This window comes from Desulfogranum japonicum DSM 18378 (assembly GCF_000429945.1).
Classification (GTDB): domain Bacteria; phylum Desulfobacterota; class Desulfobulbia; order Desulfobulbales; family Desulfobulbaceae; genus Desulfogranum; species Desulfogranum japonicum.
Window position 1 is genome coordinate 115,343 of sequence record NZ_AUCV01000003.1, and the last position, 115,343, is coordinate 230,685.

The following is a 115,343-nucleotide window of genomic DNA, read 5'->3' on the forward strand; positions in this document are numbered from 1 at the left end:
GAGTATCAGATCCGTGCCACCTTGTGGAGATAAACGGTCCGAGTTGCACTTGGGGCAGGAATGTTTCCCTGTAATTATACCTGCAACACCTGGAATCTGAGATTCTGCTGGCTCCATGGCGCTAATGTGTTGACACTCCAGGCAGAGGTATTCAGGAGTTGGTTTTTCCAGGATCAGTTCAGCCTCTTTGGTTTCCTGATACTCTTTTTTAAGTATGTTGAAACCAAAGTCAAAGCTATCAGCCACAATCCCTGAAAAAGGGCCAAGTATAACTGTGACTTTGCTTATGGTATCTGCGTTGTGCTGCCTGGCCAACCCGAGTAACTGCTCAAGGAGGCTCTGTGCCAGGGAAAGTTCATGCATGGTGTATTTTCTTTTCGGCTTAGTAGTGCCTGTCTGGAAGTGAATATTTTTTGATGATCGCTAGTTCTAATTTCCCTGACAAACATATTGTTTTTCAGAGACGTTTAATGATCAATGGCCTTGTAAGTGATGTAATCATGTATTTACAATAGTCATGAGAAATGCCGGCTAACATATTCGCGGCAATGGTTCTCCTGTAAGTGGCTCAAGTAAACGGGTCCCGCCAATGGTGGTGGTCAGGGTTACCCGTGGTTTTTTACCCTGTTCCACCGTACTGACCGTGCCAATGATGGCGCTGTCTTTTCCTTCAGGCGTTTGCCGCATGATTTTAACCAGTTGCTCAGCTCTTGAGGCTGTGCAGATAATGAGGCATTTCCCTTCATTGGCCAGGTAGAGAGGGTCAAGGCCTATTATTTCGCAGGCTGTGTTTACCGAGGGTTTGATGGGGAGTTTGTCCTGTTCCAGAATAATATTCACCTTGGAAGATTGGGCAATTTCACAGAGTGTGGTGGCCAGACCACCTCTTGTAGGATCTCGCATGACGTGTACGTCACAGGTTTCCGGTTCGAGGATGGAGGCAACCAGGTTGTGCAGGGAGGTAGTGTCACTTGCAATATCTCCGCCTATGTCAATTCCTGCCTGGTTGCTCATGATGGTTATGCCATGATCTCCCAGGCTTCCCGAAATAATCACCTTGTCTCCAGGTTTAGCGCGCTTGCCTGATATATTACAGTGGTGGGCGACAACGCCAATGCCTGTGGTATTGATGAAGAGCCCGTCTGCTGCTCCTTTGGGGACAACCTTGGTGTCTCCGGTGACAATGGCCACACCAGCCTCTTCGCTCACTCTGCCGATGGTCTGGATTATTTTTTCCAAATCGTCCAGGGGAAAACCTTCTTCAATGATCAAGGCAAGGCTTAATGCTATTGGGCGTGCACCTCGCATGGCCAGATCGTTAATCGTTCCGTTTACAGCCAGCTCTCCTATGTTCCCACCAGGAAAAAAGAGAGGGGTAACGACATAACTGTCAGTGCTCATGGCTATACGGCCTGTTTGTTCGTCCAGAACAGCGCAATCTTCCAGGCTTGCAAGGGCTGGGCTGGTAAGGTACTTGAGAAACAGTTCTCCTATGAGTTTTTGACTTGCCAATCCACCGCTGCCGTGATCAAGGCTGATCGTTTTTTTATCCATGTTTCACTCTGTTCAGCTCTGAAGTTCTAGTGTTAAGTATCTATTTTTTATCGCTATAGCGGTAAAATGCGGCACAGGTACCTTCGCTGGACACCATGCATGGGCCCACAGGGTTAAGCGGAGTGCATCGCGTGCCGTAAAGGGGGCAGTCCGGGGGGAGTAAATGCCCCTTGAGTATGTCGCCGCATTTGCAGCCTTTCGGCTCCCCGGCGGGTTCTGGATGAATATCAAGTTGTCGCGTTGCATCGAAACAGGCAAATTCTTCTCTGAGTTCAAGGCCGCTGTCGGGGATTGTGCCAAGACCTCTCCATTCAGAATCTGTTTCCATAAAGACTTGGTGCATGAGTTGGGATGCCCTGAGATTGCCCTGGGAAGTTACCGCTCTGGTGTAACAATTCTCGACAGTAGGTGCCTTTCTTTGTATTTGTCCGGCAAGACTGAGGAGTCCTGCCAGGATGTCTGCCGGCTCAAAGCCAGCGACAGCGCAACAGAGTTTGTAGTCGCGTGCAATGGGAAGGTAGGCGTCACTGCCAATGATGGCACTGACATGGCCTGGGCACAGGAGTCCGTCAACCGCTAGGTCAGGATCGCCCATAAGTTGTTTGAGGGCACTGGGCATGGTCTTGCCGGCACTCAGAATAAAAAAGTTTTTAATCTCCAGGTTTTTTGCCATCAGCACTGTCGCAGCAATTGTGGGTGCTGTTGTTTCAAAGCCTATGGCAGGAAAGACAATATTTTTTTTCGGGTTGTTTTGTGCAAGGCTGAGGGCATCCATGGGGGAATAGACGATTTCAACCTGTCCTCCCCGTGACCTTGCGTCGGCAAGGGAGCCCGAAGTACCCGGTACCCTGATCAGGTCGCCAAAGGTTGTCACGATGGTTTCGGGAAGAGACGCAGCTGCTACAAAGGCATTGATGTGGCTCGCCGGGGTAACGCACACCGGGCATCCCGGACCAGAAAGAAGTGTAACCTCAGGTGGGAGCAGGGATCGTATGCCGTGGCGGAAAATAGACATTGTGTGTGTCCCGCAAACCTCCATGATGCGAATGGGTTTGTCTACGGTTTTCTGAAGTTCCTGTAGCAGGGGGGCTGTGATTTCCCTGCTTCTGAATTCATCGGCACATTTCATTGTTCTTGGTCCGGAAGGCGGCCTTCCCGTTCCAGGGCCTCGGCCATTTGACGCATGAGGTCAAGATTGATTTTTGCTTCTTCTTCACTTAATGAATGAATCGCAAACCCGGCATGGATGATCACATAGTCGCCCACTTGCGGTATTCTATCGACCATTTCCAGGCGCACTTCTTTTTGTATTCCATCGGTGTTGACCAGGGCAACCAGGGGATCACTGAAGTCTCCTTCGGTTCCTTTTAATTCAACAACCTGCATGGGTACGGCTAAACACATAGGGTCCTCTCTTTGTTTCCTGTTACATTGTCAGCGTATTTCTGGTGAATGGTTGGGGTGGTCCGTTTCCTTTTTCGGTCGGCGCTCCGGCGATAAATGCCTGTCCCAGGGAGATCCCTCCATCATTAGTCGGAACCTGTATTCCGCTGTAAACGGTGAAGTTTGCACGCTGAAGCCTGTCTTCCAGGCCTTCGAACAGGAGTTTGTTTTGCATGCAGCCACCGCAAAGAATAACGGTATTGACGTTATTGATTTTCCTGTATTGTATCAGAAGATGTACCGCTGAGCTGATCAGCCACTGGTGAAAGTCATAAGCTATTTGTTCCAGGGGCTGCGCCCATAGAATATCACGAATGAGTTCCCTGGCAAGAGGACGATGATCTATTGTGTATAACGATCCGTGTTCAACCAGGTGAACGGGATAGCGTGGAGCTGGATCATGTGTGGGCTCATGGGCACTGGCGCAGGCCTCCAGAAGCATGGCGGCCTGTCCTTCGTAGGTGCTGACCGGGCATATGCCCAGTAATCCTGAAACAGCATCGAAAAGTCTGCCGCAGCTGGAGCTCAGTGGGCTGTTGACCTGTTTTTCAAGCATCTGCAGTAGCAGGTTTCGCCTGGACTCTTCAATGGTAGCCATGGCTGGGAGCTGAGAGAGGGCTTGTTCCAGTTGTTCTGGTGTGCAGGATTCATAAAGCAAAGATATGGCCATTCTCCATGGTTCTTTGGCAGCCATATCTCCTCCTGGAAGACGTAAGTGGGAGAGATGTGCCAATCTGCGGTAATGGTACCTGCCAACTTCGTAAAGTTCGCCACCGTAAACAGTGTCGTCTTCAGCATATCCTGTGCCGTCGAAAATAAGAGCCATACAGGGGGCGTCCAGGTTATGTTCAGCCATGACAGCGGCAGCGTGTGCGTGGTGGTGCTGCACTGGCTGTAAGGGAATGTTCAGGGAAGCTGCATAACGTGTACTGAGGTAATCCGGGTGCAGGTCACAGGCGACCTGCTGGGGAAAACATTGCAGTGCTTTTTGCAGGTGATCAATGCTTTCTCGATAGAAATCTTCACATTCAGGGGTCGAAAGTTCTCCTATGTGTTGGCTGAGATATGCTTCGCCATTTCTGACGATGCAGAAGGTGTTTTTCATTTCAGCCCCACATGCCAGAATGTCTTCCGTGGTCGCAGCGAGGGGAATGGCGACCGGTGAAAAGCCTCTTGCCCGGCGAATGGTTCGTATGGCGCCGCCAATGAGTCGCACAACAGAATCGTCCACCCGCGTAACGATATCCCGATTATGGAGGAGAAAGTAATCAGCCATGGTATGCAGGCGGGCAAGGGCGTCCTGATTACGTATACAGATTGGTTGGCCGCTGATATTGCCACTGGTCATGACCAGTGCCTCCGGGGCTTGAGGGGTTGCAAACAACAGGACGTGCAGTGGGGTATAGGGTAGCATTATACCCACAATACCCAGTCCGTATGCGAGGTTGGGGGCAAGGATGTTTTGTGCTTTGTATCGCGCAAGTACTATGGGACTCTGGGGTGAGCAGAGCGCTTTCTGTTCTTCGTCGGAAAGGTGGCAAAGCTGAAGAGCTGTTTCCAGATCAGGCACCATTACTGCCAGGGGTTTATCCGGACGCCTTTTTCGTAGTCTGAGTTCAGCGACTGCCTCAGTGGATGTCGCATCCGCGGCCAGGTGAAAACCGCCGAGTCCCTTTATGGCTACTATTCTCCCCTGTCCCAGGGCTGTCGCTGCATTTCTGATACAATCGTCAGTATCTATCTCCCGTCCCCTGTTGTCATGCCAGCTGAGTTGGGGGCCACATTGGTGGCAGGCATTGGGCTGGGCGTGAAATCTTCGGTTAAGCGGGTCATGGTATTCTTCGGCACAGGCAGGGCACATCGCAAAATGCCGCATGGATGTAAAGGGCCTGTCGTAGGGTACTTTTTCGACTATGGTAAAACGTGGGCCACAGTTTGTGCAGTTGGTGAAGGGGTAACCGTATCTGCGGTCATTGGGATTGAGAATTTCAGACCTGCAGTCTTCGCAGATAGCAATATCTGGAGTAATCGGCACAGTTGCCTTGCCCTGTTGGGAACTTTCGCAAATTGTGAAATCAGGAAAGTTTTCGAAATCAGAAGGCATACTGATGTTAATATCGGCGATATGTGCCATTGCAGGCGCTTCTGTCCTGAGTCGTGCCGTAAATTCGTTACATGCCGCTTGAGGCGCAGTGATCCGGATGTGTACTCCGGTTTCAGAGTTGGCCACAGTACCCCGTATGTCGAGAGCTTTTGCAAGGCGGTAAACAAAAGGACGAAATCCCACCCCTTGAACTATGCCCTGAACTGTCAGGTTGTACTGTTTGTGTGTCGTGTCAGCAGGGTGCATGCAACCTTTAACCCGTATTCTTATGCCTTGTACATGGTCACCTGGCCTGGAAAATGTTTGAAACTGTCACTATTTTCCAGGGCACCGTATTTCAGCCAGTGCCTGTCCGTAAGTGGCCTTCCAGGAGGCCAGTCTTTTTGCTTTGGAGTCAAAAGTAAAAAAGGATGGACGGGCATCAATTTATACTATGCACTCTATCGCACCTGTACAAATAATGCACCTGTTTTTGCATGAATGAACAATTTGCATACTTTGCATAATTAATATTGATGGGATTATGTGATCTAGTCTGTAATGAATTTGTAAAAAAAATTATTGATAGGCTTCAACTTCTTTGCAAAGTTTTTTGTATTGGGGAGAATCAACGATTTTTTGTTGCTCGAGTTCGTCTATTTCTTCCTGGCTAAGATGAATCAGGCCGCAGGCAGGACAGGCCAAGTCGACGTCATCGTGGGCAGCTCGTTCTTTTAGTTCATCTGCGGTCATGTGTCCCACGTATCCGCAGGCGCAACTTGGGCACTCGACGCGAACCGGTTTGCGGTACTTTTTTCTTTTCTTTTCTGCCATGTTATATCACTGCGTTGGGTACAATCTGTAGAAAGCCAATTCCGTAATGTATAGGAGCCCGGCTGATTATGGGGTTTCTGATTTCAGGTCCAGAAGCGACTGATGCATTTGATTGATGGCTTCAACCAGTTTATCCTGCTCGGCTGAAGAGAGCCAGGCTATTGTAAACCGTTCTTCTTCATATCCCAAATCATCAAGTACTTCTTCAATGACTTCTGCGCGCGCAAGAGCTTTGTAGTTGCCGTCCTGGTAATGGCACTCTCCAAGCAGGCAGCCCAGCAGCATTACTCCATCTGCACCTTGATTTAAGGCGTGGATGACCATATCCGGGTGCACCATGCCTGAACACATGACGCGAATGATGCGTACAGAACAGGGATATTGCAGGCGTGAGATGCCGGCCAGGTCTGCCGCTGCGTAGGAGCACCAATTGCAGCAAAAAGCTATTATTTTAATTTCATTTTCCATGTGACTGTTCTGGAGGTGCAGGTGTTGCCTGGGAGTGCCCTTGTGCAGGTTGAAGTGCTGCCTCGATCTGGGCAAGGAGCTGGTCATAATCGAAACCAGTGATATTGACGCCCCTCTTGGGGCAAATTCCCTGGCAAATTCCGCATCCTTTGCACAATGCAGGATCAATTTCCACGATTTTGTGTTCTTCTCCATCACTGGTTGCCGTTTCAACCAAGGTGATGGCAGCATATGGACATGCTTCAATGCATAATGCGCAACCATCGCAATGTTCAAGGTCGACAATTGCAGTGATGGGGTCCAGTTCAATTGTCTTTTTACTGAGTAATGCAGACGCCTTGGCTGCTGCTGCAAGGGATTGGGAAATCGATTCCTCCACGGGTTTTGGGTAATGGGCAAGTCCTGTTACAAATATTCCATCGGTGTTGAACTCCACAGGCCTCAACTTGACATGCGCTTCCTGAAAAAAACCATCGCTGTTTAAAGGCAGTTTGAAAATATTTGCCAGGTCTTTGGAGTCCGGATTGGATAGCGTTGCCGAAGCAAGGATAACCAGATCTGCTTCAATTTCCAGAGGGCGGTGCAGTACGTGGTCATACACTTGTACCAGGGCCCCCTTTTCCCCTTCGGCAATTGTCGGTTCTCCGTGAAGTTCGTAATTGATAAAAATTATACCGAGCTCGCGGGCCTGGTTATAAATTCTTTCTCGTTGTCCATAGGTGCGAATTTCTCTATAGAGGATGTAAATACGTCGACTGGGCACCTCTTTTTTCAGCTTGATTGCACTTTGGATCGAATGGGTGCAGCATGATTTTGAACAGTAAGGGCGCTGTGTGTTGCGAGAGCCGACACATTGAATAAAAACAAAGGACTCTCCGTTGGCAATGCGCACTTCGTTGTGCATATGCAGTTTGTCAAATTCTATGGAAGCGACCACATTGGGTATTTTTCCATAACTGAATTCTTTTGGAATATATCGTTTTCCACCAGAAGCAATGATCGTGGCACCATGTTCAATGGTTTTCTTGCGCCCGCTGCCACTTTTTATAACGGTTTTAAAATGTCCGGCGTGGCCGGTCGACCCGGTGACAGTTGTCTTCAGATGTACGGTTATGTTTTCCTGTTCAAAGACTTTTTCCTGCAGTTCCTTGAGATACAGGGGGACATGTTCTCCGCTCCATGTCTGATACAGGTGTAGGGCGTTGCCTCCAAGGAGTGAGGATTTTTCGATCAGCTCAACCTTGAACCCCTGGCCGGCGAGGTTGAGGGCCGAGGTCATGCCCGAGACACCGCCGCCAATAATAAGTGCGCGAGCAATAACCGGAACCTTAATGGGGTGTAGGGGTTTTTGCAGTGTTACCTTGGCAACGGCCATACGGATAAGGTCTTTGGCTTTTTCCGTAGCCATTCCGGGAGTATTCTTATGGACCCATGCGTCTTGATTGCGGATATTGGCCATCTCGATGAGGAATTCATTGATGCCGGCAGCTTTCAGGGTCTGACGAAAGAGGGGTTCGTGGGTTCGCGGGCTGCAGGCTGCAACAACGATGCTGTCGAGATTTTTTTCGCGTATCTGTTGTGTTATAAAATCCTGGGTGTCCTGGGCACAGGAAAAGAGGTTTTGTTCAACATGTATCACGCCAGGAAGGGTTCTGGCATACGTTGCCACATTGTCCACATCAATTACACCGGCAATGTTGGTACCGCAGTGACAAACATATACACCTATGCGCGGTTGGCCTTCCTGATGGTGTCGCTCCTCTGGGTAGCTTATCTCAGCTGTCTGTTGGAATCGTGCTGCACTCAATAATTCTTCCGCGCAAGCCGCTGCGGCAGAACCACCTATGACAGCCTGGGGGATATCTCTGGGACCATTAAATGCCCCACAGGTAAAGATACCTTTTTTGGAGGTGGATACAGGCATGAAAGCTGAGATGGAGGCAAAGCGGTCGGGTGTGATGTGAATCCCCATGCGCTCGGCAAGGATGATAGCGGAATCAGGCGTTTCCAGGCCAACGGAAAGGATGACCATGTCAAAAAACTTTTCAACCTGTCGTCCCTGTTCATTGGCATAGTGCAATCTGAGGCTACCTTTGCGATCTCCGGGCTCAAGGCTGTGTATTTTTGCCCTGGTGTATTGGATATTGTATTCTTTTTGACTGCGGTTAAAGTATCTGTCGAAATCTTTGCCGTGGGTACGCATATCTGTGTAGAAGATTGTGATTTCTACTTCGGGAAGCAGCTCCTTGATCATGATGGCTTCTTTGATCGCGGACATACAGCATACTGAAGAGCAGTACTCGTTATTGCAGTGGTTTTTATCCCGGCTGCCCACGCACTGCAGGAAGGCGATACTCTTGGGAGATGAATTATCCGATGGTCTGGCCAATACTCCACCGGTGGGCCCGGTGGGGGCAAGAATGCGTTCAAGCTGCATTGAGGATAGGACATTCGGGAATTTCCCAAACCCCCAGATGCTTCTTTTTTGTGGGTTGAAGGCCTGAAAACCGGGCGCGAGTATGATAGCGCCTACATGTATTTCGTGATGTTTGGGTGTATCGTGAAAAATGATGGCTTCGGCCGGGCAGATGTCACGGCAGATACCACACTCTTTATCGTTTTTCAGGTGCAGGCAGACCCCGCTGTCAATTTCGTATTTTAATGGTACAGCCTGCGGATATTTTATGAAAATTGCTTTGCGTGGACCAAGGCTGCAATTGAAATCATCCTCGGTTGAAACCGGGCAGATATTGGAACATTGGCCGCAGGCAATACAGCGCTCCTGGTCAATGTAGCGCGGGGATTCTTTGACGTGGGCTGTAAAGTCACCCTCGGTTCCCTGAATCTGTTCAACTTCTGCCAGAGTAATGATCTTAATATTACGGTGACGGCCACATTCCACCAGTTTGGGCGCAATGATACACATTGAGCAGTCATTGGTTGGATAGGTTTTGTCAAATTGGGGCATGGCTCCACCTATTGCCCCGCTTTTTTCTATCAGGTACACGAAGAATCCAGCGTCAGCGAGGTCAAGAGCAGCCTGCATACCAGCAATGCCACCTCCGACCACCATGACTGCACCAATTTTTTTACCCTCTGGCATGAATCAGCAACCTGTGTAGTTTCCCTTGGGGACAAAGCTGTCCCGGCGGTTGGTATTGTCTATTTCTGGGTGCATACGAGAGTGCCCGGTTTCGCAAATCGCTATGATAAAGGTGAATTATCTGCTGCATCATACTCTGTGCCGGGGTAGCAAAGCCGTGATACGCCTCAGGTTCTCGGGCGTGAAATACTTTCGATTTCAGGAAAGTACCCTGGTCAGTGATTGTGCAACCAGCTCCCATATGTATTTTACTTCGATATCAAGATCAAACTCACGATTTAGAGATTTTTCCATTTGATCTTTGCAGTTATGACATGAAGTCACTATCAGCTTTGCCTTTGATTCTTTGATCTGGCGGGCTTTTTTGCTGCCATAATATACGCGTTCCACGGTGTAGGGGCTTGCCCAGGCGCCACCGCCAGCGCCGCAGCAATAGGTGTCGTTTCTGTTTGGCAGAAGTTCTGTGTAGTTGGGGCAACATGCCTGAACAATTGCCCGGCTCTCCTCGTAGAAAGCGTTGCCAAAAGTTTTCAGGGATTTTCTTCCGTAATTACATGAGTCATGGATAGCCGTCAGCTGGGTGTGGGTGGTGTTATCCAGAGTTATTCTTTTCTCACTGATATACTCCATTAACAGATCGAAAACAGAGTAGACAGTGAATTTTTCCAGAGTTTCCGGAAACCATCGCTGCAATCCGAGTCTGGTTGCATAGTAGGCATGCCCGCATTCAGGGAGGAGCAAAGCCTGACAGTTTAGCCGCTCCATGTTGTCGACAATACGTTCAACAATGGTTTTCATGGCGTTGTCGTCACCTGAGTAGAGCGCCCAGTTTACGCCTTCCCAGTTTTCCGACGAAATAGTCCAGGATTCCTTGGCTGCGTGGAATATTCGCCACCACCATGTCATGTTTTCCGGTTGGGCAAAAGGTTCCTTGGAATTTATGGTGATAAGGAGTCTGGAGCCACGAACATCTATGGGGGTGCTGAAGCCAGGACAGTCGCTGTTGTGTAACTCTTTCCCCAGAGAAGAAAGCAGGTCCATGAAATCAGTCTTTGGAATGCCGAGATTATTCCCTTTTTCAAGGCAGGTGGTGATCCCCTTTTGTATAGGGCTTGGCACTTTACCACGGGGCCTGCTGGCTCTCAGGGCACGCATGAGTTCAACGATACGAACATTCATCGGGCAGGATTCTTCACAACGCCCACATAGAGTGCATTTCCATGGCCAATCAGAGGCCAGAAGTTCTTCTTCAAAGCCCAAAAAGGCCATGCGAACAATTTTTCTTGGATCAAGGCCGTCAACACCTGAAATCGGACAGGAACTGGCACAGCTGCCACATGTATTGCAGGTGTCTGCAAGGGCAGGTTCGCTGTACAGGCTGCTGCTTTTGCCGGTAAGAAGGCTTGGTTCCGTGTCAAAATTGTCTATTGGGAGCTCTGTGTCGAGGGGGGGCTGGACAGGGGATTGCGTAACATCAATACGAGGTGTGCGTCCATACTTTTCGCATAATTTACGGTAATCTTCCAGCTGGATAAGGTAACGCCTTCCCGGTCCTTCCTGAGCAGGGAGGGTGCCGGAGTTGATCCAGTTTCGAATGGTGTTTCTGTGAACCCCGAATTCTTCGGCCAGTTCGTTGACTTTGACTTCGTAAACCATGCTCGCGATGCATCTGTAGAGAGAAAAGAATCTACGCCTTGTCCTATGACGATGTATCTGTGGAGAAGAAGCGGACAAGAACAACCGTGGCAGGGAGTGTTTTGTGCCGGGCGGTTTAGGTCTTGTGTGCAAAATCCACAAAGGCGTTGTGCAAGATGTGCAATTTTGACAGTATTCATGTTTTGTGGGGATTTTGCAAGTGCAAAATAGGTGGGAACTGCGAATCGAGGAAAAAAAGCGGGCTTGTTGGAAAATACTCTTCAGGAGGATAGAGACAAAACAGCAGTGTATCCCCTTGACCGACTGCTGAATTTTTAGACCGTCAGGCTGCGTAATCCTAGCATCGGCACTGTGTTTTCACAAGGGTATTTTTCTTCGGCAAACACGCCTCTTTTCCAGCTGGGGGGCCTGCGGAGGTCCGTTTGTCTTGCGGTGTTCATGGGTATTCATTCTGGATTTCTTATAAATTTGAAATGAAAACAGACAGATTGCAGGTTAGCATGCCAGCAATCAGCAGGGAGGAATTCACACCATAAAGAAGACCGGTGGAGAGCGTGTAAAAATATTTTCGGTTATATTGGAATGGTTGCCGGGAGAGTGCTACACTAACAGTATGTACGATATTGTATTCATAATCCTTTTCTACCTGGCCAGGTATGAAAATGATGACAGAGACTTTTTAATTGAATTTTAGCTGTTTAGGCAGAAAATGAACCAAGAGCAGAATCCTCCAACAGTGCTGGTTGTGGATGACAGTGCAACCATGCGAACCATTATACGCCGTGAGCTGAATGCAGAAGGCTATGAAACAATTCTCTTTCAGGATGGTCTGGAGGCCGTGAGTTCCCTCGCCTGGATGGAGAGCCCGCCAGATTTGATTACACTGGATATTGATATGCCTCGAATGGATGGCTTCACATGCTGTGAGTTGTTACGACAGCAGGAAGCCAAGGGACTTTTTGGTAAAGAGGCGTCTCCTGTGCCGGTGCTTTTTGTTTCTGCAAACGATACCATGGAAAATAGACGCCGGGGATTCCAGCTAGGCAGCCTGGAGTTTATTTCCAAGCCATTTAAAAGAGGTGATATCGCAAAGGCGGTCAATCGGTTGCTCAAGCCAGAAAAGGAATATGAAGGCATGGGAGTGCTACTTGTTGACGACGATCCTTTGGTCAGGCAACTGGTATCAAATTCGCTGAAGTGCATTGGGGTTACCATTTTTGAAGCATGTGACGGTCAGGAAGGATATGACCTGTTTCTTGCAAATTATAAGCATATCGATCTGGTGATTTTTGACATATGTATGCCAAGGATGAATGGCGATGAGTTCTTGTATTTGCTCCGGCAGTTACCCCAGGCAGAAAATTTGCAAACATTGTTTTTCAGTGGAAACGCCAATACTGATATGATTCTCACAATGTTTCGAATGGGTGTTAGAGATTACCTGGTAAAACCCTTTATTGCTGAAGAGTTGCTTGCGCGAGTAAGGAACCAACTGGATCTGCGCAATTATATTAACCAGCTTGAAAAGGTAAACCAGAACCTTTACGAACTTGCAGTAAGAGATAGCCTGACAGGGCTCTACAACAAGCGCTATTTCAATGAAAACACCCAGGCAATGGTTGCCCGGCACACGCGCAATGGGCAGATACTGAGTTGTCTTTTTTTTGATATCGATTTTTTTAAAAAGGTCAACGATTCCTGTGGCCATGCTTTTGGTGATTATGTACTGAAAACCATAGGGGAACTCTTGTTGAAAAACACTCGCGCAGGTGATCTGGTAGCACGTTATGGGGGAGAAGAATTTGTCATTGCTTTGCCTGATACCGATCTGCAATCAGCACACGGGAAAGCAGAGCAACTCCGGAAGCTGGTGGAAAGTACCTCTTTTGCCGACCGTGAGCAAACATGGAAGGTGACTATCAGTATCGGTGTTTCCTGTATACCTGTAAACGACGGCAAGGGCGCTAATGTCCAGCTTTTGCTGGAGCAGGCAGACCAGGCCTTGTATCGTGCCAAAGAGGGCGGTCGGAATCAGGTGGTGAGCTTTTAGTTCCCCAAAGGGTGTCTTGGGGATTCTTTTTTTCTCCAGGACGGTATTGTTTCTGAAAAATAGTGTTTGCAATATTAAGTGGGCGGAGGTGCATCTTTTACTGAGTAACAACAGCCAGTCATCTGCCTGTGGCCTCAAGTATCTTGACCAGTAGCTTCTGGACCTGAGGTTCTTGGTAAAAATCAAGTCCTTTGAGGTCGGCTACCTTGGTGCGGAATGATTGTATATCCGGATGCTCTTCCACTATCATCCCTTTTTCCTTTAACACCTGAAGGCGTTCAGCTTCATCTGCCCGGTTAGCCTGCCGCTGATAGACAGCCGCCTGATACATTGCGTTCTGGACGAGTTGCTGTGTCTGAGCAGATTGCTTCTTCCACCAGAGCGTGGAGGCAAGGTCAATGTGGGCGGAATATGTATGATTGGTCGTGGTAAGGTATTTCTGCACTTCAAAAAAATTGTAAACTTCCATGACCCAGAGCGGATTCTCCTGTCCGTCTATCACCCCTCTTTCAAGATCAGAGTAAATGGGCCAGGGCATTGGAGTCGGCAGGGCTCCCAGGGCTTGCCATGTCGCCTTATGTAGCGGAGCGGATGTTACCCTGATTTTCAGGCCTTTTACGTCGTCCGCTGTTTTTACGGGCTGGCGGCTGTTGGACAGGCTGCGAAAACCATTTTCAGAAAAAGCCAACCCCTTAAACCCGAGGGGATCGAGGGCGTTGAAGATTTCTTTTCCCAGGGGGCCGTCAAGAATTTCGTCGGCTTGCTGTGGACTTTCAAACAGAAAAGGATAATTGATGACCCGTACGATGGGGGTAAAACTTTCAAGGGATTTGAGCGTCACAACGGCCAGTTGGATCGTTCCTTTTTGGAGTTGCTGCAATATTTTGGTCTCATCGCCTATTGAGGCTGAATGCGAGATTTTTACCGTAAGTTGTCCATCGGAGCTATCTTCTAAGATTTTTTTGAATCTTTCTGCTGCAATATTTTGGGCTGCCCCAGGTGCTGTTACCACTCCCAAATGTAATTGCCGGGCAGCTCCCTGGGAAGGGGGGGGGACTAGAAAGAAACAGAGAAACAACCAGATGAGTTTTTGCATAACATAGCCCTGTTTTGGTTACGGTTTTACATGTAAATGATTATATGGGATATGCCCCCAAGATTCTAATAAGACCTCTGTTTTTCTGCAAATATCAAAAAAAAATTTGTGCCGGGAAAGAGGGGGAAATTGTACTGTCGGGATTGCCGTGCTATGTTTCTTGAGTTCCAACTGTTCGCTTGAATACTGGTGGCTGATTGAGAATTGCATGGTTCAACAGGTTCAGTGTTCTGTTCCGAGGACTTTGGCAATGATCGTCTGTTTAGTTATTGCGTCCGGTTCCGGTGTTTTCCAGCTTATAAACTGATGTATGACACGGGCGAAACTGCCGTTATCCTTTTTACAAAGTTCACAGATGGACTGGGCGTTGTCCTTGTACATGAGTATCTTACTGGCTGGATCGCCGTGTTTATCTACAGCCGCCATCTTTCTGCAGCCACAATTCAGGCGAATTACTGCTACGCCAATGGCATCAGGGCTCCCTTCAATGATAGCTTCAATCATAGCCTGTTCGCCCTGTTCCGGGGTTGATCGTTGTTTTTTCTGTTTCATGAAACCTGCCAATTTTCGTGTCTCGGAAAAAAGAGACCTGTTTAACGTTACATGTATTGTTTTTCCACAGCGCTGTGGATGAATCATGCGTGGATCAGAAGATTAAGTTATTCCTAACTGGGCAGTTGGGTCAATATAAAAGCGTGTTTTTTTTTCAATGATATAAAAAATATCCATTCCAGATTGTTAACTCCTGCGCTCATTGATTTTTATATGGATGCGCTCCGCATATTTTATCTTGACAAAGACATCCCGGTCCTGTAGAGGAAAATCAATTTTGCTTGCTCGTTTTACTTTGCGCAAAAGGATTACCTACCCGCAGAGGTAGTAACATTTTTAATCTATTTTTTTTGGAGGTAGTATCATGTGGGAGATCGTTGTTGATAAAGATAAATGTACTGGTGATGAAGAGTGTGTAGCAGCTTGCCCAGCTCAGGTTTTCGAAATGGTTGACGGAAAAGCCGAGCCTGTAGAAGCTGATGAGTGTCTGGGATGTGAAACCTGTGTAGAGGTTTGTCCTGAAGGTGCTATCACCGTTACAGAAGTGTAAGTTTCGTCGTTTTAGCAGACGAAATTATATAAGCCCACTCCGCTGGAGTGGGCTTATCGTGTTTTAGGGACTTTTTCTGATTTTCTCCAGATCAAGATCCTGTGATCGATTTTTTCATGACAGGGGGCGTGCCACCCTCTGACTGAAATCGCCTGTTGCTATATTTTACGCTTTCTTTCTTGCAAGTTCCGGTTGTTCAGTTGTTTCTCAGAAAAGAGTGAGAAAGCCGGGACAGGTATGTTTAGGGATTACCATGTCGTTGAAACCGGCTGTCAGTAGGTCTGTTCATCTTTTTGCCGCACCGTTTCTCTGGACGGCTGTGGGCTTCATGCTTATATATCGTGGCTGTGGTTGGATACCAGTCCATAGTCGTTTCTATCTACTCACATTAGCAATGCTTGTCGGCACACTCAAATCTGTGCTGATTCTTGATAAAACTGCCCGAAAGTCCATACAGCGAATTGCGGCGTTTCAAGACGGAACCTGTCTTGGTGCCGTGTATTCGTGGAAGAGCTGGTTATTGGTCTTTGGCATGATGCTTACGGGAGTGGTGGTACGCAGGATTGGAGCGGTAGGTTCCTGGACCGGCACCTTATATTGTGCCGTTGGCTGGGCATTGTGTTGTTCAAGTCGTTTGGGTTGGCAAGCCTGGGTGAGGAGTATACGAGGAAATGGAATCGTTAAATAGAGTTGAAATCAGTGCCGAAGCGTTGAGGCATAATTTCAACATATGCAAGAAAATGGCCGGGGAAGCCGGCGTCATGGCCATGGTTAAGGCTGATGCTTACGGTCATGGTATGGTTGATTGTGCCCGGGTACTGGCTGCAGAAGGCGCAGCTGCTTTTGGGGTGGCTGAAGTTGTGGAGGGTGTCGTCTTGCGGAAGGCAGGTCTGACATTGCCTGTTTTTATCTTGGCGGGTATTATTCCGGATACGGTGGAAACGGCATTGCACCATGATTTAACGCCTGTGATTGTTGACGACGAAGCTATTCAAGCACTGGATGCGACTGCAGGCCGACTGCAAAAAAGAGTTGGCGTTCATTTGAAAATGGATGCGGGAATGGGGCGGCAGGGTACTGTACCTGCAGATTTTCGACGTCTTGTTGACAAGGTAAATGCCGCAAAAAATCTTTATCCCGCTGGAATTTTGGCCCATCTGCCCATGGCCGATGCTGCTGATGGCAGGCATTCAGCTATGGTACTTGATGTTTTTAACCGTTGTATTGCATCTGTACGTGATGACTTACCCGCAACATGTTGTTGTCATATAGCTAATTCCGGTGGCTTGTTTACTGTAAAAGATGCGCAGCTGCAAATGGTGCGTCCTGGCATTTCTTTGTATGGGTACTACGCAGATGGCGAATCCGGCCGGGCAAAATATAGTGATGATGAGCTGTTGCAGCCGGTAATGCGTTTTGTAAGTCGTATCTTGCAGGTTCGCGAAGTTGCGAGTAATTCTGGGCTGGGATACGGGCATTTGTTTACCACCACCAGGCCATCCAAAATCGCATTGATACCTGTGGGCTATGAGGACGGATATCTTCGTTGTCTCAGCAATAAGGCGGAGGTGCTTGTGCGAGGACAAAGGGCACCGGTAGTTGGACGTATTTCAATGAACCTCACGATGGTTGACGTAACAGAGATTAAAGATGTATCTGTTGGGGAAGAAGTCGTGCTTCTCGGTAAATCAGGTGATGCTGAGGTTAACGCCGACGAGATTGCATCCTGGATGGAGACTATCAGTTATGAAGTACTCTGTCTTTTTGGAAAGATGAATAATCGATATTTCATCGACGAAAGGCGTCTGTAATCAATATAAATACAGGGAACTTGCCAAGCTTAGTTACTTTCCCTATGGGGGAGTTACAACGAAAAAACGTCATAGCTGTCAGATGACAGAGAGCGCCTGGGGAATTCAATATTCGTGATGTGACATGCAGATTTCCCCAAGTTGTATGCGGGTATTCTTTGATAATGGAAAATCGTACCTTGGGTTTGTTCGATATTTGCCCGGTGCTATGTTTTTTTATGAACACAACCTGTGAAATAGAAAGAGAAAATGATTAAATCAAAAGTTCAAAAGTTTGTTGATGGCTGTGTAGAGGCTGGGATTGCCCAAGGGTTGTGGAGTGAAAAACTTCGAGGAAAATACAGCGTAGAAATTCCAAAGCATAAAGGACAAGGTGATTTCTCCACAAATTTCGCCATGGTAGCCGCTGGTATAGAAAAGCGTAATCCCAGGGAGCTGGCCACTCAGTTTATTGAATGTGCCGGTTCAGAAGGCGATCTGGTTGAACGTCTGGAAATAGCTGGTCCAGGTTTTGTAAATGTTTTTTTAAACCCTTCTGTCTGGGCAACAGTCATCGAGCCAATATGTACTCAGGACACATCGTTTGGTCCGCCTCCTGTGAATGAAAAGAAAAGGGTACTGGTTGAGTTTGTCAGTGCCAATCCTACGGGGCCGCTTTCCGTAGGCCATGGTCGCAACGCAATACTCGGTGACGCCATTGCTCGTCTGCTTGAAAGCGTTGGGCATGATGTGCACCGGGAGTATTATTTTAATGATGCCGGGCGTCAAATGCGTGTCTTGGGACAGTCGACCAAAGCCAGATACTGCGAACTTCTGGGAAAACCTGCAGATTTTCCTGAAGACGGTTACCAGGGAGAATATATATATGATATTGCCCGCTCCATGGTCGAAGAATCAGGGGATGCTTTGTGTGATGGAGAGTTGGACGTATTCAAGAAGAAAGCACAGGAAGCAATCTTTGCAGACATTGATGCAACTCTGAAGCGTATAGATATCCGTTTTGACAGTTATTTTAATGAGCATACACTTTACGAGACAGGTCAGATAGAGGATGTGGTCAAGTGCCTGCGCAGCCAGGGGCTGGTGTATGAAAAAGATGACGCCACCTGGTTCAAGACTTCAGAGTTGGGTCTGGAACAGGACCGGGTAATCATCAAAAGTAGTGGAGAGCCAACGTATCGTCTGCCGGATATTGCCTATCACCGCGAGAAGTTTCGTAGAGATTTTTCATGGATGATCAACGTATTCGGATCTGATCATATTGCCACCGTACCCGATGTGCTTGCCGGTGTTCGTGCCCTGGGGTACGATGATTCTCTGATAACCGTTGTTCTGTACCAGTTTGTAACCCTGCTTCGCGATGGAAAGCAGGTAAAGATGTCTACACGCAAGGCCACCTTTGTTACAGTGGATGAGCTTGTTGATGAGGTCGGCGGAGATGCTCTTCGCTTTTTCTTCCTGATGCGCAAACCTGACAGCCAGTTGGAGTTCGACCTTGATTTGGCAAAAAAACAAAATCAGGAGAACCCGGTGTATTATGTGCAATATGCACACGCCAGGCTGTGCAGTATCGGCAGAGAAGCAATGGAGCAGAAGATCGAGCACAAGGATGCAGACCTCTCTTTGTTAACAGAACCGGAAGAGTATGCACTTTTGAAAATTATGGCTGACTATCCGCAACTGGTCAGTGGAGCAGCTGAAGACCTTGCTCCCCACAGAATTATTTTTTACCTGATGGAGCTTGCAGGGCAATTCCATAGTTTTTACAATAAACACAAAGTGTTGGGTGATGATGCTGAGCTTTGTCGGGCACGTTTGAGTCTTTGCGCTGCCGTGAAGGTGGTAATCAGAAATGGCTTGAACCTGCTTGGAATCCAGGCACCGGAACGGATGTAGCCACAATGGCTGCCCGCAAAACACAACCAGCAAAGAAGAAAACCACAAAAAACAGCGGGAAACCGTTTTCTTTTCAGCTTGGCTGGTCAGGTCTTGCCGGAGTGGTTGTTGTAACGCTTTGTCTTTTTCTCTGGATGTTTTTTCTCGGTGTCTGGGCGGGGCAAACCATTTTGTTTCCCTCATCAGGGGTAAAAAAAGTCACTTCTGTACAATCGGTTCGAGACAGTGTTTCATCCACAAATGTTGGTACAGTGAAACCCCGTGACAGAAAACGTCCTGTAAAGTCGGACCATGAATAAATAGGGCGTACGACTGTGGTCGTATTCCATGGAATGAAAGTGTAACTTCGCCAAAGCGGAGTAGAACCTGATTGTGCTTGCAGAATGAGAGGTCGACAAGGTAGGATTCGTCCCGCTCGCACGAGTGATGTGCGGGAGATTCACTCTTTATTACAAGCCTTTGCTGTACAAGGCTTGATGTTGTCCCGGTCTGTCAGCTCGTTATATGATAACCTGCGGGATTGTATCGTATGCGTAAAAGATGAACTGATCAAGGGTATCTGTGCGTTGCACATCTGTTGGGACGATCTTGCAGAAGTTCGTTCCCTGGCTGTAATAGGTGAAAAACAGGGCAGTGGAATCGGCAGAGAGTTGGTTCAGTCGTGCCTCATTGAGGCAGAAAGCATTGAAATATCATAAGTTTTTGTTTTTACGTATCGGGCTGGATTTTTTAGAAAATTGGGCTTTAATGATATAGACAAACAGGAACTTCCCCATAAAATCTGGAGTGATTGCATTCATTGTTCCAAGTTCCCTGACTGTGACGAAGATGCGCTCATTCGAACAATATCATTAAAATCGTAAGATCGTTTTCATCAGAATATATACAGGCTATACCTTTTCAATGCTCAGCCCATGTCCGGGGCCTGGGGCTGCGAAAGTTTTTTCGGCTTTTTCTGTGTGATCACGATGATATATTGAGGTACAGGGCTTCATATCTGGAGAGAAAATATGCTTGGCAAAGCGCTCACAAAGGTGTTTGGCAGTAAAAATGATAGAATTGTAAAACAGTTGCGTCAAACGGTGCAAAAAATCACCGACCTTGAACCTTCAGTGGAAGGATTGAGTGACGCAGAACTTGCCGCAAAAACGGTTGAGTTTCGAAATAGGGTTGATAAGGGCGAAAGTCTGGATCAACTGTTGCCCGAAGCTTTTGCAGTGGTACGTGAGGCTGGTAAAAGGGTTCTGGGCGAACGCCATTACGATGTTCAGCTGGTAGGCGGGATGGTTCTCCATGGCGGCAACATTGCAGAAATGAAAACAGGTGAGGGGAAAACCCTGACGTCGACAGCTCCTGTTTATCTCAATGCCCTTAGTGGAAAAGGCGTACATGTCGTAACCGTAAACGACTATCTGGCAAAGCGAGATGTCGAATGGATGGGCCAGTTGTATCGTTTTCTCGGATTGACCACGGGATGTATTCTGCACGATATGAACGATGCAGAGCGCAAAGAAGCCTATGATGCCGATGTAACTTATGGAACCAACAATGAGTTCGGCTTTGATTATCTCAGGGATAACATGAAGTTTGACCTGAAAGATTACTGTCAGCGAAAATTCAATTACGCCATAGTTGACGAGGTCGATTCGATTCTTATTGATGAAGCCAGAACACCGCTTATCATTTCAGGACCAGCAGAGCAGACAACGGAGTTGTATCAGCATGTCGACTCCATTATGCATAATTTTCAGATAGAAGAGCACTACACCAAAGATGAAAAAGCCAGGCAGGTGATGCTTACAGACGAAGGTGTGTTGCTCGGTGAGGAGTTGCTCGGTGTTGAGAATCTGTACGATCCTAGAAACATTAATCAGCTACATCATGTCAATCAGGCATTGAAAGCGCATTTCCTCTTTCAACGGGATGTTGACTACATCGTTAAAAATGGCAAGGTGGTCATAGTTGATGAGTTTACCGGCAGAACCATGGAGGGGCGGCGTTATTCTGATGGCCTGCATCAGGCCCTGGAAGCCAAGGAAGGGGTTCAAATCGAAAAGGAAAATCAGACACTGGCTTCCATCACCTTTCAAAATTATTTTCGGATGTATGATAAACTCGCCGGTATGACAGGTACCGCCGATACCGAGGCCATGGAGTTCAAGAAAATCTACGATCTTGACGTCGTGGTGATACCAACCCACAGGCCTATGGTCCGCAAGGATTACGCGGATGTTATCTATAAAAATCATAATGCGAAATATCGTAATATTGTCAAGGAAATACGGGAACTCCACGAGAAGGGCCAGCCAATCCTTGTGGGAACAATTTCCATTGATGTGTCGGAAAAAATATCTCGGATGCTTGATAAAGAAAAAATTCCCCACGAAGTGCTGAATGCCAAACATCATGAGCGTGAAGCCGAGATTATTGCCGATGCGGGCCAGCAAGGCAAAGTAACCATTGCAACCAATATGGCAGGCCGCGGTACTGATATCAAGCTGGGTGAGGGCGTTCGCGAACTTGGGGGCCTGCATATCCTTGGTACCAGCCGGCATGAGAGCAGGCGTATTGACAATCAGTTGCGCGGACGTTCAGGCCGCCAGGGTGATCCCGGGAGTTCCCGTTTCTTTCTTTCCCTGGAAGATGATCTCCTGCGTATTTTCGGCTCAGACCGCCTTAGTTCTATCATGGATAAACTTGGGATGGAGGAAGATGAACCCATAGAACATTCCATGGTTTCCAAAGCCATCGAAAATGCCCAGCGTAAAGTTGAAGGGCATAACTTTGATATTCGAAAGCATCTGCTTGAGTATGATGATGTAATGAACAAACAGCGTGAGGTTATTTATAAACAACGCCGGGAAGTTCTGGAGCAGGATGATGTTTTCGATATTGTCGATGATATGATCATCGATCTTGTTGAAGGGCTGACCGGACGTTTTGCAGAGGAGAAAACTCCATCGGAAGAATGGGACTGGCAGGGGCTTGAGAATGCTGTTGAAGAAACTTTCTTCATCAAGCTTGACTGGACAGAAGAGGAACGTAAAGGACTAGATACCGAAAAATTCCAGGAAAAACTGCGTTCAGATGTGGATACCTGGTATGAACGCCAGAGAGAAACAAATGGTAAGGAGCAGATGCGCCAGCTGGAGCGCATGATTCTCCTTCAGGTTGTTGATAGTCTGTGGAAAGAGCATCTCCTCCACATGGATCATTTGAAAGAGGGTATCGGTTTGCGCGGATATGGGCAGAAAAATCCTTTGAATGAATACAAACGAGAAGGGTTTGAGATGTTCATGTCCATGATTGAGTCTGTAAAACAGCAGACCGTGGGCACGCTCATGCGCGTTAAAATCATCCAGAATGATGAAATTGAACAGATGGAAGAAGAGCGTCGCCGTCAACGTGAGCTGGAACTCCAGCAGGCCAAGCTTGCTGCAGCCAAACCCGTAGAAGACGCAGGATCACCGCAGAGACGGAACGAGCCCAAGGTTGGAAGAAACGCTCCCTGCCCCTGCGGTTCGGGCAAAAAATACAAGAAATGCTGTGGTACTTTGGCATAAAGCCCAGTACAGGCGATCATGGGTTTCCATGGTCGCCTGTTTTTCACTTCACATCAAAAACTGCGTGTAAAGCTGCATTCTTATTTTGTTTATATACACTTAGAAAAGTATCCCAACTGTTACCATGCATGTAGTAGGCTGTTGAAGCGGCCTTTTTAGTAATGATAGCATTGCGGTACGGCTGGAGATGGTTTTTGTTCAGCAACTCCATTATGTTCTCCATTCCCAACTTTTTGCGAAGTACGGAAGGAATATAGGCTTCTAGTATAGCCCTTGTAAGAGGTACGTCATTACATATTTCCTGAATATCTTTCTCCAGAAGATCTTGTAGAGCAAATATTTTTTCACTGCTTAGTTCTGAAAGTTCAGACAAGGGTACTGAGGAATCTGCTTTATGCAGGTCAAGCAGGAGACTGGTTTCCATGGCTGCATATTTTTTTACCTGAAGCAGCACATTACGGATCAACATCCAGCGCGTGTTTGTATCGTGGAGCAGCTGGCTTTCATAGGTATCGCCAAGCAGGAAAGCTGGCAACACCTCTGCTATGGAAGAACTGAAAACCCCGCCTTTGTTGGCTGTGGAGTCTTTTATCTGTTTTATATCTGTTGCACTGGCAATATAACGTCTTGAAGAGTCATCAAAAAAGACGTTGGCGCCTTCTACGATAAATTGTAATTCTTTGAATACACTCAGGAAATTTTTCACGTTTGCATTGTTGATAGTATCTTTCAGACCACCGCAGGGAATAAACGCCCTGATATTTGCCTGTTGAATGTATTTCCTGTTGGTCGGATCGTACAGAAATGTCTTGTGAAAAATTGCTCCGTCCTCAACCATCGTGCCATCTGGAAGCGGTATATTCTGCCCGTTTCTCGGGACCAAGAATCCTGCCTCGCTGAGTTTTTCTCTGGGAAAGGCCAGGGTGTTTGAGCGAGGTGATGAATTGCGCGAGAATGCTATTTTTCTTAATGCTTCTTTATCCAGACCAAGGGGATCAAAGAGCACCGATCCACCGTCGATAATCAGACAGATGTTACCTTTATAGCACTGTATCTGGTTTGCACCCAGATCACCGTCAGGACCTCCGGTAATCATCAGGTTGAGGTTCTCCTCCTCTTCACCATGGCTTGCGATCAATGTACGAAACGAGCTCATAATGGAACATGTGGTCATCCCCGACAATTCGATATCGTTACCAATCTCCGCATGGATACTTTGCATGTCATTCGTGATGACAATACTTTTGCCGTCTATCTGCAACTCAACCCCTTGCCGTCCTCGGTCAAAAAGACCAAACAGCCGGCCATCGCTAAGAATACCGTAGGTATCATGGGGGATGCCGAAACTTTTGCCTGTTGTCAGCGTTCGCCAGTGAGGGTAGCCCTTATCACGGGCATGAAAGGCCACGTCGTCCATAAGGAGTGCAGTGCCTTCATCCGGGCCAAAGAATACCATTTCCTGTTGCCCCAGATAATCAATAACAGCATCATGAGGAATAACCAGGTCCATTATACCTTCGGTATAGTCATTGAGTGCTTCCCTGCTTTTTTCTGCATACTGGGGAAGAGGCAGTACCACTCCCTTGGAGCCGCTCTCGCAGATATCTTTATGTTTCATGCGTTGGGCCATTGGCCCCAATGCGTAATTCAGCAGCAAGGCGTTGTCCAGCTCTTCATCGTAATTGGAATGGGAAACACGGATCAGACGCAACCCACCTCTGGCGATATCGGCTGCACGAAGATGCGTTCCACTCGCGTAATGACCATTGACATAAAAAACGCCGTGGACAACCTGTCGATATACCAGTGGATCCAGAACGCTATTGTCAAACCTGAAGGAAAAAGATCTTTTTTCCAATTTATAAAAGTTGGTTTTCAGGGTGCTGGTTATGATTTTAAACATAAAGGCCATGATTTCATAGCCAACGGGATAATTGAGAAATCTGCGAGTTATGAGTTTCTCGTACTCCAGATGTTTTTCCTCCATTGCCTCAGGCAGTATGTTGTCCTTTTTCAGAGGGGAAAATTTTTGTTCAAAGCAGGAGTAGAGGAATTTTATGAGATCCGGATATCTGCAGAGTGCTTCCCTGATTATCGGTGTTCCATAGGTACTTCTGTTTGCTCCCTGCACTCTCCGTGCAAAAGCTTCCCGTTGGTCTTTGCTTGTTAAATTGGCGAGTATCTCTTGATCCGTACTATTTTCGGTTTCTTTGAAAATAAAAAGATGGGTAAAATCCACACAGTTGCCTGCAAAAAGCATTTCATGGAATGTCACCTTGTCCTGTAGAAAAAGATGTTGTACAGGATCGACAGAGTAGGAAAGAAAATCACGTAAATCAGCTGTGATTGACATTTTCTGTTCATGGTTCAATTCCCCTTCCACATACAACGTACATATTGAGGCTGGTACGGTATCCTGTGTTTTTACTGGTTCCCAGTATGCCCTTGTGAGAAGCAGGCCGTGACTTGAAAGAAGTTTTCGCAGTACAGGGAGCTGGGGAGAAGCAAAGTCCGAATAGAACATGAACCTTGTTTCCTCGCTTTCCTGCAAGGTGTTAATCCCTATGACAGGAATGGTTGATTGGTCTGAATCTAAAAGAAATTTATGGTACCGTTTTTTCGTAACTTCTGGTATGGGTGAATAGCCTGCTACGGAAAAAAGGAAGGGCGAATCTGTAAAAGCATCATCGGGAAAGTCAGAAATGCGTTCAGGTTTGATTATATACGTATGGTATTTCCCACTGCTGTAGTATTCCCTTCGGCGGCCACAGAGTAAATCTTCCAGCATCTCCTCCATATTTTGCCGGCTTTCTTCGGTGGCTATCCAGATCTGCTGACTTTTTGGCGAGGACTCCTCTTCGAAATGAACCTGGGCAACATTGCCATTAAGCCGCACTTCACCCTCAATAACTTTTAACGACGAGGCAATGGCTGTAAGCAGGTTGCTCAAAGTTATCTTACTGATGTTTTCAAAAAAATAGCGGGGAAGCCTTAAATCTTCAAGAAGAATTCCTGCAGCCATATTGATGCAGTGAGCTGTGTAAAGTCCTTCCGACGACAAATCTACGACCACGCTGTAGAGTTTCTTGGGGTCAAGGCCAAGATTTTCTGCATCGGAGATAATGGTACTGCCTTGAGAAATACAATTTTTATACACTGGTACACACTGCATACTATCCTCCCTGGCATTCGGCTGGACAAGCGCTGTCCTTGGTTCTGGTAATATCCATGAAGACAGTCCTCTATCCATTCGTATCATTGTTATGAGGTTGAAAGAGGATAGAATCCCAGGTTCATGGTTCATTGTGCAGAAAAACAAAATAACATCATGATGTTACTTGTTATGTATGACGTCAGGTTGTTTTGGGCAAATTCAACCGTCTTTCCTTCGCTTAAAAGCAAGAATGATGCCCATTGTCTTTGTTGATAATTTATTGAAAATACACACTTTTTTTGTTTCTGGATGGGGTGAGGAGAATTACTGTAGGTGGAAAAATTTCAATTATGAAAAAATCCTAGCCAGCATGTTGAAAAAACGTTACAAATATTTTTTTCAAATTTGAAATGTATTTATTGCGGTTTTTTACTAAGTTTTACTTCTTATTTTTCATTTATGAAAAACAGTGAAAGCTGAGCGAGAACGAGTCAATCCAAAAAAGACGTTGGAAAGGAGGGCGGGTGGAAAACAACGTTTATAAAGAGATTGTTGAGCATATAAGTAGCGGCATTTTGCTGGTTAACAGACATGGTGTTGTCACTCTAGCCAATAGGAGAGCACTGGAGTTGTTCGGTTCTGCATTCGGCAGTCTTGTTGGCACGGAGATTATGCTGCTGTTTCCTGTTTGTGGCGAAGAAATCGTCAATTCTCTTCATCTGGAGCGTTCTGCATTTGGGTTACTGGAGACCAAAGTAGCCGGGGGTCTTCTTGTTCACGTCAGCCCTGTTAATGTAGGTAATGGGGAAACAGGGAAGAGTATCATACAAATTGAGCAGAGTGGTCGCGTAGAGCATGCTGCAAAGAAATTACGTTCAATTCAAAATATGTATTCACAGATGCAGGCCATTTTTGATAATGCATCTGACGGGATATGGGTCTGCGATGCAGCGGGAAAGATACTTGCGATTAATAAAGAATCGGAAAAGTTGAATAATATCAGGGCAAAGGATTTCATCGGCAAGCATGTATCAATAATAAGAAAAGACCATATTGTTGATATTAATATAACCCCAGAGGTGATTCGCACCAGAAAGCAGACCAGCATGATGCAGTATGTACGTTCAACGGGCAGATATATTATAGCTACAGGAAACCCTGTATTTGATGATCAGGGGAACATGGTTCTGGTAGTGGTCAATGAGCGTGATGTGACCAGGATTAACCGGCTGCAGAAAGAGTTGGAGGAAAGCAGGCGTGAAGCGGAAAAAGCTAAAAAAGCTCTAGCTTCCCAGTATCTCACGGAACTTGAACAGCAGAATATAGTCGCTGAGAATAAAGAAATGCGGCAAATTTTTAAGGTAGCCCTGAAACTCTCCAAGATTGATGCTTCCAGCATATTGATTCTTGGTGAATCTGGCACAGGAAAGGGGGTGATGAGCAGGTTTATCCATAACAACAGTACCAGAGCTGGAAAACCATATATTCATATAAACTGTGCTGCATTGCCTGAAAGCTTGCTCGAAGCTGAATTGTTCGGGTATGAGCAGGGTGCATTTACCGGAGCAAAAGAACAGGGAAAAGCCGGTCTTTTTGAGCTTGCTCATCAAGGAACCTTGTTCCTGGATGAGATAGGTGAGATGCCGCTCATGTTGCAGGCAAAGCTGCTTACCTATCTTGATACATTTGAGATTATGCGCCTTGGAGGGACTGCGACCAGAAAAATAGACTGTCAGCTTATTGCTGCCACTAACCTTGACCTTATGAAACAGGTAGCAGACAGATTATTCAGGCAGGATTTGTTTCACAGGCTGAGTACTTTTACCATCAAAATTCCACCATTACGGGAAAGGCCAGAAGATATTTTTGAGCTTACCACCCTGTTCTTGACTGAATATAATCAGAAATACAATACTGATAAGGTTGTGAGAAAAACAGGGATGCAACTCCTTCAGGAATATACTTATCCCGGTAATACCAGGGAGTTGCAGAATATTTTAAAGGAAGCTGTGGTTCTTTGTGAGCAAGGGGAAATCGATCAGTATCTGGCTTCAAAATTAGCGTCTACAGTACGTTCACAAACAACATCCCTCCAAGTGAAACCGTGTGAATTTCCCATTGATTTTTCGGCTGAAATAGAGCGTTATGAAAGAAATATGCTGGAACATTGTACCCAGCGATGCACTACCCTGCGGGAGGCGTCACTGGCCACTGGCTTAAGCCAGGCAACCATATTTCGTAAACTGAAAAGGTATGGTTTGAGTTTGAAGTTCAAAAAGAGGGGGCCACATGTTTTATAAAAAGTCTTTCCTGTTTCAGTATATCCGATGGTATCATTGAATAATGTATCAAGTTGTAAAAAGGACTATTTCCTGTCAGATATTTGATGGCTTCCCTCTGGGAAGTTACCATGAAAGCCTGGTGACACAAGATGTACCGGGCAGCTGATTTCAGGACAGGCGATTCCTTACTTGCACTTACTTCATAACTGTAGGCGATGCTGAAAAACATAAAGGGCGTGGAAAATAATAATTATCCAAAAATTGCGAAGGATATCGGCTTATTCTCATGACCGTTTCAATAATTCCATATTGGCCGTATTGATTCGTTGAAAGAGTTATATCAATGAGCTGAGAAACCCGTAAGATTGGATAATGTATTTTTTCCGTCGTCCTAAATCCCTGGATGAGGAACGGAGGACGAGATGCAGATCACAGAAGTTACTGGTATTGGCCCCCATACAGCGCAAATACTTGCACAATACGGGTACGACAACGTGGAAACGCTTGCTGCTGCAAGTGTTGAATTGCTCTCTGCCGTTCCTGGATTCGGGGCAGCGAGGGCTGAACTGATCATAGCTGCTGCACAAAAGCTTCTTTCAGAAAACTCTGATGAAGAACATGTTGCTGGAAAGCAGAAGACTGGTTGTGACAAAAGTCGTCAGGCTGATGTGGGATATCAGGAACAGGACCTCACTGGTTCTGAGAGTGTGGGGCCCCAAAAAAAGAAGAAACTGAAAAAGAAAACCTCTTCCTCTGAGAAATCAAAGAAAGAGAAGAAAAGCGAGGGGAAAAAACAAAAGGAGAAAAAAGAGAAGAAGAAAAAATCAGACAGATCCAAAAAAAACAAAAAGAAAAAATCCAAAGGGAAAAGCTAGGAGTCTGTCGGCGAACTGCTATTTCTTCTCAGATTAAGGCATATTCAGGAAATCAAGCACAGTCATGTTTCCCATACCCAGAGAGGGTTATCCCCTTAAACTTTCAGGGTTGAAAAGGTTTTTTTCCATGTGTTTGATTTCATCAATACCTGAGATGACAATTTGCGGATCAGGTTCTAAATCCTGGGACGGGATTTTATCCTCGTAATCAAGGGATGAAAGTATGACTTTCATACAGTTGATTCGTGCATTCTTTTTCACATCTGAACGGATGATCGTCCATGGCGTGAGTGTGCGGTTGGACTCATTGAGCATCTGAAATTTTTTCACTGTATATTCATCCCACAGTTTCTGTGCCAGATTATCCACCGGGGAGAGTTTGTACTGTTTGAGGATATCTGTTTTTCTTGCATCGAAGCGTTTCGCTTGCTCATCTTTTGAGACGGAAAAATAAAATTTAAAAAGTTTTATACCATCTTTGACGAGCATTTCTTCAAAGAGCGGCACATCTTTCAGAAACCTTTTGTGCTGTTCGTCCGTGCAGAATCCCATAACCGGTTCCACCATGGCCCTGTTGTACCAGCTGCGATCAAACAGGACCAGTTCCCCGCCTGCTGGCAGTTGTGTGACATAGCGTTGAAAATACCACTGGGTCACTTCCTTGTCACTTGGTGCAGCAAGGGCAACTACGCGTGCGTTTCTGGGATTGAGAAAGGCGGTTATGCGTTTAATAGTACCGCCTTTTCCGGCAGCGTCACGGCCTTCAAAAATAACCAGGACCCGCATGGCTTGATTCTTGATATGCCGCTGCAGCTTCATGAGTTCTACCTGCATTTTCCGCAGTTCTTCTTCGTATGCAAGGTGTGCTTTTTTTATCCAGACCGGCACCCGTTTATCACTCTCCTCGGCGTCCATATTTCTGAGGGCTGTACCTTCAGCTAGCTTGATATCGTTTGCCGTGCAGTCATTTTTCTTTTTCTTCTTTTCTCCCATACCGCGACCATAGGTTAAGTTGCAAAGTGAGGGTGATACTTGCCTGTTTGAGGTTGCATACCGTTTTAGAGTCGCGGAAAATGCCAACTATCCAAAATTGGCGAAAGATATCAGATAATGTGCTTCTTCTTCGACCCTGTTTCATTGTACAGGATTTTTTGCCATTAAAACAAGGATGTAGCGATTCTTTTGTGTTAATCTCGAGATGTTCTGTGAAATGTCTATGAAATCAGTTATATACCTGTGTGAAGAAAATGATATCGTAAATATTGCTGAGGAGAATCACATGACAACAGCACAACAGGAGTTGGCAAGCTTTGTGGAAAATTGGGAGGAGAGCGCAGAGGGAAACAAAAAGGCCTTTGAACGCTTGTATACATACATGCAGACCCTGGAAAAGGCCGCGCTGACATTTTTTCCGAGACCGGGGGTAACCTACTCTTTGCGTGGAGTGCTGGAAAACGACCCAGATAATACCCTGTTTGTAATGGTGGACGTCATTGAGGATTCTCCCCGGTGGCTTTCTGTGTGTTTTTATGGTGCCATGATTCATGATGCCGAAGAGAAAGGTGCATTTGTTCCCGGCGGATTACTCGGCCAAGATGCGGTCTGTTTCGACCTTGAAGAGTATAATGAGAAGGAACTGACCTATGTGGAGCAGCGAATTGCCGAAGCATATGCCGCTCGGTGCAAAGGGGTATGAAGTCAGTTTAATTTTTTACCCTGTTTAAACATTATTCCATATATTTCAGGAAGTTTCATTCGTGACAGTTCGTTAACCACTTCCTCGGTGTTGTAATGGCAACGGAAATGCTGCACCTGGATCTTTTGCCTGGCTTGTTCATCAATGGTCAGTACAGCATAGGAAGCTGCCGGGTTGCCGTCAAACATCCTGCCCACTGAGCCGGGGTTTATGAAATGAATCCCGGAAATAATTTTATGATATGGTGTATGGGAGTGACCGGTAACAATGATATCGTATTTGCAGGTTGAGGCTATCTCCTGAAATCGTTTTTCCGGGGTATTGTCAAAAAGAAATTCTTCGTGATCTGCAGGACTGCCATGGAACAGGCCCAGGGAATATGATCCCAGCTTCAGTACCTGCTTTTTTTTAAGGTGCAGCAGATAGGCTGAGTTTTCAGATGTCAGGCTTTCTGCAGTAGAGGTGTACATGATCCTTTTTTCTTTTTTTCCAGGCTTTTTAAATGTTTGACCTTTGAGTAACCTGATGATTTTATCATCGGTGTTGCCACGAATGGAAATGGCCTGATATGTTCTGAGCCAGTCCAGAGTCTGATTTGGGTATGGTGCATAGACCGTACAATCACCGGTGTTGCAGATATGGGCGAACTGTTCTGGTGGATGCTGGGTGCAGATAGCTTGAAGAGCAGGGAAATTACCGTGAATATCGCTGATGAGAAGAATCGAAGGCATGGATATGGTTCCTGTCAGGGCGAGCTATAGTAGGGGGCTTACAAGGAGAGCTGTATTTTCTTTCAGGCGCTCGAAAAAAGATCGTCTGGTAAGGTCGTCCGGGCTTATACGTCGTGACTGGGTCAGATAGCAGTGCTGGAGTTTACGTACATGCTGGGTAAACTCTTTGTCATATACACAGAGTGTCATTTCAAAGTTCAGCCAGAAGCTGCGCATGTCCAGGTTCACAGATCCGAACAGACAGAAATCCCTGTCCACTGTAATGGTTTTTGCATGCAGGAGGCCACCTGAAAAAGCCATGATGCGTACCCCTGCCTTTATCAAGATGCCCAGTCTGGCGCGACTGGCGTAATGTACCAGCTTGGAATCATTACGTTCCGGAATAATGATGGTTACCCTGACCCCTTTCTGTGCCGCAGAACGGAGAGCCGCAAGTATGGCGTTATCTGGCACAAAATAGGGTGTGGTGAGGAGCAGCTCCGAACGGGCAGCGTAGATGGTTGTCAGTAGCAGGTTGTGCAGGGTATCCTCGGCCAGTCCAGGTCCCGATGGGACCAGTTGGACCAGGGCGTTCCCCGCTGGTGGATTCGGAGTGATTTCCGAAGAGGAAGATATATCTTCCAGATCTTGCTGACTATCCAGAATCCAGTCGTAGATAAATGCGGCTGTGATGATTTCCACCACAGGGCCGCGAATGCGAACCATGGTATCCACCCATTCTCCTATACCATGATCCTGTTTGAAAAATTTAGGGTCAGTCAGGTTGTGGCTGCCGGTGTAGGCAATTGAACCGTCAATTATGGCTATTTTGCGATGATTACGCAGGTCTATGCGAACAAAGAGGGCACGAAAAAGACCGGCAGGGAGTGCTTCCACGATTTCTATACCCGCAAGCTGCATGCGTTTTGCCCTCTGGCTGCGGAGAAAATCGCGACTGCCTATGGAATCGAGAAGTAATCTGCAGGTAACTCCACGCTCCTGTGCCTGTATGAGGGCAATACTCACTTCATCAGCTAATCCGCCTTCCGTGTAAATGTAAAACTCAAGAAAGCAACTTGATTGTGCTTTATTGATATCCTCAATCAGGGCGCTGAAAAAGAGATCGGAGGTCGAGAAAAGTTCCAGGTCGTTATCTGGCATGGTGGGAATCCCAATGGTGGCATTCACCTGACGATCAATAGGAATACATTCCGGGTTGATACCGTTCCAATCGACTTTTACGCGCTGATAGAGGCTTTTGGTCCATTGCTGTACCAATGGCTTTTGGGCCAGCAGCTTGATTGCCCGGCGCTCGCCTATTCTTGTCTCTCCAAACAGCAGGTAGATAATGGCACCGGCAAATGGGAGAAGAAGCACTATAACCAGCCAGGCCAATGATACGCTTGGTGATCGTTTGCGCATTATCACCCGCAGGGACAACCCAATCCGGATGGCTAAATCCATCACAAAGATGGTTGTGGTAAGAACCCAATAAATTTTTTCCATGAAGTATATATAAACGCCATTGTTGATATGGCTGCTGTTTTTCCTCACCGCTCATTCGCTCTTGTTGAGCTGATAACTAGACAGGTATGTTTCAGGGAGAGAAGATGGGGTCAGACTGGCACTGCTCAAACACAGAACACCAAACGTCACAGTCACACATTCATGTAGTATCGGTCAAGAAAAAATGACCGCGTGAACAGATGGTTATTCTTTTCTTTTGCTCGGTATCTGTTAGATTGGCAGTTTGAATACCTTTGATCAGTTATGGCTCAAAGCCAGAGGCTGGGGCTATTTGTTGTTTCCGCATATCTCGGAAAGATACAAAGCTCATTTCTGTTACATTGTTCTGTACATGATTGAGGCACAGGACATCTGCTGTTTTGAACGTATGCATCAAAATATAGCTATTTTGTCTGCGTGTTTTGTTGATGCACACAGGTTCAGGAATACGAATATATGAAGTCCATTGAGGAATACTATGCAGGTAAAAGGGTTTAAGGCATCTGCCGTGAAAGCCGGGGTCCGGTATCCGGACAGATTGGATATTGGCTTGATTTTTTCTGAGGTTCCAGCTGTTACAGCCGGGGCTTTTACAACCAACAAAGTAAAAGCCGCTCCAGTGCTATTGGATATGGAGCGTCTGCGACTGGGTAAGGCCCAGGCAATTCTTGTCAACAGTGGCAACGCAAATGCCTGTAACGGTGAGCAGGGGATGAAAACGGCTGTTGGTTCGGCTGCCCTGGCTGCAGCAGAGCTTGGTGTTGAGGAAGAGCTTGTTCAGGTTGCATCCACCGGTGTCATTGGTGAACAGATGTCTCTGGAGCCGTTTGAACGGAGTATGAAAGAGCTTGTCGAAGGTCTTGGAGAAGATGGTTTTGATCTGTTTTCCCGGGCAATTATGACAACTGACCTGGTGACTAAGACTTCATACAGAACCGTTGATATTAACGGTACTACTGTCTCTCTGCTCGGCGTTGCTAAAGGTTCGGGTATGATCATGCCTGACATGGCCACCATGCTCTGTTTTGTTGTAACCGATGCACAGATAATCTATCCTGTACTACAGGAAATGGTTGTTGGTGGGGTTGATACGACGTTTAACCGTATTACCGTTGATGGTGATACCTCAACCAATGATATGGTTCTGGTTATGGCCAACGGCACTGCGGGAAACGACTGGATCGATGAAGGTAATCCGGAAGGCAGCCGGGCATTTGCTGAGGCGTTGACTGCTGTTTTTCATGACCTGGCGTTGCAGATCGTAGCTGACGGAGAAGGTGCCACAAAGCTTGTTACTGTGCGTGTCACCGGAGCCAGGGATGCTGACAGTGCCATGAGTGCAGCCCAGACCATTGCCAATTCTGCCCTGGTGAAGACGGCTTTTTTTGGAGAAGACGCCAACTGGGGAAGAATTATTGCTGCCCTGGGAAGATCAGAGTGTGTTTTTGATCCGGATAAGGTCACCATGAGTTTTGATGATGTTGTACTGGTGGAAAATGGAATGTGCGTTGGAAAGGAAAGGGAAAAACTTGCCTCTCAGGTGCTGAAGAAGAAAGCGTTCACCCTAACCATTGATCTGCATGACGGTGGTGCTTCGGCAGAGGTCTATACCTGTGATTTTTCTTATGACTATGTGAAAATTAACGCTGATTACCGCAGTTGAACAGGAGGGGGGATGCTGGAAAAGGTTACAGAGGTATGGAATCTTACTGAGGAATACTCCCTGGAGGCCCTGGTAGAAAAGATCGAAGGCACTTTTTCGCTGCAACAGGACGAGGAATATAAAAAGCATGTTACCTGGTATGACACCTATGACTGGCGATTGTATGAACAGGGGTATGTTTGCCTGGCAACCGGCTCTTCCTGGTCACTGTATAGCAGGGATAGTGGCGTCCTTGTCAAACAGGTCAAAGGTGTTCCGCAGAAGAAAGCTGTTTTTGCAAGCGCCTTTGTGGGTACAGACCTGACCACTATTTTTACCAAACTTCTTGAGGTTCGAGCACTTCTCCCCCTGCAGACCGCACAATACACCTTGGTGACCCACAGGGTTTTGAATAAGGATGAAAAAACCGTTGTCCGCTTTATCGTGGAGCAATACGCTTTTGAGGGAACTGAAGAGGTAAGGCAACTGGCCTATCTTATGCCTGTGCGCGGGTACAGGGATGAGTATCAGGCAGTACGCCAGGCCCTGGCGCCTTTTCCCAGCCAGTCTAGCTGTCCTCTGCTCATAGGGTTGGAGGCAGCGGCTGCCACCACCGGACGACATCCCGGAGATTATAGCTCCAAGTTCAATCTGTCGCTTGATCCGGATCAGGTTGCCAGGAGTGCGGTAACATCCATCTACACGCAGCTAGCAGAAACCATGCGGGTAAACGTTCCCGGTGTGATTGCTGATCTTGATTCTGAGTTTCTGCATGATTTACGGGTTGCCATACGCCGGACCCGTTCCGGCCTGACTTTGATAAAAAAGGTGCTTCCGGAAGAGGTGGTGGCCCGGTTTAAAGCTGAATTCAAGAAACTTGGCAGCGTTACCGGACCTGTGCGTGACCTGGACGTCTATCTGCTGAGTGAGGAAAAGTACAGAAAACGGCTCCCTGCCTGTCTGCAGCCAGGATTAACCACCTTTTTTACCACCTTGCAGCAGGAGAGGCAAAGGCAACAGAAATTGCTGGCAAGAGAATTGAAGAGCGGCAGGGTGGAAAGCTTACTGGTAACCTGGGAAAAGCATTTGCAGCAGGAAGATAAGGAACCTGCGCAGTATGCGGACAATCCGATTGTCGATGTTGCCAGGAAGGTTATTTATCGCAGATATAAGCGGGTAATGAAGGACGGTCAGGTTATTACCCCAGGTTGTCCGGATGAAAAGCTGCACGAATTGCGCATTGAAGGAAAGAAGCTTCGCTATGCCATGGAATTTTTCAGGTCGCTTTTCCCTAAAGAGGAAATTGAAACTGCAATTAAGCAGCTTAAAACATTACAGAATAATCTTGGAGATTTTAACGATCTTTCCGTGCAACGGGAAATGCTTCTCCATACCCTGGAGAAACTCAAGCCAGGCTCCAGAAAGAATCAGGAAATGGCTGCAGCATTAGGAGGATTAATGGCCTCACTTGCGCATGAACAGCAAATGGTCCGCACAGGCTTTGAGGAAATATTCAGGGCTTTCAGTCACCCTGACAATGTTGGTTTGTATAATCGTCTGTTCAAGGGGTAGAGGAGGCCTGATATGAGCATAATAGCTGTGTATAATATCAAGGGTGGCGTGGGAAAGACGGCAACTTCAGTGAATCTTTCCTATCTTTCAGCCCGGGATGGCGCTAGAACCCTGCTTTGTGATCTTGATCCGCAAGGATCAGCCTCCTACTATTTTCGTATTCGTTCACCTAAAAAATACAATACCAACAAGTTGTTGAAAGGCGGCAAGCATGTGGAGGACAATATTCGCGGCACCGATTATATAGGGCTGGACCTTCTGCCCGCCGATTTCAGCTACCGTAACATCGATATTGCCCTGGATGACCTCAAAAAAGCTGAGCAGAGACTGGCAAAGGTGTTGCAGCCGCTGCTAGGAGAGTATGATCGTATCTTTCTTGATTGTCCGCCCAACCTGACGCTGCTGGCAGAAAATATCTTTTATGCAGCAGACACCATTCTGGTACCGACCATCCCCACAACATTGTCTGTATTATCTTTGAAACAGCTGTATAAATTTTTAGACAAAATCGGCCAGAAAAAGAAAAAAGCACTGGTTTTTTTCTCCATGGTGGAACGTAGAAAAAAAATGCATTCAGACATCATGGATTCCATGGCCCATAACAAAGGTGTTCTTTCCTCATTCATACCCTATCTGGCTGATGTGGAACGTATGGGGATTTATCGCCAACCTGTGACAGCGGCTCTCCCTGCTTCCCCTGCTGCCGCGGCATATGCCGCTTTATGGCAGGATATTCAGAACCAACTGGAATAGCTATGAAAATTGTTACCCTGTGTCGACATGCCAAATCCAGCTGGAAACATCCAGAACTGAGTGATTTTGACCGTCCTCTTAACAAACGCGGCGAAAGAAATGCCCCTGTTATGGCAGCAAGATTGAAAGAACACTCGGTGCTGCCAGATGTCGTCATATCCAGCCCAGCTGCACGTGCACGGGCAACGGTTCTTGCAATGGCTGAAGCTACAGGGTTTCCCCAAAAGGATATTATCTATGAGCCCAGGGTGTATGCGGCTTCACCTGGAACACTGTTTGCAATCATTCGTGCTCTGGAGGATTCGTATGCGTCCCTGTTATTGGTCGGCCACAATCCCGAGTTCACGGTATTGGCCAACGCGCTTGGTGGACTGCACCTTGCCAATATACCCACCTGTGGTATCGTAAGTTTACGCTTCCCCGTACACAAATGGGAAGAGATTCACAGCGGCACCGGCTCGCTGCAGTTTTTTGATTATCCCAAGAACCCGCAGTATTTGACCTGATTGTATGATAAAAAAAAGAAATCCTTTCGGGCTTTTTCTTGATCGGCTCTCTCCTCCTCAGGGCCTCTTGCTGTTGCTGTTGTCCATTGCTGTTGGTGTGGTGACAGGTCTTGCCGCTGTTTTTTTTATCCATCTGATCAGTCTCATAGAGCGGGGACTCTATGCACTGTTTACCCTGCTTTCTCCCTATATGGGAATATGGACCTATCTGGTGATACCTGTTGCCGGGGCTCTCTTAAGTGGACCCCTTATAGCGTTTTTTGCCAGAGAGGCCAAGGGGCACGGTATCCCGGAAGTGATGCAGGCGCTAGTTCTCAAGGGAGGGCGAATACGCCCCAGGGTTGCCCTTGCAAAAATTGTCGCTTCAGCTCTCTGCATCGGGTCTGGTGGGTCGGCTGGGCGCGAGGGCCCTATTGTCCAGGTTGGTTCTGCTTTTGGTTCGGTAACCGGTCAGCTCCTGCACCTCAGCGACGAACGCATTAAAAATCTTGTTTCATGTGGCGCTGCAGCGGGTATTGCGGCAACTTTTAACGCTCCCATTGCCGGTGTTGCTTTTGCCATTGAAGTGTTGATGAGTGAGTTACAGGTGAGGCTGTTCGGCAATGTCGTCATTGCAGCCGTTTCCGCCTCCATTGTAAGTCAGGTATTTTTAGGCGATAAACCGGCTTTTTTGGTTCCCGCCTACACCATGTCTTCACCAATGGAGATTTTACTTTTTCTTTTTTTAGGGCTTGTGGCAGCCTTGGTGGGGATTTTTTTTATTCGGGTTCTTGATCTTTCCGAACGGGTCTTTGATCAGTGGAAGTTTCCCCTTGCCCTGAAACCTGCAGTAGGTGCCATCTGTCTGGGCCTCCTGGGAATGATGTATGTTTCGTTCAGTGGGACTTCCCTCTCCAGCCTTATGGGGTTTGACGCTCAACAGCTGATAGAGCACAAACCGCATATGTACGGGCCCGGATTTGAATTTATAGAAAAAGCATTGCGTGGTGACACGAGTTTCTTTCTTTTTTTGCTCCTTGTCGTATTGAAACCGCTGGCAACCTCTTTTACATTGGGATCTGGAAATTCAGGTGGTGTTTTTGCCCCTTCGCTTTTTACAGGTGCCGTATTGGGCGGTGCTCTTGGAACAGCCTTTGAAATAGTTTTACCAGGGGGAACAAGCCCACCAGGTGCATATGCTCTGGTCGGAATGGCTGCGGTGTTTGCAGCTTGTGCCCATGCGCCGCTTACCGCCATACTCATAGTCTTTGAAATGAGTAATGATTATTCGCTTATCCTGCCGCTTATGGTGGCATCTGTCACGGCATCCTATGCTTCGCTGTATTTTTATTCCGAGTCCATGTATACAGCCAAGCTGACCCGAAGAGGTATCAGATTTTCCCAGGGAAGAGATCTGGATATCATGCAGGGGGTAATGGTACGTGAAGTTATGAACCATGAGCCTGAGGTGGTGAAAAGCAGTGATCCCCTTGCTTTATTGTATAGAAAATTTCAGGAAACTACCTACCTGGGGTTTCCCGTTGTTGACGATAAGGGAGAACTCTGGGGGATCGTTACCCTGCAGGATCTGGAACGTGTGCTCAGCAGTGGAGAGCAAACTATAAGAGAACTGAAGGTTGAAGATGTGGCTGTGGTCAATCCTCTCACCGTGTATGCAGACGAACCCATCTGGACAGCTATTCAAAAAATGGCGCCTCGGGATCTTGCCAGGCTACCTGTTGTCAGCCGTCGTAACGACCGTGAACTCATTGGTTTGATAAGCAGAAGCAATATATTGCGTGCCTATGATGTTGCCATTGTTCGCAAACAGAGAGGGCAACTGCTTGGCGACAAGATGACTCTTCGTAAAAAGAGTGGTAATACCTTTTTTGAGGTCCGGTTGCAACCAGGCAATGTTGCTGTGGGAATGTCTCTTAAAGAATTACAGTTATCAGAAGGTGCGAATGTGGTTGCCGTTGAACGTAATGGGGTTTCCCATATACCCAGAGGAAACCTGGTGTTCATGGCAGGAGATATTGTAACTCTTTTTGCAGAGAAAAACGCTATGGATGCAGCAATGCAGCAATTGACCAGTGGCAAACGTGCAGAGAGATGAATATGCCGGGACAGAACTCGTTACCTCCCAACTGCCAGGGGTGTGTTCACTTTTACATCACCTATGAGCCTCTGACACCAAGAGGCTGCAGGGCATATGGTTTTAAAAGCAGAGAAATGCCCTCCAAAGTGGTATTTGCAAGTTCAGGCGAGCACTGTAAACTGTATCGGGCTCGTGTAAAAAAAGAGAATCGAGGATAAAGGCGGCAGCGTGATCCCCGAAGTCGATAGTCTATGTTTTAACGGAGTTGAACAAGTATGAATCTTTCCAATTTTGGGAAAAAATTTTCAGGTGATGCGGGAATACTCTCGCTGATGGATGATTTGGGGAATGCTCTTGCCCAGGGTGGCATGATTATGATGGGCGGTGGAAACCCCGGGCATATCCCTGAAGTACAGGAGGCTGTGAAGACACAGCTGCAGGCTATTATAGACGATGAAGACGAGTTGCGTAAACTGGTCGGTATTTATGACCCCCCCAAAGGAAAAGGAGTTTTTCTGGAAGCTTTGGCAGACCTTCTTCATCAGCAATTCGGCTGGAAGGTGGGACCTGAAAATATCTGTCTGACCAATGGCAGTCAGGCTGCCTTTTTCATCCTTTTTAATATGTTGGCCGGTCGTTATCCTGATGGGAGCAGCAAAAAGATCCTGTTGCCCATGGCACCTGAATACATAGGATATGCCGATCTGGGGCTGTGCAGTGATTTTTTTGTTTCAGTCAAACCGCGCATTGAAGAACGCGGCGAACATCGTTTTAAATACCGGGTTGATTTTGACCAGATAGTGGTGGATGATGATATAGGCGCTCTGTGTGTTTCCAGACCGACCAATCCCACCGGTAATGTACTTACAGATGAAGAAATTCAGGGGCTTGTTGAGCTTGCTGAGAAACATGCCATTCCCTTGATAATCGATTCGGCCTATGGCATTCCCTTTCCTGGTATGATTTATACACAAGCCAGCCCTTTCTGGAATGAAAACGTCATTGTTTCCATGAGTCTCTCCAAATTTGGTTTACCGGCTGTTCGAACCGGTATAATTATTGCCAACAAAGAGATCGTGGATGTTTTATCAGGAATAAATTCCGTTGCAAACCTTGCTCCCGGAAGCTTTGGTGCCATGCTCACAGCACCTCTGATGCAATCAGGAGAGATGCTTCGTCTCAGCAATGAGGTTATAAAACCCTATTACCAGGGAAAAATGGAGCGGGTCCTGGATGTGATTGATCAGGCTTTTGCAGGATGTCCGTACAAGGTGCATGTGCCTGAGGGCGCCATGTTTCTCTGGTTTTGGTTCCCTGGCTTGCCTGTTTCCAGCCAGGTATTGTATGAACGACTGAAAGCTCGCAAAGTCGTGGTTGTTTCAGGTCATTATTTTTTTCCCGGCCTGGACGCTGATTGGCCACATATGCAAGAGTGTATACGGGTGAATTATTCCCAGGAAGAGAGCGATGTACACCGGGGAATTCAAATTATTGCTGATGAAGTGAAGAAAATTTACCAGGAAGGTCGGTGATATGACATTCAAGTACATGATGACATTGCTTGTATCAGCATTGTGTTTAACGCTGAGTGTTGCTCCTGTGGCTGGTGGGTGCCTTGAAGGGGATTGCAGAAATGGTCTGGGAAAGTATCGCAGCCCGGATGGTCGTCTGTACGAAGGTGAATTCAAGCATGGATATCTGTGGGGACAGGGGACATTGCATTTTCCCGATAACAGCTGGTATAACGGTGAATTTGTCCAGGGGCGTTATCATGGCCAGGGAGAACTGGCATATAGTGACGGACGTCGTTACGTGGGTACTTTCAAGGACGGTGTCATTAATGGAAGGGGATCTTTGACCGAGCCCAATGGTCAGCAGTATATAGGAGAGTTTTCTCTGGGCAGGTTTAATGGTACAGGTACACTGTTTTACCCGGATGGACGTGAATTTACTGGGGATTTTCGCAATAATGTCGTTCATGGAACAGGCCGGCTAATGTATGCGGATGGTTCGACCTTTGAAGGCTGGTTCAAGGATGGAAAACCCAACGGAGAGGGTGTACGACGATACCTGGATGGAAGCCGATATACCGGAAAGTATGTGGATCAGTACCGGCAAGGCAAAGGCACATTGCAACAGCTTGATGGCACCATTTATGAAGGTGAATTCGACCAAGATCAGTACCATGGTAAGGGAAAACTAACGGCAGTCAATGGGGATATTTATACAGGGGCCTTTGAACATGGTGAGATGACTGGCCAAGGTACGATGCAATGGAAGGACGGAAGAGTGTACACCGGGAGTTTTGTCAAAGGTGTTCCCCAAGGAAAGGGAATGATGGAATATCCCGATAAAAGCCGCTATGAAGGAGATTGGGTCGCAGGAAAGCGTGACGGAAAAGGCATTTTACTATATGCAGACGGCAGTCGGTACGAGGGCGAGTTTGCAAAGGGAATACTCCACGGCAAAGGCTTGTTGAAAAAGAAAGATGGAACTTCTTTTTCAGGGCAATTTAAGCACGGAGCACCTGTTGTTCCTCCTGAAAAAGAACAGGTGGCTTCAGTAAACAACAAAAAACAGCAGAATGTCCATGAAAAACCAGGTGATGATAAAGGGGAACAGGTCGGTGGAATATTGATCACCGGCCGTGTTCCAGAGAACAGTAAGACTGAGAAGGGTGAATATCTCATTGGTGATATCCTCTATAAAGATCCCCAGCAGCATGAACGTTTTACAGGGAGATCATCAGTAACTTTTCACGATAACTCAACCTATGATGGTGATTTCGTTGATGGCCGAATGGAAGGTCAGGGTGAAATACAGTGGAGCAATGGAGATCACTATAAAGGAGCTTTTGAAAAAGGCAAACTTCACGGCAAAGGCAAATATGTGTTTGCTGATGGTCGTGTGTATACCGGGGAGTTTCGGCGAGGGGGGCGTGAAGGGCAGGGGATTTTACAATACCCTGATGGCTCATCGTATAAAGGACATTTTGTAAATAATCAGTTTTCAGGGCATGGAAGCTATGTTTTTCCAGACACAAGCCGATATGAAGGAGATTTTTACAAAGGGTATTTTCAGGGAAGCGGTGAACTCCAATATGCCGATGGGAAACAGTATACCGGCGACTTTGAGAAAGATCTTCCTCACGGGTACGGCACACTTCTTTCTCCTGATGGAAGTGAGTATACAGGAAATTTTAAACATGGTCGTCGCCATGGTTCAGGGCAAATCGTGTTTGCCGATGGCAGAATGATTAAAGGTAAGTTTAAAGATGATAAGTTTGTGGTGCAATAAGGGAATGTTATATCGACCTTTCTTTTCGATATGTACAAGATATGCTCACTGTGAACGGTAACAGGAGAATGCAAATGGTATGGCAATACAGGACTATTGTTTTCGAGTTCGCCAAAGACGGTTTGCTGGGCGATCGTTACATTGACGATGAAGAGATGGAAACAACACTCAACGAGCAGGGCAAGTTTGGCTGGGAACTGGTTGATGTGGTCATGGTCCAGGAAGGGGTGCTTGCCGTCTTGAAGCGACCTCAGGAAACCGGTCTTGAGAGTGCTGCATCAGGGATTGAGGAAACACCTCTGACACAGGCCCCTTTACTGAGTGGAGCTGGAAGTCAGGAGACTGTGTATTCCATACAGGATCTGCAGCAACAGGAGGCCCAGCATATTCGCGAGTTGGAACAACAGCGAAAACATAGCATGGAACAACATGAAAGAGACATGATCGGAGAAATAAAGATCAGTTAGTGTCTTCCATAAAAGGTCTTTTTGAAGTCTGATTTTTCTAGAGTCTGTCCATAACTAATGATTTTTGCTCCAGTTTAGGTAAGAGGAAACTCAGAGGCATGCGATACATTTTACCGCATGCCTCGGAGTTACGGGTTGCGAAAAATAATAATTATCTAAAATTGCGCAGGATATCGGTTTGGTAACGTCGTAGCGTCAATGGTTCCATGCCGGCCGTATTGAGCCATTGACGAGACGCCGAAAAGACCATTTATGGAGAGACATCAGTTAGCCAGAAGTTTATGGAAACGGTGCAAGGAGTTACATGTCCCATGATCAGTTACCTGAAGCTGGAAGGATGGTGGTAGAGAATTGAGTTGGTATATTCTGAAACGGTTGTTACTTATGATTCCAACTTTGTTTGGCGTCATGCTGCTGACTTTTATGGTTACTCAATTTGTTCCAGGTGGGCCTGTAGAGCAAATGGTAGCTCAGATTGAAGGGCTCAAAAACAGCGGTGAAGCCAGCAGCGGGGGAAGCCTGTATCAGGGGAAAAACGGATTGAACCCAGAGCGCATCAAGGCTTTGGAGAAACTCTATGGGTTTGACAAACCGCCTGCTGAACGGTTTCTTTCCATGATGAAACGATATCTGGTATTTGATTTTGGAGAGTCCTATTATCATCACACAAGTGTTGTTCAACTTGTGATTTCTAAACTGCCCGTGTCCATGTCCCTTGGCCTGTGGACTTTTATCTTGGTCTATTCAATCTGTATCCCTTTGGGAATACGCAAAGCCGTTCAGGATGGAACAACCTTTGACATCATTTCCAGTACTATTATTCTTGTCGGTTATGCAATCCCGGGCTTTGTCCTTGGTGTGCTGTTAATCGTGTTGTTCGGCGGAGGAAGCTTTTGGGATATTTTTCCCTTGCGTGGACTCCATTCGGATAATTGGAATGAACTTTCGCTGATCGGAAAAATTCTCGACTACCTGTGGCATATGGTTCTTCCGATCATCTCTTCCACTGTCGGCAGTCTTGCAGTGATGACCTTGTTGACGAAAAATTCGTTTCTGGAGGAGATTCGTAAGCAATATGTCTTGACTGCTAGAGCCAAGGGGCTGTCGGAGAATCAGGTACTGTATAAGCACGTGTTTCGAAATGCTATTATTCCCATCATTACCGGATTCCCTGGTAGTTTTATGACTGCTTTTTTTACCGGCAGCCTGCTCATTGAAACAATTTTCAGCCTGGATGGGATGGGACTGCTTTCCTATAATTCCGTGATTAGTAGAGACTACCCCGTAGTCTTGGGTACGCTGTACTTTTTTACAATCATCGGGTTGCTCTCCAGGCTGTTGTCTGATTTGAGTTATGTTGTAGTGGATCCCAGAATCAGTTTTGATAAGGTTCAGTGATGGGTAAAAAGGAAAGACAGATCAGTAGCCTCAATCAGAGACGCTGGACACTCTTCAAGCAGAGCAAGAGAGGGTATTATTCCCTAATTATTTTTCTCATTCTTTTTGGCTTGAGCCTGTTTGCAGAAGTGCTGAGTAACGACAAACCCCTTCTCATTCGATATGAGGGAAACTGGTATTTTCCCCTGTGGAATACGTATTCAGAAATTACTTTTGGGGGCGATTTTCAGACCGAGACAGATTATCACGATCCCTATATATTACAGCGTCTTAAAACCGGTGAAAACCTGGTAGTTTTCCCCTTGAATCCATTCAGTTACGATACGATCAATCTGGAGCTGAACTGCCCTGTACCGTCACCACCGACAACAACCAATTTACTTGGGACCGATGATCGGGGACGTGATGTCCTGGCGCGATTGATTTATGGCTTTCGTATCAGTGTACTTTTCGGGTTGGCATTAACAACTATTGGTACCATCTTTGGCATTGTTGCCGGTGCCATTCAGGGATATTTTGGCGGGAAAACTGATCTTGTGTTTCAGCGCTTCATAGAGCTCTGGAGTTCTATGCCTGATCTGTATTTGCTCATTATTTTTGCCTCTATTTTTAAGCCAAGTATTGGTCTGCTCTTGATTCTTCTATCACTGTTCGGTTGGATGGGATTGGCTGATTATGTGCGTGCGGAGTTTCTTAAAGGGAGAAACATGGAATATGTACAGGCTGCCAGGGCACTGGGGGTAAAGAATACTACTATCATGCTGCGTCATCTGTTACCCAATGGTTTAACGCCTGTGATTACTTTCCTCCCTTTTCGTTTGTCAGGCGCAGTGCTTGCGTTAACAAGCCTTGATTTCCTTGGGTTAGGGGTGCCGCCATCAACACCGAGCCTTGGCGAACTGTTGAATCAGGGGAAAGGTAACATTGATGCCTGGTGGTTATCCATTAGTACCTTTGTAGTACTTGTGGGTACGCTCGTTCTTCTTATTTTCATTGGCGAGGCGCTCCGTCAGGCATTTGACCCCAGGAAACAATAATATTCTGTAACTGTTCACTAAACCCTATTAGTTTACCACATACCAAACATTGTGTTTGATGGTGTGATGTGAACGATTATAAATCCGGTTTCTGTGTAGAGAGAAGGCGTTATCTTGGTTTTCTGCTGCAGAACTTGACCCTAAAATAAAAAAGGGAAACAGCTTTTGCTGTTTCCCTTTTTTATTTCCGACTCCGTTGGAAGAGCCTGGAGCTGTAAGAAATAGAATTAGTTGGATGTATTTTGCAGTTCAGCGAGTTCTTCCTTAATTAACCGCCTGACCTGGTCTATGTCCAAAGTTGCCGCAACATTTTGTTTTGGGTCCGGTTTGCTCGCCAGGGGCAATATGGTGGGCTGATCCGGAGCCATGGAGGCGACAAATTCCGATTGCCAGCCCACATATTTTCCTACAATCTCAGGGAGCAGGCCATTTTCCACTTTATCACCCTCATATGCCTTTTCATACAGGTAGGTAAAGAGAGAGGCTGTCTGCTCTGTGCGCGGTTTATTTCCAAACTGCAGCTGGGTGAGACCGCTGCTCAGGAGTTGCAGCACAACTTTTTCCACAGGTGTTGTGGTGTGAGCCTGTAGTTCAACCACATGCTTACATGCCTGCTCAACCTTCTCAAGGGATGGATCCTGGAGTATTCCAGGCAAAAGACTGCCAAGCGCAGCCAGACTCATCATGCGATCCTCAAGCGGTTCTGTGGATTCGGCTTCCTCTTGAGGTTCCGCTTCCATTTCTACTGCTGCTGCAACTTGAGGAGCCTGTTCTTTGTCTGCAATGGTTCCTTCAATAGCTCTGGTGAGTTCGTCTATATCTTCAGAAAGAAGTCCATCTTCATCATCCTCTGTAGAGCCAAGAAAAACATCTAAAGATTCTTCATCGATATTCTCAGATGACTCACCCTCCAGCGCAAAGGCAAGCTCTTCAGTTGTGTGGTCGTCTTCGGACTGTTCCAGAAAGGTACTCAACTCATCGGCGAGACTGCCTTCCTCTTCCTCATCCAGAACACTTTCTATATCTGACTCTATATCTGACAGCTCCGCAGTTTCTGTAAGTGAGGCAATTTCTTCCTGTTCATCTTCGAAAACTGGCGCAATTGGTTCCGCGTCCATGCTCACAGGCAGTTCATCTTCCAGTGATAAGGTCAATTCATCGCTGGTTTCATCTTCGCTGTCAGCGTCAAGGAATGAGTCCAATTCGGTAATCAGACTTTCTTCTTCCTCTAGCTCGTCAAGCAGCTCCTCCTCTTCAGAAAGTGCAAACACTTCTTCCATGGTGTCATCGGCAGCAGGGGAGATCTCTTCCAGGGCAACCGGTTCTTCTACCGCTGGTGTGGCTTCTTCTTCAGCTACAGACAGCATGTCTTTGTTTTCTTCTTCGTCGTTGAAAAAGAAATCCAGTTTCTCTTCAATGTCTGGCAGTGGAGAAGAATCCATGGTAGCCAGGGAGCTTTCTTCTGAAAAACCACCTTCTTCATCACTGTCTGCGAGGGCAGGTGAAAAGGCATCTTCGCTTTCAGGTTCAGCAGGTGATTCACTTTCGACAGCTTCGAGTTTTTCCTCTTCGTCGCCAAAAAAGAAGTCAAGTTTGTCTTCTATATCTTGGGAAAGCTCGTCTTTTTCTCCAGCCTCGGCTGGTTGTGCATATTCTTCTTCACTGATATCGACATCTGAGAGGGCTGAAAGGATACCGTCCTCATCTGGAGAGGAGGGCGGGAGTTCTGCTTCCTTCTGTTCAGCGACTGAGGTTTCTGGTTCAATATCACTTACTGATTCTTCAGTATCATTATCTGCGAAAAGTCTATCCAGTTGCTCTGTTAAATCGGTCTGTGTAGGAACATCCAGCGGCTCAAAGTCTTCACTGAACCCATGGCTATCATCAATTGCTTCAGAAAGTGCCGGCGCAAACCCTCGCCGGCCACTGACTTCTGCATGTATCAGATTATCAGCAACTGAATCATCGACCGGATGAATAGCATCTGGCGGAAGTATTTCATCCGGGTACTTGGTATCTGATGATTCCATTCCCGGCATTGCAATTGAAGGGAAGAGATCATCAAGCTCGGATTCAATGGAACCGTCGGATTTGGACGTTGCAGGAGGCGGTTCAAAGAAAGCTGCAGGGCCTGCAGGAGATTCCTCCTCAGGCTCTTCCTGCTCTACGGGTTCTTCAAAAGAAACTGGACTTGTGATTTCATCAACAACTTCATCCAGCCTGCCATCATCTTCAGGCGTGATGGGCCCCTCTGCTATGAGAGCTTTCAAACCGTTGAGCCTGCCGACCCGATCTGCCAGGAGTGCGCGCATCTGTTCCTGATCTCTTTGTTCAGGGACGACATGCATTACCTGCTCCAAAGCATCTGAGAATGCATGCAGCAGGGTAAAGGACTCCGGATGGGCTCGAGCTCTCTCTTCAATTATGTAATCACCAAGTGCCCGCAAGCCTTGAACAAGAACAAGTGCTGGTTTGTCATCAGTAAGTTGTTTCTGGAAATGTTCAAGATGGATATTGAACTGTTCCAGACTTTCATTGGTGACTTCCCAGTCAAGGCTGAGGATACTCGCTTTGAGCATTCTGAGATGATCCTCTTCCTCTGGACTGACCACTGCTTCTTCTTCGGGAGAAGGCGTCAATATGACGGTTTCTTCTACAGGAAGCGTAGGAACGGTTTGTTCCGTACTTGCGGTTTTGTTGATTTGAAACTGGAGAATTCGAAATTTACGAATATCTCCTTTGAGTAACATGGTTATCTCTGTTTCAGTAATCTTTTCTGAAGAGATAATTTTTTCAAAATTGTAAAAAAAGGTCAGCAGTAATTTAATGGCATTGGGGTGAGCGTAGGCACCTTTACTTCTCAGGTAGCGACCTATTTTTCCCAATCCCTGGAGATATACCTCAGCTATTTTATCATTCTGCCACATTTCCTGCAGGTTATCGACCTCATCGGCAAGTTCCTGCAGAATATCATCGCTGATTTCCCAGTCCAGGGAGAGTATAATGGCTTTGAGACGTGTTAAAACCGAATCCTCTTCGCTTGTAAATTCAAAGAGGTCTACATCTTCTGTGTTGAATGACTCATCAGCAAAAAGGGTGAGATCCTCATAATCCTCAAATCTTTGTGGTGCATCCTGGGAATTTTTCATAGCCTGTCCGGTCGTGGTCATTACATCTCCGTTCCTTACAGGAGTTTTTTCTGTATGGATATAACTGTTGAAGAAATAATTTTCTTCAGTGTTTCTGGCACATTATATCCTGTTAAAGCGCTCCCTTCAAAGGCCGGTACCTTGAGTTTGCTGTTGAGGTCCTTTTCAAGTATTGCAGTGGGTAAGATGGGAATGCCTTGATTACGCAGATCGACCTTGTTGTATTGCAATACAAGAGGGATACGGAATATTGATTCCTTGTAATCGCGCAGGTTCTCATGAAGTTGGTTGAGAGATCGTATATTTTTTTCTCTCATATGCTCCTGAGCATCTGCAACAAATACAATACCGTCAACTCCTTTCAGTACCAGTTTCCTGGTGGCATTATACTTTACCTGTCCTGGAACCGTATAGAGTTGGATTTTTAAGTCATATCCCTTAATCTGCCCCATGTTGAACGGCAAAAAATCAAAAAAGAGAGTACGGTCTCCATGGGTTTTAAGACTGACCATTTCAGATTGAATCTGTTTTGAGAATTTTCGATTGATATACTCAAGATTGGTCGTCTTACCACCACGTCCCGGGCCGTAATATACAATTTTGACCTGAACAATTTTTTCTCTGAGGTTAATGAAACTCAAAATGATCTCCTGCAGCCTGATTGTGTTTTATGTATCATTAGGCGAGAGGTGACATTGAACGTTCCGAAAACGGGCGTCACTGTTCACGGACCCAGAGTCTTTTTATACGCTCTATTGTCTCCACCACGTTTAGGCGCAGAAAACCCAGCGAGATATCCTTGCCGAACATGGATATAAGCAGCAGTTCATCATCAATCTTTGAAAAATGAATGTTGCAGTCTGTGCCCTTGTGAAAGAGCAGTGAGAATTCCTGTTCCCCAACCAGCTTTGCCATGGCATCGACTGTAGCAAAGTTTCCTGCAGCTAAGGCGGCAAAGGAGTATACATCATATTTGGACGTTCCATTGTCCTTAGCTGTAATGATGTTGCCAGCCATGTCGATAATAATGACACAGTCGACTCCAATTTTTATGAGCTTTTCGGTCAGGAGTTCATCAATTTTTTCAAGCTGTTCCTGGCTAACAACTCCATAGTTCATATGGCTACCTCGTGCACGTCAAACGGTTGTTAAAATGTATGAGTTATTGAATATATTCCAGATACCATGAGTATACGTCAGAAGATGTATTATATGAAGCGGTTTTTATAGAATTTATTCTTTTTCTCACTCTCGGGGTCGTTTTGTAAGTTCTTTTTGCTTACTAAAAAAAAAACTTACACAATAAAGAGCATTTATAAAGGTTTATGTTGTCGATAAAACAACGAGAATTGAGATTTGCAACCAACTTTTTCCCGTTGGTTTCTGCCTAGGAGGCTGTCCAAGAATGTTATCTCCGCCCATATCTTCGTTAAACCTGAAAAAATATCCTGGGAATATCATATATATGCCTGAGGTATTTTTTCAGGTTTGCCTTGAGCTGAACGAAAATTCCCATTCTCGGACAACCTCCTAGGATTCCTTTAGCTTGCTCTTAAATTTATCGTTTACAGAATAAACAAAAGCGAGAACTTCGGCAATGGTCTGGTAGAGTTCTGCAGGTATTTCTTCTCCCACGGGAACCTTGGCAAGCATTTCCACCAGATCAGGATCTTCTTTAATATATATGCCAGCCTCTCTGGCAGATGCAATGATTTTTTCTGCAATCAGTCCTGTGCCACTTGCAACGACCTTGGGAGCCCGTGATGTCTCTTCGTCATAACGAAGTGCAACAGCCTTTTCACGTGGTGATATAGCCATAATAGTTCCTAAATCTGGGTGTTCACTAACCCTGTATCATTTTCAGTGAGATATGAAAGAAGTATTTTAGCCGGTTCCCTAGCGCCTGTTAAAAAAGATACAGAACCTATTTCAGCTGCAGTTAGCCAATCGTATAATTGTTGTTTGTTTTCTGCAAGGAATCTTGTTCGCTGAAGATCTTCAGCTTTAAAAAGAATATCAACTTTTCCCCTGGCAGAAGATAATTGGATATTCAGATTGCCCAGCCCTTCCAGTTTAAGGTGAAGAGTAAAACGTTTTGTATCGTCAGGCTGTGCTGATTCATCCTCATTTTGTGTCTCCTGGTCCACAAGGAGAAACCCCTGTTCAAGAAAGGGCAGGGGAAGAGGGAGAAAAAGCAGGGCTTCCGCAGAAAGCTTTCCCTGCAGGAGTTGATAGGTGTCTATGGTCTGCAGAATCTGGGATGCCATTTTCCTTTCAGGTTCAGAGATTGCCGACTGCTCCATCTCTAGAGCGGCAAATTTTAAGGTATTGGTTGCCTCCCTGGTATTTTCATGAAGCAGCATTTTTTCAAAGTGCAGTCCCAGTTTCTCTGTAAGTTGTTGCAAATCCTGGCCGTTAACTGCAGGGGGGGCTGTCTGTGGAGATTTCAGGGGCGCAAGAAAAATAAATAAAATGTCTGCCAGTTGCCTGGTTGGAAAAAGAGTCTGCTGTCCGGTAAACAGAGTTGTGATTTGCTGGATCTGTGTTGCAACTACGCCTTGTGTTTTTGCTGTTTGACTGTAAATCTCTTGCAACATCGTCTCTGAAGCTGCTAGCTCTTTGTTTGCGGTAATCAGCGGTATCTTCTGTTCATGTATAAGTTGTACAATTTTTTGAGTCAGTCTCTGTGTATCGGCAGTCGAGCCTGTTTTTAATATGCTTTCCAGAGCGTGACGCAAAAATTGTTGAATGGGACGGGTTATATCTCTATCATCCGGAAAATTTGCTATCGGGGCAGGGGATGATGCAGGCCTGTCACCCACGTTTACAGGTATTGTTTGGGTCAGAACAGCAGAGAGCTCCTGAAGTAGCGATACCTGGGGAGAAGGCACAGTGGATGGGGTTTGTGAAAGCGCCCTGGTTAATCCTGAAGTGAGTTCCTGTACCTGCACCAGTGTTTGGCGACTGTTTTGGCTTAATGCTGTGAATGCAGGCCGGTCGGTCTGCAGGGTTGCGAGTTGTTGACTGAGATCCTGTTGTCTGCTGAGCAGGTGGAAGGAACCGGTAATCCGGGACTTGATCGTATCGCCGAGCAATTGCAGTTCCACCTGGGGTTGCAACGATGCTACCTGAAAGGTAAATTTCTGACCGACCTGTAAATCCAGAGAACTATTGACATTGAAACGAAATCCCTGCATATCCAGAAGAAAACCGCCGTCCTGAGCACGGGAGAGAATGGTGGCAGTACCAATCTGACCAAGATGCAGCGGTAAAGGTAAAGGCGTTTTAGCAGATAAACCGCTGGGGGCAGGAATAACCTGCGGAGGGATGAGAGGGGGTGAGGCTTTTTTTATGTCCATATCACTTCCAATTGTTCTCTGCGATCGGAGCGTACCTCAAAGCCATTCACCATATAATAGAATTATTTTTTAGTGTGGCTCGATTTATCTGTGTTTTAGGGTCGCGGAAAATATTTATATCCAAAAATTGTGTAGAATATCGGTTTGGTAATATCGTCGCGTCAATGGTTCCATACTGGCTGTATTGAGCCATTGACACGACGATGTTACCGAGTTGAGAGACAAGCAAGATTGGATAATTTATTTTTTCCGTTACCCTTATAGCCAGTTATCAGCAGTTTGTATGTTTTCACGTAACTGTTTTCGCTGTTCCTGAAAACAGAGGGCAATGAGTGCATCGCGAGTCTTCTGTGCTACCTTTTCAAAATGTATGGCAACCTGGTACCTGTTTTTTCGCATGCGATACGAACGTACCACATGGCCATGGGAGTGTATGATCTTGTTGGATTCAGGGTCCGTGATCCTGATGTATAGACGTTTTTTACTGGGCGGTTTTTCGGCAAACAAAGCCAGCACTCCTGAGGCACTGAGATCAATGGTTGTACCGAGCATTTGCCAGGCATTGGTCCTGACTTCCCTGGCTTCAGGAGTATATCCTATTTCAATACTTGTGTTGATGCCAACCCGAAAGTATTCACGCAGAGCCTCCGGCCTGATGGGTTCCCTCCCTATCAGGCGCAGGCAACGCTCATTAACCACTTTATCCAGTTCCGCGATAATATTGACGTCGTTTCCCCTGTGCTTCACAACCAGCTGGCAGTTAATACCCATTATCAGGTTGGGTATTTTAAGGGAATTGGGTGGAAACAGCAGGTCAAAAGAAGGAGATTCACCACTTCTGAATGCACACGTCAGCCGGGCAAGATCACCGTTTTGTTCCTGCAGGGTGATGGTAGCTGCCGAGCCACTCTCTAATTTTTCTATGATTTCCTTGATGTTGGCCACGGGTAGTCTGTTTATAAAATATTTTGAACCTGCACTTTCATTCTCAGCTGTTTCCTCTGTAGTTCGAGACAACTGCCTATAATTCTGTCTTGTTCCTCAATGGCGATATTATCAAAATGCAGGGCTATTTGATACTGCGAATCTGAGTTTTTTTTACATCGCACCACATGCCCGATGACCTCAAGAACATCCATGGCACCCGTGGGCAGCGTTAACTGGACCCGTACTTTCCGGTCTACTTCAATGGGAGCCTCAAACAGGCAGAGCATTCCACTGCCGCTCAGGTCTATGGTTTCCCCAATCAGACGCCAGGATGTATCCGCATCTTCTTGCAGTGCTGCATCCAGTGGCTCAGCCGCAACAGGTGTGGCGGCATCTACTCTAAAATAGCTTCGGTTTTGTTCGTGGCTGACAAGCTCACGTGCGGTTGCATGTATTATCTGGTCTGCGTCAATGGAAACGATTTCAGCGACCAGGGACACTGCCTGTCCTCCAAAATCAACGGTGACAACACATGTACGCTGCTGATCTATGCGTGTTGCAGGAAGGTTACCTGGAGGAAAGACCAGATAAAAAGATGGTTGACGTTCTGAAACAAACAGGCAGCTGAATCGTTGCTTTTCACCCTTATCGAGAATCGGCAGGGTGACCCGTACAGCCTTTTGATCTGTAATTTTTGCAAAAAAGTCTTCTAGGTGTTCCACGTGTTGGCCCTCTCCGTTATCCGTAATGATTACTTCCAGATTGCCACACGATCAAAGAGAAGAAAAGAAAAATTTAAATGAATCAGGCAAATGGAAAGTTTCTTAACATCCGGAATCTTGCCGGGGCCGCAATGGCCTTTATTTTTTCAGGGGCGAAAGCAGACATGCAGACCATGGGTGACACGCTTATCCTGCGCTTTGGAGGAGCCGGCCGCTTTTCGGGGTATGGCTGTGGTATCGTCGCATCATGGATGAGCCTGTTTTCAGTTTCTGCAATTCATTTTTCTGCACTGCCATGATCGTGCTAACCTGCGGGACAAGACGGCGATTGGTTTGCTGAATCTGTTTCATCATGCTGACCAGTTCCTGGATTTTTTCTCCATGTATCTGCCCTCCATGACGTATTGCCGCCATGACATCCTGATCCATGTCCCTGATTTCTTCCTGAACACTTTCCATTTCCCGCACCAGAAGAACTATTTCTTCAGCCTTTCTGCTGGGAAGGATCTGCTCAATTTCAGCCATGATGGCCGCAACCCGTTGATATGCATCTATTGCTTTATTCAGTATCATGATTGTTTCCTACATGGCCGTGGCAATGGATTTATACTGCTGGACTGGTTTTGCATCTGTACCAGGGTATTTAACCTGCTTTTTTGGTGCTGTTTCTTTTTTTTGAATTTCTATGGCCTCGGCCCAGGTATTTCTCAGATCAGAGAGCATATTCTTCACTTCTTCCAGAGGCTGGGTATCGTTGCGGAGATTACCCTGCTGCAACCTGTTCAGCATATAGGAGTAGAGTGCATCCAGGCTTTCTGCCACTTCAGCATTCTGGTCATGATCAAGGGTCGCAGCAAACTCGGAGATAATGGCTGATGCCTTATTGATGTAATAGGCTCGTTTATCTATCTGGTTGGCTTCTATTGCCTGGATTCCCTGGGTAAGGAATCGAACCGCTCCGTCATACAGCATGAGCATCAGCTGTTCAGGTGAGGCCGAATAGATAGTATTGGCAAGGTATTGGTTGGTGTAGCCGTTCATCTGTTTTTCCTACTTCCTGAGATTCGCGATTGATTCCATTTGTTGGGTGAGAAACGATCCCTGGCTGTTCAAACTGCTCACCAGGCTTTCCATGGCACTGAATTGTGCTTCCAGGGTTGATCTTCGCTGATCCAATCGCATTTCCATTATTTCTATACGTCCATCAATGCGGTTGATATTGCTGTCGATACTATCTTTTCTGCCTTTCAGCATTCCATCGGTTGAGCTGGTCATGGACTCCAGGTAGTCTTGAAACTGGGTAGCCAGACCGTTTTCATTATCTCCTGCGAGTAAACTCACAACGCTGTCCAGGTTTTCATCTACGGCTTTTCCCAGTATTTCATCGTTAACAACCAGGGTTCCGTCCTTTTGCGTTTCAAAGCCCAGCTGAGAGAGGGTTTTGAAAACGCCACTGTTGGAAAAGGGCTGGGTCAACATGGACTGCAGGTGACGTTTAATGGAGTTGATCCCTGAATCGCCGCTGAGAACGCCACCGCCTTCTTCGTTTATGACTGACTGACCTGTTATGAAACTTACGACTTCATTATAGCCTTTTGCAAAGTTTTCAATATTCGCTTTGATGGATGCCTTGTCCAGATTAATGGACACATTGGTGGTTTCACCTGCTTTAGCCTGGAGAAGATCCAGGGTTACACCCGGAATAGCCTCTGTCAGGGTATTTGAGTTTGCATATATATCAAGAGTGTCTACCCGAATATGAGCCTGGGCGGAAGCCTGAATAGGTGGATTGACTGTACCTGTTTCATCTTCATACGCGCCAAGTGATTCTGTTCCACCAGTTAATCCGCTGTCATCCATGGAGAAAGACTGGCCAACGTTGTCACCCACAAGCATTAAACGGTAGGGAGAGGCACTGCCATCGTTGATGATGGCAGCACTGATTCCTATGTCTGCCTCATTAATCGCATTCATAATGCCTTCCAGGGAATTATCCTCACTGGTGATGTCGACACTATGGCTGGTACCGTCAACCATGAAAGACAGGGTGCCGGTGCCGAAGTCTGCGCTATCTTTACTTGTAAAGCCGCCGGCAGAAACCGACTTCTGGGCCTGTGCCAGGGAAACTACTTCAACCTGATAACTGGTTCCAGTCAGCGCTTCACTGGAAACAGAAGCGGTGAGATAGCTTTCCGAGCTTTGCTTTACCGATCTTTTTAGCAGGCTGTCACTGTCACCCAGAGATTTAATGGAGTCAGCAAAAGAGGTCAGGCGACTGTTCAGTTCTGTGAATGCAGCAAGGCGGTTGTTAAGCCAGGTTTTGTCTGCTTGCAGCCGAGCGATTGGCAATTCTTCAACCGCCATCAGCTGATCTATGATGGAACCCGTATCCAGTCCTGTTGCGAGTCCACTGAATTGAATGGCCATGATGCCCTCCGATACCCTTGATTCGGTCTTCAGCTCTCAGTATCGACTATATTGCCCCTGAGTCCGAGATCCTGTAACACCTTTGTTAAATTAAGTAATTCCTCTGGTGGAATCTGTCTAATAACTTCATCGGTTTCATTGTCAACAATCTTTACAACTAACTCTTGAACATTTTCATCCTGTTCAAAGCGCACACTGTAAAGACCGTTTTCTGTAAGTGCTTTAATCTGGTTGAGCAGTTCTTCAGATTGAACTTTGTTTTGTTTGCTGGAATCAATTTGCGGTTGCTGTTCAGTTTCCTGGCGCTGCCTTTCCACCTGCTGTAGAGGTTCATTTACCCGAGGTGGGGAAACGGTTGTTGAACCAATGGCTTCGACTAACATGTTATTCACCTCCATGTGAATAGTATAGCAGGCTCAGGAGAACCCTGGAAGGGTTCTCCTGAAAACTTACGAATTAGCCGAGCAGACTCAGTGCCAACTGAGGTGCCTGATTTGCCTGCGCCAGGATGGATACACCGGCCTGCTGCAGGATGTTCTGCTTGGTCATGTTAGAGGTTTCCTGGGCAATATCTGCATCCAGGATTCGTGAGCGGGCTGCAGTAACGTTTTCAGAGATGTTCTGCAGGTTGGCGATTGTGGACTCAAAACGGTTCATTACCGCACCGAGATCTGCACGCTGCTCATCGATGTATGCTATGGCACCATCAATAACTTTCAGAGCATCGGCTGCACCGACCTGGTCACCGATATCGATAGAACCGACATCTTCAAGTGTTGAGGAACTTACAGCATTGGTAAACAGATTGGTAGCTGCAGCGGTATCTGTCTCAACAGAATAGTTTCCTGAAGAGTGGAAATCCACCACACCTGATACAAATGCTTGATCAGCACCGCCATCGGTTAAGGCAAAAGCACCCGTGCCGGTTTCCTCTGTCACACCATCAGAAGCCAGAGCTGTCATATCCAGGGTTCCACTACCTACGGAATGGGTGAAGTTGTCAATCTGGATATCGTATCCTTCATTATTTTTCAGGATAACAGCGCCTGAATCATCCAGTTTGGCAGTGATGCCGGTGGTTCCGGAATGGTCATTAATGGCAGATACCAGGGAACCGAGGTCACCGCCGGCAATGTTGGCAGACACTGTTGCCGCATCGCTGGTGTTCTCACCGTACAGATCAAAGGTGATACTACCATCAGCACTGATGTTATCAAGTTTTGCATAGGTAACAGCTTCGGCATCAACACCGGTGGAAACCGTTTTTTGATTAATAGCTGCCGCGATATCCTTGGCAGTATCAGTGGCTCCGATAGCTACTGTATCTGTGCCAAGCTTACCGTTGATGGTCAGGTTCTGGCTGGTATCGGTATGGGTTGCTGCTGCAGCCAGGGTGTTTGATGTGACAGCGTAATCACCAATCTGGGTGGCTCTGGCGTTACCAACAGAAACATCAATGGTCTGTCCTGCGTTAGCACCTACCTGGAATGTCTGGGAGGTGAATGAGCCGTCAAGGAGTTTTTTGTTGTTGAATTCAGTGGTCCCTGCAATTCGGTTCAGCTCCTGCTGAAGCTGGCCAACTTCTTTCTGCAGAGATGCCCTGTCTGAAGAGGTATTGGAGTCGTTTGCTGACTGAACAGCCAACTCACGCATACGCTGCAGGATGTTGGTGGATTCCTGCATCGCTCCCTCAGCGGTCTGCGCCAGGGAAATACCGTCGTTGGCATTACGAACAGCCTGATTAAGGCCGCGAATTTGAGAAGTCATCCGGTCGGAAATGGCCAGACCGGCTGCATCGTCCCTTGCGGAGTTGATCCGAAGACCAGAAGAGAGACGCTCCATGGACGTGCTGAGGTTATTCTGGGTTGCCCCAAGGTTACGTTGCGCGTTGAGAGAAGCTACGTTTGTGTTAATTGAAAGAGCCATGATATTCCTCCGTGAATATTGTTATAGGCTGTCAAACATTCTGTGGCATCCTTGCCGGTTTATGTTTTGTGTTGTGCTTTTTCTTTCCCGCTGATTAGCGCCTCCGCTTTACTCTTGTAATTCTTTATATGTGTTTTTTTGATTTGGTTTTTTGGGAAACGTCCTGTTTCCTTATTATGCTTATCGAAAAGGGCTAAAGATTTCTTTAGCCCTTTTTAAAAAAATAATTACTGCCAGGAGCCAAGTATCACGTAATCTCTGTTGCTTATTCTGTCTAAGTGCCTGATGTGGATATCATTTTCAGATCCTGGGAAATCTGATAATTTTTTTAATTTATTTTGGCTGTAGGGCGTAATATTTCCTGTATCTGTTTCCAGGTCCTTTTGTTCCTGTATGGCGGCATTGAATTGCTGATATCGAAAGGTAACTATTTTCATGGAGGTATCCTCAGAGTCATGCGACCGGTGGAAGGTATACTGTCTTCCACCGGTTATACCCATTATGTATTGTGATTGGTGACTATTACCTGAGAGGCTTATCCCTGCAGCAGCTGCAGTGCCAGCTGTGGAGTCTGGTTGGCCTGGGTCAGGATGGAAACACCAGCCTGCTGCAGGATATTGTTTTTAGTCATCTCTGAGGTTTCCTGGGCAATATCCGCATCCCGGATACGGGAACGGGCAGCTGTCAGGTTCTCGGCTACGTTCATCAGGTTGGAGATGGTGGACTCGAAGCGATTCTGCAGGGCACCGAGATCTGCACGCTGGGAATCAATTTTATTGAGAGCCGCGTCTACAATCTTCAGGGCATCGTTGGCACCTTCCACGTTGCCGATGTCAATGGCGGTTACTTCTTCAAAAGTGGAAATGACAGTTGTGTTTGCTGCATCATCAAGGATGCTTCCTGCTGTGTTATCCACGGTTGAAGAGAGGGTATAGGAATCTTCTGAAGAAAATTCCACCATACCGGTAACTCTCGTGGAATCAGTACCGCCGTCTGTCAGTGTAGTGGGTTGGGTGTCAGGACCAGTGGCGTCAATGGTTGTGCCCGCAGTGGAGTGGATAAAGTCCTCTATAATTATGTCTTTCCCTTCTGCCTGTACCAGGGTCAGGGTCCCGCCATCAACCGTAGCGGTTACGCCGGTGGTACCTGACTGATCGTTTATAACTGTGGCCAACTCGCTGAGATCATTTATGGTTACAGAGGCATTGACAGTAGCAGTGTTTCCCCCTGAACCAACGGTGAGGGTCACGATGCCGTCAGCACCAAGCCCTGAAAGGGTAGCTTCTGTTCGGGCTGTTGCCGTAACACCTGTTTTCTCTGCTGAATTGGTGACCTGGTTGGCAATATCCCAGGCTGTAGCCCCTGCGCCAATGGGGATAGTGTCTGATCCCTGGGAACCAGTTACAGTCAGATCCTGGGCAGCAATGGAGTTGACACCTGGGTCTGCGGCTGCGGCAGCAGTAGTTGAGCCGGTTCCTTGATTGGCGGTGGTGTTGATAGAGTCTACAAAATATCGTCCCAAATCGTCGGCAGCCATTGACTGGATGGAAACGCCGATGGTTTCATTGGCATTTGGACCAACCTGGAACTGCTGGGAAACAAATGAACCATCAAGTATATTCAGCCCGTTAAAGGTCGTTGACTGGGCAATACGATTCATTTCTGACTTGAGCTGGTTAACCTCTGCCTGCAGAGCGGCACGATCAGCAGCTGAGTTGGTAGCATTGGCTGCCTGGACGGAAAGTTCACGTATCCGCTGCAGGATATTGGTAGATTCCTGCATGGCGCCTTCAGCGGTCTGTGCCAGGGAAATACCGTCGTTGGCATTTCTGGAAGCCTGGTTCAAACCACGTATCTGGGCGGTCATTCTATCGGAAATGGCCAGACCGGCGGCATCGTCTTTGGCGGAATTAATGCGGAGTCCTGAAGATAACCTCTGCATGGAGGTTGAAAGGTCTGCCTGGGAACCGGAAAGATTGCGTTGTGCATTCAAAGATGCAACGTTTGTATTGATCGTTAAAGCCATGGTATCCTCCATGAGATTTTCATGCCATCGGTCGTCCATTGACTGATCCGTAGGCTAACGATACAAACGTAACTGCTCTCTCAATGCGTTGTTTTGTCTCTCAAAATACTCATCGGACCTTTTGCGTAAACCCTTAAGCTTTTTTTCTTTGACAAGATAAAAAAAACCGGCACCACACTCTGTGTGGAACCGGTTACTGGTGGAGATGTGAGCCCGGAGTTGGGGTTATTATTGAATTTCCGGAAGTGGAGTGCGTGTGCTGTATTTGGAATCTTCCAGTATAACCTGTATGGCACGGTTGGTTTCAGGTGCATAGAGGATGGGACCTGACAGGTTCAGGGTAATGGTTTTGTTTTCTCCAATGCTGACTATGGCCAAAACAAAATATTTGCCGTCCTGGTCGATCTGGAGTTTCTTTTGTTCGTCTGCATCCGGTGCAATGGCATAATCAAGAAAAAAATTGGTCGGGTCTGTGACCACCACGGCAAAGGTCGGATCATCCACAGATTGAATCCAGAAGAGGGGCCCGTTCTTTTCGTTGGGCATGACAAGAAAATTCTTCAGGTTATCCAGACCGATCAATCCATCGGGAAAATGGATGATGTTGGCTGGATCATATTCAATTTCGCCGAATCGAGTCTGTATTTTTTTCATTTTTTCACTTTCCTGCTTGAAAGCTGGTCACTGAGGATATCAAGGTCTGTCATATCCCAATGTGTTGCCTCAATATTTTCCTGACGGATTCTCTCGTAAACTTCCTGGCGGTATATCTTGGTATCCCTTGGCGCATCAATACCAATACGAATACCACCACTTTTCATTTCTATTATTTTAATCGTTATATTGTCCCCGATGATAATACCTTCGCCGGGTTTTCTGGTAAGCACCAGCATGTAAGCACCTATAGTATGTACAGATTATCCTGTAGACGAGGGAGGTTCAGATACAGCTTCTCACCCTCGCAGATCGAATCAATTCAGGTAAAACCATAACTGGCTGTCTCTGTGTGGTTCTAATTGTCTTTGTCCCGGATTTCCGTATATATCTTCAGTAATCAGGAATACCCCTTGTGAGTGGACCTAACTTTCTGGAATTAATTGGAAAATGTATATCCGGATATGTATTTCTGAAAAGCGGATTACTGTATCCTTAGAAACAGTATTGTGGAAACCGGCCAGAAATGCAAGCATTTTTAGCCGGTTAAGATGATCACATGTAATCAAGAATGGAAAGGCTGGATACTTTGGAAGTTATACTCAGGGCAGCCTGGAATGCTGTTTCCTGTTGCACAATCTCGTTGAATACCTCAATGGCGTCTGCGTCTTCATACCGGGATAGAATCTGCTGAAGATCCACACTGACACTTTCCTGGTGCCGTATGGCTGTATCCACACGTGAAGCGCGGTTACCCAACTGAGAACGAAGCCTTCTGTTCTGTTCCGCTGCACCATCAAGATCTGAAATCTGAGTCTGCATGGCAGCAGCATCGTTATTGCGGATGGCTTCCTCTGTCTGGGTCAGTTCCGCAAAAAGATCATACCTGCCTGCCTCTATGGCATTTGGTGCATTACCTGCTGGATCAGGAGGGTTATATGGCGGTGGATTCCAGGTAGAGGTGCCCAGGAAAAGGTCGTTTCCCGTCAGGTTCACCTGAAGTTGTTCGCCAGCAGTGATTTCGAGGTAGGTTGCGTTTTCATCACCATTATAGAGTACGGGCCAGGTTCGATGGTCGTTGGGATCGTATAAGGCTGGGTCGTAACTGGGATTTTCCGTAAATGGCTGTGTGTCTTCCTGATACCCCGCAAAAATATACTTCCCATCCACATTGCCGTTGGCAGCGTCAATAAGCTCCTGCTTCAGTTCAACGAGTTCATTTGCCAGGGTGGTCCTGTCATCGTTACTCAAAGAACCATTGACGGCATTGACCAAGATTTCCTTGGCCCTTTGCATGATATTTTCCACATGCTCAAGGTGACCATCGGTAGCCTGCATGATATCCGAAGACTTTCCCATGGTCTCCAGGTATCGGTCCACATTGCTTAATTGTTTACGGGTGTTGAGAACAGGCCTGATCGCAGCTGGATCGTCGGAAGGCACGTTGAGTTTTTTTCCCGTGGCTCCCATATTACGGAGATTTTCCAGTTCCAGGGCCACATCATTGAGGCGAGTGCCCAGCATACGGTAGGTTGTTCCTTGGGTGGCTTTCATGGGTTACACCTTGAGGTTCAGCAATGCATTCATCATTTCGTCCACAGTGGAAAGAAATTTGGCAGAAGACTCAAATCCGCGTTGAAACTGTATGAGGTCTATCATTTCTTCCTCCAGAGAAACTCCGGAAAATCCATCCCGCAGATTCTGTAGCTGTACAGTGGCATCTTTAGCTCCATTGAGGGCCAGATCGTTGCGGTTGGCCTCTATGCCGACGGTGGAAACCATCTTGCTGAAATAGGCATCAAAATTATCACTGGTTGACGCAACGGTATGCGTAGTTTCCAATGCGGCGATGAGCAGGGCATTTTCATTGTCACCCGGGGATGCTGTGGATTGGCCTGCAGCAGCAACATACCTGCTGTCCGTAAAGGCCACTGCAATGGAGCGGCTGGCATGGACATCGGGAGGAAGAGCTGTGAGGTCGTTAAAAAAGAGTTGACCGGTGGCTGGGGTGCCAGTGGCCGGATCTGTATAATAACCGTTTACGTGCAGATTGTTGACCGCCGATGTGAGATCGATGGCCAACGTATCCAGGTCATCCTGAAGACCGGAAATAAAATCATCCCTGATTTCAACCATGCCCTTGAATTTCCCCCCTAGCTGAGAATTGCTAAGCTCTCTGGTAATACCGGCAACTTCAAGCTCCAGGGTGACGTCGGTTCCGCTGGTCACGGTGTTGATACTCATGGCCACGTTTCCCTGCACAAGTGGCAGTCCTCCAGGGAGATGCACGGCCAGCATCCCTTTATTATCTGTGTAGGTCTGCACCCCTAAAGTCTCGGAGAGTTTTTGAACGACCAGATCTCTCTGATCCCGGGAAGCATTTGCCGTCTGCCCGTTGGCCTCTATCAGTTGAATGCGATCGTTAAGCTTTGCGATTTCATCGAGCTGTTCATTAACTGTTTCCACTGCCCCTATGAGCTCAGTGTTGATGTTTTCAACTATGGTGGAAAGGTTGTCGGTCATCTGGGCAAACGCGTCACCAAGGAGTTGCCCGCGCTGCATTACTATATCTCTTTCCACCTGGCCACTTGGATTGGTTGTCAGTTCCTGCCAGGCATCAAAGAATTTGTCTATTTCCGAGGCGAGATTTTCATCGGATACGTTAAAAAGGCGTTCCAGTTCGGTAAGTGCGTTGGATTTACCTGACTCTTCGCCATAGGATATAAAGTTTTCCTGTAATTGACGTGTAATAAAGGAGTTGTAATCCCTGCTGACGTCTGAAACCGTGACACCCTGACCGATAAAGAAATCACCAAAATTGACAGCAGGGACTTGCCTCAGTTCGGCGTCCTGCCTGGAGTATCCCTCGGTATTGACGTTGGCAACATTGTTGCCTACAATTTCTATGGCCTTTTGATTGGTGCTCAGACTGGTTCGCCCGGCGTTCAGGGCATCAAAAAGTCCTGCCATAATGTATTCCCGGTCAAAGATAGGTAATAAGTGTCCCGAAAAAATCGGGATGCGGTTACGGTACGAGTCATTTTTGTCACGCTTGGTAACAACGTGTCTATACTTGTATCGGCACTTTTGCTGTTTGCCTTTAGCCCGGAATTGTTACCAATGAATTTTCAAGAAAAATGTATGCCAAGGTGTAAGAGAAGTATGTGCAAGAAAAGAGGGGGGGATAATGGAGATCCGGCAGGGACTTTCACGCGTTAAAATAAAAAAGTAATAGATAGGGTGAGGGATCGCATGGAGCGAAAAAAACGCAATGAAGACCGGCAGGAACCGGCTTCGTAAGGTGTGGCGGCGGATGAAATGTGATGGTGAACCAGGCCCGGCTAAACCGGCTTAAATACGCCCGGACAGCAGACGACCATTGACAGGTGCGCTTGTTGTATGACCGGATTTCCCATAGGTTGTTGGGGCTGTCTTTTTGCCAAAGAAGACCATGGTCTCCTGGATCCAGTTTAAGGTCGCACGGAAGAGAAAGGCATTGCGTCGATTTTCTTCACGAATCTGTGCCGCTAAACCTCTGTCTTCAGGATCCAGTTGCGGAATGGCATTCAAGGTGGCCAGTAATGACTCCTTTTTTGCCACATCATCAAGCATTGCCTGTATATTCAACTGTTTGGCATGCTCGCGTTCATCCCGAATGGTGTCCAGCAGTTGTTGCAGTAAATCACGTACAGAATCTCGTTTCATAGCTTATCCTTCTACCAGAAACTTGAGCAGACTGGATGCGACCTTATTCAGATCCGGTTCATAGGAGCCACTGGCAACCTGGGCTTTCAATTCTTCCACTCGAGAAGCTCTTTCGGAGCTGGCCGTACTGCTGCTGGCCTGCACTTCATTGGCACTCTTCAGGGCTGAAGAAAAGGATGCACCTTCACTGCCTGCGGTTTTATCCGTTTTCTGTGTCTCACCAGTTCGGCTGGCTTTGTTGAGGCCTCCGATCTGTCCCATTCCTCTTACTCCAAAAAATTCCACAGTCATCACGTTCACCTGTTTACAAAGGTTATCCAACCATACCTTCCGACTCTGCCTGCCAGTTATCCAGTTTTTCCATCACTGCATCGTAGGTCTCGTACGAGATATCAGGTAACCATCCGCCAAAGGCTTCTTTTGCCTCATTAAATCCTTTATCGATTCCTTCTATAATGGCATCGAGTCGGGATGGATCGCCACCAGCCACTCCTACAGCAAACTGGAAGATTCTGTCAGATGTCTTTTCTACACCAAAATAACCGTCATCAGAAATGAGTTCTTCTGCATTTTCAGGCGTTATTGTTTCCAGATCTACGGTGGTTTCACCTATCTGAATTTTGGTGTCAATCCCTTGTTCCTTGAGCAGGTTGGCTACCAGGCTTTGCAGCATACCGTACTGTTCACCGTTGCGGTTCTGCATGGTAAGACCGCTTGTATAGGTGAGAGCAAGGGTGGATTCACCTTTCAGGGAAACGTTGTCAATCTGGTTGACTTGTGATCCCTGAGTATCGATATTTGAGGTATATGCGGCCTCAACTCGATTTGTCTGTTGTGCGTAAAGGGCACTGTGAATCTGGTTATGGTTGACGCTGTTAATCATGGTTCTGCCTCCCTGCAGTGTTTGCGGCTCATCCTGGGCCACTTGGACAGAATTTTTATCTTCTGTTATTCCTCTTATCGGAGACAGCGGGAAAAAACTTTATCCCCTTTGGTAAATTTTTTTTAAGAAAAAAGAAAAAACAGGGAAAAGCAAGTCATTTTTTAGAGGTTATATTTTTTTGTACCTGTTGGTAGATTTGGTTAGCCAGGCCCATACTCTGTTTTTGAGCTATCTGTTGAGCCATTTCAGTATCCAGCATTTCTTCGTACATTTTTTCAGCACTGGATTTTGGGAAAAGTTCATTGTCACCGACAGTTTTGCGCATGGCCTTGAACAGGGTATCTATAAAGATCGCTTCAAAGTCTTCGCATGATTGTTTCAAAGCCTCTTTTTCCCGTGAGGACATTTGTGGTGTCTGCTGGGTCTGTTTGAGTGCAAAAGAGGCATCTATGGAGGGTTTCATCTGCTTTCTCCTTGGTCTGTAACTACTACAACTAATGGGCAAATAAAAGTTTTCCTGAAATGCTCAGCCTGAGCTTTACCGGCAGGGTTAGAGGATTACCAGCTCTCCCTGCAAGGCACCCGATGCTTTGATGGCCTGGAAAATAGCAATCAGATCACGGGGCGTTGCGCCTATGGCATTTAAAGCGTTTGCAATTTCTTCTATGCTGACACCCATCTGTAAGACCACCATGTTTCCTTCATCCTCAACCGTTTCGATGGTTGTTTCAGGGGCGACTACTGTTTCTCCCTCTGCCAGGGGATTGGGTTGGGAGACTTTGATTGATTCGGAGATTATCAGGTTCAGATTACCGTGGGAGACGGCTACCGTTGAGATACGAACATCCTGGCCCATTACAATGGTACCTGTACGTTCATTGACAACAATTTTTGCCGGTATGTCAGGCTCGACTTCAATGTTTTCAAGATCTGCTATAAAATCGACTAGATGATATCCCTCGGGCATGCTGACCAGAACTGTTCCGGAATCCAGAGAGTTGGCTGTATCAGGGCCAAAGAAATAGTTTATGGCTTCGGTCATCCGGGATACGGTGGTGAAATCACTTTCACGCAACTGGTAGGTAAGTTCTCCAGAATCGGGCAGCTTAAAATCTACGGCGCGTTCAACAATGGCGCCTCCGGAGATGCGTCCGGCTGTGGGGAAGTTTTTCTGTACCTCCGCTGCTTTGCCTCCGAAAGAAAGTCCGCCCACTGCTAAAGGTCCCTGGGCGACAGCATAGGTTTTTCCATCAGGCCCTTTGAGTGGGGTCATTAACAGGTTACCACCGGCAAGACTTGAAGCGTCGCCAATAGACGCAACATGGATGTCAATGGTGGATCCCGGTCGGACAAACGGCGGCAATTTGGCGGTTACCATGACAGCAGCAACATTCTTGGTTTTCATTTGATCAAACACATCAGAACTGAGCGCCATTCCCATACGTTTGATCATGTTGATCATGGCCTGTTTGGTGAAGACAGATTTTTTAATGTCATCACCTGTTCCGTCAAGGCCGATGACCAATCCATACCCCATGAGTTGGTTGTTGCGAACTCCCTGGATATCTGCCAAATCTTTAAGTCGTGCCGCCTGCAGACTGTATGCATGGAAAAGCAGCAAACAGACAAAGGTGAATGTAATCACGAATCTGAAGCGTGATAGAGGCATAATTTTCCTCCTGTTCACAGAAAAGCCTCAGTATGCTTCTTTGAGGCATGTATGACAGCATCCCGGCTCTTGGAAGAAAACCGTTGCATGCTTCTAAAAATATATAGTCGTAACATTGGTAAAAAATACTGCATCTATTCTTTCACTTATCGATGGGTTAACGCTGTGTCATGATGCATAAACGTTGCCATAACAAGCTAAAAAATCAGGTTAAAAGGGCCAGGTGTTATCAAGAATCCTCATCAGCCAGCCAGGTTTTTGTTTGTCTGTGATAGAGCCTTTGCCCGTGTAGGCGATCTGTGCATTGAGGATTTTACTCGAACTCACAGTATTGTCAGCATTGACATCGTGTGACCTGATAATGCCGGTAAGGTAAATAATCTGACTTTCGTTGTTTACCATTACCGATTTTCCCCCACGGATCTTCAGGTTCCCGTTGGGATAAACCTCTATTACCTGGGTAGTCAGGGTTGCTGCAAGGTCTTCTGAACGGGTGGTGCTGCCTGATCCGCTGAATGAGTTGGAAAAGTTGGCATCCACCAGCGCGGACATATTCAGGTTTGGATTTTTCTCACTCAGAACTGTTTCATAGCCAAATAGACTTGGAATTCCCGCGGACATGCTGGTATCTCGCCCGGTTGCGGTGGTGGCCCTTTTGGACGCACTGGCTTCTTCCTCAATAAGTACGGTTACGATATCTCCAACAGTACGGGCTTTAATGTCGGCAAGCCAGTTCCCTTCATCACCGGTCCATAAGGATCCCGGTGATTGAGGAGATGGTTCTTTGACAACAGGGGCTTCCAGCGGCTCGGGAACCGGAATGGTATCCTGGTCTTTTGAACTGCACCCGTAAAAAAACAGCATGAAAAGTAACAGGGCGCAGCTGTAACAGCAGATGTTTGTCCATTTGGAACCAACGGTGTCTGTATTCATAATCAAAACTCCACAGATACAATGCCTGGTTCTTTCACTTTGGCATATATCAGCTTATTGGAGCTGATATTTTTTACCCTGATGATGTCACCGCTTACCCCCGATGACTTGGCTATGCCGTTTGCTGAAATGCGCAACTGGCCTTTTTGTGCGATGATTTTAACAAATTGTCCCTCTGAAACCACAGGAGGAGCTGTGCAGTCACCTTCTCGTAATGGTCTGCCTGTGGGTAAGGTACGTTTAGCCAGCTTTCCTATGACATCCTGCATTTGTGTAAAGGGGCGGTCGAGTATGAGAATATTTTTCGGGGTTAATTCCACCTGGTCAGCCTGTATCAGCTCACCCCTGCGAATTGTCCCGATTGTCGTAACCACATCTGTGATGAGTTCCATTTTTCCTCGCACTGTACAGTTTTGTACCGGCTGTCCATCGATATGAAAATAAATGGAAAAAATGGAGCTATGTAAAATGTCTGATCTGGATGGTGTGACTTTCCAAGTTACTTCACCGTATGGGAGCACAAGCTGTGATGGTGAATTGAATGCGGTGAAACGAATTTCACCCTGTGGGAGTTCGTCGGCTTGACTGGCAAGGTAATCGGCAATAATCTGCTGCAACTGGTTTTGATCGATGACTATCCCTTTTCTGTGCACCGTGACAACAGAACTTCCCAGCCAGTGCACGCCCTTTGCCTGGGGATGATTACGGAGGGCTGCCATGATGGAAGTTGCATGCAGTTGTTTTGATTGCCCCGGTGCAGGCGATGATGCAACAATCAGTTGGCGTAACTCTCTTGTGCTTTCATCATCTGGCAGAATTTGCGCGATGTTGGCAAGTGTGACCGTAGTCTCCATGACCATGGCCTCCTCAACAAAGGTTGCCGTAGTTTCAGCATATGCCCTGGAGGAGGCAAAAAGGAAAATGCAGCAAAACAGTGTGTGGAGCAGGGCGTGTCCTGAACAAAAAGCGTTGGTCCAGAGTCTGGATCTGCAAATCAGAGCTTTGCAGATATTCAGAGTCAGGTCATATTGATAGGTCGCAGAGGTATCCGTACTGCACCTTTCAGGCTGAATTATTTTTTCCGGATGGCTGAAAAACCGGATCTGGCATCTGGAAATTTTCATAGCCTATGTTATGCCAGGTTCACCACAGTCTGCATCATTTCATCTGACGTGGAAACCACATTTGAGTTGATTTCAAAGGCCCGCTGAGTGGTAATCATATGTGCCATCTCTTCGACCATATTTACATTGGAGTTTTCAATATATCCCTGGAGCAGAGTACCATATCCATCGTTACCGGGAACACCTATGGCCGCTGCACCGGAAGAATCGGTCTCCCGAAACATGTTGCGTCCTATGGCAAGTAGGCCTGCTTCGTTGACAAAAATCGCCAGATCTATGTTGCCTATTTCCGTTGATTCGGTATCGTCACCCAACGTGGCACTGACGACCCCGGTCTCGCTGATGGTAACCAGTACTGCATCTTCAGGTATTACAATCTCAGGTTGCAACGGGTAGCCGTCACTGGTTGTGATCCGGCCGTCACCATCGAGTTTGAATGTTCCTGCACGGGTATAGGCGGTGTTGCCATCAGGCAGGGATACCTGAAAAAAACCTGAACCTTCTATGGCCACATCCAACTCGTTTTCTGTTTGAATAATGTCGCCTTCGGTAAAAATTTTACTGACAGCAGCAGTTTTTACCCCCAGCCCGACCTGAATACCTGTGGGCGATCTGGTGTCATCGGAAGTAGGGCTGCCGGGGACTTTCATTATCTGGTAAAGGAGATCCTGAAAATCAGCACGGCTGCGCTTAAAACCCGATGTTGAGACGTTAGCCAGATTGTTGGCTATAACATCCATATTCAAGTTTTGCGCTGACATGCCTGTTGTCGATGTCCAGAGTGATCTCATGGTTTATCCTCTTTATATGTTGACCTGATGTATCACTGATGATATGGCCGGAAAATCAGGTAATGCAATGGGTGGGGCTAACCGACTGAGCCCAGTTCATCCTGTCTCTCTCCAAGAGTCGAGTATCGATCCAACACTTTGAGGTGAGCTTCGAATTTTCGCTGTATGCTTATCATGTGAGCCATCTCCTCCATCATATTCACATTTGATGTTTCAAGACTGCCCTGTATAATTCTGCTGTCAGCAGCAGGCAGGTCGCCACCTCCCTGTTCAAGCTGGAAACGGCTGTTGCCTACCTGTTTGAGCTGTTGAGGATCGGCAACAGTAAATATCTGCAGCCCAACGCCTGTGTCCACCCCGTCAACGGAGATACCACCCGCCTCATTGATAATAATGTCCGAGCCCCCGCCCTCCAGAAGCTGCAGGGGTTGATTCGCTTGACTTATGACGTTGTAGCCATCAGATGTTTTGATCATTCCGTCTTCATCAATCATAAAGTGGCCGGCCCGGGTATACATAATGTCGTTCCCCTTGCGAATCTTGAAAAAACCTTCGCCGTCTATGGCCACATCCAGGGGACGATCCGTCTGCTGCATGGCCCCCTGGCTGAAATCTGTTTCAATGGCACGGATGCGGGCATAGTTAATACCTTTTGCGTTGGTATTCTGCTGTTCACCCCGCAGGATTGCCTGGAAACTGATTCTATTTTTTTTAAATCCAGTGGTATTCACGTTTGCCAGATTGGCGGCAATGTTACTCATTGCCTGCTCACGCGATACCGCTCCACTGAGAGCCCCATATTTTCCTGAAACCATAGATACCTTTTTCAGTTCATTATCTAGATGCTTATATTTTTTTCGGATTTTCCGTTGAATTACTTAACCGGTATTTTGATTTAGATGGATAAAGCGCACCGTTAACAACCAAAAAATGATGGAAAAATCGGTTTATATTTTTCTGCCTTCACTGGCCATATTTTTCAATGTGATCAACTGGGTTACCTCTGCCATGGAAATATCAAGCAGAGAGGCGATTTCTTCAGGCTCCATGCCTTGGGAAATGAGTTTTGCCAGAATAGTATATTTTTCAGGAGCCTGTGTATGCGCATGGCACTGTTTACGTATCCTTGGAACTTGCAACTCAGTGGTCATGGAGGCTTTTTCCAGGGAACGTTCAAAGCTCTTGTTTGCAGTGTTTACCCTTGGTGCCTCAAGGGCTGTATCTATCTTTTTTTGAATCCTCTTTAACCGGTTTTCAACCGATGGTGTGTTTTGATTGCGGATTTTCTGGATCAGAATAAACGTAATCAGACTCAGGCAGAAACCCAGCAATGTGCTACAGATGACAATGATCAGATCATACATTTCTGTCACCTTAACGGAGCACCTGTTGCCCATTCTAAAAAATGTTTATTGTCTGGATTGTTCATCCTACGCAAGACGCTATCTCCAGATAAATATATGCCTGCGGTAAAAGTAAAATACATGGAACTAATCATACATCTCTGAATTGATGAGTTTTACGCGCAGTTTCAGCAATGCCTGACTGTGCAGCTGAGAAACCCGGCCCTCTGACACACTGAGAACTTCGGCAATTTCTTTTTGGGTCAATTCTTCATAGTAGTACAAGGCAATAACCAGCCGTTCTTTTTCAGACAGTTCTTCAAGTACCTCGGCGATGAGGTATGTCATCTCCTGCTGTTCTATCAGGTCTGTCGGCATCGGTCCCCCGACATCCTCCAGTGCATCGAGAAAACTTCTGCCTTCTTCACTGTGATCAAGGGTTTCATGTAAGCTGACGCACCCCAGGTGGGAAACCTCTGCAAGAAGATGCTGATAATCGGTCAAACTCATATTCATGGCATCTGCCATTTCCTGTTCCTCTGGAGATCGCCCCATCTGGCGTTCCAGACGCAGCATCGTCTGTGTAAGGTGATTCTGTTTATCCCGCATGGTCCTGGAAAACCAGTCCATTTTGCGCATTTCATCAAGTATCGCTCCTCGCATGCGATATTCAGCAAAAGTTTTGAATTTCACGCCTTTGGCGCTGTCAAATCTGTTTGCGGCGTCAAGCAGTCCCATCATTGCTGCACTGGTCATATCATCTTTCGTCATGAATGAAGGGACCTGTGAGACCATTCTCTGCACGACCAGTTCAACCAGTGACAGGTGATCCTGGATAAGTTGAGAGCGATTATCGAATGGTGGTACAGGTGGATACATGATTACAGATCTGGTTTATTTATTGCCGAAATCAAGAAGTCGTTTCCAGAAAAACTGGATTGAGCCCTTGGGTTCCAGTGATTGTGGTTCTTGGATGAGCGTTCTTGCCAGAGCCTCAAAAGCCATACTTGTTTTCGATTCCGGATAGAGTTCGACCAAAACCTGTTGCTTACGGATGGCATCTATCATCAGTTTGTCACGGGGAATCGATCCTATGTAGTCGATTGATATATCGAGGTAACGGTTGGCAACCATAGTTAATTTACGGTAAACGTCCAGTGCTTCTTCTTCATTGCGGATAAAGTTGACAATGAGGTTAAAATGCTTTTCATGATACTGGTTTGAAAGCAGTTTCATGAGTGCGTACGCATCTGTAATGGCAGTTGGCTCAGGGGTCGTGACCACCATGATTTCCTGGGCTGCGGTATTGAAATAGGTTACGTTTTCTGAAATTCCAGCCTCGGTGTCGATGAGGACAAAATCGAAATCATTGTGCATTGCGTCCAGTGCTTCCAAAAGCCGCATCTTTTCATGATTGTCCAGACGGGTGAAGCGCTGTACCCCTGAACCGGCAGGTAGAATTTTGATTCCCTGTGGACCTTCCACCAGAATGTCGCCGAGTTTCTGTTCTCCTGAAAAAAAGTGATTCAGGTTGTGTTGTGGAGCCAGTCCAAAAACGACATCAATATTTGCCAGGCCTAGATCGGCATCAAGGATAAGAACGCGTTTACCCATCGACGCAAGCAGTACTGCCGTATTGGCTACAACTGCCGTTTTTCCCACACCACCTTTGCCGCTGGTGATGGCAAAAACGCGTGTCGCCGCCATGGGATTTTCAACATTGGGAGTCTCCATCTCCTTTGGATTCATGGCCCGCAACGTATCGGCCTGGTCTGAAGGACGGTTTGGATGTTCAGCCATTATTTCGGATCCTGTGATCATTCATGATATAGTCAGCCACAACCTTTGGGTTAGGGGAAACAATATCCTCCGGAACCCTCTGGCCATTAGTGAAAAAAGAAATTGGCGTATTGTTATGCACATGGGTATTGAGAATTACCCCTAATCGTTCACATTCATCAATCTTGCTGAAAATAAAGGTTTTAACAGGTAAGATGCTAAATTTGTCTATGATATCATATATCTCACGATCCCGCGTTGTCGCGGACAGCATGAGATGGTGTTCGATGTTGAACCTTGGACGTAAAAATCTCCCCATATCATTCAGGTCCTGCTTGTTTTTCGGGCTTCGTCCTGCCGTGTCGATCAGGATGAGGTCAAAGTGTTCAAATTTGGCGAAAGCCTGCTCCAGTTCTTCCGGCTTAAGCACTACCTCTACCGGTAATCCCATAATTTCACCGTAGACCTTGAGTTGTTCCACTGCGGCGATACGATACGTGTCGATGGTGATGAGACCAACCTTTCCACCAAAACGGCAGAGATAGTTTGCGGCAAGCTTGGCTATGGTGGTGGTTTTACCCACACCGGTTGGACCAATAAGGCTGATACGTTGCTGCCTGTGACTTTTGTGCTGGAGAATTTTTTCCGTGGTTATCATCCGGGCGAGTGTCGCCTTAACCAATGATTCCATTTCAGCTTGGGATATGGTTTCATTATAGCCCATCGATTCCTGTGCATGCCAGGCTACTCTCCTGGCAGCAGTAATGTTGATGTCACAGCTTCGCAGAAGTTTGAAAATAGGATCATTATGTTCTTCCTTTCCTGCGAATTCAGGTTCGATATAGGGTTTGCGTATCTCCTGTTGCTGTGGCTGAAGGTCGGCAACCTTTTTGGTTAGGGACTGGATGATGCCACGCAGTTCTGCAAGTTCATCCTGGACTACGGTGTTTTCCCTGTGAAAATCAATGGACTTCTTCTCGTTCGTTTCCTGTTTGGGCTTCCAGAGATTATCATAGGTCAGGTCATCGTCGGCAAGTACCTGAGGCGCAGGTTCAACAGGCTTTGGAGTGGATGGCCTGGCAGGTTTTTGGGGCTTCCATGTGGTGTCGATGGCAGCGGTAATTTCCAGAATAGGTTTGCTCATGAGTCCAAGCTTCCCCCGGCGAATCGTGCGGGTGGAGAGGATCAAGGCATCAGGGCCAAAGGTTTCTTTTACCTTTTTCAGACCCGTTGCCATGTCTGGTGCTTCAAAAACCTTAACTTGCATCGATGGTTACCGTACCCACGGATTGAATATTGATGTTGGTTGTAATCTCATTATGGGACAAGACCGCAAGGGTCGGAAAGTAACGTTCGATCAGGCGTCGCACATGGGGCCTGATCTGTGGAATAACGAGAAGTACTGGCTGCATTCCTCCTGGATACTCGGCAATGAGGGTACTGAGTCTGTCGAGAATCTTTTGTGCTGTCCTAGGATCAAGGGCCAGATAACTGCCATGTTCACGGTGCTGAACCGCAGTCTGTATCGCATCTTCAACCTTACGGTCCATGGTAATTACCTGCATGGATCCATCGGGCATGGTATGCATGGCTGAAATGGATCTGGATAGAGCGTGTCGTACATATTCTGTTAAGATATCAGTGTCTTGGGTTACAGGAGCGTAGTCAGCCATGGTTTCCATGATGGTTCGCAAGTCACGAATGGAGACACCCTCCCTGAGAAGGTTTTGCAGAACCCGCATGATGTTGCCCAGGCTGAGAATATTCGGCACCAGCTCTTCAATGAGCTTGGGATAGGTTTTGGCCAGGTTGTCTATCAGGTTCTGCGCTTCCTGACGCCCGAGGAGTTCATGGGCATGCTGCTTAATAATCTCACTTATATGTGTTGCCATGACAGTGGTGCAGTCGACTACTGTATAGCCAGCAATCTGTGCCTGCTCGCGTTTGTCCTCGGTAATCCAGAGAGCAGGCAGTTGAAATGCCGGCTCCATGGTAGGGATCCCTTTAATGGTTTCCGTGACCATGCCGGGATCCATGGCCATGAAATATCCTGGCATCATTTCTGCGGTGGTAATCTGAACACCCTTGAGACTGAGCGTATACTGATTAGGGCTGAGTTGCAGATTGTCTTTAATGTGCACGGGAGGGACAATAAACCCACTGGTCATGGCAAATTGCTTTCGAATGGATTGAATCCTTGTCAGTAATTCACCATCCTGACTTGCATCCACAAAGGGTATGAGACCATAGCCGACTTCCAATTCAATGAGATCGACCGTGAGCATTCGTTCGTAATCTTCTTCTGGTTTGGCTACTGGTTCAGGACGCTCAATGATCGATTCTTCCGCCAATCGGGCCTTTTCTGCCTGATCAAGCTTATATGCAGTATATGCAAGACCTGCGGAAATAAAAAGAAAAGGCAAAAAGGGCAGGCCTGGTATCAGGGCAAAACCGAGCAGAATGGCGGAAACCACCCATAATGCCTTGGAGTAACGCATGAACTGTGCTTTCAGTTCAGTTCCGAAATCCTGTCGTCCTGCAGAGCGTGTTACCAGCATACCGGCGGCAGTGGATATAATGAGGGCGGGAATCTGGCCCACAAGTCCGTCTCCAACCGTAAGAATGGTATAGTTGGCAGCAGCCTCTGCCATTGGCATACCCTTCTGTAGAACACCAATAATAAACCCTGCACCGATATTGATCAGGGTAATGATGATGCCTGCGATGGCGTCGCCGCGCACGAATTTGGAGGCACCATCCATGGCACCATGGAAATTTGCCTCATTGGAAATTTCTTCTCTTCTTTTTCTGGCTGTTGTTTCATCTATTAACCCTGCATTGAGATCAGCATCAATGGCCATCTGCTTTCCCGGCATGGCATCAAGGGTAAAGCGGGCTGCAACTTCGGCAATCCGGCCTGCGCCCTTGGTGATGACGATGAAGTTGATGATGACCAAAATGATGAAGATAACTAGCCCGACCACATACGAGCCACCAACGACAAATTGGCCAAAAGCCTGAATAACAGAACCTGCCGCATGCATCCCCTCATTACCGTGAAGAAGGATAAGGCGTGTAGAGGCTACATTCAAAGAAAGTCGAAACAGGGTAGTGGCAAGCAGGACAGAGGGAAATATTGAGAATTCAACGGCCTTTTCAGTATAAAGGCTTATGATAAGGATCAGCAGGGCCAGTGTGATATTAAACGAAAGGCAGAGGTCCAGTATCATGGCCGGAAGCGGAATAATCATCAGCATGAGAATGCCGACCAGGCCGAGTGACGCAAGTATATCACTGCGTTGAAACAGTTCGGCAAAACGTTTACGGCTGAATATGGCTGATGTCTTGGTTGCTTCCATATTTATCGTTTACTTTTAAGAGAATATACATAGGCAAGTATCTCAGCGACTGCCCTGAATAATTCATCAGGGATAGACTCACCTATTTCAACTTTAGAATGCAATAATCTTGCCACCGGAGGGTTCTCCACAAGGGGGATATTGTTTTCCCTGGCAAGATTACGAATTTTATTGGCCACCATTTCCTGACCTTTGGCCACAACTTCAGGAGCCTGCATTGTATCCTGGTCGTATTTCAGAGCCACTGCAATGTGGGTCGGATTGGTGATTACAACGTCTGCTTCAGGCACTGCGGCCATCATGCGACTTCTGGCTAACTGCTGCTGAATGGAACGAATTTTTGACTTGATGTGAGGGTCTCCCTCGGTTTCTTTCATCTCCTCCTTCTGTTCCTGCTTAGTCATTTTTAATTTCTGTTCCATCTCGTAGCGAACAAAACCGTAATCAATTGCAGCCAAAAAGATCATTATAGCAACCACTTTAGCCAAAACCAGAATGGCTGTGAGACCCAGATAGTTCATGGTTTCATGTATATCCATGAGCCCAAGCAGCAGGGCGTCGTCAAAACGGTCCTGCACGGTTTTAAAGGCCACCCACCCTATGAGGAGCACTTTGAGCAGGGACTTAATAAGTTCCACCAGGGAACGTTTTGATATAAAACGGCCCATGCCTTTAATGGGATCCAACTTGCTAAGATCAGGTGTTAAAGGCTGGGCAGTGAATAGCCACCCTATCTGCATGAAAGTGGAAAAAAAACCAACCAGCAGGGCCAGGAAAAACAGTGGGGCCAGCAGGAGACCAAGATTTTTACATAGAAAAAAACTGAGCTGCATTATACCTGGAGGCGTGATTTTGAATTCACCTATATTTTTCCACACAGCTATAAGGATTTCCTCTATGTGGCCTATAAAATACGAAGCATAAAAAATCCAGAACAGGAGCAAAACGGTGAAAAGAAGAGCGGTCTGTACTTCTCTGCTTTGAGCAACCTGTCCTTTTTTTCTGAAATCAGCCCGTCTCTTCGCCGACGGGGCTTCTGTACGTTCGTCTGATGAGGTGTTTTCTGCCATAAGTATCTGCCGGTTATAATCCCGATTTTTCCCGAATATATGGAAAAAATATTTCTTTTACTTGCAAATCACACACCTGATATCCAACAGAAAGTGTAAAAAATGCAGAGCACTACAGGGAAAAGGTGTACGGAATAAACACGTAGTAATAATGTAGCTTACTATACTTTTGCCGTATTTCGTTCTGATAATCAAGAGTTGATATTGACGAAATATCAGTGAAATAAATTCTTGTTTCGAGCAGTAGCTTCTGGATGTCAGCAGATTTCCGTAAGAGAGAGAATACTAGTGAGAGGGAGCAAGCAGGGCAAAAAAATCAAGAAAGGTGTATCCCAGTGTGTCGAATTCTTGACGCAGGATCAGAAGGGCGGCATTAAGTGTCAAACCAATAACCAGTAAGCTGATGCCAATATTCATGGGAAAGGACAGCATAAAGACATTGAGCTGCGGGAATACCCTGGCCAGAATACCCAGCACCATATTGGAGATCAGAAGAAGAACAAGGACTGGCGCACTGAATTTAACACCGAGGAGGAACATGTGACCTGCCAGTTCCATGAGTTTTGGTATGGCTTCATCGCTGAAGTTCAGGTATCCGGGAGGAAGAAGCTGATAGGATTCGATAATTGTATGGAGATAGAGGTGGTGGATATCCAATGCCAGAAAAATCAGAATGGAAAAGACATTGATGAATTGGCTCATCAGGGAGAGCTGTTGGGTTGTCTGAGGGTCAAAGATATTTGCTGCGGCAAATCCCATCTGATATCCTATGACAGTTCCACCAAAGTTAATGCCGGTAAAGATGAGTTGCGCGGTCAACCCCAGTAGTGAGCCCAGGAGTATTTCATTGACCAGTATAACACCCAGTTCGGTTGTGGAGGAGATGGATGGTGTGTAGGGTGCCATGAGTGGAAATAGCAGCATGGCGGTCGCAAATCCCAATCCTATTTTCAGGCGGATAGCCATTCTGCTTCCAGCAAAAACAGGGATTGCGGCAATCAGACCTAAAACACGGGAAAGGCAGAGCAGGAAATTTTGAAACTGTTCCAGTGGAATAAATTGCAGGTCCATGGCATGCAGATGGGAATATCGGGCTAATGACCGACAGTGGCGATATCAGCGATAATGCCGGTGGTGAATGTGATCAGCAGGTTCATTATCCATGGGCCAAAAATCAGCAGGGTAATAAAGACAGCCACTATTTTGGGAATGAACGTCATAGTCTGCTCATTAATCTGGGTTGCAGCCTGAAATATTGAAATAACCAGACCAACCACCAGGGCAGCAATGAGCATGGGGGCGGACGCAAGGAGAATGGTTTCCACTGCTTTTCTGCCGATATGGACTACGGATTCAGGGGTTAACATTTTGACGCCTCCAAGGTATGCAATGTCACGCGAAACTTTTCATCAAAGAGCCCACTACCAGTTGCCAGCCATCAACCAGAACAAAGAGCAATAACTTGAAAGGCAATGATATGATAATAGGTGGCAGCATCATCATTCCCATGGACATGAGTACCGAAGCGACTAGCATATCTATTACCAGAAAAGGCACATAGAGCATGAATCCCATCTGGAAGGCCTGCTTCAATTCAGAAAGCATGAATGCAGGAATCAAGATCATGGTGGAGACATCCTCGGCATCTGCAGGTTGCTCTTCTTTGGTGATATCAATAAACAACTGCAGTTCACCCTCTTGAACCTGGGAAAACATGAATTCACGCATGACCGCCACTGCCTGTTCCAATGCCATTTGCTGGGTTATTTTTTCCTGTATATATGGCTGGAGAGCTGTACTGTTAATTTTATTAATGGTGGGGGACATAATGAAAAAGGTCAGAAAAAGGGAAAGACCTATTATCACCTGGTTAGGAGGAGTGTTTTGGGTTCCCATGGCCTGGCGAATGAAGCCCAGTACTATCACAATGCGTGTGAATGCCGTGGTCATCAGCAAAATGGCCGGTGCAACAGACAGGATAGTCAGGAGGAAAAGAATCTGCAAGCCTGTGGATACTTCCTGCGGGGTCGCTGCTTCTGTTACACCGATGTTGATGTCAGGCAGAGTGACCGCGAGGCAAGAGCCTGCCCAGGTCAGCAGCGCCACGACAAAAATGGGAATAATCCTGTTCATTGATTTTCGTCTAATAATTCGGCGAACTCTTTCTGGGTCGAATCTTTTTCCAACTCAGCAAGGCGTTGAATGCCATTGGGGGAAATGGACAAAAGCAGTTCAGTATCCCTGACTTTAACCAGGGCAAGACTGCTTTTGTGCATCATATGCCGCATTTCAAGAATCTGGATGTATTTACCGGTTTTCTGGTGAGGTATGATTTTTTTTACAGCCAGTGCATAAAGTACAAGAATTAATCCGACCACGATGAGCAAAGCCGTCCCCATTTTGAGAGACATGGCTGCCATACCGTACTCATCAGCGCAGTATGCAGGGTTGGCAACAAAAATGACCGCCCAGAAAATTGTATGTTGCAGAGAGTTGAACATGGCGTCAACAAAGGTTTTCCAGTCTATCTGACTGACTGACGATTTCAGTGAGCTTTATCCCGAACTTATCTCCAACCTTCACAGCTTCGCCACGGGCAATGAGCCGTGAATTAACGTAAAGGTCCAGAGGTTCCCCTGCATATTTTTCCAGTTCTACCACGTATCCTTCTCCCATTTGCAGTAGATCCTTGAGGAGTATTTTGGCCCTGCCGACCTCAACCGACACCTGCAGGGGAATATCAAAAAGAAATTCCAGGTCACGGTTGGCGTTTTGGCTCATTGCGGCTGATGGCTTGGCTTGGGGTGACGCTTCTTCCAACAGCTCTGCTGTTTCCTCGGCGTTGAGGGTACTTTGAGGACGTGGAGGAATGTTGTTTTCAGATGGATCCATATTGTTTCCTGCTTAATTGGTGAGTGTTAACCCAGTTATGTGAAAGGCCTTTTTGCCATTTCTTTCCCCTGGAATTGCCCTGAATTTTGGTTGGTTTTCCACAACTATGCTTATTGGTTGGGTGGGGTCGTATCCCAGGTCAATGATGTCTCCTTTTTTCAACTGAAGAATCTTGCGAATTGTCATGTCTATGAGGCCTGAGCGGGCAATGACCATGCATTCCATTTCAAGTGCTTCCCGGGTGATGATTTTATTCCAGTTCGACGAGGCCTGAGTAACAGTAACCATTTCCCGGAAAGCTTCCCGAAAGGGTTCTACTGTGAGGTAAGGGATAATAAAGCACATCTGGCCGGCTCTTTCACCGCTGGCCGAAAGATTAAAGGTCGCAACCAGAACTTCGGTATCAGCTTCTACAATGTTAACAAGCCGAAAATTATTTTCAATTTTGGTCAGGCTGGGTTGTACAGGCGTTATGGGCTGCAACGCCTTTTGGAGATCCTTTCCTATTCCCTCCATGGTGTTGCGGAGAATGCTTATTTCAATGGTTGTCAAGGTCCGAGATACGTTCATGCTCTCATTGGATGTTGAACCCAGCATGATTTCCAGAAGGGTAAACGCCATGAACGTGTCAAAGTGGAACAGGCAACCATACTTTAACGGATCGGTATTGAAAATGCCCACTGCCCCCTGATTATTGAGATTCTGCAGGCTTTGTTGAAAAGAGGTGGAGGTGATGTCCTGTCGTTCAACAAGAAAGGTTTTTTGCAGTGTGTTTGTCAGTGTGGTGCCGAAGTTTCTGGCAAACATATCAATAATGATATCAAAGTTGGGGATTCGCATCTCCCCGGTGGCGCCGCCATGCTGATATGTCTGGAAGAGGTCGATCTCTTTGGCGAGCAGGAATCGTGGTGCCTGCACATGTTTATCGTCAACCGAGTCTGTGGATATTTTCCCGGTTTTGAGTGCAGTCAGAAGATCTGCTATTTCCTCTTTACTGAGTATTGGTTCCATTGTTGCTACTGTACCACAAAATCAGTGAGATATATGTTCTTTACCTTGCCTGTTTTCAAAAACGAATTGATTTTGCTCTTAAGTTCGGCTTTAAGCTGTTTCTTTCCCTGCAGATCCTGAAGTTCTTCAAAGGTTTTATTACCAATGAGCAGAAGTATGGTATCCCGGATCTGGGGCATGCGTTTATTGGCTTCTTCAACGGCCGCCTCATCATTCATCTCAAGGGTGATGGAGGCCTTGACGTAGTGAGGTTCCCCCTCTCCGATAATGTTGACGATGAACTCTTCTATGTTCACCATTGGACCGATTTCGTTATCTTCCAGTGCGGGCTGAACCATTTCAACCTGCTCGTTTACCTCATTTTCAACTGGGGCAGGGGCTTGTTTAAGGAATAAAAAGTATACTGCTGCCCCGGCACCAAGGAGCAATATCAACAGTACTATACCAATAATGACAATGAGTTTCTTTTTTCCTCCACCTTTTCCGTTTTCCGCATCCTGCGGGGGTTGCTCTGCCATAACTTTTCCTGAATGTTGTAATTTAGAAAGGGATGACCGGTTGTGACCGGTTACTGGTGTTTACCTTACGGTTGCTACGCAAAATAAAATCTACTCTTCGGTTTTTAGCTCGATTTTCTTCGCTGGTATTGCTTACCACAGGTCTGCTTGAACCATACCCCACCGCTGACATACGATCTATGGAGAAAATTTCACCTCTGTTATAAAAACGCATTACAGCAACTGCCCTGGCTACTGAAATATCCCAATTAGACAAGGAGGGAGATGTCACCGGTGTATCATCGGTATGGCCTTCTATGCGCATACTCATCGGCAGGGGGCGGACAATATCTGCAATTTTTCGTAATAAGGGGTAAGAGCTGGGGTTAAGTGTAGTCTGGCCTTTGTCAAAAAGAATTGAGTCGTTGATTCGCAATACAATGGAATCATTATCCCGTTCTATTGCGTCAACCTGATCCATCAGTTGTGTCATCTTGAGATCATTTTGTATTTTTCGGTAATAATGCATTTTGGTCTCCCGTGGGATGGGAGTGAACTCAGATTTGGGGGGGGAGGGGATAATGGGGATGGTGTACCGTTTGGGAGCCGCAGTAGTTCGCCATCCAAAAGAATCCTTGATGGATGTCTTGGCCTGGACAAATTTTACCGGATCCATGCTTGCCATGGAGAGGAGCAAAACAAAAAAGGTTAGCAGCAGAGTAACCAGGTCACTGAAGGTGGTCATCCACAACGGGGCGCCGGGAGGACATTCTTCCTTTTTTTTCGCCATGGCATTTCCTGTTATTTAAAAACGGATTCACGTTGTTTGGGAGCAATGTAGGCATGTAGCTTTTGCTCCATGACCCTGGGATTTTCTCCGGAAAGAATAGATTCCATGCCTTCGACAATGACTGTTTTTTGTAAAAGTTCTGTTTTAGATCTGGTTTTCAATTTACCGGCCATGGGATTGAAAAGGATATTAGCCAGCACTGCGCCGTAGAATGTCGTAAGCAGGGCGACAGCCATGGCCGGACCAATGGAGGCAGGATCACTCATATTCTGGAGCATTTGTACCAGACCGATCAACGTACCCACCATACCCATGGCTGGTGAGATCATTCCCAGAGATACGAATATTTCTGCACCTCCGCTGTGTCGTTCCGATATGTAGTCGATTTCAGTGTTTAGCATGGCTTTCAAATCTTCAGGTTCCTGTCCATCAACAGCCATCTGCAAAGCTTTAACCATGAAATCATCGTCCACAGTGTCAATGGACCCCTGGAGAGACAGTATGCCTTCTTTGCGTGCTTTATTGGCAAATTCCATCAGCTGAGCTATCAGATTATTGGTATTTGCCTCCTTGATCAGTACTGTTTTTTTGGCTACTCCTATGGCACTGATTACGTCACCTAAAGGGAAGTTGATCAGGGCGACCCCGGCAGTACCACCAAAAACAATAAGAATAGAAGGTAGGTCTATGAACATGCCGATGCCTCCACCCTGGAGAATAGCCATGACCATGAGGCCAAAGGAGGCGACAATACCGATAAGGGTTGCAATATCCACGTATACGGTCCTTGGACGGTTTGAGTTTACGAAATGCTAATCTATGATAGTAGCAGGATACCTAAAAGAACAGGTAAAGACAAGAATGCAAGTTCGATGCCAGTGAAATTGAATGGCAGGTTGAAAAATGGCGGGACGAATATTCGATATTTTAAAGGGATAGAAAACAGAAAAGCGCATTCCTGGGAAGAATGCGCTTGAAACCGTCAGAAAAATGACAGTAAATTATCTTTTCAGATTAATGAGTTCACTGAGCATTTCATCAACAGTGGAGATAATTTTCGAGTTGGCTTGAAAACCTCTTTGGGTGGTGATCATTTTGACAAATTCCTGCCCCATATCAACATTGGACTGTTCCAGGGAATTGGTGAAAATACGACCCAGCTCCGGTCCTGGTAATCCGACCCGTATCTGACCAGCATCCTCTGTATAGGCATAGTGATTTGACCCAGCCAGGCTCAATCCGCCGGGATTTTGAAATTTGGCCAGCACCAGTTGGGCAATTTTCACCTGTTCGCCGTTGGAATAGCTGGCAACCACAATACCCTCTCCATCAATGGCCACATTGGTCAGTTCGCCAGCAGCGTAACCGTTCTGGTTCTGGCCGATAACAACTGATTCGCTGTCGTACTGGGTACAATCAAAGGTGACATCTATGGCCTGGTTCAATTCTGAGCCATTACCCCAGTCAGCCACGACGATGTTATTGACTGGAGGTGCCGCAAGGTTACCATCGGCATCAAATGTTATATCAGGCAGAGCTGCAAAGGTGGCAGCATCGCCATCCAGGGTATATCCTGAGGCCCAGGTGTTGGTCGCCGAATCCAGAAGACGCCAGTAGACCGAGACCATGTGGTCTTCTCCAAGGCTGTCATATATTGTGCTTGAGGCTGTATAGTTATAGGTGGCCACATCGTCAGGATCGATATCCGCTGCAGCACCGCCGAGTTCATCCGAAGCCGCATCCAGGTTGGTGGTAAAGGTCAGTTCAGTTGTGGGGTTGGCTTCTATCAATCCCACATTCTTCACTTGAATGTTTCCGGGGTCATTTGGGAGCAGGTTGCCATTAACATCGAACGCTTTTCCCTGGACGATAAATCCTTCAGGGTTTACCAGGTACCCCTCGTCATTAAAACGGAATGCTCCTGCCCTGGTATAGAACATAGTGTCATTGCCTAACTCACTGACAATAAAAAAACCCTCGCCTTCAATGGCTACATCGGTATCTGAAGAAGTGGTTTCAAAGGTTCCCTGGCTGAAAATATTATCAACAATGGAAAGCCCCACTCCACGACCAACCTGGGAAATACCGCCAGAGCCGAAAATGGAACTGGAGAGAAGGTCGGAGAAAACTGAGCGGGCGCCTTTGAAACCAAGGGTATTGGTATTGGCAAGGTTATTACCGATGACACTCATGGCCTGGGAGTTCGTATTGAGTCCACTTACTCCGCTAAACATTGCACTTTGAATGCCCATTAGAACCTCCTGGGGGTTATATTCAATGGATAATTGATTAGTTACGTGTGTCTGGAGAAGATTATCCTTCTTCCAGCGCGTCAACCACATCCTCAATTATCCCCGCGCCGTCCTTTGCAGCAGAGACAGTTTCTTCAGTCGTGGTAGTATCAGTTGCATCATCCTCTTCTGACTCTTCGCTGTCAGCAGACGATTTAGAGCGGTCATACGCTCCATATACTTCATCTATGGTGTAGTTACCGCTTACCGTAATCAATAAGGGTTCACTTCCATTCAGGTCTACACCTGTAACCTCTGTTTTGATGAGAGATTTGACAGTTGTACTGGTAGGATCTCCATCTATCTTGGCTTTGATGACCAGTGTGTAGGTGCCTGCTTCCACATCATCTCCGGATGCATCCTTGCCATTCCAGGTGAGTGTGTGATTGCCTTTCGAGGTATCTGTTCCAGAGAGTGTTGTGATCGTGTTTCCATCCTTATCCTGGATAATGGCGTCTACATCTGTGACGGTCCCGTCAATAGAGTAGCCTATTTCTACAGGATCTCCGGAATAGGCGAATTCAGATCCTTCCACCAATACTTCTTTTCCTATGAGGGAAAGGGCTGAAATTCTTTGCGAATTGTTTTGAGCAGCTGCCAGCTGGTCCATGGAATCATTCAGGTTGAAGAGTTGTTCCAATTGGCTGTACTGAGCGAGCTGGGCTGTAAACTCTGTTGCATCAGAGGGATTCAGAGGGTCCTGGTTCTGCAACTGCGCAACCAGAAGCGTCAGAAAATCCTCCTGGCCCAGGGTGTTACTACTGCTTTTGGTTGAACTGGTGTTACTCGTCGAGCTGGTAGTTTTGGTAAGTGCAGATATATCAGCCATGGTCGTGTCCTGTTATGCTGTTACTCTCAGAGTGTGGTCCTCAGAAAGATCTGAACTGTCTTCGCCTTCTTCGTTCAGGCTGAAGGTATCCTGTGATGCTGTAGACCGGTAGTTTTTTCCGAGTTGATGACGCTCTTCATTTTGTTGAAAATGGCTTCCATCGTAATCATTGCTGGCTGCTATGGAAATTTCTATTTCATTGAGGAAAAGACCCTGCTGTTCCAGTGCTTCCCGCAGTTTGGGGAGATGTCTGTCAAGGGCTTCCTGGGCCTGTGGAGTTTGGGTGGTTATGTGGGCCCGTATATTGTCCTGATCCACTTTGATTTCCATACGTAGCTCGCCAAGTTCTCGAGGGTGCAGGCTCAAGGTAACCGAACCACTCTCCAGTTTTCGGTTGTTGTTGAAATAGTGGACTACCTGATCCATTACCGAACTCTCGGGAACCGTTGCACCTGAAGGAAGACGCATCATGGTGGTAGTCGTTGCCGAGGCTTGGGATGTGGAGCTGGTTGATGGGGACTGAGAATCAAAATTCAGTGGTGTAAATGTATTATCGCTTCTGAAAAGAGTCTCTGTTTTATGCAACTGTTCCCCTGTAAAACCCTTTTCCGGATTATTTTGTTGGCCTGTATCATCAGCCAACTGTTGTTCCTGTTCGTTGAGGACCGCTTTCACAGAGTTGTTGGGCAAATTGGAGTGGATATAGTTGCTGGTCGCATCCTGACGCTGTCCGCTTGGATCTGTTGTTAATGGCTGGCCTGATGCCATGGTTTTAGCAGCAACTTCTTCTGTGATAGTACTCTGGTAGACCGTTATGACCTGACCTTCAGCAGTCTGGGTGCTCAGTTGCGGGGAGTTGTTGAGTAACCCATTCGTCTGCTGTTGCATTCCTTTATTTTGGGCAGTTTGCTGGGTATTGGCAAATGTTGCTGACCACTGTTCGACCACAACTTGCTGCCCAGCAGTTTCCTGACTGGCCTGGAGCGGCTGGGAAGCTGCGGTAGCTGTGGTAGCTGTGGTAGCTGTTGGTGTAGCCATTGAATCAATGATTTGCTGGAGTTGTGTAGTGGTTAATGTTACCTGTTCTCCTGTGCCAGCTGCAGCAGGTCGGGAAAAGTGATACTGACTGGTTCCAGGTGTTTCGAACAAAAGAGCTGCCGCGGTGGAGTTGGTTTTTACATTACCATTTGTATCAACCTGGGTAATGGTATTGTCCACAGCAGTGTTTGTGGTTTCTGATATGGTTATGGGGTTTTGGGTTGCTGGTATGGTTATGGTGTTTGGGGTGGCGTTGATAGGTGAATCGTGTTTTCCAACGGTCTGCTCAAGCACCTGGGATATTATCCGTGCTTCAGAGTCGGTCATGTATGTGGAGATGATTTCAGAGGACAGTGCTTCCTGGAATCCATCGCCGGCAATATCATCATTTTCATCATTTACTGATGTTGCATCTGTGTTGCTGTTGAGATCAGGTGTAACGGTGTTTGAAGTAGTTTGATCTTCTTGGTTTGAAGACGATGGGTTTTGATCACGCTCCACATTGGCGGTATCTGATGATACTTTTTCGTTGGTATGCTTTTCTCCTTGAACAGTGGCAGCAGTTTTCTCGTTGTTTCCGGTGCGATCAGAGGTTGAGGTCGTGGCAGCTTTTTTTGCTGACGATTGTCGTGCCGATTGGGTCGCGAGGTGAGAGGCAAAAGAGTTCTCGTCGCTGGCACTGGAACGGCTGTTGCCCGCAGATGTGTTCCCCGTTGGTTTGATCGGGGCAATGCTTTCTGCTGCTGAAAAGGCAAAAGTCTGCATAAGAAGATTATTGGGTATCCAGGGTTGAAAAATCAGTGGTCAGTCTGGCAGCTTTGTCTCGATTGAGATTATTTAAAATCTTTGCCGCAGATTTGGTTTTCATGCGTTGGAGCAGAGAAACCGCCAGATCTGGTTCCAGGCTATCGAATACTTGAGCTGCTTTTTCTGCTGACATCTTCTCGTACATTTTACTGAGTTCATTTATCCGTTTTTGCTCGACCATATCTTTTTCAGCAAGGAGCTTTTCCAAGGCAATTCGTTGCTGCTGGAGTTGGTCAAGTTTCTTATCGACCTCCTCCTCCAATCTCTTTAGCTCCTTTTTTCTCTCTTCTACCGCTCTCCGTTCCTGTTCCAGCGAATTTCGTTCATTTTCAAGGGCCGTCAGCAGTCTGCGTTCCTCAACAGATGAATATTGGGCTGTGTTTTCGGCAGCATGAGAGACATGGTAGACAGGAATAAGAAAAAGGAGTGCAGCAAGACAAAAGATGGATTTGAAGGATACTGTTGAAAGGTTCATGAGTGTTTTATTGATCAGGATTTTTGTGAAAAAGAACAGCCAGTTCGTCCAGCATTGCGCGCTCTTTTTTGTTAAGGTATTGTTTGTAGGCATTGTTCTGCTGTTCTTTCATTTTTTCCATAATTTTGAGGTCTTTGCTGGCCTTGAGCACTTTTTGTCGTTTGCTTTCTGTTTGCCGTTTTGCCGTGAGTACTTCCTGTTCGGCTTTTTTAATTTTTTGCTTAACTACGCTTATCCAGTTTTCAATAAGCTCCAGTTGGGTGACTGACGTACCCTGGCTGTATTGAGATTGCAGGTTCATATACAGGTCTTCCAGTTCTTGCTGAGCAGCCTGAAAAATATCCTTTGCCTGTTGCTCTTTTTCCATTGCTGCAAACAGGGCTTGTCTGGCTTTTTCCTCAGCCTGACGCCGGATTCGAAGCACAGTGTCGAGTTTGAAAGGTTGCATGGCCCTTATCATCCAGTGTATTGACGGAAATGGATAGTTACCTGATGTTCATGGGGGCTAACTGCTTTTACTGACCCTGTTTTCGTCGGTCCACAGACCGCCTTCCCGGTCTGCGCCGGTCTGGTCCCTGACGATCGCTGACAAGGGATCCCATGGCAGCCAGGGATTCATCCAGAGATGAAGCTTCATCCATGCGTTGGGTAAGAAATGCATTGATAGCGTCTATGCGGTTGATGGCATAATCAATTTCAGGATTGCTTCCTGCAGCGTAGGCCCCAATATTAATCAGGTCTTCGGATTCTCTGTAGACGGCCATGACACTGCGAGTGCGGCCAGCCAATTCCAGGTGTCTGGGGCTGACGATATCACGCATGACGCGACTTGTGGACATCATGACATCAATGGCAGGATAATGGTTTTTTGCTGCAATGGCCCTGGAAAGAACAATATGACCATCAAGAATGGAGCGAACCGCATCAGCCACCGGCTCTGTAAGGTCATCCCCATCTACAAGTACAGTATAGAGCCCGGTAATTGAGCCCTGGTTTTTAAATTTTCCTGCGCGTTCAAGCAGTTTGGGCAGGGTGGCGAAAACCGAGGGCGTGTACCCTTTGGTGGTAGGCGGTTCTCCGATGGCAAGACCTATCTCTCTCATGGCCATGGCAAACCGGGTTACGGAATCCATCATCAACAGAACATTGTGTTTTTGTGCACAGAAATATTCAGCTATGGCCGTGGCCAGATACGCCCCACGCATTCTCAGAAGGGGAGGTTGGTCTGAAGTCACTGCAATAATTACTGAGCGGGCCAGGCCTTCCTTGCCAAGGTCACGTTCGATGAATTCGCGAACTTCACGTCCACGTTCGCCGATCAGGGCGATGATATTGATATCTGCACGGGCATATTTTGCCATCATGCCAAGGAGCACACTTTTCCCCACACCTGATCCGGCCATGATACCCATGCGTTGGCCCACACCACAGGTGATCATGCCGTTGATTGCGCGAATACCGAGATCAAGGGGCGTGTTAATATTGTCACGCAGCATCGGGCTCGGAGGGAGGGCGTATAATGGCTGTTCGTCGGGTAGATGCAGGGGAGGCCCATTGTCCACAGGCATTCCCATGCCGTCTATGACGCGCCCCAGGAGTTCGTTGCCGACCTTGATGGTAGCTAGTTGTGTTTTGACACATATAAGCGAACCCGGTCCCAGGCCGCGTACTTCTCCCAGGGGCATAAGCTGGGCCTGATTGTTATTGTACCCTACGATTTCTGCGGCTATTGGTGCGGTTTCACCCTGAAGTGGATAAATTTCACAGAGTGAACCAATGGATGAAGCTGCACAGGTGCCCTCTATGACAAGCCCGACTATACGCGTGACCTTTCCATACACATCTATGGTCGAGAAGCTGTCAATGGTGGCAGGTGCAGGTAAAATCATTGCTCTTAAACCTCGGTAGACATCGTTCAGGTGCAGGTTGAACTAAGCGGTATATCCACTCTCTCCGGAAATGTGGGCTACTGGCTGCTTTCCGTAGTGTCATCCACTGGCTCGGTAATCGGCGCAGTATGTTCGAGAAGGAATTGCTTTGCCTTTTCCAGTTGTGCTGCAACTGTGGCATCGACCAGGCAGGTTTTTGAGTCAAGTATGCATCCTCCCCGTTCAATGGTGTTGTCTTTTTTAATCAAAATATGGTTTAGGCTGCTCATCTTATTTAAAAGCTCTGGCCGCATCTCTTCAACAGTCTGCAGGTCGTCGGGATGCAGTCGAATAACGAATTCATCACTCTCTATGGCTTTATCTATCGCCATCTCTACGGTGTGTGCAATGAGATCTCTGCCGGTTGCAATTTCCTGGGCTACAATTTTGTGAGTCAGTTGGATGGTCGTGTTGATAATTTCTTCTCTGCATTGAACAAGGATCTTTGAACGAAGGGTGTCGATTTTTTGACTGGCCAGCTCCAGTGCCTGCAGGGTTGTATCAAATTGATTGTGACATTGCTGCATGGCATCAGCCACTCCCTGGTTATAGGCCTCTTCCTTTATGGCCTCTACGTCAATGGGGGGAGCAGCCGGTTCCTCCTCCACAGAGAGTGAGGGAGGATCTGCTGTTTCAAGTGGTTCAGAGACCTGAGGAGAACCAGTATCGGTTTCTTCGAATTCTTCTGTAAAACCCTCAGTCAGGGATGGCTCAGCCTCTTCAATGATGGCGGGCTGCTCACCCTCCATTTCTTCGGGAAACATCGCAGCTATTTCTTCCTGAACCAGATTGGTAGGTTGGAAAAAATCGTCTTTGGGAAAAATTTTAGACGAGCTCATCGCCGCCACCCCGACCAAGAACCAATTTGCCTTCTTCTTCGAGCTTCATGGCAATTTTGACTATGGTCTGTTGCATTGCTTCAACTTCAGAGAGGCGAACCGGACCCATGGCTTCAAGATCGTCTTTGATCATATCTGCTGCGCGAGCTGACATGTTGGAGAAAATCTTTTCTTTCAGTTCATCAGATGCGGTTTTCAGAGCCATGGTGAGGGAATCATTGTTGACTTCACGAAGGATCATCTGCATGGACCGTCCATCCAGGGCGCAGAGATCCTCAAACGTAAACATCAGTTTGCGGATATCTTCAACCATGTCAGGATCCACTTCTTCCAGGTTGTCGAGGATGTCGGAATCCAGGTTGTCTGTCATGTTATCCAGAATATCAACAACCTTGCTTATTCCACCGACCTGCCTTTGATCCTGTTCTCCCACCACTACACCGATTTCTTTATTCAGTGCATCTTCGATACGATCAATGACATTGGGAGATACAGTGTCCAGGGTGGCTATACGATAGATGACATCAGCCCGGATTTCTTCAGGAAGAAAGGCCAGGATTGCGCTGGAATGTTCAGGAGTTTGCGTGGAGAGAACCAGGGCAACCGTTTGGGGGTGTTCACGTTCCAGAAGTCCCGCGACCATGGCTGGCTGCATTTTGGCAACCGTTTCCAGGGGGCGTCCTTCGGTGCCTGATATAAATTGTCTCATCAGGTTGGATACCCGGTTTTCGTCACCGGAGCTGGCTATGGTTTTTTTGGCAAAGTCCTGTCCTCTCACCACCAGGCCCGCCTGTGATTCCGTTGCCAGTTCAAAGTCTTCCAGAACACGTAATTTTACGTGTTCTGGAATATGTTCAACCGTGGACATATATCGTGTGATTCTGAAAACCTCTTCATCGGTCATTTCCCGCATTATTTTTGACGCTGTATCCTCTCCCAAACACATGAGAAGTATGGCAGCTTTCGCTACCCCGTCGAGTTGTTTTTCTGCTGCAGCCATAAATGGTTCGTGTAACTTCCTTGTTTAATATGTTCCTGAACAGGTGAAAAATCAGCACCTGGGCTTGCAGGCATTTCATCTGCACCTTTTCCGAACGTTCAGACGTTCCGGCAGGTTTTCCTCATTCAGGCTGCCACAAACAGGAGGGAATAGTCAAGTCTCCTGAGGCTGATCAGCGTTCGTGAATCCAGTTTTTCAGGATATGTGCACTGAAAACCGGGTTTTGATCAATGGCTCTGCGAACCCTGAGAACAGGATCTTTGAGTATGAGTTCTTCCAACTCCTGCTCTTCAGTAAGCCTGGCCTTTTCTTCCTGCTCGGCTTCCATCTCTTCGACGGTTTTCATGTGCTTCTCTTCAGCTTCACCCTGCAGGGTTTTGATAACTGGCCGGATCAGTAGAAAATACACGATCAAGCCTGCGAGAAAAAGCAGTACCCAGCGGATAACCGGCATATACTGATACAGGGTTGATGCCACCTGGCTTTGGGTGTCAGCAAAATCTGTCGGTGCCATGAAAGGCATGGATGTCACTTCAATGGTATCTCCCCTGGTCGGATCAATGCCCAGGGCTGAAGAAATCATTTTTTCCACAGCAGCAAGCTCCGCTTCTGACCTGGGTTCAATCTTTTCCGGTGCATCCTCTGCTGCTGGTGTCACTTTATCGGCAACCAGCACAGACACCGAAATTTTCTGCACAGTACCCACCGGGTTTATGGTCTTTGAGATGACCTTGCTGATTTCATAGTTGGTTGTTCGCTGTGAACGGGATGAAGGGGGCGTGGCGCCAGCGGCCTGTGTGGTGTTTCCCTGCAGATTTGATTGTACCCCCGGGATTCCTCCTACGATTTCAGATCCGGATTTCTCTTCAACCAGTTGTTCACTGCGGATGATCGGCTCTTCCGGGTCAAAAATTTCTTCGGTCTTTTCTGTCTGGGCGAAATCCAGCGTTGCGGTTACCCGCACCATGGCGTTTGTCTGACCCAAAGCTTTATCCAGAAGTGCCTGGGCACGCTCTTCAAGGTGCTGTTCGACCTGGAGTTGAAACTGGAGCATGTCAGGAGACAGATTACCCAGGAGTCCGCTGTCAGCGGGACGGGTAAGAACATTACCGTTTTGATCGATAACGGTTACGTTTTCCTGGGTTAATCCTTCTATGGAACTTGAAACCAGGTGCACAATACCGTTAACCTGTGATTCTCCTAGTCTTCTACCTGGCAGAAGCTTAATGGTTACCGAGGCTGTGGAGGGCTTCTGCTGATTTTTGAATAATCGCTTTTCCGGTAGAACCAGGTGAACTCTTGCGTTTTCAACTGGTCCCAGGCTGGTGATTGTCCTGGCCAGCTCTCCCTGGAGTGCTCTGACATAGTTGACCTTCTGTACAAAGTCGGTCAGGGCAAAAGACTGCTTGTCAAATATTTCAAATCCGATACCTCCCCCTTGGGGCAATCCAGACGAGGCGAGGCCCAGCCTGGTTTCGTGAACCAGTTCACTGGGAATAAGGATGTTTTTCCCGTTATTGGCAAGTTGGAAAGGGATGTTCTGCCCTTTGAGCCACTCAACCATTGCTCCTGCATCCGCTTCACTGAGGCTACCGTACAGTAATTGGTAATTCGCTGAACGTGCCTGGAGTATTATGAACGCAAACAGTGCTATGGAAATCGCAGCAACTGCACCGAGGGCAATTTTTCTAGGTAAGGGCCACGCCTTAATGGAGGAGACAAAGTTTTGCCATCCGCTTTGTTGAGGCGTCTCGTTTGCCGTAGTTTCTTCAGCCATGGATTATGCCTACACCTGCATTTGCATGATTGTCTGATAGGCGTCAAGAGCCTTGTTGCGGACCTGGACCAGATAACGCAGGCTTATGTCAGCCTGCTCCATGAGGATCATGGCTTCATGCAGGTTCTTTTCCTCTCCGGTATGCAGCTTCTGTATTGCATGATCAGCCTGCTGTTCCTGGTTGCTCACGTCGCTGACCAGATTGCCGAGCATATCCTGGAAGGTTCCTGCTGCCTGGGTTGCCGGTGATACCTGTTTTTCGTTCTGACTCTGCGAAAGAGGCAGAGGGGGAAGGTTTTGAATTTGCATAGGCTAATTAGCTCCCTATATCCAGTGCCTTAAGTGCCATTCGTTTGGCTGATTTGATGGCTGTCGTATTCGCTTCATACGAGCGGGTAGCTGACATCATATCCACCATCTCTTTTAATACATTGACATTTGGCATGGCCACGTAGCCGTTTTCATCGGCATCGGGGTGAGATGGATTGTATATCTGTTGAGGTGGATCATTGTCCTCGATAATTTTGGCAACCTTAACACCTTCTGCATGTCGGTTCATCACCGTGTTGAGCTGGTTTTTAAAAGAGACCGGTTCTGACTGAAAAACAACAGATTTTTTTTTGTACGGTCCACCTTCTGGTGTCGATGTGGTTTCTGCATTGGCAAGATTGGCACTGATAGTGTTCAATCTGGTTCGCTGGGCGCTTAATCCTGATGCTGCAATGTCAAAAGTCGTAAATATGTTCATGGGGCTCCCTTTTCAAGATTTGCTTCTTTTATGCAAATTATGCGCCAGTACTTAACGTGTATTTAATGAATGATAATTTCTTTTTCAACATGGTAATAGCGGTTTCATAGAGCAACTCATTGGTTGACAATTTAACCATTTCCTGGTCAACGCTGACACTGTTTTCATCTCCAATACCTGTGTTGTCTCTGGTTGTTGACAACGTGCCTTGAACCTGTGACAGGCTGGAAGGAGCCAGGGGGATATGTTTAGGGTGGCTGGTTACCGGTTTCATATCACCTTCTGTCAGGGCGCTTCGTAATTGATCTTCAAAACTAAAGGTTTTGGCAGAATATCCAGGAGTTTCAGCATTGGCCAGGTTAGAGCTGATAACCTGCTGGTTTTTAGCTCGTAAGTCCAGTACCTTGCTGAGTAGTTCGATGGAGGTGTCTGTCTGGCGTATATCTGTCATGCTTTTTCCTCGCCGTGTATTTCAGGTAAATTGGCTGCTGGTAGACGGTTATTACTTCTTTTTAAGCTGCATGATCGCCACTTCCTCAATTGCAAGTTTTTTCCATAAGGGGCTTGTTCCTGTTTCGGCAATTTCCTGAAACATTTTTAGAGCTTCTTCCCGCTTGCCGTCAGCCTGGGCAATTTGTGCCAGGCGGAATCTGGCCTGATCGTTCTGTTCTTCACCGTTTACGACCAGAAGAAAAAAAATTTCAGCTGCTTGTGGTTGGCCACTCTGGTAGTAGGCTTCTGCAAGCATAAAGGCTTTTGCTCTATCTGTTTCCACTTGCGAGGAGAGAGAGGTTTCCGTTAAGCCATGAATAACTTCAGGCCACCTTCCAAGATTAAAGTAAACCTGCACGGCGTAATCTTCTATTTCATCGGATGTTGGCCTGTTGTCCGTGTCGAGCAGTGCCTCAGCCTGTGTTGCTTTCCCCTGGGAAACCAGCGCCTTGAGTTGGAGAAGAAATACCGGAGGCCGCAGAGCGGAGTTGGGGTAGCGAAAGCTGAATCTGTCAGCGTAGTCTTCAATGGTTTTGTACTGACCGTCGAAGTAGAGTGATTGCAGCAGGGGCAGGTAAACCTGTTCCTGCTCAGAGCCTGAGGATACATCAAAGAGATACTGGTAGGTTCTTGCAGCCCGGTCAAAAAAACCGAGGTTTGTATAGGCTGTTGCGAGATTATAGAGCATATTTCTCGAGATCCAGCCGCGGATAAACAGGTTTCGATTCTGCTGGGCAAGGACCAGTGCGTCGGTATAGCGTTTATGAGCAACCTGATCTGCAATAACATCTTCCAGTTGTTGAATAATCAGTGCCTGGGCTTCTGTTTTCAGATTGCCGGCCTGGAATTCACGAAGAAGGCGCATACACTGGTGTATACTCAATTCTTTATTTCCCTCAAGGTGATTGACAAGTGCTGTTTTGAAATACGCCTCTTCACGCAGAGCCACCGTATTGGCAACGCTGCCCAGTTGTGTGAATTTTGAAATTGTTTCTTCAGAACCGGCCGTTGTGTTCAGGTAATCCAGGTCAGCCTGCTTCATGGTGGCACGGTACCCTCCTTCTGTGTCTGCAAATGCCTCGCGAAGTTGCTGAAGTGAGTTTTCCGTTTCTTTCAGAGAGGTTCCATTATGCATCCTGCTCATAATCAGGCGGAAAAGCACCAGGTCGTGCTGGGGTTTTTCGTCAAGTAGCTCACTGAGTCTGACATATGCCGCAACAGCTTGTTTGTATTTTTTTTGATTATATAGCAGGTCGCTGAATTTACTGAGAGATTCAGGGTATTCATTTATGATGTCAGATTGCTCATTGAGCTGTAGATAGGATACCAGCGCCTTGATTTTCTGGTCTTGGATATAGCGTATGTCACCCAGTCGCATCCTTCTGATCGCATTCGCTCTGGTGTAAAAGGCGATATCGTCTCTGGTGAGTAACTTTTGAGCCTCGTCAGGTCTGCCGATATCCATGGCTGCTTCTCCCAGCAGCAACGTGAAATAAGAGGCATAGGGGGTGGTTTTTGCCAGTGGCGCTATGGCTTGTTCCAGTTCGTAAAACCCCAGAAAATCCGGTTCATGTATGTTGCGTAAATACACAAAGAGAAAATTGGCCAGGTCTGCCATGGCTGTATCAGGATGACGCTGTATGATCTGTTGCAGCAGGGTGTGAGGATTTCGATATTCACCGGAGCGTACCAGTGATTCCGCATAGGTGAAAAGCAGCAGGTCCCTTTTATGTTCATCTTTTTCAGTTGCCAGTCGTTCTCGCAGTAACTGGAGTACCTGACCCCACTGGCCTTGTCCGGCCAGTTGAATTACAGGTGCAGGCAACCATTCTTCCACGAGCATTTCATCTTTGATCGCACTGTACAGTGGAAATGGCGGTAAGGTAAAAGTTATTGGGGGGGAAATGGATATGGACGTTTCATAGTTCTGGAAAAATGACCGCCAATCATTTGCATATGGAGAGACATTCACAGGATTGGTGTAATCAATACTGTTTCTGTCCAGTTGCGTGATCCCCTGGAGTTTGTCCGACAAATCTGGGTACATTGATGAAAATTCGTTTCCCAGGACTATATCAAGCATCAGGGAAGCAGGTTCCTGTCGTGTGTTTTCCCTCACTGATTGTGGTTTGTAACGAAAAAACAGTGAAAAAATAGTTTGTTCGCCTTTTTGTTTAATCAGCATTCTGATAAGGCGATCATCAGGAGGAAATGGGGTGACATTCTTTGATACTATTGTGTTGTCTAAAATCAGGTCGATTCGTTTTTCCCTCTGATCCAATTTGTATTCAGGCATGGTGGTGAACCGAAAATAGATCTGGAGGCTGGTGTTTTCATCGGTCCTGTGAATGGATTCGATCAGATGGGCAGCACTGCATATACTGGTCTGAAACACTATCAGCATAGAGCAGAGAAGTATGATGCGCGTTTGTTTTTGAGGTATCTGCATGGGTATAAAGTGTATCATGTCATATTTTATGCAATAAATATTCCCGTTTTTACATGGCGGTTGATGCCTGAGAAGATGCTAATTTTTACAACAAAAATTACATGATTAACAATATGATCGTGTACGATTTTCTGACAGTGTTGACATGTTTCGTTTTGGTGTGTCGAATTATTGTCTTGGGAAAGATCTGGTAAAGAACAGAGAAATAATTGAATTTTATTCTTTCCTCACCGTATAATCATCACATCAGGAGAGTCAAACATGACCGGGAAGGTGAAAATTTTCCAGGATGAATATGTCTGCTCTCATTACTCGCGCCTCTCCGTACATGGTCTTTAAACAACCCTATTTTTGCGCTATGCGTAAAATATTATCCTCGAAGGTAAGCGTAGACTCCGATATCAACCATATGACTTCGATACATTGTATCGCATGCCCCGGAATCTACGCTTTCCTATACCTGAGCAAAGATCCTCATTTACGGACAGGCACTAACTCTGAATAGGTACAACAGTAGAATATAGGATGGTTATACGGAACAGGGCCGCCTTACCTCTCAATATGCAAGGCATACATAGCCAGGCGTATCAGCTGGAACCGTTTGTTCTTGCTCTCAAAGAAGATCCGGAACGACATGAACTTGAGGAGAAAGTTGTCCAGGATTGTCGTTACTTGATATCTACCCTGCATGCAGTCGCCCGGGAGCATGGTCTGGTTTATCTCCTGTATATGGCAGATTCTTTCGAGTATGTCTTCAATCTGGTGGATACTGGGAAAATTATACTGAATCTGGTTCATCTCGGTTTCGTGGTTGAGCTGTGTCATGTACTGGTGGCAAATAGCAAATCCATCGCTGATTTTGAAAATGATGCCCAGCTGGAGAAAGTATGCAAAAAGCTTGCTTTTGAACTATTGCGCACCGTACCGAGAGAAGACAGCAGAGAAAAAGACGGTCAAAAAGGGCAGGGCGGCCTTGACGTGTCTGGCGGAAATGCTTCATTCCTGTCTGAGATTACAGCCATGCTGGATACTGTAGAGCAGGAACTGGTATTGTGGGATTATATTGCTTTGGATTTATCCCGTGTGGATATATTGGCTGGTCTTTTTGGTCGTTTAGACAGCCATTTTTCCCTTTATGGTTTTCCGGAAGCAGCAAGAATTTGTCAATGTGTAGAAGCTACTTTAAAACGATTTACTCAAGGGGAACATTTTTATGGTGAGTATCCCGAACGTGTATTGATTCGTACACTGGATGCCTTGAGGACAGGCGTTGATCAGTTAACTGTCTGGGAACACAACGATATTCAGGATGCTGAAAAGCATTTGCAGGCCATACAGGGGCTTATGCATAAACCGATCGGCGAGTTACTCGTTCAGGCCGGTCTGGTTGCTCAGGAGAGTGTCGATGAAGCGCTGGAGTTGCAGAAGCAGGAAATTTTGCAGGACAGGCCACGTCGTCTGGGTGAACTGCTTATAGATATGGGGATTGTTTCCGAAGATGAGTTGAATCATGTTCTCGGTAAACAGCTCGAAATCAAGAATCAATTATCATTCATTGAAACAGAATCCGATGGGAAACGGCTCTCTGCTCTATCCGTTGGCATACAGGAAGAGGACCTGCAACTCCAGATTCCCTCGACCGTGGCAACACCTCTGTTTTCTTTAACGACGCAACTATGGAACCATTATTCTACTGACAGTCAGGCTCCGGACGCATTATTGCAACTGAAACAATTGTGCGAGAAATTGTGCAAGGCCCAGCCCGACCAGATTGTTCAGAGGCTTAAGCAGGCAGCACACGACCTTGCTGTACTCCATGGAAAACGCATTCATTTTGTCGTTCGCGGGGCAGATCTGGACATGGATCGAATGGTATTGTATCACTCGTTTCCTCTTATCTGCGAACTGCTTGCCAACAGTATCGAGCATGGGATTGAGTCTGAGAAGGAGCGGATATCTCAGGGTAAGGATATAACCGGCCAGGTGGCGTTGTCTTTTCTTAATCAGGCCAATGAACTCTGGATCAGTGTGGAAGATGACGGATCTGGGTTGCTGTTGGATGCCATACAGGATGTTGCCCGTAAACACCTTGACCGGAAAAGCATTGATGGATGTCTGGCCTCTGGAAATGGTGCGGCGGATTTGATTTTTTACCAGGGAGTAACCACTGCTTCAGCCTCTGGAAGAGGCAATGGTTTGCTTGGAGCCAGGGATAGCGTGGAGAAAATAGGAGGACATATCAAGGTGCTGAGCCGGCAGGGGAAAGGGACCAAAATAACATTACAGTTGCCTTTTTACCGGGGTAAGATGCAGCCTGATGTAAAAAATCATTCTTGAACAAGAAAATTTGATTTCTTTCATTCTCTATTGATATGATACAACTAATGAAACGAAGGATTTCAACTCGTTGATCTCTAACCGATTACATACAAACAACATTACTACAAATACGAAGTCGCATAAGTATACAACCCTTTAGGAGGTATGAAGGATGGCAAAGAATGTTCTGCTCGTTGATGATTCCAGCACCATGCGTAAAATAATCAGCCGCTCTCTGAGACAGGCTGGACTGGAGTTCGGCGATATCTTTGAGGCTAGTGATGGAGCAGAAGCCCTTGACGTTCTGGAAAAAGAGTCCGTTGATATCGTTCTGAGTGATATTAATATGCCCAATATGAACGGCATTGAATTTCTTCGTGAAAAAGCTAGTCGCGATGCCATTAAAGATATACCTGTTTTCATGATCTCCACTGAGACCGGGGATGATATTATCGGAGAGGCTAAGAGTCTGGGGGCGGTAGGAGCTCTGAAAAAACCGTTTACCCCGGACAAGGTCAATGAAGTACTTGGCCCTCTTATGTAATAGAGGTACCGGTATCCAAGAATATGATTCCGGTCGACTTGGTCCAGTTGGCCGGACAATCCAGGAGGTAAGCGGGTGAGCAACTTTGATGGCGTTACTGAGCAGTTAATTGATTCAACCATTGAAATATTTACCGGCATGGTCATGATGGAGGTCGCCCCGACTGGGCAAGTGATGAACAGAATGAATCCTCTCAAGGATTCCATTACCGGTATGGTCGGCCTGGCAGGAATCCACAAGGGCCTTTTGGCGGTACATCTTCCCAAAGCAGTGGCCACAGCAATTACTAGTAACTTTCTAGGTATTGAAGTGGATGCGATTACTGAAGACGTTGAAGATGCCATTGGTGAAATTGCCAATATGCTGGGTGGTAATCTCAAGTCGATCCTTTCTGATAAAGGCAAGGATATCCAGCTTTCTTTGCCTTCAACCATCTCCGGAGATGAATATAACTTTGCCTCTCAGGCTGATGTTGATACGCTTATTCTCGAATTTAAAGCACCTGAAGGTGAGTTTTATGTAGAAGTCGAACTGGAGGCATGAAAATGCAAACAGATGCGTCATGTAATGAGCATGTTTTACAAGAAAACTGCACGCAGTACCTGATAGCTGCAACCCAGGATGTCTTTGCCAGCATGATATTTATGGATATAGAACCAGGTGAGCCGTTAACTGGCAGTGATATTCGATTTCAGACAAGCTTGAGCAGTATGATAGGGCTGGCAGGAGACCTGCGGGGACTTGTCGCGGTACACTGCACAAGAGAGGCTGCGCTGGGTATCACATCATCCATGCTTGGGATGGATGTGGAAGAATTGGATGACGACGTCAAGGATGCCATTGGTGAAATCGCAAACATGGTGGCTGGTGGAATGAAAGTCAGCCTTGCTGATCATAATGTAAAAATTGATCTGGCTATACCTTCAACAGCTGTGGGGAAATCCATACGGGTGAGTTCTCTAAGTAAAGGCAACAGAGTTCTTGTTCCTTTTACAACCTCTGCCGGTACGTTTGGAGTTGAATTGCAATATATCTTTGCTTAACCCCCCCCTCAGTTTACTCGGTCTTTTTAGGAGGTTTTTTTAACTTGCTGAAATAGCATCGTTTGTAGGGGCATGATCTTATTGTTCACTACAACGGCATATCCGGTTCCTTCAATCCCATTGCACGATATATTTCCAGGAAATTCAGGCTGGCTTCCTTTATATTTTCCCGTGAGGATACATCGCAGGCGCCTTATGCCACTTCCAGGCGCCTGCGATGAAACCTGTAGCGAATCCCCTTGCTCCCACGGGCCTGTCAATGTATGTTTCCTTGCATGACTTTGTCATATTTCTTCAACCTGCCGGAAGTCTTTTCGGCATTCTTTCTGTGTAAAGATTATTGGGAAATCTGCCGAAAAAAATAAGAGAGATTCTTTAAAAAAAGGATAACTGTGGGGTATGGCAAAGTTGAGGAAACATGAGGTAACGCTCTATTTATTTGCACAAAGCTTCTGCATGTCTTACGTTTGAAATGTATGCTCTGTCTGTTGTCGTCGTAACCTGATTTTCAGTCCAATAGAACTAAAAAATTCCGGATAGCTGACCAATTTCATGAAAGCCCGAGAAAGACTAGATAAAATAATCAACTCCTGTCAAAAGCGAATTCAGGATGAGGTGTCTGCGCTTTTGGGAAAAGAGATTATCATCGGGCAACCAGTGACAGCGGTACACGACAAGGAGGCTTGTTTTGATGAAGTGATCGGTAAAACAGTTGTTGCTCATCTGCAATTTGAGGGTGAAATTGAGGGGCAGGGAGCGATCATGGTTTCCATTCAGGATGCCATTCGTGTTGGTGGAACCCTGATCATGCTGCCTGAATCAGAATTACAACTGGCCATAACCGATGAAAACTATTCAGAAGAGTTGCAAGACTCCTATGGAGAGATAGCCAATATTATTTCAGGCTCACTTACTTCAGCATTCGAAGAGCAGTTTCCCAAGAGTTTCAGGATTGTACGTACAGAGCAGGAGGTTTTGACTCCTACCAAGGTAGACATTGATTCAGAGCAACCTTTTCCCCCTGCTCAGTATCATCATACGACCTTTTCCATGTCCATGGCAGGAAACGCTATGGGAAATCTGCATTTGGTATTGGCGGCAGCGCCACTTGGCCTGGCAGATGCTGTTGCAGACGATTTACCAGAGCAGGAGGAGGCTGTACCAGAAGAACCTGCGGCACAGCCCCTTGAATCCGAGGCTTCTCCTGCTGAAGAGCCCGTATCAGAGGAAAAGGAAGAAGCGCCACAAAAAACAACGGCTGAACCCACTGCTGCGACTACCCCTAAACCCAAATCTCCAAAAGACCTTCAGAAGCAAAAGAAACTTATTGATGGTTTGCTCAAACTGTGTGCTGATAAGGTAGGTGAAGAAGTTACAGCCCTTGTCGGCGATCAGTTAAAACTCAATAACGTTACCCATAATATCTATACTAAAGAGGAGGTGCTGGAAATTCCCCAGGGGAAACAAGCCCTGACCAGAATGGATATCCGTGGTGACAAGACAGGGGAAGCATACCTGCTTGTGAATGTTTCATCGGCAATTTTTATGGGGGGATCGCTGATCATGCTCCCTGAACAGGAGCTTGATGAAACTGTTCGAAATGAGGTTTTTGGTGATGATGCTCAGGACGCGTTTGGGGAAATAGCCAATATTATCGCAGGGGTATATACATCTGTATTTGAGGAGCAGTATCGGAAAAAGATAGGTTTTGTCAAGACAACGATGGAAACCCTTATTCCTGTTAAGGTTGATCCTGATTCCGACGATATAATGCCTAACCAGCTCTACTATGCAACGAGTGGTGAGGTGGTCTTTGCCGAAAAGGAAATGGGAACCTACGTGGCAGTTTTTCCAGCTGTAGCGTTCGATCTGGAAGGCCTGGCTGCAGCTGATGAAGAGGAAGTAAAGAAAGAGGCTAAAAAAGCACCTTCTGTTCCAGAGACTCCTGCCACAGAAAAGTCGGTTTCACAGGAAAAAGTTGAGGCAACAGGTGGTACCACGGGGCCCGCGCAACCAGCCCAACCACTCCGCCAGCCTGATATACCACCCGATATATTGATATTCAGCGATGATCCGGAAGAGGGGCGTAACCTGACAACCTGTCTCTCACAACTTGGATATCATCCCAGAGAGTTGGCCTATAAAAGTTCGGTAACAGGCAACCTGAATACTCATATCAGACTGGTCTTCATCATCATGAAAGAGGTGAGTGAGCAGGGATTTGGTGTTGCTATTAAGGTGAGCAGTGCCGGCTATCAGGTACCTTTGATTGTTGCAGGACCAGCCTGGACAAGGACATTGGTTATCAAGGCCGTAAAGTACGGGGCTGACGATATTTTGGTAACGCCAAGCATGCTTGAGGATGTTCAGGCAAAGGTAGAAATGAATTTGGGTAAAATAGCGGCTTGATACCTGTCCGAGGTCAGTTTTCCTGGCTCCAACTGGCCTGAAGCTCTTTTTTCTTTATTTTTTCCAGCAATGTTGTGCGTTTCAGGTTGAGTATACGCGCAGCTTCCTTCTTGTTTCCCTGGGTCATTTTCAGCGCCTGAACAATGAGTTGGGTCTCAAAATCGTTTACCATGGCGTTAAAATCAATACCTTCTTCCGGCCACATATCTTGAACCTGGGACCCTGAAGCTGGAGAAAACAACGGGAGTTGTTCCGGAGTGGCTGTCATTGAATCCTGGGCCTCACCGTTTTTGGGAGAAGCATTTAGATTGTTACCTGCAACCGCTTCTTCACTTCGATATTTTTCAGGCAGGTCATTGTAACCGACCCGTTGCCCGCTATATAAAATTGTCATATGCTGGACAAGGTTCTCCAGCTCTCGTACGTTACCTCTCCAGTAGAGATTTGTGAGCGTCTGCATAGCAGCCAGGTCAAAGCCCTGCAGTTTTTTGGATCGCTTTTTTCCCAGGCTGTGAATGAAATAATCAACCAGCAGGGGAATGTCTTCTTTACGTTCCCGAAGCGGTGGTATGGAAACCGGAATAACACTGAGGCGGTAGTAAAGGTCTTCTCTGAATTTTCCGTCTGTAACCATTTCCTCAAGATTTCTATGTGTGGCAGCGATTACACGCACATCCACAGGAACTGGCTTTAATGCACCGACCGGTTCAAATTCCCTTTCCTGCAAGACTCGCAGCAGCTTGGCCTGTAGGGTGGGTTTCATGTCGCCAATTTCATCTAGAAATAGAGAACCGCCATTGGCATATTCTATTCTTCCTATTTTTGAAGCGGTGGCACCTGTAAAAGCGCCCTTGGTGTGTCCAAACAGCTCGCTTTCAAGAAGATCCTCGGGAATAGCGGCACAGTTAACAGGGACAAAGTTATTTTTCCCGCGGGGACTGTGATTGTGGATTGCCTTGGCGACCAGCTCTTTTCCGGTACCAGACTCACCTTGAATGAGTACTGTGCTTAAATCATCTTCAGCGAGTTTTGCGATGAGATGAAACAAGCTTTGCATACAGTCACTTCGACCAATGATGCCGTAAAATGAATCCGTTGCCATAAGATGATCAGATTGGTGTTATATCGGCGAGTTTACTGGTGGTTCGCCTCATGTTCAAACTGAGGAGCCGCATAATTTTCTTCAATAAGGTTACACCTAATGCTGGATATTGCTTGGTAAGAATATCAAAACCTTTTTTGGTGAGGATAATAACCACAGTGGGTTGCCTGGCAACAACACTGGCCGACCTGGGAGATTTATCGATGATTGCCATTTCCCCAATGGTATTGCCTTTCCCAAGCCTGGCTACGACACGATAATCCCCAGTGTTTGTTTTTTTGAGGACATCGAGTAATCCCCGTACGACAAAACACATATAATCCCCTTTCTCTCCCTCTGTGAAAAGGTAATTTCCTCGCATAATTTCCATATAATTCATATGTTTGGAAAGTGTATCCAGCTCATCCATTTTAAAAGAATCAAAGAGGGGCAGAGTTAAAATGAGATCTCTGGTTTTTTCTTCGTTCTCGGTCAGGGGCTGGTCAGCGATGAAATCCACGATATAGGATATCTCCAGATTTTGTAAGCTGAATGGAAAAAATATGAGTAGTACTCTGTTGTAGTATGTCAAATATAAATAACAGTACCACACAAATACCTGTGAAGACAAGGTGTAGAGTGAAATTGTGTCATTTTCTTGACAACGGGTTGATGTCTTTTAAGGAAAGAGGATTGTTTTGAAACAAATATCACGTAAAATTGATATGTTATCTTTTGTAAGGGTGTTCCCATTATCGGAAATGTGCTGGATAAAAACCCTGACATTTTCTTTGTTTTGCATTTTTCTTCTTACTGTCTATGCCTGCGCCGGAAGTACGGCTGGTGTTGGCATGTCAGAAGCCAAATCCTGGACAGGCAATGTGTATCAGGTTTTGGATGGCGACTCCATTCGTGTGAAAAACGGTAAAAATCGCGTGGAGGTGAGATTATACGGAATAGATGCTCCAGAATACAACCAGCCTTACGGCATTGCTGCCAAAAAGTATGTTAAAGCCAGTATACTTGGGAAAAAGGTGACTGTAACTCCAATGGATAAAGATCGCTATGGGCGCACCGTTGCCTGGGTCCAGAATGATGAGGAGAGTGTGAATGCAGGCCTGGTTCGTAACGGGTATGCCTGGGTATATGGGAAATACTGTGTAGACAAGGTGAACTGCAACAATCTCAAAAAACTGGAAAGGAAAGCGCGGAGAGCGGGCAAAGGTCTTTGGCAATCCAAGGAGTCCATACCTCCTTGGCAATGGAAACGGCGTTGAAATATATTTTTCACCGTTCACCTGCATCCTCGACCGAGTCGCCCCTCCGGCGTCTGCCTCTGGCACAATTTGACTGACACCAGGCCATTGCTCGGCTCAGTCAAATTGTGCAGATGTAGCGTCTTTACTCAGTGCGAATGGTTACAGCTTAAATGTTCCTATTCAGGGCTGCTCAGTAGTATTCACTGCCGGTAATACTGTTTCCTGAATCTGGTTGATGCCTGTTGAAGGAAACGTAGAGGGGGGCTGTGTTTTTACTGGTATTTTCGCACCATCAGAACCATTGTCATCGTGCCAGGGATCCGATTCGTATCCCAACTGCTGCCAGTTCATGTGGCTGTTTGCACCATGACAACTCATACAGTCAAGGGTCTGCTCAATGGGAACAACACCATGGTTAAGCCGGCTGTAGGTAAGTGTTGTAATGATTTCAGTTTGACCGCTGAATGGCAGACGTAGCTTGTTCATGCCCTCCTGTGCAGCTTCGTCCCAGTTGCTTGCGAGGGGATGCAGGTCACTGTTTTGCTCAAGGACCGGAGATATAAGATATCGGTATTTTTTATCGATAAACTGGGTTCCGAAAGTGACGGTGAAGGGGGTGATTTTAGATGTCATTGTCCGTTTTCCGGGTCCGAGAAGAATTACCGGCTTATCCCTTTCCACTTTTTCTCCCCGTTGGTAATACTGGTCAGCTCCATCGTCCCATAAATATACAGGTCTCAAGTTCTTTGCCATCAGTACGCCAAGGGAAGAATACAGCAAGCTGGATCTACCATCGTGTGCCTGATAAATATCTGGTGTTCCCTGTTGTAGCCAGTTCCAGCTGAGAAGAGCTGCCTCTGATTGCCCGTATGTAGGAATGTGACAGGTACCACAGGCGATAATTTCCGCATGTTCATTGAGTTGCTTTTGGATATGGGGAGTCTCTGTGTGGCATACGGCACATCCTGTTGTCTGCCTCATGCCTGGTTTTGATTTCAGAGTTCTCTGGAAGGCATGGCCCCCATCTGCCGGGTGGCAGGTATTGCACGTCAGGTTAGCTCCATCCGGTTGCAGGTGGATATCGTTTTCAATGCCACCGTGCATTTTTTCTCCTTGGGTCCGTGCATTTATACCATGACAGCTCATACAATTTTGGATGGTTGTTTTTCCGGCTTTTCTGGCAAGAACCGCGAGGTCCTGTTCGTTTTCCTGGGCACTGTTGTCGCGTGAATAGGTGCCGGTAGTATCATGGCAGATCAGGCAGTCAATATTCATTGCAGCTGTTGTATCGGAATCTTCTTCGAGTGGGGTGCTGCTGATGTGACATGTTAAACACTGGTTCGGGTTAGCTCCAGCGGCAAGCGCAAAAGCTGTAAGACCGTTTTTCTTGCTGAATTTTTTAAGCCCAGTGTCTGTCTTTCGTTGCCTTGTCCATGTCCAGTGGGAGCTATGGAGAATTTCCTCTCCCTGTTTACTGTGGCAGGAAAGACATTGGGCGGTCACCTCTGATATGGAAGCATAGGGACCGGTAAGTTGAGAATGGTCCTGTGGTGCAGCATAGGCTGGCGTGATCGCAAATACGGTGATTGGCAGCAGAATAGTGAGAGAAAATAGATTGTTTTTCATGGTGTTAGTGTTGATGTTGTTGAACAAGGTGGCTGATCTCATCTCGAGAAATGGTTTCCTTTTCCATGAGCGCCGTGGTGAGTTCGTCAAGTAATTGCCGATGTTGGGTAAGAATGGTTGTTGCGGTATTTTGTGCGCTGTCTACGAGGGCGCGTACTTCTTTGTCGATCATCAACGCTGTTTCGTCACTCATAATTTGACCAGGCTGGCCGCTAAGTGGGTCGCCTGCCTTGAAGGCAAGGGGGCCAACGGTACTGCTCATCCCCCATTCGCAGACCATTCGGCGGGCAATATCAGATACACGTTCGATATCATTGGCTGCTCCAGTGGTTATTTCCTGGAACACTACAGTTTCAGCAACTCTTCCACCAAGGAGAACACAGAGCATATTCGTCAGGTAGGTCTTGTCTTGCGAGTTACGTTCCTCTTCAGGAAGTTGCATGGTAACGCCAAGCGCTTTTCCCCTGGGGATGATAGTCACCTTATGAACAGGATCTGTGCCGGGTAACATCCACGCGACCAGTGCGTGCCCTGCTTCGTGGCAGGCGGTAATACGTTTTTCCTGTTCTGTGATAATAAGGCTGCGTCGTTCAGCCCCCATGAGCACTTTATCTTTGGCTGCTTCCAGGATATCCATAGTGATGGCCGGTTTCTTCAGGCGTGCCATGAGTAATGCAGCTTCGTTCACCATGTTTTCCAGTTGGGCTCCTGAAAAACCCGGGGTGCCCTTGGCAATGGTGTGCCAGTTGACTGTGGCATCAATTTTAGTTTTTTTGGCATGGACCTGGAGAATTTTTTCCCTGCCCCCCACATCGGGAAGGGGAACCATGACCTGCCGGTCAAAACGTCCTGGCCTGAGAAGAGCAGGGTCAAGAATGTCCTGTCTGTTGGTGGCTGCAATAACAATAACATGATCATTTTCTTCAAAACCATCCATTTCCACCAGAAGTTGGTTGAGTGTTTGTTCCCGTTCATCATTACCACCTCCTGGGCCACCAGCACTTCTGTGACGGCCCACAGCATCAATTTCATCGATAAAGATGATGCAGGGAGCTTTCTTTTTCCCTTCAGCAAAGAGATCGCGTACGCGGGATGCTCCTACCCCGACATACATTTCTACAAAGTGAGAACCGCTTATGGAAAAAAATGGAACCCCGGCTTCACCGGCAATGGCTTTTGCAAGCAGGGTTTTTCCTGTACCCGGTTCTCCGTAAAGAAGAACTCCTGTGGGAATACGAGCTCCAGCCTCGGCAAAAACTTCCGGATTTTTGAGAAAGTCGATTATTTCTGTAATTTCGTCTTTTGCCTCTTCTATACCCGCAACGTCATCCAGGGTTATTTTAGACTGTTCAGGATCTATCAGTTTTGCACGACTTTTTCCAAATGCCATGGCTCTGGGGCCACCTCCGCCGGCATTGTTGTTTCTTCTCATATATATTAGCCATACCATAATGAGCGCGAGAAAGGGAATCCATTGAAGAATGGTTTTCATGAGCCAGCTGGGTTCCTTTTTCTTTTCCACATAGGTTGCAATGTTATTTTGGACCAGTTTATCCAAAATTGGCATTTGCGGAGGGATGACGGACCGATAGGTGGTGCCATCGGAGCCTTTCCACGTGGCGACATTGTCTGTCAGGTTGATTTCCGATACAAATCCACCGTTCACTTTTTCCAGAAATGCGTTGTAGGAAACCGTGTGATAATCTGGAGTGTTCTGATTGAGAAAGTTAAAAAGAAGGAGGACCGCCAGGGCGACGATCAGCCAGATGGAAAGATTTTTATAAAGATGCTGCATCGTTTCCTCACTGGTAAAAGATAAGGTGACGGACGTGTTTCAGTTACTCAATATTTAACCCTCGTTCTCTTTGAGAATGAGGCTGGGCGCAGTTCAATCCCGTGGATAACTTAGCTCTGGCGTTCCTGCTCGCCATTTATTTACGGTTGTGATGTGGGCATGTGGTAGAACTTTGTCCCGAGGTAAATAAGATCGGCGCATTTTACGCCCCTTCTGAGGCAACTGTTCGGAGGGGTGCCACCACGTTTCCTAGAGACACGATCTCATATTATCTCGATTATACTCGATACATACCGCATTGAGCTAACACAAAAAACAGGAAACGTAAAGTGTTGAAGGCGTTGCTAATCGCCAAACAAATGATACGAATTCTGGAGAGGAACAATGATGTGAAAAGTGTTGGATGCACTGAAGGGAGAGCCTGGGGAGGGAATTCCCCTGCTGGGCCGCCACCCGGCAGGGGAAAAGCAGTCTCGTTGTATGGTTATTTGAGATTTGCTCTTTTGTTATATTTAAGCAATATTAGTGCCTTTTTGTCAGTAAGATAGGGGTTGATCGTGAAAATTGCGTGTCTTCAATGAATTATGATGTGTATTTTTGTAACCCTAAGATGGAAAGCTTACAGGGGATACGTGTTTGGTACAGCTCTATTGGGCTCGTTTTAAGTCGTTAAGTTGTTTGCTGGGCTTATTTTGCTTTTGTGTAGTATTTGTGAATTGGTGTGGGTGGGCTGATTTTTTTTGTGGCATGTGTCTGATATTTTGTGATATTAAACTTGTTCATCTTTGTCCGTTATGCGAAATAATTATTTACGGTTTTCACTAAGAGTTATTTTGGGCTTATTTTGAGTCATTAATTTATAAAAAATATTAAAATTGAGTTTTGTTTTTCTTGACACTTGGTAAGTGTATCAGCTATTAAAATATTAAGAGGTTCTCAGATGAGTGATAAATATAAATTGAATTACGTAAGGAGGTATCGGGTAGAGTTCCATGACCAGATGTGTAAAGTCTTCTTCTGAACCATGGTGTAATGCAAAACATATCATGGAACCTGGTTATGTGTTGTACGTAAGCCGGGAGCTGTTGAAGAAAAGGTCAGTTCGGGACTGGGTCGTCGTGTTTCATCCGCCAATGAATGCGATGACATTGGGTGTTGAAGCCTGTAATAGGAGGAAATTATGGAAGCTGTAGTATTTCTCGTTGTTTGGTTAGGTGGCGCTGCTCTCCATACATTGTTTGATGTAAGAGTAAGGCCCGTACTGCAATCGCTTAAAGAAGAAAGTGATTTCTATTGATCAATGCCTGTTTGTTGATCGTTTTGAGCGGTTGTTTCGTTCTTGGTTAATGATTGTAAAACTTTGTCTGGAGAGTACGATATCATGGAATCAATACTTACCAAAGTAATACCCCAGGAAGGGGGATTGGTTGGAAAGGAATCAGGCGTATATAAGGGGTTTCTGTATATATTCATGTTCGGGACCTTGCTGGGGGTTGCTTTTGGCCTGCATGCCATGTGGATCGGGCATGAGCATGCCTATGGTGTAACGCGCGAAGTTCCCTGGGGATTATTACTGGCCGCCTATGTGTTTTTTGTTGTCACTTCAACAGGGTTGTGTCTGGTTTCTTCAATTGGGCATGTCTTTGGCTATGAGGCATTTAAGCCCATTGCAAAGAGGTCTGTTTTTCTGGCTATTGCCACTATTATTTCTGGTTTTTTCGTTATTGCGTTTGAAATCGAAAATCCTTGGAGAATGGCGATTTATAATGTCATATCTCCCAACCCCACTTCCAGTATCTGGTGGATGGGAACATTGTATGGCGCTTACCTTTTTTTCATGATGGTTGAATTTGCATTGCTGCAGGCTGGAAAACACAAACTGGCCGGAGCCCTTGGTTTACTAGGGGTGATTTCAGGTGTTGCCGCCCATTCCAATCTGGGTGCTGTTTTTGGGTTGCTCAATGCCAGGGAATTCTGGCATGGGCCATATATGCCTATTTACTTTATAACCTCGGCCATGATGTCTGGCTGCGCAACGGTTATCTTTTTCCATTACCTTGGATATAAAATCAATGGCTGGAAGATGAGTAAAGAGCTCGAAAATTCTCTGTACTCCGTTGCGAAACTCGGTGCCCTTTTATATGTGGTCATCATGTTTTTTACAACCTGGAAGTTTATCTCCGGGATTTCCGGCCAACCGGCTGGAAAATATGAAGCCATTATGTCCCTTGTCAATGGCCCTTATGCTAAAAACTTCTGGATTGGAGAAGTTGCCCTTGGCCTGGTGATCCCTTTTGTTATCATTCTTGCCGTGCGTGCACGTAATCTTGCAGCTCTCGCCGTTGGCTCTGCATCCAGTATTATCGGAATTTTCTTTATGCGGTATGATCTGGTTATCGTGGGGCAGATTGTTCCAGTATTTCATGAGTACAATATCTTTGGTGCTCCGCATCTGCTGCCTTACACTCCGACGTTGCATGAATGGGTGATTACACTGTCAGGTTTTGCTTTATGTGCAGTTTTGTTCATGGTCGGTGAACGTATGTTTCGCGGTCATCTTTCCGAATCGCATTGACCCTGTAAAAGACGTACAAGTGTCCTTATCAGGACGACATGGCAGTTAACCCGGAGGTCGAGTGGATGGCTAGAAAGAAGACAGAGATAGTTCCTGTACGGTCAGATGTTCCTATTTATCCTATTGGGGTGGCCGCAAAATTGCTCAATGTTCATCCTAGAACATTGCGCATCTATGAGAAAGAAGGACTGATTGAGCCAGCGCAACAGGGGAATCGCCGAATGTTCTCAGCCGATGACATTCAATGGATCAGCTGTATCAGGCGTTTCATCCACGAAGATGGTATCAGTATCCCCGGGCTGAAGAAACTTCTGGAATTTGTACCCTGTTGGGAAATTTCTGATTGTCCCGAGGATGTTCATCAATGCTGTGGAGCCAAGGTGGATAAAGCCGTCCCGAAAACTCTGCACAGGGTAGGCAACGCACAGGCTCGAGCAGAAGCCAAAGAGCAGGATGTGCAGAAAAGGAAGAGTGCAGCTTCTGCAAAAAAGCACCAATCATCCGGCTAGCCCGAATAGCTCGCGGTCCCATTGTGAGGCTGCAGCAAGGGGGTGGGGGGTGAATTGCTCTGCCCTGCAGGTGAGTCGGATGACTTGTGTATTGTTTCGCCGTGTTTTGCTATAGCGGAACAGTTCGGGCATGCAGAGATAGTACAAAAAGCATGCCGTCATGGCGGAATGAAACGTTTGTCAGATCGCAAAAGCCGGGCCCCGTGCCCGGCTTTTTTGTTTGTGGATGTTGCAGGTCGCCCTCACGCAATAATCACTCGCTTAGAGGATTGGTAAGCCTGTATTTTTTGATTTTTCTGCGCAGGGTGTCCTTGGAGATGTTCAGCTCTTCGCAAGTGCGCATCTTGCGCCACTTGTTGCGTTCCAGGGCAATCATGATTGCCTGTTTTTCCACTTCTTCTAGCGTTTGGCCTCCGTCGCTACTGGCTGTTGATCGTCCTTTCGGCTGCTGGGTCAAACCGGTGGAGAATGGTTCGGGCAGATGTTCCGGTTGAATATAGCCGCCTTCGCAGAGAATAAATGCATACTCGACTATGTTTTCCAATTCCCTGATGTTCCCTGGATAATCATATTGCATTAACTGCCCGAGAGCAGAATTGACTATGCCTACAATATCTTTGCCCTGCTGTGCGCTGTATTTTTTTATAAAATGATCAACCAGCAGAGGGATGTCTTCCTTTCTTTCCCGCAAGGGGGGGAGGTTTATTTTTACCACATTGAGCCTGTAAAACAGATCTTCGCGAAAAGTGCCTTCCTGCACCAGATTTTCCAGGTTGCGGTTGGTTGCAGTTATGATTCGCACATCGGCTTTCAGCGGTGCGTTGGATCCCAGAGGCTCGTATATTTTTTCCTGGAGAACTCGAAGGAGTTTGACCTGTACGCTGGGGGGGATATCTCCGATTTCATCAAGAAAAAGTGTGCCGCCCTCTGCTGCAGCAAATCGTCCCAGCTTGTCGCGCCTGGCATCGGTAAACGCGCCGGCTTTATACCCGAAAAGCTCGGATTCGAGTAAGGTTTCGGGCAGAGCTCCGCAGTTTACAACGACAAATGGTTTATCTCGGCGTTCACTTGCATTGTAGAGTGCGCGTGCGATGAGTTCCTTTCCTGTGCCGCTTTCTCCAAGAATCAGTACCGTGCTCGGGCTCCTGGCAATATCGGGCAGAATGCTGAACAAACGTTGCATGATTGTCGCTTTGGAAATAATTTCATCAAAAGTATACTTTTGATTCAGCTGTTTGCGCAGGCTGGTAATTGTGGACAGATCCCGGAATGTCTCAACTCCTCCAATAATGTTGCCTTCATGATCTGTCAGGGGTGCTGCACTGATACTTATGGGAACTTTCTCGCAGCCCTTGTTGACAATGGTGATGGATCTGTTTCCAGCAATATCGCCGGTATAGAGACATTCTGCGATGGCGCAGTTTTTCCCGCAGATGGATGACTGGAAGATTTCCGAGCATGATTTCCCCATGGCCTCTTCTCTGTCCCATCCGGTTATCTCTTCAGCAGCGCGATTGAAGGAGGTGATTTTCCAGTTTCTATCAACTGTAAATACGCCATCTGCAACTGAATCAAGTATCAGGCTCTCCCTGATGGACGTGGTGTTGTCGCGGAAAGTTTCTATGCCGCCGGTAATGTTGCCAAAATCATCAAGCAGAGGAGCCGAACTTATGGTCACTGGAATAACATTGCCAGCTTTGCCTTTAATGAAAATGGCTCTGTCGATGTACATGTTGTTGTGCTCAATGGCTTTTTGTAGGAGACAGCCACCTTCGCAAACGCTGGAGTGGAAAATGGTGTGGCAAGGTTGCCCTAAAACCTCGTCCTTTGTCCAGCCTGTGATACGCTCTGCTGCTTTATTGAAGGATGTGATGTGGTGTTCACGGTCAATGGTGAATACCCCGTCTGCCAGGGAAGAGAGCAGCAGGTCATGGTGCAGGGCGTCTGTGCAGTCATGAAAGGTTTGGACGCCGCCGATAATCAGTCCGTTCGGATCATGGAGAGGCGAGGATGTCAGGGATAGAGGAAAAGTGTGCCCGTTTTTATTGGTCATGAAAACGGTTTGAACACTTATGGGGCATTCTTTGGCTATGGATTCCTCTATCAGGCACTGTTCTCCGCATATCTCACGGGGAAAAATAACATTGCATTTTTTACCCAGAACATCGTTTTTTTCCCAGCCGGTCAGTTTTTCTGCCGCACGGTTGAAGGAGGTGATTTCCAGGTTACGGTTTACCGTGAGCACTCCCTCTGCAACCGAGTCGAAAATGGTCTGATCCGTTGATGCCTGAAAGGAGGGGTCAATGGTGATGGCTGTCAGTCCTGAATGGCTAGCTATACCGGGCAGGGGGACAATGGACAATAATGCTGATATATGCTGCTTGCGTGTAATGGAATAGAGGTGTACAGCCTGCTTGGTAAAAGCTTGCCCTTTTGTGGTCTTTGTCAGGAGTTCTACGAGGGATGTGCTGTTTGGATCCGGCGGGAAGACCTCTCCAATGGATTTGCCGATGAGTTCGTCGGCTGATTTGCCTGAAAGATTTTCTGCGCAGGCATTTGCTCCTGTGATAATTTGATCGGGATCTACGAGTAAAACAGAGATATTGCTAAGTGCATGTGTTTTTTGCTGGGTCATAATGTCGGGCTGAAAATAAAAATACAGAGTGCAACGGGTTGGCATAAAAGACGTAGTGTCTGCAGGCAGGTGATCATTATGCGCCGTCGTGTGGAAGTTGAGGCTCCCTGTAAACACCATAGTATCAGGGGCCTGATGTTTATGATCCTATTTTTTAAAGATTTTTCCATCGTGTCATACCGTAATAATCATTCGTCTTTTTTGCCAT

The 115,343-nt window shown here is 46.7% G+C and carries 103 protein-coding genes and 3 pseudogenes (1 of these 106 cut by a window edge); 29 read left to right on the forward strand and 77 right to left on the reverse strand.

Annotated elements, in window-relative coordinates; all coding sequences use genetic code 11:
* From G493_RS0103705 to G493_RS0103750, 9 genes are all read right to left on the reverse strand, one after another.
* Positions 1 to 363, reverse strand: the 5' portion of a protein-coding gene (locus G493_RS0103705; RefSeq protein WP_028579291.1) for a hydrogenase maturation nickel metallochaperone HypA/HybF. It extends 21 nt beyond the left edge of the window; only the first 363 of its 384 coding nucleotides appear in the window; it begins with the start codon at positions 361 to 363; its stop codon lies beyond the left edge, outside the window.
* Between the two features lie 168 nt (positions 364 to 531).
* Positions 532 to 1,554 carry a hydrogenase expression/formation protein HypE gene (gene hypE, locus G493_RS0103710; protein WP_028579292.1) on the reverse strand — a complete coding sequence of 341 codons (1,023 nt, stop codon included), beginning with the start codon at positions 1,552 to 1,554 and terminating at the stop codon, positions 532 to 534.
* 40 nt (positions 1,555 to 1,594) lie between these two features.
* Positions 1,595 to 2,683 carry a hydrogenase formation protein HypD gene (gene hypD, locus G493_RS0103715; protein ID WP_028579293.1) on the reverse strand — a complete coding sequence of 363 codons (1,089 nt, stop codon included), beginning with the start codon at positions 2,681 to 2,683 and terminating at the stop codon, positions 1,595 to 1,597.
* The gene (locus tag G493_RS0103720) at positions 2,680 to 2,958 is read right to left on the reverse strand and encodes a HypC/HybG/HupF family hydrogenase formation chaperone (RefSeq protein WP_028579294.1); all 279 of its coding nucleotides are present in this window, start codon (positions 2,956 to 2,958) and stop codon (positions 2,680 to 2,682) included. The genes hypD and G493_RS0103720 overlap by 4 nt, the downstream gene beginning before the upstream one ends.
* Positions 2,959 to 2,980: 22 nt before the next feature.
* Complete coding sequence (gene hypF, locus G493_RS27670; protein ID WP_051308990.1) at positions 2,981 to 5,347, reverse strand: carbamoyltransferase HypF; 2,367 nt, start codon at positions 5,345 to 5,347, stop codon at positions 2,981 to 2,983.
* 312 nt (positions 5,348 to 5,659) lie between these two features.
* Complete coding sequence (locus G493_RS0103735; RefSeq protein WP_028579296.1) at positions 5,660 to 5,914, reverse strand: hypothetical protein; 255 nt, start codon at positions 5,912 to 5,914, stop codon at positions 5,660 to 5,662.
* Between the two features lie 66 nt (positions 5,915 to 5,980).
* The gene (locus G493_RS0103740) at positions 5,981 to 6,382 is read right to left on the reverse strand and encodes a hydrogenase iron-sulfur subunit (RefSeq protein ID WP_028579297.1); all 402 of its coding nucleotides are present in this window, start codon (positions 6,380 to 6,382) and stop codon (positions 5,981 to 5,983) included.
* The gene (locus tag G493_RS27675) at positions 6,372 to 9,485 is read right to left on the reverse strand and encodes an FAD-dependent oxidoreductase (protein ID WP_051308991.1); all 3,114 of its coding nucleotides are present in this window, start codon (positions 9,483 to 9,485) and stop codon (positions 6,372 to 6,374) included. The genes G493_RS0103740 and G493_RS27675 overlap by 11 nt, the downstream gene beginning before the upstream one ends.
* Positions 9,486 to 9,683: 198 nt before the next feature.
* A complete protein-coding gene (locus G493_RS0103750; RefSeq protein ID WP_035273504.1) occupies positions 9,684 to 11,141 on the reverse strand; it encodes a 4Fe-4S dicluster domain-containing protein in 1,458 nt (485 codons plus the stop codon).
* Between the two features lie 709 nt (positions 11,142 to 11,850).
* On the opposite strand from G493_RS0103750, the gene G493_RS0103760 reads away from it, so the two are divergent.
* A complete protein-coding gene (locus G493_RS0103760; protein ID WP_028579299.1) occupies positions 11,851 to 13,191 on the forward strand; it encodes a diguanylate cyclase in 1,341 nt (446 codons plus the stop codon).
* A 118-nt stretch (positions 13,192 to 13,309) separates the two neighbouring features.
* Here the strand turns inward: G493_RS0103760 and G493_RS0103765 are convergent, their stop codons facing one another.
* Positions 13,310 to 14,287 carry a DctP family TRAP transporter solute-binding subunit gene (locus G493_RS0103765; protein WP_035273506.1) on the reverse strand — a complete coding sequence of 326 codons (978 nt, stop codon included), beginning with the start codon at positions 14,285 to 14,287 and terminating at the stop codon, positions 13,310 to 13,312.
* Positions 14,288 to 14,509: 222 nt separating this feature from the next.
* The gene (locus tag G493_RS0103770) at positions 14,510 to 14,839 is read right to left on the reverse strand and encodes a hypothetical protein (protein WP_035273570.1); all 330 of its coding nucleotides are present in this window, start codon (positions 14,837 to 14,839) and stop codon (positions 14,510 to 14,512) included.
* A gap of 364 nt (positions 14,840 to 15,203) precedes the next feature.
* Here G493_RS0103770 and G493_RS0103775 point away from each other — a divergent pair, with 364 nt between their 5' ends.
* The 7 genes from G493_RS0103775 to secA all read left to right on the forward strand — a co-directional run bounded on the left by G493_RS0103775 (position 15,204) and on the right by secA (position 22,659).
* The gene (locus G493_RS0103775) at positions 15,204 to 15,389 is read left to right on the forward strand and encodes an ATP-binding protein (RefSeq protein ID WP_028579302.1); all 186 of its coding nucleotides are present in this window, start codon (positions 15,204 to 15,206) and stop codon (positions 15,387 to 15,389) included.
* 253 nt (positions 15,390 to 15,642) lie between these two features.
* Entirely contained in the window at positions 15,643 to 16,077 is a 435-nt protein-coding gene (locus tag G493_RS0103780; RefSeq protein WP_035273573.1) for a hypothetical protein, read from the forward strand.
* Positions 16,061 to 17,200 carry an alanine racemase gene (gene alr / locus G493_RS0103785; RefSeq protein ID WP_028579303.1) on the forward strand — a complete coding sequence of 380 codons (1,140 nt, stop codon included), beginning with the start codon at positions 16,061 to 16,063 and terminating at the stop codon, positions 17,198 to 17,200. The genes G493_RS0103780 and alr overlap by 17 nt, the downstream gene beginning before the upstream one ends.
* 249 nt (positions 17,201 to 17,449) lie before the next feature.
* Positions 17,450 to 19,096: an arginine--tRNA ligase gene (gene argS / locus G493_RS0103790; protein ID WP_028579304.1), complete on the forward strand. Its 1,647-nt coding sequence runs from the start codon at positions 17,450 to 17,452 to the stop codon at positions 19,094 to 19,096.
* 5 nt (positions 19,097 to 19,101) lie between these two features.
* The gene (locus G493_RS0103795) at positions 19,102 to 19,395 is read left to right on the forward strand and encodes a hypothetical protein (protein ID WP_028579305.1); all 294 of its coding nucleotides are present in this window, start codon (positions 19,102 to 19,104) and stop codon (positions 19,393 to 19,395) included.
* Between the two features lie 84 nt (positions 19,396 to 19,479).
* Entirely contained in the window at positions 19,480 to 19,794 is a 315-nt protein-coding gene (locus tag G493_RS27680; RefSeq protein ID WP_232363710.1) for a GNAT family N-acetyltransferase, read from the forward strand.
* A 312-nt stretch (positions 19,795 to 20,106) separates the two neighbouring features.
* Positions 20,107 to 22,659 (forward strand): preprotein translocase subunit SecA, encoded by a 2,553-nt coding sequence (gene secA / locus G493_RS0103805; RefSeq protein WP_028579306.1) that lies wholly within the window; start codon positions 20,107 to 20,109, stop codon positions 22,657 to 22,659.
* A gap of 43 nt (positions 22,660 to 22,702) precedes the next feature.
* Here secA and G493_RS0103810 read toward each other — a convergent pair whose 3' ends face one another.
* A complete protein-coding gene (locus tag G493_RS0103810; RefSeq protein ID WP_028579307.1) occupies positions 22,703 to 25,831 on the reverse strand; it encodes an NAD-glutamate dehydrogenase domain-containing protein in 3,129 nt (1,042 codons plus the stop codon).
* Positions 25,832 to 26,337: 506 nt separating this feature from the next.
* Here G493_RS0103810 and G493_RS27685 point away from each other — a divergent pair.
* Together G493_RS27685 and G493_RS0103825 are read left to right on the forward strand one after the other, a co-directional pair.
* Positions 26,338 to 28,113 carry a sigma 54-interacting transcriptional regulator gene (locus tag G493_RS27685; RefSeq protein WP_051308992.1) on the forward strand — a complete coding sequence of 592 codons (1,776 nt, stop codon included), beginning with the start codon at positions 26,338 to 26,340 and terminating at the stop codon, positions 28,111 to 28,113.
* A gap of 404 nt (positions 28,114 to 28,517) precedes the next feature.
* Entirely contained in the window at positions 28,518 to 28,970 is a 453-nt protein-coding gene (locus G493_RS0103825) for a helix-hairpin-helix domain-containing protein (RefSeq protein WP_028579308.1), read from the forward strand.
* 87 nt (positions 28,971 to 29,057) lie between these two features.
* On the opposite strand, the gene ppk2 is transcribed toward G493_RS0103825, so the two are convergent.
* Complete coding sequence (gene ppk2 / locus G493_RS0103830) at positions 29,058 to 29,963, reverse strand: polyphosphate kinase 2 (protein ID WP_028579309.1); 906 nt, start codon at positions 29,961 to 29,963, stop codon at positions 29,058 to 29,060.
* A 286-nt stretch (positions 29,964 to 30,249) separates the two neighbouring features.
* Between ppk2 and G493_RS0103835 the strand changes: the two genes are divergently transcribed.
* Positions 30,250 to 30,666: a hypothetical protein gene (locus tag G493_RS0103835; RefSeq protein WP_028579310.1), complete on the forward strand. Its 417-nt coding sequence runs from the start codon at positions 30,250 to 30,252 to the stop codon at positions 30,664 to 30,666.
* 2 nt (positions 30,667 to 30,668) lie between these two features.
* Here G493_RS0103835 and G493_RS0103840 read toward each other — a convergent pair whose 3' ends face one another.
* Both G493_RS0103840 and cls read right to left on the reverse strand, forming a co-directional pair.
* The gene (locus tag G493_RS0103840) at positions 30,669 to 31,397 is read right to left on the reverse strand and encodes a metallophosphoesterase family protein (RefSeq protein ID WP_028579311.1); all 729 of its coding nucleotides are present in this window, start codon (positions 31,395 to 31,397) and stop codon (positions 30,669 to 30,671) included.
* A gap of 24 nt (positions 31,398 to 31,421) precedes the next feature.
* Positions 31,422 to 32,882 carry a cardiolipin synthase gene (cls, locus tag G493_RS0103845; RefSeq protein WP_028579312.1) on the reverse strand — a complete coding sequence of 487 codons (1,461 nt, stop codon included), beginning with the start codon at positions 32,880 to 32,882 and terminating at the stop codon, positions 31,422 to 31,424.
* 478 nt (positions 32,883 to 33,360) lie between these two features.
* Here cls and argJ point away from each other — a divergent pair, with 478 nt between their 5' ends.
* The 10 genes from argJ (at position 33,361) to G493_RS0103905 (ending at position 45,631) form a co-directional block, all read left to right on the forward strand.
* On the forward strand, positions 33,361 to 34,545 hold the full coding sequence (argJ, locus tag G493_RS0103855; protein ID WP_028579314.1) for a bifunctional glutamate N-acetyltransferase/amino-acid acetyltransferase ArgJ: 1,185 nt from the start codon (positions 33,361 to 33,363) through the stop codon (positions 34,543 to 34,545).
* 12 nt (positions 34,546 to 34,557) lie between these two features.
* The gene (locus G493_RS31760; RefSeq protein WP_051308993.1) at positions 34,558 to 36,096 is read left to right on the forward strand and encodes a CHAD domain-containing protein; all 1,539 of its coding nucleotides are present in this window, start codon (positions 34,558 to 34,560) and stop codon (positions 36,094 to 36,096) included.
* 12 nt (positions 36,097 to 36,108) lie between these two features.
* Positions 36,109 to 36,849: a ParA family protein gene (locus G493_RS0103865; protein WP_028579315.1), complete on the forward strand. Its 741-nt coding sequence runs from the start codon at positions 36,109 to 36,111 to the stop codon at positions 36,847 to 36,849.
* A 2-nt stretch (positions 36,850 to 36,851) separates the two neighbouring features.
* Positions 36,852 to 37,355 (forward strand): SixA phosphatase family protein, encoded by a 504-nt coding sequence (locus G493_RS0103870; RefSeq protein ID WP_028579316.1) that lies wholly within the window; start codon positions 36,852 to 36,854, stop codon positions 37,353 to 37,355.
* 4 nt (positions 37,356 to 37,359) lie between these two features.
* Positions 37,360 to 39,450 (forward strand): chloride channel protein, encoded by a 2,091-nt coding sequence (locus tag G493_RS0103875; RefSeq protein WP_028579317.1) that lies wholly within the window; start codon positions 37,360 to 37,362, stop codon positions 39,448 to 39,450.
* Positions 39,451 to 39,707: 257 nt separating this feature from the next.
* A complete protein-coding gene (locus tag G493_RS0103885) occupies positions 39,708 to 40,964 on the forward strand; it encodes a valine--pyruvate transaminase (protein WP_028579319.1) in 1,257 nt (418 codons plus the stop codon).
* Between the two features lies 1 nt (position 40,965).
* Positions 40,966 to 42,729 (forward strand): MORN repeat-containing protein, encoded by a 1,764-nt coding sequence (locus G493_RS0103890; RefSeq protein WP_028579320.1) that lies wholly within the window; start codon positions 40,966 to 40,968, stop codon positions 42,727 to 42,729.
* A gap of 74 nt (positions 42,730 to 42,803) precedes the next feature.
* Positions 42,804 to 43,196 (forward strand): hypothetical protein, encoded by a 393-nt coding sequence (locus G493_RS0103895; RefSeq protein WP_028579321.1) that lies wholly within the window; start codon positions 42,804 to 42,806, stop codon positions 43,194 to 43,196.
* Between the two features lie 384 nt (positions 43,197 to 43,580).
* Positions 43,581 to 44,594, forward strand: a complete 1,014-nt coding sequence (locus G493_RS0103900; RefSeq protein WP_051308994.1) for a microcin C ABC transporter permease YejB — start codon at positions 43,581 to 43,583, stop codon at positions 44,592 to 44,594.
* Positions 44,594 to 45,631, forward strand: coding sequence for an ABC transporter permease (locus G493_RS0103905; protein ID WP_028579323.1), 1,038 nt, complete (start codon positions 44,594 to 44,596; stop codon positions 45,629 to 45,631). Before G493_RS0103900 ends, G493_RS0103905 begins: the two co-directional genes overlap by 1 nt.
* Before the next feature lie 227 nt (positions 45,632 to 45,858).
* On the opposite strand, the gene G493_RS0103910 is transcribed toward G493_RS0103905, so the two are convergent.
* The 57 genes and pseudogenes from G493_RS0103910 to G493_RS0104185 form a co-directional block, all read right to left on the reverse strand.
* Positions 45,859 to 48,801: a hypothetical protein gene (locus G493_RS0103910; RefSeq protein WP_028579324.1), complete on the reverse strand. Its 2,943-nt coding sequence runs from the start codon at positions 48,799 to 48,801 to the stop codon at positions 45,859 to 45,861.
* Positions 48,802 to 48,815: 14 nt separating this feature from the next.
* A complete protein-coding gene (locus G493_RS0103915; RefSeq protein ID WP_028579325.1) occupies positions 48,816 to 49,421 on the reverse strand; it encodes a GTP-binding protein in 606 nt (201 codons plus the stop codon).
* A 76-nt stretch (positions 49,422 to 49,497) separates the two neighbouring features.
* Positions 49,498 to 49,899: a roadblock/LC7 domain-containing protein gene (locus tag G493_RS0103920; protein WP_028579326.1), complete on the reverse strand. Its 402-nt coding sequence runs from the start codon at positions 49,897 to 49,899 to the stop codon at positions 49,498 to 49,500.
* Between the two features lie 411 nt (positions 49,900 to 50,310).
* Positions 50,311 to 50,598: an EscU/YscU/HrcU family type III secretion system export apparatus switch protein gene (locus tag G493_RS0103930; RefSeq protein ID WP_028579327.1), complete on the reverse strand. Its 288-nt coding sequence runs from the start codon at positions 50,596 to 50,598 to the stop codon at positions 50,311 to 50,313.
* A gap of 8 nt (positions 50,599 to 50,606) precedes the next feature.
* Positions 50,607 to 52,139 (reverse strand): flagellar hook-length control protein FliK, encoded by a 1,533-nt coding sequence (locus G493_RS0103935; protein WP_028579328.1) that lies wholly within the window; start codon positions 52,137 to 52,139, stop codon positions 50,607 to 50,609.
* 258 nt (positions 52,140 to 52,397) lie between these two features.
* The gene (locus G493_RS0103940) at positions 52,398 to 53,084 is read right to left on the reverse strand and encodes a PilZ domain-containing protein (RefSeq protein ID WP_028579329.1); all 687 of its coding nucleotides are present in this window, start codon (positions 53,082 to 53,084) and stop codon (positions 52,398 to 52,400) included.
* Between the two features lie 11 nt (positions 53,085 to 53,095).
* Complete coding sequence (locus tag G493_RS0103945; RefSeq protein ID WP_028579330.1) at positions 53,096 to 53,788, reverse strand: PilZ domain-containing protein; 693 nt, start codon at positions 53,786 to 53,788, stop codon at positions 53,096 to 53,098.
* Between the two features lie 186 nt (positions 53,789 to 53,974).
* Positions 53,975 to 54,361, reverse strand: coding sequence for a hypothetical protein (locus G493_RS0103950; protein ID WP_028579331.1), 387 nt, complete (start codon positions 54,359 to 54,361; stop codon positions 53,975 to 53,977).
* A gap of 9 nt (positions 54,362 to 54,370) precedes the next feature.
* Positions 54,371 to 54,829: a flagellar export chaperone FliS gene (gene fliS, locus G493_RS27695; RefSeq protein WP_084813417.1), complete on the reverse strand. Its 459-nt coding sequence runs from the start codon at positions 54,827 to 54,829 to the stop codon at positions 54,371 to 54,373.
* A 9-nt stretch (positions 54,830 to 54,838) separates the two neighbouring features.
* Positions 54,839 to 56,215 (reverse strand): flagellar filament capping protein FliD, encoded by a 1,377-nt coding sequence (gene fliD / locus G493_RS0103960; RefSeq protein ID WP_028579332.1) that lies wholly within the window; start codon positions 56,213 to 56,215, stop codon positions 54,839 to 54,841.
* 29 nt (positions 56,216 to 56,244) lie between these two features.
* On the reverse strand, positions 56,245 to 56,598 hold the full coding sequence (locus G493_RS0103965) for a flagellar protein FlaG (protein WP_028579333.1): 354 nt from the start codon (positions 56,596 to 56,598) through the stop codon (positions 56,245 to 56,247).
* A gap of 73 nt (positions 56,599 to 56,671) precedes the next feature.
* Positions 56,672 to 57,178: a flagellin gene (locus G493_RS34600; RefSeq protein WP_269746306.1), complete on the reverse strand. Its 507-nt coding sequence runs from the start codon at positions 57,176 to 57,178 to the stop codon at positions 56,672 to 56,674.
* A 75-nt stretch (positions 57,179 to 57,253) separates the two neighbouring features.
* A pseudogene (locus G493_RS34605) lies at positions 57,254 to 58,141 on the reverse strand (flagellin N-terminal helical domain-containing protein); the annotation flags it as partial.
* Positions 58,142 to 58,368: 227 nt separating this feature from the next.
* A complete protein-coding gene (locus tag G493_RS0103975) occupies positions 58,369 to 58,578 on the reverse strand; it encodes a hypothetical protein (protein ID WP_028579335.1) in 210 nt (69 codons plus the stop codon).
* A gap of 98 nt (positions 58,579 to 58,676) precedes the next feature.
* A complete protein-coding gene (locus G493_RS34775) occupies positions 58,677 to 59,102 on the reverse strand; it encodes a flagellin (RefSeq protein WP_408608799.1) in 426 nt (141 codons plus the stop codon).
* Between the two features lie 147 nt (positions 59,103 to 59,249).
* Positions 59,250 to 60,206, reverse strand: a pseudogene (locus G493_RS34780) (flagellin N-terminal helical domain-containing protein); the annotation flags it as partial.
* A gap of 189 nt (positions 60,207 to 60,395) precedes the next feature.
* Positions 60,396 to 60,821 carry a flagellar assembly protein FliW gene (locus tag G493_RS0103985; RefSeq protein WP_028579337.1) on the reverse strand — a complete coding sequence of 142 codons (426 nt, stop codon included), beginning with the start codon at positions 60,819 to 60,821 and terminating at the stop codon, positions 60,396 to 60,398.
* The gene (gene csrA / locus G493_RS0103990) at positions 60,818 to 61,060 is read right to left on the reverse strand and encodes a carbon storage regulator CsrA (protein ID WP_028579338.1); all 243 of its coding nucleotides are present in this window, start codon (positions 61,058 to 61,060) and stop codon (positions 60,818 to 60,820) included. The genes G493_RS0103985 and csrA overlap by 4 nt, the downstream gene beginning before the upstream one ends.
* A gap of 316 nt (positions 61,061 to 61,376) precedes the next feature.
* Entirely contained in the window at positions 61,377 to 62,375 is a 999-nt protein-coding gene (gene flgL / locus G493_RS0103995; RefSeq protein WP_028579339.1) for a flagellar hook-associated protein FlgL, read from the reverse strand.
* A gap of 3 nt (positions 62,376 to 62,378) precedes the next feature.
* Entirely contained in the window at positions 62,379 to 63,791 is a 1,413-nt protein-coding gene (flgK, locus tag G493_RS0104000) for a flagellar hook-associated protein FlgK (protein WP_028579340.1), read from the reverse strand.
* A 381-nt stretch (positions 63,792 to 64,172) separates the two neighbouring features.
* On the reverse strand, positions 64,173 to 64,526 hold the full coding sequence (locus G493_RS0104005; RefSeq protein ID WP_028579341.1) for a flagellar protein FlgN: 354 nt from the start codon (positions 64,524 to 64,526) through the stop codon (positions 64,173 to 64,175).
* Positions 64,527 to 64,529: 3 nt separating this feature from the next.
* Positions 64,530 to 64,817, reverse strand: coding sequence for a flagellar biosynthesis anti-sigma factor FlgM (flgM, locus tag G493_RS0104010; RefSeq protein WP_051308995.1), 288 nt, complete (start codon positions 64,815 to 64,817; stop codon positions 64,530 to 64,532).
* 22 nt (positions 64,818 to 64,839) lie between these two features.
* Positions 64,840 to 65,409, reverse strand: a complete 570-nt coding sequence (locus G493_RS0104015) for a hypothetical protein (RefSeq protein WP_028579343.1) — start codon at positions 65,407 to 65,409, stop codon at positions 64,840 to 64,842.
* A gap of 154 nt (positions 65,410 to 65,563) precedes the next feature.
* Positions 65,564 to 65,872, reverse strand: coding sequence for a rod-binding protein (locus tag G493_RS27700; protein WP_051308996.1), 309 nt, complete (start codon positions 65,870 to 65,872; stop codon positions 65,564 to 65,566).
* 87 nt (positions 65,873 to 65,959) lie between these two features.
* Entirely contained in the window at positions 65,960 to 67,078 is a 1,119-nt protein-coding gene (locus tag G493_RS0104025; protein WP_035273512.1) for a flagellar basal body P-ring protein FlgI, read from the reverse strand.
* Positions 67,079 to 67,288: 210 nt separating this feature from the next.
* The gene (locus G493_RS0104030) at positions 67,289 to 68,011 is read right to left on the reverse strand and encodes a flagellar basal body L-ring protein FlgH (protein WP_051308997.1); all 723 of its coding nucleotides are present in this window, start codon (positions 68,009 to 68,011) and stop codon (positions 67,289 to 67,291) included.
* A gap of 2 nt (positions 68,012 to 68,013) precedes the next feature.
* Positions 68,014 to 69,135 (reverse strand): flagellar basal body P-ring formation chaperone FlgA, encoded by a 1,122-nt coding sequence (flgA, locus tag G493_RS31765; RefSeq protein WP_051308998.1) that lies wholly within the window; start codon positions 69,133 to 69,135, stop codon positions 68,014 to 68,016.
* A gap of 8 nt (positions 69,136 to 69,143) precedes the next feature.
* Entirely contained in the window at positions 69,144 to 69,926 is a 783-nt protein-coding gene (gene flgG / locus G493_RS0104040) for a flagellar basal-body rod protein FlgG (protein ID WP_028579346.1), read from the reverse strand.
* A gap of 77 nt (positions 69,927 to 70,003) precedes the next feature.
* The gene (gene flgF / locus G493_RS0104045) at positions 70,004 to 70,741 is read right to left on the reverse strand and encodes a flagellar basal-body rod protein FlgF (protein ID WP_028579347.1); all 738 of its coding nucleotides are present in this window, start codon (positions 70,739 to 70,741) and stop codon (positions 70,004 to 70,006) included.
* 132 nt (positions 70,742 to 70,873) lie between these two features.
* Positions 70,874 to 71,290, reverse strand: coding sequence for a hypothetical protein (locus G493_RS0104050; RefSeq protein WP_028579348.1), 417 nt, complete (start codon positions 71,288 to 71,290; stop codon positions 70,874 to 70,876).
* Between the two features lie 126 nt (positions 71,291 to 71,416).
* A complete protein-coding gene (locus G493_RS0104055; protein WP_028579349.1) occupies positions 71,417 to 72,148 on the reverse strand; it encodes a FliA/WhiG family RNA polymerase sigma factor in 732 nt (243 codons plus the stop codon).
* A 15-nt stretch (positions 72,149 to 72,163) separates the two neighbouring features.
* A complete protein-coding gene (locus G493_RS0104060) occupies positions 72,164 to 73,069 on the reverse strand; it encodes a MinD/ParA family protein (protein ID WP_035273514.1) in 906 nt (301 codons plus the stop codon).
* Positions 73,062 to 74,315 carry a flagellar biosynthesis protein FlhF gene (gene flhF / locus G493_RS0104065; protein WP_028579351.1) on the reverse strand — a complete coding sequence of 418 codons (1,254 nt, stop codon included), beginning with the start codon at positions 74,313 to 74,315 and terminating at the stop codon, positions 73,062 to 73,064. The genes G493_RS0104060 and flhF overlap by 8 nt, the downstream gene beginning before the upstream one ends.
* Positions 74,305 to 76,407: a flagellar biosynthesis protein FlhA gene (gene flhA, locus G493_RS0104070; protein ID WP_028579352.1), complete on the reverse strand. Its 2,103-nt coding sequence runs from the start codon at positions 76,405 to 76,407 to the stop codon at positions 74,305 to 74,307. The genes flhF and flhA overlap by 11 nt, the downstream gene beginning before the upstream one ends.
* A gap of 2 nt (positions 76,408 to 76,409) precedes the next feature.
* Positions 76,410 to 77,477 carry a flagellar biosynthesis protein FlhB gene (gene flhB / locus G493_RS0104075; protein ID WP_028579353.1) on the reverse strand — a complete coding sequence of 356 codons (1,068 nt, stop codon included), beginning with the start codon at positions 77,475 to 77,477 and terminating at the stop codon, positions 76,410 to 76,412.
* Positions 77,478 to 77,762: 285 nt separating this feature from the next.
* Entirely contained in the window at positions 77,763 to 78,548 is a 786-nt protein-coding gene (gene fliR, locus G493_RS0104080) for a flagellar biosynthetic protein FliR (protein WP_028579354.1), read from the reverse strand.
* A gap of 23 nt (positions 78,549 to 78,571) precedes the next feature.
* Positions 78,572 to 78,844, reverse strand: a complete 273-nt coding sequence (gene fliQ / locus G493_RS0104085) for a flagellar biosynthesis protein FliQ (RefSeq protein WP_028579355.1) — start codon at positions 78,842 to 78,844, stop codon at positions 78,572 to 78,574.
* A gap of 25 nt (positions 78,845 to 78,869) precedes the next feature.
* On the reverse strand, positions 78,870 to 79,610 hold the full coding sequence (fliP, locus tag G493_RS0104090) for a flagellar type III secretion system pore protein FliP (RefSeq protein WP_028579356.1): 741 nt from the start codon (positions 79,608 to 79,610) through the stop codon (positions 78,870 to 78,872).
* Complete coding sequence (locus tag G493_RS0104095; RefSeq protein WP_028579357.1) at positions 79,607 to 79,978, reverse strand: FliO/MopB family protein; 372 nt, start codon at positions 79,976 to 79,978, stop codon at positions 79,607 to 79,609. The genes fliP and G493_RS0104095 overlap by 4 nt, the downstream gene beginning before the upstream one ends.
* Before the next feature lie 4 nt (positions 79,979 to 79,982).
* On the reverse strand, positions 79,983 to 80,369 hold the full coding sequence (gene fliN, locus G493_RS0104100; protein ID WP_028579358.1) for a flagellar motor switch protein FliN: 387 nt from the start codon (positions 80,367 to 80,369) through the stop codon (positions 79,983 to 79,985).
* Positions 80,370 to 80,381: 12 nt separating this feature from the next.
* Positions 80,382 to 81,380, reverse strand: a complete 999-nt coding sequence (locus G493_RS0104105; protein ID WP_028579359.1) for a flagellar motor switch protein FliM — start codon at positions 81,378 to 81,380, stop codon at positions 80,382 to 80,384.
* 5 nt (positions 81,381 to 81,385) lie between these two features.
* A complete protein-coding gene (locus G493_RS0104110; RefSeq protein WP_028579360.1) occupies positions 81,386 to 81,898 on the reverse strand; it encodes a flagellar basal body-associated FliL family protein in 513 nt (170 codons plus the stop codon).
* A 22-nt stretch (positions 81,899 to 81,920) separates the two neighbouring features.
* Positions 81,921 to 82,667 (reverse strand): OmpA/MotB family protein, encoded by a 747-nt coding sequence (locus tag G493_RS0104115; protein WP_028579361.1) that lies wholly within the window; start codon positions 82,665 to 82,667, stop codon positions 81,921 to 81,923.
* 11 nt (positions 82,668 to 82,678) lie between these two features.
* Complete coding sequence (locus tag G493_RS0104120; RefSeq protein WP_028579362.1) at positions 82,679 to 83,443, reverse strand: motility protein A; 765 nt, start codon at positions 83,441 to 83,443, stop codon at positions 82,679 to 82,681.
* Positions 83,444 to 83,668: 225 nt separating this feature from the next.
* Positions 83,669 to 84,919, reverse strand: a complete 1,251-nt coding sequence (locus G493_RS0104125; RefSeq protein WP_028579363.1) for a flagellar hook protein FlgE — start codon at positions 84,917 to 84,919, stop codon at positions 83,669 to 83,671.
* Positions 84,920 to 84,980: 61 nt separating this feature from the next.
* On the reverse strand, positions 84,981 to 85,787 hold the full coding sequence (locus G493_RS27710; protein ID WP_084813418.1) for a flagellar hook assembly protein FlgD: 807 nt from the start codon (positions 85,785 to 85,787) through the stop codon (positions 84,981 to 84,983).
* 12 nt (positions 85,788 to 85,799) lie between these two features.
* The gene (locus G493_RS0104135) at positions 85,800 to 87,590 is read right to left on the reverse strand and encodes a flagellar hook-length control protein FliK (RefSeq protein WP_028579364.1); all 1,791 of its coding nucleotides are present in this window, start codon (positions 87,588 to 87,590) and stop codon (positions 85,800 to 85,802) included.
* Between the two features lie 7 nt (positions 87,591 to 87,597).
* On the reverse strand, positions 87,598 to 88,107 hold the full coding sequence (locus G493_RS0104140; RefSeq protein ID WP_028579365.1) for a MotE family protein: 510 nt from the start codon (positions 88,105 to 88,107) through the stop codon (positions 87,598 to 87,600).
* 7 nt (positions 88,108 to 88,114) lie between these two features.
* Entirely contained in the window at positions 88,115 to 88,555 is a 441-nt protein-coding gene (gene fliJ, locus G493_RS0104145) for a flagellar export protein FliJ (protein ID WP_161629787.1), read from the reverse strand.
* 67 nt (positions 88,556 to 88,622) lie between these two features.
* Positions 88,623 to 89,996, reverse strand: a complete 1,374-nt coding sequence (locus G493_RS0104150) for a FliI/YscN family ATPase (RefSeq protein ID WP_035273520.1) — start codon at positions 89,994 to 89,996, stop codon at positions 88,623 to 88,625.
* 77 nt (positions 89,997 to 90,073) lie between these two features.
* Positions 90,074 to 90,874, reverse strand: a complete 801-nt coding sequence (locus G493_RS0104155; protein ID WP_028579368.1) for a FliH/SctL family protein — start codon at positions 90,872 to 90,874, stop codon at positions 90,074 to 90,076.
* Positions 90,861 to 91,874: a flagellar motor switch protein FliG gene (gene fliG / locus G493_RS0104160; RefSeq protein WP_028579369.1), complete on the reverse strand. Its 1,014-nt coding sequence runs from the start codon at positions 91,872 to 91,874 to the stop codon at positions 90,861 to 90,863. Before fliG ends, G493_RS0104155 begins: the two co-directional genes overlap by 14 nt.
* Positions 91,875 to 92,046: 172 nt before the next feature.
* Positions 92,047 to 93,651, reverse strand: a complete 1,605-nt coding sequence (gene fliF, locus G493_RS0104165; protein ID WP_028579370.1) for a flagellar basal-body MS-ring/collar protein FliF — start codon at positions 93,649 to 93,651, stop codon at positions 92,047 to 92,049.
* Between the two features lie 9 nt (positions 93,652 to 93,660).
* Positions 93,661 to 93,960, reverse strand: a complete 300-nt coding sequence (gene fliE / locus G493_RS0104170) for a flagellar hook-basal body complex protein FliE (RefSeq protein WP_028579371.1) — start codon at positions 93,958 to 93,960, stop codon at positions 93,661 to 93,663.
* A gap of 7 nt (positions 93,961 to 93,967) precedes the next feature.
* Positions 93,968 to 94,399: a flagellar basal body rod protein FlgC gene (gene flgC / locus G493_RS0104175; protein ID WP_028579372.1), complete on the reverse strand. Its 432-nt coding sequence runs from the start codon at positions 94,397 to 94,399 to the stop codon at positions 93,968 to 93,970.
* Positions 94,400 to 94,436: 37 nt separating this feature from the next.
* Positions 94,437 to 94,850 (reverse strand): flagellar basal body rod protein FlgB, encoded by a 414-nt coding sequence (flgB, locus tag G493_RS0104180; RefSeq protein ID WP_028579373.1) that lies wholly within the window; start codon positions 94,848 to 94,850, stop codon positions 94,437 to 94,439.
* 51 nt (positions 94,851 to 94,901) lie between these two features.
* The gene (locus G493_RS0104185; protein ID WP_028579374.1) at positions 94,902 to 97,358 is read right to left on the reverse strand and encodes a hypothetical protein; all 2,457 of its coding nucleotides are present in this window, start codon (positions 97,356 to 97,358) and stop codon (positions 94,902 to 94,904) included.
* A gap of 507 nt (positions 97,359 to 97,865) precedes the next feature.
* On the opposite strand from G493_RS0104185, the gene G493_RS0104190 reads away from it, so the two are divergent.
* The 5 genes from G493_RS0104190 (at position 97,866) to G493_RS0104215 (ending at position 103,655) form a co-directional block, all read left to right on the forward strand.
* On the forward strand, positions 97,866 to 99,677 hold the full coding sequence (locus tag G493_RS0104190) for an ATP-binding protein (RefSeq protein WP_028579375.1): 1,812 nt from the start codon (positions 97,866 to 97,868) through the stop codon (positions 99,675 to 99,677).
* Positions 99,678 to 99,831: 154 nt separating this feature from the next.
* Entirely contained in the window at positions 99,832 to 100,203 is a 372-nt protein-coding gene (locus G493_RS0104195) for a response regulator (protein WP_028579376.1), read from the forward strand.
* Positions 100,204 to 100,278: 75 nt separating this feature from the next.
* Positions 100,279 to 100,746, forward strand: coding sequence for a chemotaxis protein CheX (locus G493_RS0104200; RefSeq protein WP_028579377.1), 468 nt, complete (start codon positions 100,279 to 100,281; stop codon positions 100,744 to 100,746).
* Between the two features lie 2 nt (positions 100,747 to 100,748).
* A complete protein-coding gene (locus G493_RS0104205) occupies positions 100,749 to 101,246 on the forward strand; it encodes a chemotaxis protein CheX (protein ID WP_051308999.1) in 498 nt (165 codons plus the stop codon).
* A gap of 552 nt (positions 101,247 to 101,798) precedes the next feature.
* Positions 101,799 to 103,655: a hypothetical protein gene (locus tag G493_RS0104215; protein ID WP_028579380.1), complete on the forward strand. Its 1,857-nt coding sequence runs from the start codon at positions 101,799 to 101,801 to the stop codon at positions 103,653 to 103,655.
* 40 nt (positions 103,656 to 103,695) lie between these two features.
* On the opposite strand, the pseudogene G493_RS34615 reads toward G493_RS0104215, so the two are convergent.
* Both G493_RS34615 and G493_RS0104225 read right to left on the reverse strand, forming a co-directional pair.
* Positions 103,696 to 104,733, reverse strand: a pseudogene (locus G493_RS34615) (sigma-54 interaction domain-containing protein); the annotation flags it as partial.
* A 31-nt stretch (positions 104,734 to 104,764) separates the two neighbouring features.
* Positions 104,765 to 105,256, reverse strand: coding sequence for a cyclic nucleotide-binding domain-containing protein (locus tag G493_RS0104225; protein WP_232363711.1), 492 nt, complete (start codon positions 105,254 to 105,256; stop codon positions 104,765 to 104,767).
* A gap of 331 nt (positions 105,257 to 105,587) precedes the next feature.
* On the opposite strand from G493_RS0104225, the gene G493_RS0104230 reads away from it, so the two are divergent.
* Positions 105,588 to 106,013 carry a thermonuclease family protein gene (locus G493_RS0104230; protein ID WP_161629788.1) on the forward strand — a complete coding sequence of 142 codons (426 nt, stop codon included), beginning with the start codon at positions 105,588 to 105,590 and terminating at the stop codon, positions 106,011 to 106,013.
* A gap of 162 nt (positions 106,014 to 106,175) precedes the next feature.
* Here the strand turns inward: G493_RS0104230 and G493_RS0104235 are convergent, their stop codons facing one another.
* Together G493_RS0104235 and ftsH are read right to left on the reverse strand one after the other, a co-directional pair.
* On the reverse strand, positions 106,176 to 107,663 hold the full coding sequence (locus tag G493_RS0104235) for a multiheme c-type cytochrome (RefSeq protein ID WP_028579384.1): 1,488 nt from the start codon (positions 107,661 to 107,663) through the stop codon (positions 106,176 to 106,178).
* Positions 107,626 to 109,416 (reverse strand): ATP-dependent zinc metalloprotease FtsH, encoded by a 1,791-nt coding sequence (gene ftsH / locus G493_RS0104240; protein ID WP_028579385.1) that lies wholly within the window; start codon positions 109,414 to 109,416, stop codon positions 107,626 to 107,628. Before ftsH ends, G493_RS0104235 begins: the two co-directional genes overlap by 38 nt.
* A gap of 1,381 nt (positions 109,417 to 110,797) precedes the next feature.
* Between ftsH and nrfD the strand changes: the two genes are divergently transcribed.
* Positions 110,798 to 111,991 (forward strand): NrfD/PsrC family molybdoenzyme membrane anchor subunit, encoded by a 1,194-nt coding sequence (gene nrfD, locus G493_RS0104250; protein WP_028579386.1) that lies wholly within the window; start codon positions 110,798 to 110,800, stop codon positions 111,989 to 111,991.
* Positions 111,992 to 112,029: 38 nt separating this feature from the next.
* Complete coding sequence (locus G493_RS27720; protein WP_205623630.1) at positions 112,030 to 112,500, forward strand: MerR family transcriptional regulator; 471 nt, start codon at positions 112,030 to 112,032, stop codon at positions 112,498 to 112,500.
* A 253-nt stretch (positions 112,501 to 112,753) separates the two neighbouring features.
* On the opposite strand, the gene G493_RS34725 is transcribed toward G493_RS27720, so the two are convergent.
* Positions 112,754 to 115,135: a sigma 54-interacting transcriptional regulator gene (locus G493_RS34725; protein WP_161629789.1), complete on the reverse strand. Its 2,382-nt coding sequence runs from the start codon at positions 115,133 to 115,135 to the stop codon at positions 112,754 to 112,756.
* Between the last annotated feature and the right edge of the window lie 208 nt (positions 115,136 to 115,343).

Excerpts from the sequence above, each read along its gene's own strand:
- hypE (WP_028579292.1), bottom strand. The coding sequence starts at position 1,554 with ATGGATAAAAAAACGATCAGCCTTGATCACGGCAGCGGTGGATTGGCA.
- hypD (WP_028579293.1), bottom strand. The coding sequence starts at position 2,683 with ATGAAATGTGCCGATGAATTCAGAAGCAGGGAAATCACAGCCCCCCTG.
- G493_RS0103720 (WP_028579294.1), bottom strand. The coding sequence starts at position 2,958 with ATGTGTTTAGCCGTACCCATGCAGGTTGTTGAATTAAAAGGAACCGAA.
- hypF (WP_051308990.1), bottom strand. The coding sequence starts at position 5,347 with ATGCACCCTGCTGACACGACACACAAACAGTACAACCTGACAGTTCAG.
- G493_RS0103735 (WP_028579296.1), bottom strand. The coding sequence starts at position 5,914 with ATGGCAGAAAAGAAAAGAAAAAAGTACCGCAAACCGGTTCGCGTCGAG.
- G493_RS0103740 (WP_028579297.1), bottom strand. The coding sequence starts at position 6,382 with ATGGAAAATGAAATTAAAATAATAGCTTTTTGCTGCAATTGGTGCTCC.
- G493_RS27675 (WP_051308991.1), bottom strand. The coding sequence starts at position 9,485 with ATGCCAGAGGGTAAAAAAATTGGTGCAGTCATGGTGGTCGGAGGTGGC.
- G493_RS0103750 (WP_035273504.1), bottom strand. The coding sequence starts at position 11,141 with ATGGTTTACGAAGTCAAAGTCAACGAACTGGCCGAAGAATTCGGGGTT.
- G493_RS0103760 (WP_028579299.1), top strand. The coding sequence starts at position 11,851 with ATGAACCAAGAGCAGAATCCTCCAACAGTGCTGGTTGTGGATGACAGT.
- G493_RS0103765 (WP_035273506.1), bottom strand. The coding sequence starts at position 14,287 with ATGCAAAAACTCATCTGGTTGTTTCTCTGTTTCTTTCTAGTCCCCCCC.
- G493_RS0103770 (WP_035273570.1), bottom strand. The coding sequence starts at position 14,839 with ATGAAACAGAAAAAACAACGATCAACCCCGGAACAGGGCGAACAGGCT.
- G493_RS0103775 (WP_028579302.1), top strand. The coding sequence starts at position 15,204 with ATGTGGGAGATCGTTGTTGATAAAGATAAATGTACTGGTGATGAAGAG.
- G493_RS0103780 (WP_035273573.1), top strand. The coding sequence starts at position 15,643 with ATGTCGTTGAAACCGGCTGTCAGTAGGTCTGTTCATCTTTTTGCCGCA.
- alr (WP_028579303.1), top strand. The coding sequence starts at position 16,061 with ATGGAATCGTTAAATAGAGTTGAAATCAGTGCCGAAGCGTTGAGGCAT.
- argS (WP_028579304.1), top strand. The coding sequence starts at position 17,450 with ATGATTAAATCAAAAGTTCAAAAGTTTGTTGATGGCTGTGTAGAGGCT.
- G493_RS0103795 (WP_028579305.1), top strand. The coding sequence starts at position 19,102 with ATGGCTGCCCGCAAAACACAACCAGCAAAGAAGAAAACCACAAAAAAC.
- G493_RS27680 (WP_232363710.1), top strand. The coding sequence starts at position 19,480 with ATGAGAGGTCGACAAGGTAGGATTCGTCCCGCTCGCACGAGTGATGTG.
- secA (WP_028579306.1), top strand. The coding sequence starts at position 20,107 with ATGCTTGGCAAAGCGCTCACAAAGGTGTTTGGCAGTAAAAATGATAGA.
- G493_RS0103810 (WP_028579307.1), bottom strand. The coding sequence starts at position 25,831 with ATGCAGTGTGTACCAGTGTATAAAAATTGTATTTCTCAAGGCAGTACC.
- G493_RS0103825 (WP_028579308.1), top strand. The coding sequence starts at position 28,518 with ATGCAGATCACAGAAGTTACTGGTATTGGCCCCCATACAGCGCAAATA.
- ppk2 (WP_028579309.1), bottom strand. The coding sequence starts at position 29,963 with ATGGGAGAAAAGAAGAAAAAGAAAAATGACTGCACGGCAAACGATATC.
- G493_RS0103835 (WP_028579310.1), top strand. The coding sequence starts at position 30,250 with ATGACAACAGCACAACAGGAGTTGGCAAGCTTTGTGGAAAATTGGGAG.
- G493_RS0103840 (WP_028579311.1), bottom strand. The coding sequence starts at position 31,397 with ATGCCTTCGATTCTTCTCATCAGCGATATTCACGGTAATTTCCCTGCT.
- cls (WP_028579312.1), bottom strand. The coding sequence starts at position 32,882 with ATGGAAAAAATTTATTGGGTTCTTACCACAACCATCTTTGTGATGGAT.
- argJ (WP_028579314.1), top strand. The coding sequence starts at position 33,361 with ATGCAGGTAAAAGGGTTTAAGGCATCTGCCGTGAAAGCCGGGGTCCGG.
- G493_RS31760 (WP_051308993.1), top strand. The coding sequence starts at position 34,558 with ATGCTGGAAAAGGTTACAGAGGTATGGAATCTTACTGAGGAATACTCC.
- G493_RS0103865 (WP_028579315.1), top strand. The coding sequence starts at position 36,109 with ATGAGCATAATAGCTGTGTATAATATCAAGGGTGGCGTGGGAAAGACG.
- G493_RS0103870 (WP_028579316.1), top strand. The coding sequence starts at position 36,852 with ATGAAAATTGTTACCCTGTGTCGACATGCCAAATCCAGCTGGAAACAT.
- G493_RS0103875 (WP_028579317.1), top strand. The coding sequence starts at position 37,360 with ATGATAAAAAAAAGAAATCCTTTCGGGCTTTTTCTTGATCGGCTCTCT.
- G493_RS0103885 (WP_028579319.1), top strand. The coding sequence starts at position 39,708 with ATGAATCTTTCCAATTTTGGGAAAAAATTTTCAGGTGATGCGGGAATA.
- G493_RS0103890 (WP_028579320.1), top strand. The coding sequence starts at position 40,966 with ATGACATTCAAGTACATGATGACATTGCTTGTATCAGCATTGTGTTTA.
- G493_RS0103895 (WP_028579321.1), top strand. The coding sequence starts at position 42,804 with ATGGTATGGCAATACAGGACTATTGTTTTCGAGTTCGCCAAAGACGGT.
- G493_RS0103900 (WP_051308994.1), top strand. The coding sequence starts at position 43,581 with ATGATTCCAACTTTGTTTGGCGTCATGCTGCTGACTTTTATGGTTACT.
- G493_RS0103905 (WP_028579323.1), top strand. The coding sequence starts at position 44,594 with ATGGGTAAAAAGGAAAGACAGATCAGTAGCCTCAATCAGAGACGCTGG.
- G493_RS0103910 (WP_028579324.1), bottom strand. The coding sequence starts at position 48,801 with ATGACCACGACCGGACAGGCTATGAAAAATTCCCAGGATGCACCACAA.
- G493_RS0103920 (WP_028579326.1), bottom strand. The coding sequence starts at position 49,899 with ATGAACTATGGAGTTGTTAGCCAGGAACAGCTTGAAAAAATTGATGAA.
- G493_RS0103930 (WP_028579327.1), bottom strand. The coding sequence starts at position 50,598 with ATGGCTATATCACCACGTGAAAAGGCTGTTGCACTTCGTTATGACGAA.
- G493_RS0103935 (WP_028579328.1), bottom strand. The coding sequence starts at position 52,139 with ATGGACATAAAAAAAGCCTCACCCCCTCTCATCCCTCCGCAGGTTATT.
- G493_RS0103950 (WP_028579331.1), bottom strand. The coding sequence starts at position 54,361 with ATGATACTGAATAAAGCAATAGATGCATATCAACGGGTTGCGGCCATC.
- fliS (WP_084813417.1), bottom strand. The coding sequence starts at position 54,829 with ATGAACGGCTACACCAACCAATACCTTGCCAATACTATCTATTCGGCC.
- fliD (WP_028579332.1), bottom strand. The coding sequence starts at position 56,215 with ATGGCCATTCAATTCAGTGGACTCGCAACAGGACTGGATACGGGTTCC.
- G493_RS0103965 (WP_028579333.1), bottom strand. The coding sequence starts at position 56,598 with ATGTTAGTCGAAGCCATTGGTTCAACAACCGTTTCCCCACCTCGGGTA.
- G493_RS34600 (WP_269746306.1), bottom strand. The coding sequence starts at position 57,178 with ATGACAGCTCTGGCTTCTGATGGTGTGACAGAGGAAACCGGCACGGGT.
- G493_RS0103975 (WP_028579335.1), bottom strand. The coding sequence starts at position 58,578 with ATGAAAATAGTTACCTTTCGATATCAGCAATTCAATGCCGCCATACAG.
- G493_RS34775 (WP_408608799.1), bottom strand. The coding sequence starts at position 59,102 with ATGGTGGAATTTTCTTCAGAAGATTCCTATACCCTCTCTTCAACCGTG.
- G493_RS0103985 (WP_028579337.1), bottom strand. The coding sequence starts at position 60,821 with ATGAAAAAAATACAGACTCGATTCGGCGAAATTGAATATGATCCAGCC.
- csrA (WP_028579338.1), bottom strand. The coding sequence starts at position 61,060 with ATGCTGGTGCTTACCAGAAAACCCGGCGAAGGTATTATCATCGGGGAC.
- flgL (WP_028579339.1), bottom strand. The coding sequence starts at position 62,375 with ATGAAAGCCACCCAAGGAACAACCTACCGTATGCTGGGCACTCGCCTC.
- flgK (WP_028579340.1), bottom strand. The coding sequence starts at position 63,791 with ATGGCAGGACTTTTTGATGCCCTGAACGCCGGGCGAACCAGTCTGAGC.
- G493_RS0104005 (WP_028579341.1), bottom strand. The coding sequence starts at position 64,526 with ATGAAACGAGATTCTGTACGTGATTTACTGCAACAACTGCTGGACACC.
- flgM (WP_051308995.1), bottom strand. The coding sequence starts at position 64,817 with ATGACTGTGGAATTTTTTGGAGTAAGAGGAATGGGACAGATCGGAGGC.
- G493_RS0104015 (WP_028579343.1), bottom strand. The coding sequence starts at position 65,409 with ATGATTAACAGCGTCAACCATAACCAGATTCACAGTGCCCTTTACGCA.
- G493_RS27700 (WP_051308996.1), bottom strand. The coding sequence starts at position 65,872 with ATGAAACCCTCCATAGATGCCTCTTTTGCACTCAAACAGACCCAGCAG.
- G493_RS0104025 (WP_035273512.1), bottom strand. The coding sequence starts at position 67,078 with ATGCCTCTATCACGCTTCAGATTCGTGATTACATTCACCTTTGTCTGT.
- G493_RS0104030 (WP_051308997.1), bottom strand. The coding sequence starts at position 68,011 with ATGAATACAGACACCGTTGGTTCCAAATGGACAAACATCTGCTGTTAC.
- flgA (WP_051308998.1), bottom strand. The coding sequence starts at position 69,135 with ATGAAAATTTCCAGATGCCAGATCCGGTTTTTCAGCCATCCGGAAAAA.
- flgG (WP_028579346.1), bottom strand. The coding sequence starts at position 69,926 with ATGAGATCACTCTGGACATCGACAACAGGCATGTCAGCGCAAAACTTG.
- flgF (WP_028579347.1), bottom strand. The coding sequence starts at position 70,741 with ATGGTTTCAGGAAAATATGGGGCTCTCAGTGGAGCGGTATCGCGTGAG.
- G493_RS0104050 (WP_028579348.1), bottom strand. The coding sequence starts at position 71,290 with ATGTATGATCTGATCATTGTCATCTGTAGCACATTGCTGGGTTTCTGC.
- G493_RS0104055 (WP_028579349.1), bottom strand. The coding sequence starts at position 72,148 with ATGTATCCACCTGTACCACCATTCGATAATCGCTCTCAACTTATCCAG.
- G493_RS0104060 (WP_035273514.1), bottom strand. The coding sequence starts at position 73,069 with ATGGCTGAACATCCAAACCGTCCTTCAGACCAGGCCGATACGTTGCGG.
- flhF (WP_028579351.1), bottom strand. The coding sequence starts at position 74,315 with ATGCAAGTTAAGGTTTTTGAAGCACCAGACATGGCAACGGGTCTGAAA.
- flhA (WP_028579352.1), bottom strand. The coding sequence starts at position 76,407 with ATGGAAGCAACCAAGACATCAGCCATATTCAGCCGTAAACGTTTTGCC.
- flhB (WP_028579353.1), bottom strand. The coding sequence starts at position 77,477 with ATGGCAGAAAACACCTCATCAGACGAACGTACAGAAGCCCCGTCGGCG.
- fliR (WP_028579354.1), bottom strand. The coding sequence starts at position 78,548 with ATGGACCTGCAATTTATTCCACTGGAACAGTTTCAAAATTTCCTGCTC.
- fliQ (WP_028579355.1), bottom strand. The coding sequence starts at position 78,844 with ATGTTAACCCCTGAATCCGTAGTCCATATCGGCAGAAAAGCAGTGGAA.
- fliP (WP_028579356.1), bottom strand. The coding sequence starts at position 79,610 with ATGAACAGGATTATTCCCATTTTTGTCGTGGCGCTGCTGACCTGGGCA.
- G493_RS0104095 (WP_028579357.1), bottom strand. The coding sequence starts at position 79,978 with ATGTTCAACTCTCTGCAACATACAATTTTCTGGGCGGTCATTTTTGTT.
- fliN (WP_028579358.1), bottom strand. The coding sequence starts at position 80,369 with ATGGATCCATCTGAAAACAACATTCCTCCACGTCCTCAAAGTACCCTC.
- G493_RS0104105 (WP_028579359.1), bottom strand. The coding sequence starts at position 81,380 with ATGGAACCAATACTCAGTAAAGAGGAAATAGCAGATCTTCTGACTGCA.
- G493_RS0104110 (WP_028579360.1), bottom strand. The coding sequence starts at position 81,898 with ATGGCAGAGCAACCCCCGCAGGATGCGGAAAACGGAAAAGGTGGAGGA.
- G493_RS0104115 (WP_028579361.1), bottom strand. The coding sequence starts at position 82,667 with ATGGCGAAAAAAAAGGAAGAATGTCCTCCCGGCGCCCCGTTGTGGATG.
- G493_RS0104125 (WP_028579363.1), bottom strand. The coding sequence starts at position 84,919 with ATGGGCATTCAAAGTGCAATGTTTAGCGGAGTAAGTGGACTCAATACG.
- G493_RS27710 (WP_084813418.1), bottom strand. The coding sequence starts at position 85,787 with ATGGCTGATATATCTGCACTTACCAAAACTACCAGCTCGACGAGTAAC.
- G493_RS0104135 (WP_028579364.1), bottom strand. The coding sequence starts at position 87,590 with ATGCAGACTTTTGCCTTTTCAGCAGCAGAAAGCATTGCCCCGATCAAA.
- G493_RS0104140 (WP_028579365.1), bottom strand. The coding sequence starts at position 88,107 with ATGAACCTTTCAACAGTATCCTTCAAATCCATCTTTTGTCTTGCTGCA.
- fliJ (WP_161629787.1), bottom strand. The coding sequence starts at position 88,555 with ATGCAACCTTTCAAACTCGACACTGTGCTTCGAATCCGGCGTCAGGCT.
- G493_RS0104150 (WP_035273520.1), bottom strand. The coding sequence starts at position 89,996 with ATGATTTTACCTGCACCTGCCACCATTGACAGCTTCTCGACCATAGAT.
- G493_RS0104155 (WP_028579368.1), bottom strand. The coding sequence starts at position 90,874 with ATGAGCTCGTCTAAAATTTTTCCCAAAGACGATTTTTTCCAACCTACC.
- fliG (WP_028579369.1), bottom strand. The coding sequence starts at position 91,874 with ATGGCTGCAGCAGAAAAACAACTCGACGGGGTAGCGAAAGCTGCCATA.
- fliF (WP_028579370.1), bottom strand. The coding sequence starts at position 93,651 with ATGGCTGAAGAAACTACGGCAAACGAGACGCCTCAACAAAGCGGATGG.
- fliE (WP_028579371.1), bottom strand. The coding sequence starts at position 93,960 with ATGCAAATTCAAAACCTTCCCCCTCTGCCTCTTTCGCAGAGTCAGAAC.
- flgC (WP_028579372.1), bottom strand. The coding sequence starts at position 94,399 with ATGAACATATTTACGACTTTTGACATTGCAGCATCAGGATTAAGCGCC.
- flgB (WP_028579373.1), bottom strand. The coding sequence starts at position 94,850 with ATGACAGATATACGCCAGACAGACACCTCCATCGAACTACTCAGCAAG.
- G493_RS0104185 (WP_028579374.1), bottom strand. The coding sequence starts at position 97,358 with ATGATACACTTTATACCCATGCAGATACCTCAAAAACAAACGCGCATC.
- G493_RS0104190 (WP_028579375.1), top strand. The coding sequence starts at position 97,866 with ATGGTTATACGGAACAGGGCCGCCTTACCTCTCAATATGCAAGGCATA.
- G493_RS0104195 (WP_028579376.1), top strand. The coding sequence starts at position 99,832 with ATGGCAAAGAATGTTCTGCTCGTTGATGATTCCAGCACCATGCGTAAA.
- G493_RS0104205 (WP_051308999.1), top strand. The coding sequence starts at position 100,749 with ATGCAAACAGATGCGTCATGTAATGAGCATGTTTTACAAGAAAACTGC.
- G493_RS0104215 (WP_028579380.1), top strand. The coding sequence starts at position 101,799 with ATGAAAGCCCGAGAAAGACTAGATAAAATAATCAACTCCTGTCAAAAG.
- G493_RS0104230 (WP_161629788.1), top strand. The coding sequence starts at position 105,588 with ATGTCAGAAGCCAAATCCTGGACAGGCAATGTGTATCAGGTTTTGGAT.
- G493_RS0104235 (WP_028579384.1), bottom strand. The coding sequence starts at position 107,663 with ATGAGATCAGCCACCTTGTTCAACAACATCAACACTAACACCATGAAA.
- ftsH (WP_028579385.1), bottom strand. The coding sequence starts at position 109,416 with ATGCAGCATCTTTATAAAAATCTTTCCATCTGGCTGATCGTCGCCCTG.
- nrfD (WP_028579386.1), top strand. The coding sequence starts at position 110,798 with ATGGAATCAATACTTACCAAAGTAATACCCCAGGAAGGGGGATTGGTT.
- G493_RS27720 (WP_205623630.1), top strand. The coding sequence starts at position 112,030 with ATGGCAGTTAACCCGGAGGTCGAGTGGATGGCTAGAAAGAAGACAGAG.
- G493_RS34725 (WP_161629789.1), bottom strand. The coding sequence starts at position 115,135 with ATGACCCAGCAAAAAACACATGCACTTAGCAATATCTCTGTTTTACTC.